Below are 115,343 nucleotides of genomic sequence, written 5' to 3' on the forward strand. Positions count from 1 at the left end.
AAACCGAATTCCTTTTTCTATTTATTTCTAACTTCATCTTCTTATTACGGATTTGTTGTCCATAATCCTGCTGTTTTAACGAAAACACGACTTTTTAATTTTAAAGAAGCAATTATCAATTCTGCTAAATCTTCCGGTTGATAACACATTTTCCTCGTCCCCTTTTACAAGTCCTTGATCAATTGCTAGGTCGGTTACAACCGTACTTGGTGTAAATGCTGTCACACGAATATTATGCTTTCTCGCTTCCATTGCCAATGATTCTGTTAATCCCATTACACCAAATTTAGATGCACTATATGCACTCATAACAGGACCACCTTTTTCACCAGCAGTGGAAGAAATGTTTATAATGTCTCCTGAATTTTGTTCAATGAGCTTTGGTAATACTGCGCGTGTTACATAATACATACCAAAAAGGTTTACACGAATAATTTGTTCCCAATCTTCTACAGGTAATTCTAAAAATCCACCGAACCTTGCAATACCCGCATTATTGATTAAAATATCAAACTTGCCCAATTCCTTAAAAAGTTGCTCTACCGCATTTTCAACTTGTGCATTATCTGCAATATCCGCTACTGTGATGGCAACACGCACATCATAATTTTTCACTTTTTTTGCTACTTCCTTTAAATCCTCTTCTGTACGAGCAATTAACCCTAGTGAAACCCCTTCTTTTGCAAGAGCTAATGCAGTTGCACGTCCAATTCCTTTTCCTGCTCCTGTAATAATTGCTGTTTTTCCTTGTAATGACATTTAATTCTCTCCTATATAAATAAACTAATTCTTCTATTATAGTATACCCATTTCAAAAAATATAATGGACTGTTTATATTAACATCAAATCGAGAAGAAGACTTGTCTTTCAGTAGAATTTATAATAAAAGGTTTTTTAACTTTGTTCGCTTTAGAAAACTTACTAAAAAAGGTTGCACCTACAATTATTTAACAAAACAACTTTATTGTATTTACTTTCTTTACGTCTTCATCACACTTTCTCCCCCATCTATACTTATGAGAACAGTTCGGAAAAATCACCATATATTTTTTCATCCTTTGACTTACACCTTCTATCCTTACTGTCCAATTGATTACCTTTGCATCATAATCCACCTATACACTTCAATGAATTTTAAAGAAAAGTCTATTAAATGCAACACAATTAAAGACATATTTAAGACATTGTCTTTAATAAAAGAGAATTATATACTTTACCTAAGTTTTAAAATATTCAAAAAATAGGAGGGGATTAAAATTGGAAGAAAAAAAGCTGGAGTTTAAAAGCAACAATGAGAACGAGAAAAAAGGTTTTCTAAAATTTCTTGGTCCGGCACTTATTACCTCAGCTTTAGTGGTTGGTCCAGGAAGTTTGACGTTAGCCTCCAAAATCGGTGCAATTTATGGAAATCAACTTATTTGGATTCTTATTATTACAGTTATCTTTATGATGATCTATACGGAAATGAGTATGAGAATTGGTCTTGCAACAAAATCAACTTTTATCCAACTTATCAACCAGAAATGGGGGAAATTTGGCGGACTACTTATAGGACTAGGGGCATTTCTAGTAACTACTTCTTTCCAAGCTGGAAATTCAATTGGAGTTGGAATCGCATTTTCGATCATTACTGGACTAAACACGCAACTTTTAATAGTATTGCTCACTATTTTGGGGATTGTCCTATTATTTTCAAAGAATTTTTATGATCTATTGGAAAAACTGATGATTGGTCTTATTGCACTTATGCTACTTTCATTTATTATTACAGCCTTTTTAGCAAAGCCTTCCGTGGGCTCCATAGCCTCAGGAATTATTCCTACTATCCCCGAAGGTTCTTTAGGGTTAATCATCGCATTGACGGCAACATCCTTTTCTATTGTAGGTGCAGCTTATCAATCCTATCTTGTGAAAGAAAAAGGATGGGGTATTACGGAAGCAAAAGAAGGGGCAAAAGAATCTTATTTTGGAATTTTCCTTCTTGGTCTAATTACCCTTTTAGTTATGATAATTGGAGCAGCTGTCCTTAAACCTGCCGGAATTGTAGTTGATTCTGTAAATGAAATGGGATTGACTTTAGAACCTCTCTTTGGTAGTTGGGCAACGATTGTCTTTATGTTTGGATTATTCGGAGCGGCCTTCTCCTCCCTTATGGGAAATGCTACGATTGGCGGTGCAATGCTATCTGATGGAATCGGATTCGGAAACAGTTTAAAAGACATTCGGGTTAAAATAACGATTATTGCTGTGATGCTGTTTGGTTCCATTATTGCACTTATATTTGGCGGCGCACCAGTCAATATGATTATTTTTGCACAAGCAATTACTATTGTCGTTGTTCCTTTTATTGCAATTGCCCTACTTGTTGTTGCAAATGATGAGAAAATCATGGGCGAACTTAAAAATACAGTGATTAAAAATGTAATTGCTATCATAGGTTTAATCGTTCTTATTCTATTAGCATTTAATAATGTTAAAAATATATTCTTTAGTTAATGAGGTGACTTACTTGAAGACAAATGAACAATTAATGACAGCATTAACAACTCCTTCAAAAAGATTGATTGAAGACATAAAAAAAATAAACGGAGATATCTTGATTCTAGGTGTAGGTGGCAAAATGGGTCCTTCTCTTGCCCTTCTCGCAAAAAAAGCTTTAGAGGAAGCTGGAAAAAACAATAAAGTTATTGGGGTTTCACGTTTCTCCAGCGGAAATTTACAAAACGAATTAGAATCAAATGGAGTAGAAACATTAGCTGCTGATTTGCTTGTTGATGAGGATTTGAATGGTATACCCGAAGTGAAAAATATTATATTCATGGCTGGAAAAAAGTTTGGTACAACTGGAAACGAACATGAAACATGGGGAATGAACACATATCTACCAAGTAAAGTTGCAAAGAAGTTTCCAAATTCTAATATCGTTGTTTTTTCATCGGGAAATATTTACCCATTTGTAGATATTGCAAATGGAGGATGCACAGAAGATACACCTACGAGTCCAATTGGTGAATATGCCCAGTCTTGTTTGGGAAGAGAAAGAATATTTACTTACTTTTCAATTAAAAATGAAACTCCAATGCTTCTGTTTCGTTTAAACTATGCAATAGACATGAAATATGGCGTTTTGCTTGAAATTGCAAACCAAGTCTATAATGATATGCCTGTCGACTTAACAACTGGCGTGGTGAATGTCATTTGGCAAGGTGACGCAAATGAATATGCCATCCGTTCGCTACTTCACTGTACAACAGGACCAAACATTTTAAATGTGACAGGACCTGAGACAATTTCGATCAGATGGCTTGCGGAACAATTTGGCAACCGCTTCAACAAAGAGGTAACATTTATCAACGAGGAAGCTTCAAGCGCCTTACTTAATAATGCTGGCAAAGCTCATCAACTATTTGGCTATCCTAATGTAACACTACAAGAGATGATCGAATGGACAGTAGAATGGATAGAGAATGAAGGCGAAGTGATTGAGAAACCAACACATTTCCAGGAAAGAAAAGGGGAATTTTAATGCTAACAAACTTGGAATTAGATTTACTTCATGATGGAGCGTTTATCCCTGCCCATCCACTTGCCTTAACGAACGATAAGCAATTAGATGAAAAACATCAGCGTGCTTTAACAAAATATTATATAGATGCCGGTGTAGATGGTATTGCCGTAGGTGTTCATACTACTCAATTTGAAATTAGGGATCCAAATATCAACTTATATGAAAAAGTTCTACGGATTGCGATGGAAGAAATCGAAGAACAAAACATGCAAAGACCTTTTTTAAAATTGGCTGGAATTTGCGGAGGAACAGAACAGGCAATCAAGGAAGCGCAGATAGCGAAAGATTTGGGTTATCATCTTGGGTTATTAAGCTTTGGTGGATTAGGACAGTATACCGAAGATGATTTGCTAAAACATACCGAAGAAGTAGCGAAGATTATTCCAGTATTCGGATTCTATCTTCAACCTGCAGTCGGTGGAAGAGAACTTAGTTTTGATTTTTGGAAAGGTTTCGCAGAGATTCCAAATGTACACGCAATTAAAATTGCACCGTTCAATCGATATAAAACATTGGACGTAGTAAGGGCAGTCTGCCACTCATCTAGAAATGATGACATCGCACTATATACAGGAAATGATGACAATATTGTGATCGATTTACTGTCAAATTACCAAATTAGAGTTGGTGAAAAAACAGTAAATAAACAGATTGTCGGTGGATTGCTTGGTCACTGGGCAGTATGGACAAAAAATGCAGTCAACATGTTTCAGCAATTAAAAAAAGCTCGTAAAAATAAGGAGGATATTGCCCCCTTTTTATCTTTAGCAAATGAAGTGACCGATGCAAATGCTGCTTTTTTTGATACAGCTAACAACTTTAAAGGATGCATCGCCGGTATTAATGAAGTTCTTAGAAGACAAGGCTTACTAAAAGGAAATTGGTGTTTGCTAGATAGTGAAAGGCTTAGCGCTGGTCAGTCAGAAGAAATAGATCGTGTATATCAAGAGTATCCACATTTACATGATGACACGTTTATAAAAGAGAATTTGCAAAAATGGCTTAAATAATATACATTTACGTTATATACGGGAGCGATGCATCGTGCAGAGGCTCCCAATATTTTTAAGGAGCGTTTATTTTGATAAAAATAGGAATCATTGGACCCACATGGATAGAAACGCGAATTAAACAATGTATTAAAAGATTTCCTAATTTTAATCCAATTTTCAAAACTTCCAATAATATATATGATGCCATTACATTTACGAATGAATTAGGAGATAGCTGTGATGTACTGCTTTACTCCGGTTATATTCCTTATTACATATCAAAAAAAGCAAGAGTACACACCGTTCCCGCTCATTATATCCCTGTAAAAGGTGCTTCATTGTATCGTGCTTTTTATCGATTACAAAAAAGACTTCACTCAATTAAGACAGTGTCGATTGATACACTAGAAAGAGCAGACTTTAAAACGCTGAATCAAGATCTGGATGAAAATATTAACAGTGTTCATTACCAAGAAAAAGTAACTTTGGCGGAGACGGAAAAAATAGTGGAATTTCATAAGAGTAATTTTCAAAATCAAAGAGTAGACTGCGCGCTCACTGGATTAAAAGTAGTATCAGATCGACTGAACGAATTATCTGTTCCGAATGAATGGATTCTTCCTACCGATGGTGATATTATTGTCACCCTTGAACGAGCCTTATTAGCCACAGAGAAAAGAAAGAAACTTGAATCACAAATTGTTTTCGGAATCATTTATATCGCTAACTTCGAATCTCTTAAAAAAGAAGCCATTAATGAACAAACGATCCAACGACTCAATTTGGAAATTCAAAACATCATTTTGGACTTTATCGATCTATTGGAGGGTCATCTGACTTCCTTAGGTGGAAATGAATACATGTTTATCACTACGAGGGGTACATTTGAAAGAGTTACTCAAGGTTATAAATATTTTCCTTTATTTGATAATAAAAAACAAAATAAAATAAAAATGTCTGCAGGGGTTGGCTTTGGAGTCACGGCCAGTGAAGCTGGATCCCATGCCCGAATGGCTTTACTTCAGGCTAATGAATACGGCGAAGGAAACTGCTTTATCGTCAAAGAGGATCGTGCTGTTATTGGTCCGATTGAAAATGATATTCCCCTCACCTATCCCTTAACTATTACGGATGAAAACATTATAAAAAGAGCGGAGAAATCCTCTGTCTCTCCATTTTATATAAAAAAGGTTATCTCTTTGTTGCAACGAAAAAACACCAATACTTTTACAGCTCACGAATTAGCCGCTACTTTAGGAATTACACCAAGAAGTGCAAACCGGTTGATCGTCAACTGGCTAGATGCAAAATTAATTGAAGTCACCGGACTAGAAAAAGTGCAAAAGCGCGGACGCCCTCGACAAGTGTATGCATTGAAAAAATAATTAACAGGAGGATTCATATGGGGTTGAAAATTGGATTAATCGGTTTAGACACTTCTCATGTAGAGATCTTTTCGAAATTGCTGTATGAAAACAAGGATAATATGTATGGAAATGCGAAAGTGGTTATTGGATACCCTTGTCCCTCACCAGACATAACGCTTAGTTATTCAAGAGTAGCTGAATATACAACAATTTTGCAAAATGAGTATGATGTCGAAATTGCTCGCTCAATTAAGGAAGTAGCACATGAATCTGATGCTATATTTATTACAGCGATGGATGGAAGAAAGCATGCAGACATCTTTAAAAAACTGATCGATTATAAAAAGCCGGTATTCATTGACAAACCTTTTTCCATCACCGGGCAAGATGCGGAAAAGATATTTTCATGGAGCGATAAGTATAATACTCCTGTAATGAGTTCTTCTGCTCTTAGATTTTCTGATTCACTTACGACTTTATTACAAAATGAACTAGAAACGCCTACTGGAGTTTATCTGAACGGTCCACTGCCTTTCATCAAGCATATCCCCTATTACTCTTGGTATGGCATTCATATGGTAGAAATGTTAGTTACCATCTTCGGTCCAGACTACCGTAGTGTCTTTGCCCACGGTAATGAGGACAGTGATATTATCATCGCCGACTGGAAAGACGGCAGATTCGGTGTCATTAGAGGCACGCATATTTGGCATAGTAAATTTGAAGTAATCATACATTATCCAAACAAAACAGTCCATTTGCCTATTTACAAAGACGAAAAGTCTTATTACGCTCTTCTCTTAGAAGAAGTAATCGCCTTTTGCCAATCAGGACTGAGCCCAATCCCAAAACAAGAGACATTATCTATCATAAAGTTTATTGAAGAAGCCAATACGCAAAGAGCTATAGTAGACTCATAATCTTTATGGTGAAAAAATCTTCTTTCGTTTGTTCGCAGTGTCTTTCCTTGGAGATTTTTGTTTGGATTGCGCTCAATTTCTATATATATGATTAACCCATTTTCCGGAAGTGAACTGACCTTAATATACTCCATATTAAATAATGACCCACCGTGGTACGCATTGTTAAGAGGCGAGGTGGGTACTGTTACATTTATTATAAGATTTATTGAACTACTCAATATTATTTTAAGTTTAGTATGGATCAATTTTCTCTCTGTTGTGCTATTACTAGTATTATATTACGAATCATCAATAAATTAGCATACAAGGAGTAGTTTTACATCATGCTAGAGATTTTTGGAGTACTAGTAAGAATCCAGGCTTTCAATTTCAATAAAGTCAAAAATTCATCTTTTTTTCGTTTCCTTACCAAATGTCTTTTGCATTTCCTTCACTGGGTCATATTCAATCGAAGGATCCCAATCTACTACTTGACCTTCTTTCAAAAGAGCTGATTTTAACTCGGAATAATCGACTTGTTGTACATTTATTTCATTTTTTATCGCTAGGAAAGCCGCAACTCCTGCCGATTGACCTAAGATCATAAAGACGGGCTCCATACGAATGGATCCATAAGCAATATGCGAACTAGATAGACAAACTGGAACCAATAAATTTGTACACTCTTCTTGCTTAGGACGAATCGCTCGGTACGAAATAGGATATGGTGAAATAGGGATTTGTACATCCCCTTCGTTTACACATCTACCATCCAATACTACTCTTCTACAATGATGCGAATCCATTTGATAGGAAGCTAATCCAATAGAATCATCGACTGCTGTATACCCAAGGCAATTGTGATCCGTCATTACATAATCAGAAATCATTCTCCTTGCCTCTCTTATATACAATTGATGTGGCCAATGTCCTGTATTTACAAATTCATCTTTCGGTAATCCCCATGATGAAACTTCTTCCCGTATATCTTTTGGTACCCTGCTATCGTTAGCAAGAAAATAAAGCATTCCTAAATTATAATTAAAATGATCTTGGAAAATCTCTTCCCGCTTTTCATAACTTCCGTCTGGCCACTCATAATTCATTCCAATATTATCGGATGAAAAACCTCCAAAGTTATTTAAATCTGATTTACCATTTGGCATCATTGTATGAAGATTCATCGCATCCCAAAATCCAGCATGAATATACCGTAATAATAGCATGTAACGATCTGGATCATAGGAAGGCGGTTTAGGAAAAGGAATTTTATTTTTCTCATTTTTTGTTAAACAAACCCTAAAATTATATGCTTGAATAGATGTATCATCTTTCCCATTAAAACCAATTTCGTCAAGAGACAATTCAGTAACACCCTTTAGTAGTCCACTATCCTTATCGCCCTCGATTACATAGGGGTCTATCCATGTTTCAAATTTATGATGAGCTCCACCAAATTGAATACCGTTATATATTTCCTTATACGTCGAATTAGATTCTCTACCAACATGATAGGAAACTCCAGCCCTAGCTAGTAAATCGCCTTCATAACTTGTATCAACGAATATTTTACCTTCATAAGATGTGCCATCTTCCATAAAAATGCTTTTTATCTTCCCGTTTTCCATTTTGACCTTTTCTAAATGTTGATTATAATAAACATCTATCTGATGGTCATTTATCCATTTTTCAAAAACGCTCCCCGCAACATGAGGTTCAAAAGATTGCATAATATTTTCACCATAATGTTCACCAAGGAGTTGATAAAACTCTAAAGATAATCCTCCTATTGCTTCAGAAGCCCCTAAATCTGTTGCACCTAATCCACTTGCAGTCATTCCACCAATATTTCTACTAAACTCTGCAATACAAACAGATAAACCTAATTTAGAAACTTGTACGGCTGCAGTTAATCCTGCTGGAGTAGCCCCATATATAACAACATCGTATTTTAATAGCTTTACATTATTTTCATTTTTCTGTGACGGCTTATAATAATAAAGATTGTTAAAGCTCACAAACTTCATCCTTTCCAAAATCTATTTAATACTTCCTGCAGTCATTCCTTCAATAAATTTCTTTTGTGCAAAGAAGAAAATAATAAGTAATGGGATAGTAACTAATGTTGTAGCACTCATTAAATGGTGCCAAGAAGTGCCAGCCTCATCGGTAAAAAGTGCTAAACCGACAGGTAATGTCATTAATTCTCTACTATTAATAAATATTAAAGGGTATAAAAATTCATCCCAATTCGTTAAAAATGTAAATATGGTTAATGTCGCTAAAGAAGGAACTGCTAGCGGTAACATGATTTTCCAATATACCTTAAACCTTGAACAACCATCCATAATGGCAGCCTCTTCTAATTCTTTTGGAACAGAAATAAAAAACTGTCTCATTAAAAATACTCCAAATGCTCCTGATGCACCAAAAACAGGCAAAACGATTAAAGGGAAATGCGTATTGACTAAATTTAAATCTCTCATAAATAGAAATAAAGGAATAATAGTAACTTCAGGTGGGATCATCATCACACTAAGTAATAAAATAAACACAATATTTTTACCCGGAAAATGAATGCGAGCAAATGCATATCCTGCCATTGACGAAAATAACAGTACAAAAAAAGTAACTAATACAGCTATATAAATACTGTTCCAATACTGTTTTAAAAAAGTTATTTGACTAAGAACTTCCGAATAATTTGCCCAGCGAATTGGATTGGGGAAAAATTGAGTGAATATTTTAGTGGGCTCTTTTAAGGAAGTTGAGATCATCCAAACTAAAGGACCAACCATAAAAGTTACCACTATACTTAGAATAAAATACTTTAAAATGATTATTTTTTTACTCCTCATAAAATACCCACCTCTTTCTGACAACCCACGATAAAATAGTGAAAGCTAGCAAAATAAAAAACAATACAAATGCAATGGCGGACGCATACCCAATATCAAATAATTTAAATGCAGTTTCCCAAATATAATAGACCAATACCTTTGTACTTTCTCCAGGCCCCCCGCTCGTCATGACATATACTTGCCCAAAGACCTTCATTGCACCTATCGTTGTAATGATCATTGTTAAAAATACAGTCGGCGTAATTAAAGGTAGTGTAATATTTCTAAACTTCCTATAAGGAGATGCTCCGTCTAATTCAGCCGCTTCATATAATTCAGTAGGAACTTGTTGCATGGCAGTTAAAAATAAAATCATGTTTAAACCAACATTTTTGATTACACTAACAAGGATAACTGCAGGTAAAGCAGTTGATTTATTTAACAACCATGCTGGACCTTGAATACCGAAAACACTTAAAAATTGATTGATAAACCCTTGTTCTGGAGCCAGCATATATTTCCATACTATTGCCCAAACAATTAATGAAGTAACTACAGGTACGAAAATTGCCGTCCTGAATAAGCCAATTCCTGCGAATTTATCTTTCAAAAGAACCGCTAACAAAATAGCAAGAATAATATTCAAAGGTACTAAACCGAGACTAAATAAAAGTGTAACTTGTAAAGAATTGAGAAAAGATGGATCGGAAAATAAATGTTGATAGTTCTTCAGACCAATAAATGTTTCCTCACCCAATAAGGGCCAATCATGTAAACTCATATAAAGAGCAAAGATTAAAGGTCCGAACATAAATATGGAAAAACCTACCAACATTGGAGAGACGAACAACCAACCTGCAATTCGATCTCCTGTTTCATTACTAAATCGTCTTTTTCTCACTTGCTCTTTCTTATTCATATAATCATCCTTGCATTAATCAAATAGTACTTGCTTGTTTAGCAAATGTAGTAACAGATTCATAGATCGATTCTTCTGTTGTTCCTATTGTAACTGCCCCCAACATGACCGATTGAATTCCAATTTGATGAAAAATATCTAAATCCTCAGGGACTAACTTTTTTTGTGATGGGATAATGATTGGTAAATCTGTTCGTTTACGATAATTCATATATAATGTTATATCTTCAAAGTTTAATGGTTTTCCGTAATCTTCTTTGTTTACGACAGATAATTCAACAGCCTTCATATCAAAGTTTTCTATCGCTTTGACTTCATTTGGATGAAATAGATCATCAACCGCAACGGTTTTTTCCAGTTCATTTTGTAATAATAACTTAGATGTAATGTCTTTGGAATAAAGTGAGAAATACGTAAATCCAATATCCTTTATTTGCTGTAAATCAAGTTGATTCACTTTATTTACATCATCACTCAATACAAGTCCTAAAGGTCCATCATATAGTTCTCTAATTTCTCTAAAGGTCTCCATATAATAGTCAACATCTTTAAATTCATTTCCACTCGCACGATGATTTACATTAATATGAAATTTTAAAGCATCTGCTCCAGCGTCTAAAGCGGCTTTTGCCAAATCCACTCTGTTTTCAGGTAGACTAACAATAATGGATAGTTTTTTTTGATCAAAAAGCGTACGTAAGCTATTACTCATTTAATACACTCCACTTCTTTTTTTATAGGGAGAGGCTGGGGACATAACATAAGTAAGGTTTAACTACGTTTGTCCCAACCTCCATTAGTTATCTTGTAAAATCGGATCGATATTTTTCTCCATCTCATCCATAATTTCTTCTGGGCTCTCTATTTTCGAAAATAACTTATCAAAACCATTGATAATCTCACTTTCAATCTTCGTCCACTCTTCATGTAGCGGATAAGTAAATCCATTATCCATTTCATTAATTAGAGCTAACTCAATCGATTCTCTCGGTGGATTATTTTCAATTTGTATAAACTCATCTGATTCAAGCACACTTTTTCGTGGAGGAACGAAAAATGCTGATTGAGCTTGTATCCCTGTTTTACTACCTAGAAATGCCAATAATTTTTTAGCCTCTTCCGGATGATCACTACCTTCAAAAACGGAAATACCTGCTTGTCCTAACAAAGGAACCCGGCCTTCAGGTCCTTCTGGAAGAGGTGCAATATCCCATTCGAACTCGGTAATATCCCTTATGTTTGCGATATAACTATACATAAAAGTAAACATACCTACTTTTCCACTTTCAAAATTCATATTTTCACCTGGTGGCACATGTGATTTATCTTCAAACATCATTCGTTCTAACATGTTTAAGCTTTCAATACCTTCTTGTGAATTCCATTCAAACTTTGTCATATCGTCTGAGAACATGGAACCGCCGAAGGAAAATGTATGGGAAGGTATTGTTGCAAAATTTGTCCATTCATTAAACAATCTAGCTCCATACGTTTTGTTATTTCCTTCACCACTTGTTAAAGCTTTCGCACTTTCCTCAAATTTTTCCCATGTCCACTCCCCTTTTTCTACTAATTCAATAGGAGTTTCTAGGCCTGCTTCATCAAACATTGTTTTGTTATAATAAATAATCATCGGAGGTGTAGAAAAAGGAAGGCCCAATAATTTCCCATCATGTTGCCATAATTCTAATGTCGAAGGAATAAAGTCATCAAAATCAAATTCCTCTGCTTCTACTACATCTGCAATATCTGTTAAAATATTATTATTCACAAATTGTGGTACCATACGTTCAGCGACCCATCCGACATCTGGAAGTTCATTACCCGCCGCCAAGACGGACAACTTCTGTTGATAATCAGCATGGGGAATGCTTTCCACATTTACTGTAATAGTTGGATTCTCTTCATGAAATTCTTCTAGTAAATTTTCGTACATTTCAATATGTTGATCTCCACCCCAAGTAGTAAATGTTAATTCAACCTGCTCATTTGTAGTAGAATCATTTACAGAGCTAGATGAATCTTTATTGCTTCCGCATCCACTAACAAAAACAAATAAAACAGCCAAAATAATGTATACACTTTTTCTCATCTCTTTTCCCCTTTCACCTTTCATTTCTAGTAACTTAAAGGTATTATACAAACATTGAAAGCGCTTTAATATGTGATAATCTTAAGAAAAGGTTCATTATTTTAATGAAATGTAGTCGTCCTATACTGGTGTGGAGTCATTCCCGCATTCTTTTTAAATACGGATGAAAAATATTTTGGATTTGAAAATCCTGTAAGAAATGCAATATCATAGACTTTTAAATTCGTATGTTTCAGTAACTCCTTTGCTTTATCCATCCTCCTCGTCATGATGTAATCGGACAATTTAAGATTCGTGTGTTTCCGAAACAAATTACTAATATAGTTAGGATGGAGATTTAAAGCTTTAGAAATATAATCTAAAGAAAGGTCCCCTTCTAAATTTTTATCTATTAAGTCTTTTATATGATGAATAATTACAGGTTCATTGTTGTCTTGGTTGTTATCTTTCTCTTTATCTATGGAAATTGTTTCTAAAATACTTGTTAACTCTTTACGATTAATTGGCTTTAATAAGTAGTCTTTTACTCCTAACCTCAAGGCTTCCCTTACGTAAATAAAATCATCATAACCGCTGACGACGATAACAGGGACTTCTTTGTACTTTTCCTTCAATAAAGTGATGAAATTAATTCCATCCATTTTAGGCATTCGTATATCTGTAATAATTAATTCCGGAATTTCAATATTTAAAATTTCTAACGCTCGTTGTCCATTCGTTGCTTCCCACAGCACTTCATAGCCCATTATTACTTCCTCAAGTAGTACTTTTATTCCTTCTCTAATTACTTGTTCATCCTCTACAACCATCACTTTAATCAATGTATTCACCCTCTTTAACAGGAATCGTGATCGTAATCATTGTTCCTTTAAATCTTTTTGAATCAATGACTAAATTCCCTTCTTCGCCAAAAATAAGATTTAATCGTTTTTGTATATTTACTAAGGCTATTCCTGAATGTTGATCAGTTGATTTTTCGGAACTACATTCAGTCGTTGCAGAATCATTCATCTGGTTATACAAACATCGAAGTTTTTGTGGACTAATCCCAACGCCGTTATCGCTCACACAAATGTGAATACAGTCCTTCTTTCGTTCCACTCTTACTACTAATGTTAGTGGGGAATCATCCTTCCCATGAATAAGTGCATTTTCAATTAACGGTTGAATAATATATTTAGGTACTTTCGTCTGAATCACTTTATGGTCAATTTCATGATGAACTATTAAGTTATCCATCATTCTTTGTTTCATGATGGAAAGATATATCCAGCAAAAATCAAGTTCATCCTGTAAAGTCACTAACTGATCATCGTTTTTCAAACGATATCTAATCAATTTACCGAGCTCCGTAATCATATCAGAAATGTCAAATTGTCTTCTCTTTAGAGCAGTCATATTTATCGATTCCAATGTATTAAAAATAAAATGTGGATCCATTCTGGACTGTAACGCTTTATATTCAGCTTCTGCATTTCTACTATTTAATTCATATATTTCTTCTACTAATTCTTTAATTTCTGCTAATAAATTATTATAAGCACCTGATAATACAGCAACTTCACCATCATACTGCATATTAATCTCATTAAAGGTAGGACTTTTTTGCATCCCTTTTATTTGATTCTTTAATGTTTCAAGCGGTCTTAATAAATGATTTGAAGTGTAATAAGATAAAACAAGAGAAATAATTAAAAAGATGAAAATGAGAATAAGTAATAATTTGTCAAATTCAATTATTTCTTTATAAATTTTTTGTTTAGGAATGATATTACTCACTTGAATATTCGTTTTATTCGATGTGTTTGTCACACAAAAATAATCTTCTTGCGTTTCTTCATCTAGTATCCAACTTTGATTTGTAATACATTTTTCCAATAAGTGACTATTCCGTTTGTTAATTAAAAGAATCCCATTACTAGCAATTTTCCAATCATCACTAATTAATTGATCGGTTAATTGAGTTAAATAATCTGGAGAAAAATCTACTTTAATGACTCCAATATTTTTCTTATCTATTGGATCCCGTATAAGCCTCACGATACTCATCATCTTTTTGTCATTCCTTAGATAATAAACTGGTAATTCTTCAGAATAAATAACCCAAGATCCTTGCGCTTCCTTAGCTGCGGTATACCATTCTTCATTGGGAAGGTATACTCTATTCGTGACACTGTAGTTATCCATATGACTAAAAATTTGTCCATTATTTGTAAATACATGAATTCCATGGATTTGTTTTTTATCATAAATAATCCCAGATAGAAATAGAGAAAAGGCAGTTGTATGGCGATGATTTTTATAAAGTCCATACGTATTTTCATCATATTCTTTTAAAATATCAAGTAATTCCCTATTGTATAATATAGACAAAGAGGATCTGGCGGCATCTTCGATCATAAGGTCTAAACTATTATTAAATTGTTTAATAGAGTTCTCTGTGTTTATAGTAATATCGTTAATTTTTGAAGTTGAAAAAATCACATGCACAATAAAACTTATTGCTAAAAGTGGGAGGATAATGAGAATCGTATAGGTGATAAAAACTTTTTTTCTAAGTGCCATGTTCATAATCCTTTCGCAAGCTGTTTACATATTATTGTAACGCTTAATTTTGTAGAAAAAAGTTCAGGTAGAAAAAATCTACCTGAACCAAATTTATTTTATTTAATTTCTAAATAAAAATATGTAATCTTACTGCATATTTAAACGTGGCTCTAATTCTGCTTCAAAGGTTCTCGGCCAAGGAAGTTTTACATGTACATCTTCCAGATTGTTGATTATTTGGTAAAAATCTTTATTTCCTCTAGTACCTATGTAGACCCTTAGAGTCAATTTATTTTCTTTCATGTTAAATTATCTTACCATCTATGAAAACGCTTTAAAATATTACTTTCTTAAGAAAAGGTTTGGAATGTTAATAGATTTTCAGATTTTTCTATAAATGACAAATAAAAAAAATCAAGATTATTTTATCATTCTATATAGATTCTTAAAACCTTACTCTTTATCCTCTAGTTTCAATAGTTTACCTAATTTAAATACCAGATCTAAATCGGACCCAATAGTTTAAAAAGAGGTAATTTACCTGTGAAAATAGAATTATATATTAAAAGAATCTTGAAGTTGAAAAAACTTGTTATTTGTTAAACTGATTTGATTTCCTTACATAATTTGGAGGTATCTATGTTAGATTTCGATAATTTAGAAGGCTATCGCGATGCATATACATATGACTTATTGAACGGTTTGGGAGAAATAGAAAGCAAGTTTTATTTTGACCTTGCAAACCAACAAGGAGGTCCAATTTTAGACGTTGCTTGTGGGACAGGTAGATTGACCATACCTTTAGCGGAGCGTGGATTTGAGATTACTGGTCTTGATATTACTCAAGAAATGTTGGAACTTGCAAAGCAAAAGGCCAAACGCTTAAATGTCTTGGTAAATTGGATTCATGCCGATGCAAGACAGTTTGATCTAAGCCGCAAGTATCAATTTATATTTACTACTGGCAATTCATTTCAGCACTTTTTGGATCGAGAATTAGTGGACAGATTTCTGGGATCCGTTCATAGACATCTTGATGAGGATGGAATCTTTGCGTTCGAAACTAGGAATCCGACGATTTTAGTTTTGGCAGTAAATGAAGATGTAGAAAAGGATTATGCCGCTGATTCATGGTTAGATAATGAAGGGTATCATTGTAGTAGCACATATAGACGTTCGTATGATCATAAAAATCAGTTAGAGCATTATATCTTTACAAATCGTCGCTGGAAGGATACTTCCAACATAGTGGAAACAGTAGAGCCATTTGCTCTTCGTTACTTTTTCCTCAAGAGCTTGAAAGTTTGCTTTATTATAATGGATTTGTACTTGAAGAGATGTATGGAAAATTTGATAAGAGTCCATTTCAAGCGGATAGCCCACTCATGGTCTGCATATGCTGAAAACGACATAAATAGGGAGATTTTATTTCAGATAACCGTTTTGCTGAGGCGCCCATTATAACTAAACTAAAAATGTTGTCTAATGGTTCTGTACTCTGAAAAAGCAGGTTATCGAACTTTAAAAAGATAAGGCTGCTTTTTCTTTGAATTCCTTTTTATTCGCAACCGCCAAAAGTTTTATTCCGTAGCAACCTTTAGCTCATCCTAAATCCCCGCCTCACCCGCGCTTAACTTATTTCTTCTTCCCCCACATAAACCCATCCCCTTTTGTAATTGTTGCAACATCGATCTGACCGCCCACCGTCTCCATCGAAATTGAAAATTTTCTTTTTGATGCTATATTTTTATCTAAAATAAAATCTTTAAGTGTTGTTTTCATGTAAATTTCCCCTATATTAATTATAATTACTCTTCCATTTCAAAATATGGATCCCGCTTCATAATTCCTTTTTCATAGAGCCGCTGATACTCATCAATGATTAGCTGCTCAATGACACTACTATTCGTTTCCTTATTTTCAGCTATCATCATTTCCAAATACCAATTCGCTTTCTTTGAAAGATAAATTTTCTTTTGTATTTTTTTATGTTCATGGATTTCATTGTCGATCAGTTCAGGAAAGTACTTACCAATTATTTTGTCGGACTCTTGATCAACGTTAATTTCACTGGCAAATTGAAATGCCAGATCATATGACACTGAGACGATTTTTTCTTCAATTAATTCTGTTTCTTCAAACTTTGGATTTAAATCATCATTATTACTATTTACAATCCCAGTAAATTCATTTTTGATGAAAAAGAAATATTTACTACTTTTTGTTTTAAATAGCTGTTTCAGTTTTTTTACTTCCGCCCCTTTTTCATGTTCAATTTCTTTCGTTACTAGTTCGCAAATTTTTTTCGCTGTTTTGGTATTATACACGGAACCATCAATTACTTTTTTCATCTCGGCTTACTCCTTTTCGTTTAGTACTAAGTATTTATTAGATTATAGACTTGACTTAGTACCAAGTCAATAACTTTTTCGTGAAATAGTGTAATTAACATATAAGTATAATTTGTAAGAAAGTGATCTTTTCCTATACTTAACATCTAAGTAAACTATTTTTTTATATGCGTATTTTAAACCATTTACAGCTTGGTATATGCATTTCCTATCTAATAAGCCGTTCTATAAGCATACTATTCTTCTTAACAATTGCTATTCATCTTGATGTGATGTAAGATTATTTTGCTTGTCCATAGCCAAAAACAAGTAACTAATTAGTAGAATAAATAGAATGTAGGGATATAATGACAAAAAAATTAATCTTCTTTGATATAGATGGAACCCTTCTTGATCAAGATAAGAATCTACCTAGATCCACAGAACAAGCAATTAAATTGTTAAAAGAAAAAGGGCATGAAATAGCTATCGCTACAGGTCGTTCCCCATTTATGTTTAAGGAATTGCGTAAGCAGCTTGAAATTGATACATATGTGAGTATTAATGGTCAATATGTTGTTGTGAAAGATAAGGCTATTTATAAGAATCCATTACCCATAGACGCATTAAAAACACTTACGGATGTTGCAACACTTAATGAACATCCTGTTGTATATATGGGTACCGAGAATATGAAAACGAATGTTGAGTATCATCCCCATATTGAGGAGAGTATAAGTGGATCACTAAAACTTGATCACCCAATGTATGAACCAGACTATTTTGAAAAACAAGAAATCTATCAATCTTTACTATTTTGTACGAAAAAAGAAGAGACTCCATATATTGATCGTTTTAAACAGTTTAAATTTGTTCGTTGGCACCCACTTTCTACAGATGTTCTACCAGCAGGTACTTCAAAGGCAAAAGGGATTGAGCTCATGATCAATCAATTAGGATATGCACCCGATCAGGTCTATGCTTTTGGAGACGAATTAAATGATATTGAAATGCTTCAATTTGTAGAAAATAGCGTTGCAATGGGAAATGCTCCTGATATTGTAAAAAAGGCAGCAAAACATGTTACAAAACATGTTGAGGAAGACGGAATCGCCTATGGGTTAGAAGCACTGGGGTTATTGAAGTAAAAAAAGTATCAAAACATATAATTTCTCCTAAAAAGAGAAATAGAATTTGTTAGGTACCATATAAAAAACTAATCCGCATCTAGAATAGAGATGTGGATTAGTTACGTTTTCTAATGTTCTAGCTTTTATTAAATTCTACCCCTACCCAATAATTCCATTTTTGCATTTATCCAATACTCGCCAATCGTGACCTGGAATGATGCCAGAGGCCTTTCGGCATAAAAACTGATGAGCCTACACTGATTCGGTTAGGTTCCAAGTACCATGTGTATAACCACCCACTTTACACCGTTAATGAGTGCGAAATTTTAATCTAATTAAACGATTTTGTCACCAGTTCCTGAAATACAGTAACCAGATGCAATCAAGGCATACGCTATCACGTTCCACTGGATATAATAACTTCCAATAAAAAGACGACTTTAATTAAAGAGCCGTCTTCTTTCTAATAAATTGTTAATTAACTGAGAAATCGTAGGAGTTCTCTGCTTTGCCGGATAGAATGATTGTGTTGAGGCGTAATCTAAGTTTTTTCCTCTAACCGGTTAATATCCTTTAACTTTGGCAATGCCGGGATTCCACCTTTATTAGTAGTTGTCAAAGCTCCTGCAGCGTTTGCGAAACGAATATATTCGATTAAACTAGCACTATATAGATCATTTATTGACTTGGAATGCTTGATTATCTTATAAATAATGGAACCAAAAAAACTATCCCCTGCAGCGGTAGTATCTACTACACTTACCTTATAACCTGGAACAACTCCCGTTTCATCCTTAAATCTAAAGAAACATCCCTTATTTCCTAGAGTCACGAATATGAGATTAATCCCGTATTTCTTATATAACAAATTTGTTCCTTCTTTGAACTCATTCGTTTCTGTCAATAAATAGTGTTCTTCTTCAGATAATTTCAAGATGTTTGTATAATATAAACCTTCTTCTATTTGGTTCTTGGCTGACAATCTGTCATCCCACAGACTCTGGCGAAAATTAGGATCATAAGAAATTATTTTCTTTTTACTTTTTGCATATTTTACGGCTTGTAATGTAGCTTCTCTTGCAGGATTGTTAGTCATTGAGATAGAACCAAAATGAAATAATTTGCTGTTCTCAATTATATTATATGCAACCTCATTTTTCTGAATTGCTAAATCGGCACCACGATAGAAGGAAAAAGAACGTTCACCATCTGAATGTAAATTAACAAATGCCAATGAAGTGTTTATATCGTCAGTAAATACAAGTCCATCTGTATTTACATTACTTTTCCTTAAACTATTCCGAAGAAAAGTTCCAAATTTATCATTACCAACTTTACCAATAAAAGATGTTTTCAATCCTAAATTACTTAACATGGATAAGAAGTTGGCAGGAGCTCCACCGGGATTTTGTTCAAAAAGAATATGGTCATTTTCGGAATGACCATTGGGAGTAAAATCTATTAATAGTTCCCCCATTGCAACTACATCATACATAAAATTTACTCTCCTTTTCATCCCAATAAAACAAGCTATTATAAGCAATTCTGTCTAACATTAAAATAGCTTCCTTAAGTTAAATTGATTTTTTATGCTCAAAGCAACAATTTGAGATAATTGGCTTCTTTCTCCATTTTGTATCTTTTACGACCTAAACAAAAATCTTGTTACAACATAACTGTTTGATTTGTTTGTAATGATTGTAAACTTGCTTCAATTATTTTTATATTATTTAAAGTATTTATAAAATCATGGTTTAAATTATTCGCTTTTTCTAAAATTGCTTGCGACAAATGGACAACCTCATTGTAGTATTGGTCACCATTAATTGATTCAATTCGTTTAGTAGAATCCTTCTCCACCTGAATAATTGCTTCTCCACCATTTAAATCTGGTCGAAATGCTCACGGTACTGTAATGGTGCCTTCTGTCCCGAATACTCGATATTCGTGATGCATAGGTCGATTAAAACTAATATTAAATGTTGCCCGAAGATTATTTTTAAATGTTAAATAAGCCACAGCATCAGTCTCCACATTAAATGTTGAATCGATATTTCCATGAACATATACTGATTCTGGTTCTTGGCGAAGGATATTTCGTATGGCATGAATAGTATAACATCCGAGATCATAGATGGTTCCACCGCCAGTATTGCTATTCATTCGAATATCTTTATCTCTTTCTTTATCTTCAAGATAAAAGGAAAATCCTGCCTCCATAAAAGAAACATCTCCAATTTCACCCGAATTGATTATTTCTGTTACTCGCTCGTGTTGCGGATGAAAATAATACATAAATGCTTCCATAAACAGAACATTATTTTCCAAACAAACTTGCTTCATTTCCTCAACCTCTTCACCGTTTAGGGCTGCCGGTTTTTCGCATAATATATGCTTTCCTTTTTGTGCAGCTTTAATCGTCCATTCTTTGTGAAGATGGTTAGGAAGAGGGATATAAACTACGTCGATCGTAGAATCATTTAATAAATCTTCATAACTACTATATACCTTATTTATTTGAAACTGTTTTGCTATCGCTGTCGCTCGGTCTATATCGCTTCTAGTAGCAATTGCTGCGATCTCCGCGTTTTCTACTTTTTTAATTGCAGGAATAAGTTGGTCTACTGCAATGCGAGCAGTACTTAATATTCCCCACCTAACCTTTTTCACCTTATATCCCCCTTTTTATTAAAACATACGCAAACTACTTCTTTAAAAAATTAAGTTAGCATATTTTCTCGGTATTTCCTAAGCATTGGTATAGTCCATTCTAAATTAAAATCATATAACGTTCCTTCCAATGGTATTCCATCACTATCCCATCCCATCATTTCATAATACGTATAAATCGCTTGCTGAAATTTTTCTTTTTCTATTACAGAACCTTTTAATCTACCAGTTTTTATTTCTTCCTTATAAAACTTTTCCGGTAAACAATCATCTTCCTTTGTTAACCCTTCTCTAATATTATAAATCCGCATTAATTGATTTCTACGTTCTCCCCATCTCATGAATTCATAGGAACTAGTTTTCCATCCAGTTACAGACCCTACAAGCTTGGCTATTTTATTTAATGAGTATACTCGGGTAGGTGCTGAGGCAAAAACTGCTAAATTTAGTGCATCACACGCACTCCATAAATTATTTAACCCTTTAAAGTTTCTAACTTTATCCGGTCCAACATAATTCATAGGAATTCTTTCTAAAATTCCTAACGTTCTAGATCCTTCTAATGTATGACTCCAACCAGCCTCTAAGTCAAAGTCCCAATCATGTTCACAAATCGTATATTTGGGTCCTACAGGAGCTGTAGCATAACCTAATCCTAAATTTGTTTGGCTGCGTGGATCAAATGAAACCATTTCAACACCTTTGACATGTAATGCGTATTGATCTGCATTTTCACCAATCTCTTCCGCTGCCCTTTTAGTTCCTTCTGCTAACAAATCTCCAAAACCTTGCCTGCTTGCAATTGCTTTAACTAAAGGTAAAATACTTGCTTCGTCGCCAAAATTTAATTCCAGACCATTCGTATCTTCTTTACTTATCAATCCATTTTCAAAACATTCCATCGCAAAACTTATCGTATATCCAAGGGAAACGGGATCAAGGCCTAATAAATTACAGAGTACATTTGATTCGAGCATTAATTTTAAGTTTTCATTTCCAATGTTTGGTCCCATTGAGCCTGTTACCTCTTGGTGAATTCCAGTTACTTCTTTCGGAATATTTTCCGGATCAGGATTCAAATATTTAATACAATCATTCGGACAGCCTGGACAAGATTTGTCTCCCTCATAATATTCTAAAAATAGATTTCTTTCATAGTTAGCTCTTTTTGTAAATAAGTTCTCATTAAAGTTATTTACTCCTAAGTACGCTGTCTCATCATCGGACAAATCTACCCAAGCAGAAAAACCCGGTGCATCTTTTTGCCACATACTTAATTCATTCGTATGCATAATTTCTTCAAATTCTACCTTCATTTCTTCCAAAGTTAATTTATCATAAACCTTTGGTAATTTACCGCCTTTAAGTACAATAGCTTTTACATTTTTGGAACCCATGACAGCTCCAACTCCCAAACGCATGGCATGGTTGGACCTTGAAGAAATGATACTGGCATACCTAACAAGATTTTCGCCTGCTTCACCAATTGTTGCTACTTCAACATCTTCTTTCCCATGTCTTTCTTCCAAAAGGTTTGTCGTTTCATTTGTATCTTTACCCCATAAAAATTTTGCATCTAGGATACTTATTTCTCCATCTTCTATTAAAATATATACGGGTGTATCTGCTTTACCTTTTACAATTAAAGCATCGTATCCCGAAGCTTTTAAGGAACGTGCCCAAGGTCCCTCAGATTGTGTATCACCAATCCCTTGTGATAAAGGTGACTTCGTTACATTACTATATCTTGCTAATCCGGGAGCATCATTTCCTGCTATAACACTAGATGCAAAGATTAATAAGTTCTCAGGATCATACGCATCAATTTTAGGAGGTGTGTCTCTTAACAAAAAATATGTCCCTAATAATCCTCCTCCAGCATACGTTCTATACCAATTCTCATCCATTTTTTCAATTTCAGTAGTTTTACTATTTAAATTTATATGAGCAATATTCCCATGATAACCATACATGAATATGCCTCCTCCCTAACAATTTATCATTAAGTATTAACTATTACGTTACATTGTTATGTATAAAAGTTTCGTAGGCCTTATTAACCCACGAAACCTTTTTCTTACCTACTTTTTCACTAAACCATCAATTGCTGCTTGTAAAGCTTCCAACGCAGTGTCTATTTCCTTTTCACTTTTCATTTGTTCCAGCTCTTTTTCAGCATCCCTAATTGCGTGTTGAAGCTCCTTAAATGATTTTTTTGTATAATTTCCTTCTTCTGTTGTTAATGCTTCAGCTTCAATAAGTAATGCCTCAAGTTCTATGACATCTATTACGACGAGATTATCAAGGGCATCCTGAAGTTCCTCCATTTCTTTTCTTAACTTCTTATCATTCTTAGGAGGGTTTAACGATTTTTCTGACCGCATAATTGCTTTCTCTAATGTGTTCAGTGATTTCTTTGTAAATGTATTTTCGTTGATTACCTGTTTCGCCTGCAAAATGAGTGCTTCTAGTTGGGTAGCAAGATTTTCGGGTTCTTTCGGCGTTTCCGCTTCTTCCAGTCCATTAATTGCTTTTTGCAGAGCTTCAAGTGCAGCTACTAGTTCATCTTCCGTTTCGATCGTCCCAAGAGCTTCCTCAGCTTCCTTGATCGCCGCTTCTAGTAATGCAAAAGAGTCTTCCGTATACACTCCCTCTTCATTCGAAATTGTTTTAGCCTCAACAATTAGTTCCTCTAACTCTGTTACATCAACCTTTTCATTTTCTAAACCCGTTTGATAAAAACCAATTTCTGATATATGAACATTTCCTCGTGATTGTAAAATACGTACTCTGAACTCCTGTCCTTTTACAAGTTTAGGTAATACTACAATACGTTTATATCCAATTGATTCATTTTTATAAATCTCTTCCCACTCACCTGAAGAATTTAGAACATCTATCGCAAAGGATTCTACCTGCTGACCATGATTGATGTTTTCTTGAAGAACAATCCTTTCTACTTCTTTTTCTTCATTAAATTGGAAAGTTAAACTACTAGGTTGTGTTGACGCGGATTCCCATGAAGTATCATAGTTTCCATCACTCACTACACTAGGATCTGAGCCTTTTTTTCCATTCTCTCCTTTTATAACTGCATTCTTTGCATGATTGATTGCAAAATCAAGTTTAATACTTTGATGCCATTCTTTTAACCTCTCTACATCTGATTCAGCAAATTGACCACGTTTATCAGGTGGGATATTTAATAAAAGTACTGAATTTCGAGCAATAGATTCGTAATAAATATTTCGTAATTGATCGATACTTTTCGGTTGTTGATTATCATGATAGAACCAACCTGGCCTAATACTTACATCCACTTCAGAAGGCCACCAAGTTAAATAATTCATACCATTAGCCGCTGCATCTGTAAGTGCTTTTCTACTGCCTAGATCAGGAGAGCTAAAAGAAGGATAATAAGCTTGTCTACCATCATCCATCATGGTAGCCCCTAATACGCTCCATTCATTTTCTCTTGCCCAACCTGATTCGTTACCAACCCAGCGAACATCAGGACCTGTTACTGCAATTACTGCATTAGGCGCGAGCTCATTAATAAGTTCATAGTAACTATCCCAGTCATATTTTTCTTCTTTATTTCCCGGTATGTTACCTTGGGCTCCGTCAAACCATATTTCATCAACTTCACCATATTCAGTTAATACTTCATATAACTGATTTAAAAACATTTCTCCATAATCCGTTGCTGGTAATTCCAATGTTGGAAGATTTTGTTTTCCAATTCGATCATCTCCTTCAACTAATGTTGGAATCGTACGCATCGACCTTTCACTGCCATTTGCAAAAATACCATCTCGATAAGCCCCATGGTCTGCTGGAGATAAATAAACTCCAACCTTGATTCCATGCTTATGCATAGATTCTGTAAAATCCCGTAAAACGTCACCATTACCATCTTTCCAAGGACTGCTTGCGACACTAAAGTCTGTATATCGAGTCGGATATAAAGCAAATCCATCATGATGCTTCACTGTTAGAACAGCCATTTTAAACCCACTATCTTTTAATGTTTTTGCCCATTGATCCGTATTTAAATCTGTTGGATTAAACATTGTAGGATCGTCATGTACCCAAAGGTCTCCCCATTCAACCCCATAATATGTGTTAATTCCATAGTGGATAAATGCAGTCTGTTCATATTGTTGCCACGTAACTTGCTTAGGTGTTGGACGAACTAGAGATGCTTTTGCAGCTAGTGCAGCTTGACATTCATTTTCTGTTATATTTATCTGATATCCAGGTTCTAAATCCGTTGGTATAATACATGGACCACCTTGTAAACTTAAAAAGCTGGTTTTAAATTCTCCGGTCATACTAGCAAATGCTAATCCATACACTTCACCCATTAGCCCTTTACCACTACTAACATTGGTTCCCGCATAAAATATACTATTATGTTTCATTTTTGGTGACTTAGATAGAACCAATGATTCTCCAACCTGGCTTTTCCCTATCCATAAACTTACTTCTGCATTTCCCTCATCCATTTTTTCATATACTAAAGACAATTGAACATAATTATCTTGAAGATGTTCCTTCACATTCACCGTTGTTTCAATTTGATCATTTACTAGAATTTCAAATGACTCATTTGATTTTGATTTTTGAACTGTTATAGCTCCACCTATATCAATCATTGTAGTCCCCGTGGTAATCGCCTCTACGTCAGCTATAATTTCAGTAATAACACTTTCAGAAATTGCCTCATTAGAAACAAACGACTTCTCTGGAGTATATTGAATAAATGATTCATTTCCACTCATTAATAGTCTTCCTAATCCCGATATTTCACCACCTTCAATTATAAGTTCCCCTTTACTAATTTCATCATCAGAGGGGGAGTAGATACCATTTTCAATTGCACCTTGAGCATATACTGCTAGACTTTTGTCTACGCTTGATAATGTCATTGTCTTAAGCAATGAAGGATCGAAATCACCTTCAAAACTTGTTAGAACAACTCGTGACAGAAAACCTTCTAAACCACGATCTAAACCAGCTGGATGTATATCATTACCAAATCCAATCTCATACTCTACATTATTGTTCCAAGTAACGCCTCCTGCTGTGGAACTTACTGTAGGAAGCTCTATTCCATCTAGAAACGCACGCATTTCTGCTCCTTCATCCGTAGGCATGTAAGCGATTGTAAAAGTGTGGTCTTCATTTAAGCTTGGAGCCTTGATTGTTTCTTTGTGAGTGGACCAAGATCCATTACTATTTACATCAAAACCATATTCAATCGTAGTTTCGGAAACGAACCTGACCCATAGATTTCCTCCCACAGCTATTAATGTATCAAAATGTTTAGGATTTGAATCTAAATTAAATTCGGTTTCAATAATGACCGGTCGCTCTATCGTATTTGAGTCACTAATTGTGTCACGTGGTTGGAAATTAATCCCGTCTCTATCTCCATTTAAAATGACCTTGCCTTGATCAATAGTCTCATTTCCTGAACGTCTAGTTAATTCTCCATCCATTATTTCTCCTGTAGGATTTGTGTAACCTTTTTCCGTTGAAAAAGCACCACCAAATGACACATCTAAAATTTCTGATTTAGTTAGTTCCTGTGTTGTTTGACCTTCTGCCTTTGCATTTAATTCTGGTATGAAGAAAAAATTTGATATGACTAGTAAAAGTATAAGAAAAACAGATGAATTTTTCCTCCTATGGATATATGGCTTATTATCTGAATAGCCTTTCTTATTCAAACGATTTCCTCCTATCATTTTAGTCAGTTTAACTATTTCTAATATGTTGCAAAAAATCAACAGACAGTGAAAACAGTCCCCCTTTCCTTTACAAATTATGATAAGGACTTCAAATGCTTCATTACCTTATTTGTTCCTTTACCAAAGTATTCTACAAGGCGTTTGTATTCTTCATAAATCGCTGCATACTTCTTAGTATTTTCATGACTCGGTTTATATTGACGACCACTATATTGGACCATCTGATCAGCGATTTTTGTAATGTCATCATAACCGCCTTTTTCCCTCCCAGCGGCTAAAACTCCACACATCGCTGCTCCTACTGCTGGTGTTATGGAACTACTTGCTATTTTTATTGGCATTCCTGTAACATCCGAATATATTTGCATCATAAGATCATTCTTCTGAGGAAGGCCTCCACAAGCTACTAATCCACTAATCTCAATTCCTTTATTTTGAAACTGCTCCATAATCAATTTAGTTCCAAATGCTGTAGCTTCCAGTAAAGCACGATATATCTGTTCAGGTTTTGTTGATAAGGTTAAGCCAATAAGCATTCCGGAAAGGTTTCCATCTACTAAAGGGGTTCGGCAACCATTATGCCAATCTAACGCTATTAATCCATTCGCACCCGGTTGTAAATTGGCTGCTAGGTTTTCCAAATATTCATGGATTGTCATGTCATTTTGAATAGAGATTTCTTTTACATAGGCTGGAACATTTTCTTTAATGTACCATTCAAAAATATCACCTACAGCTGCTTGCCCTGCCTCATAAGCGAATAGACCGGGAATGATTCCATCCTCCACCACTCCACTTATTCCCTCTACAAAAACCTCCTTCTCACTTAACAACATATGACAAGTAGATGTACCCATCACGAGTACCATTTCATTCGATTTTGTAACACCAGCACCTAGAACACCTGCATGAGCATCGATCATCCCCATGGAGACTGGAGTTCCAGCTTCCAATCCTATTTTTCTAGCAAAGTCTTCTATTAATAATCCTGCTCTTTCTCCAACGGAAACAACGTCACCTGAAAGCTTATTATCATAAATATTTTCTAAGGAAGGATGCAACTCTTTTAAGAACTCCCTACTTACATATCCTTGAGCCTTATTCCACGTACCTTTAAATCCCGCTGCACAACTGTTACGCTTCAAATTCCCTGTCATTAATGATGTTAACCAGTCAGCAGCCTCGAGAATATAAGTGGCTTCCTCATATACATCTGGAGATTCTTCAACTATTTCTAATACTTTGGGAAGCATCCATTCTGAAGAAATAATGCCCCCATACTTTTGTAACCATTCCTCATTTCGCTCAGTCGCCAATGCGTTTATACGATCAGCTTGTTCTTGGGCTGCATGGTGCTTCCAGAGCTTTACCCATGCATTAGGTTCCTCTTTCCATTTGGAGTCGAAACAAAGTGGTTGAAGTGATTCATCAACCGGAAGAATGGTACAGGCCGTAAAGTCAAGGCCTATACCAATTACATCTTCCTTACTTACCTTTGCTTCCTCCAAACTTTGTGGAATAGACTGTTTCAGAACCTCTATATAATCTTGTGGGTGTTGTAAAGCTGTGTCTCGCTTTAATTCTTTCGTTGAATTAGGTAAATTAATTGTGATTACTCCGTGTTTATATTCGGTGATATGTGTACCAACAACTTCCCCTGTCCTTACATCAATTACAACAATCCGCCCGGAGCCTGTACCAAAATCTACTCCAATGGCATATTTACTCATGTTATCATCCTTCATTATTTATAGAGTGGTCCAAAGTTTTGACAAGCTCGGTAGTCCGCTGCTTCTTTATCCTGTGTACCAAACATACTCCAAGCGTCCGGTCTAAAGACTTTTTCTTCAAGTACATTATGCATGTTCACAGGGATTCTTAGAATCGAGGCAAGTGAAATTAAATCTGCACCAATATGACCGTAACTCATGGAACAGTGATTTGCACCCCAATTATTCATAACGGAATACGTATCTGTAAATGCGCCTTCATTTGTTAAAATCGGTGCAAACCATGTAGTTGGCCATGTAGGATCTGTTCGATTATCTAGTGTTTCATTTGCATCTTCTGGTATTTCAACAGTATATCCTTCAGCAATTTGCAAAACAGGACCTAAACCTTTTACCATATTTATACGGCAAATAGTAACTGGCATATCCCCTTTCGTAAGGTATTCACTTGAATATCCTCCACCTCTGAAATATTCGGTTGAAGCCGGTCGCCATCTTGTTGCCGCTAGAGTCCTTTCTACATCTTCGTCCGTTAACTCCCAAAATGGTTTAATAACTGGTTCTCCATTTTCCGATTGATGTTCACCCGCACCATCTAATGCAGAAGGTCCTGAATTCTTCAAATGTATTAACCCATCTTTCGCTCTTCCAGTTAACGTATGTCCGGTAACCCTTTTAACTGCATCTGGACTCCAATATGTTCTAACATCTGCGAAAACTTGTGCCGTATTTGTCAGTAAATAACCAAATAACATAGATACAGCATTTAAATTATCATTTTCTGTAGCTAAAAGATAAGGTGCCCGCTTTCCATTCCAATCAACTGTTGTATTTAAAATAGCCTCCATGAAATCACCATTAGGCAGATGATCTGTCCACTGTCTTTGCCCTTGGAAACCTGCAATTAAAGCATTTCTACCAAAAGCTTCTTCTTCATACCCTTTTTCCGCTAACTTTTCATTCCCAATCATTAAATCACGGGCAATAAGTGTCATTTTCACACTCGTTTTCCAATCTTCTTCTTTTTGTTCATCTGTTCTGACAAAACCTTCAGGATTATTATCTTGACCTTCGATACAATTCTCTTTCGTCCACTTGTATGCCCTTTTAAATTCTTCTTCATCATAAATTTCTTCGTTTAATCTTCTAACAAACTCGGACATATCAATATATTCATTACGCATACCTAGATAATCCTGAAATAATTCCTCCTGTACAATACTTCCAGCAATCCCCATTGAAACTGTACCCATAGACAAATAAGATTTACTTTTCATCATCGCTACAGCTAATCCAGCTTTTGCAAAACGTAGTAACTTTTCCTCAACATCTGCCGGTATATCTGTGTCTTCAGCATCTTGAACGTCTTTTCCATAAATCCCAAATGCAGGAAGACCTTTTTGGTTATATCCTGCTAATACAGCCGCTAAATATACTGCACCTGGTCTTTCAGTTCCATTAAAACCCCAAACTGCTTTAGGGATATGTGGATCTGTATCCATTGTCTCACTTCCGTAACACCAACACGGAGTAACAGTAATAGAAACGCCTACACCTTCCTGTTTAAATTTTTCTGCAGCCTGTGCAGCTTCATTTACGCCTCCAATACATGTATCGGCAATCACAACGTCAACAGGTTCACCCGTATAATAAAACACTTTTTCTTCTAGCAATTCTTTTACTGCCTTCGCTAGATTCATCGTCGTTTCTTCAAGAGATTCTCTGACACCTTTTCTACGTCCGTCAATCGTTGGTCGAATTCCGATTTTCGGTAGATTTCCTACATAACGCTGATCTTTTGTCAAAATAAAAACCTCCATCTAAATATAGTGAATAAATTTTTTATATACATTATCCCAATTAGAAACATCTTGAGGGATATAGTCTTTTATTTCTACTGAAAATGCCACTACTTTTCGGGCATCCTCCACATCTTTAAATTGACCTAAAGCGATAAACTGAGACAATGCATTCCCGATTGCACTCGCTTCGATAGGTCCTGTTTGAATTGGTTTTTTTGTAGCATTAGCTGTAAATTGACAAAACCAACTATTTTGGATGCCACCACCTGCCATATGGATAGACGGGATTTCCCGTGCAGATAATTTCTCTAAACGTTCAACTAACCACCTATATTTCAAGGCGAGGCTTTCCAATATACAACGAATGATTTCTCCTTTCGTTTGAGGAATTTTCTGACCCGTCTGTTTGCAAAATGTTTGAATTGCTTTCACCATGCTTTGCGGATTAAAAAAAATTTCATCGTCCGGATTGATAAACGATTGGAAAGGACTTGCCTTTAACATTAATTCATTTGCTTCTGCATATGAGATCGGCTCACCATGCTCGCTCCATTCCTTTTTACATTGTTGAAGCAACCATAAGCCCATATTGTTCTTTTGGAGACGATACTTCCCTTCTGCAGTTCCTTCATTGGTAAATCCCCATGAAAATGCCTCATCCGAGGTGACTGGCTTCTCCACTTCAATACCCATTAACACCCATGTACCGCAGCTCATGAAAGCAGCTTTTTTGCCCTTTTTCGCCATGGCAACAAGGGCACATGAGGTATCATGGCCAGGAACGTTTAACACTGGAAGCTTCCCGTGAGAAATGCCTACTTCTTTGATAAGCTCATCCTTCAAATAGCCGAAGACTGTATTTGTTTTCTTAATTGGGGCGAGAGGAAGTTTTTCCTGAAAGATCTTTTTCATCAGATGCTCATCCCAATTTTTTGTTTCGACATTCATTAATTGAGTAGTGGAAGCATGGGTAAACTCATTAAATTTTTCACCAGTTAATAAAAAGTTGACTAGACTTGGCAAGGTTAAAATTGTGGACGCCTGCTCCAATAGTTCAGGACGTGTTTGTTGGATTGCAAACAACTGATAGAGCGTATTAATGGGCGCCGGTTCAACACCAGTTTGTTTAAACAGCCCTCGTTCATCCACCATTTGATGAACATCTCCAAGAATTTTAGCCGTATGTGTATCTCGGTAGGAATAAGGATCTTCAAGCAATTCATTCTCCCAGGAGATCAAACCAAAATCGACTCCCCAAGTATCAACCCCTATCCCATCTAACGGCCCTTCAAAGTTTGCTGCATACGTTTTTAAACCTGTTATTATTTCTCTAAAAATAGTGGTGATGTCCCAAAATAAATGATCATCCCTTTTGATCGGTTCATTCGTAAATCGGTGCAATACCTCTAATTCAAGCTGGTTATCTTGAAGCTTCATTAAAATCAATCGACCATTCGAGGCGCCCAAATCCACTGAGATTACTTTTTTCACTCTGATGGTCCTCCTAATAAAATTCTATTGTTTTTTCAGAAGGTCTGAACGATAAGTTTCAGACGATAAATTCCGAAGATCCTCACACTCTTTTTCCGTTAGTATCTGTGGATTTCCAACCGTTTTAGAAATCGCATATACTTTAGCCGCCTCTTCGATCAATTGCATATAAAAGTAGGCTTCTTTCATTGTACTACCGACTGTAATAACGCCGTGATTCCGCATTACAATAGCCTGTTTAGAGGAAATAACTTTTGCCACCGCGTTTGCAAGTAAATGTGTCGTTGGAATAATGTAGTCAATATAAGCGATGTCCTTTAACATGGCCGGAAAGTCCGGGAACATTGGTGGAATATTTTCTCCTGTTGATGATACAGCAACAGAATAGGTAGGATGAGCATGCAAAACCGCTTTTATCTCTTTGTTATGCCGGAAGCACTCTAAATGCATTTCCACCTCAGATGATGGCTTCAGTTGACCATTAACTTTTCCAGTCTCTATATTTACCGGAACCCAATCGTCTCGTTTAATATCTTTTAAATCAAAACCGCTAGGAGATATATATAAATTCTTTTCATCCCTCATGCTCAAATTTCCACCTGCGCCGACTACGAGTCGATCATCTACAAGCTTATGAGCATATTTTTCTAGTTCTGTGATAATCGTTGACATATACTCTTCCTCTCCATTATTTATGGAAGGGACCCACAAGACTGTGAATCCCTCATTCATTTTTATTCATAAATTGCTGCTTGAATTTCTTCGTCATCAATATTATCTGCATCGTACCAATAGAAGCCTGTATCGATTATATCGGGTAACTCTTTGCCTTCTAATGCTTCCACCGCTGCTTTCACCGTTTCATATCCTATACCAACCGGGCTTTGAGTGATTGCTCCAGCCATTAGACCTTCTTTAATTGCGTCAATCTGCTGTTGCCCAGAATCAAATCCAATCACGACAATTTCACCAGCTTTGTTCAATTCGCGCACGGCATTTACTACACCAATTGCCGATCCTTCGTTTGCTCCATAAACTCCGTTTATGTCGGGATGTGCCTGGATAATCGCTTTCGTTAAGTCCGTTGATTCCAAATGGTCTCCACCGCCATACTGGATATCAACAATCTCAATGTCCGGAAAATCATTTTCAATTGTTTCGACAAATCCATCTCTTCGGTCCACACCTGTAACACTCGTCTGGTCATGAACAATAACAGCTACTTTTCCTTTCCCATCGATCAATTCAGCCATTTTTTCAGCAGCCAATGCTGCAGCATCATAGTTGTTTGTTGAAGCAGTTGTTAGAGGGATATCACTATCTACACCAGAATCAAATGCAATAACCGGGATGTCCCTTTCAACCGTTTCTTCTAACAATGGTGTAGATGCCTGGCTGTCGAGCGCTGCAAATCCGATGGCATCTGGATTTCTATCCAATGCATTTCGGAACATTTCCATTTGTTTATCCACTTGTGACTCATCTTCTGGCCCTTCAAATGTCACCTCTACATCAAATTCTTCGGCCGCTTGCTCCGCTCCTTCTTTTACCGACTGCCAAAACTGGTGTTGGAACCCTTTAGAAACCAAAGCAACATACGTCTTATCCATATCAACATCTTCCCCTTCTGCACCTTCAGTGGAGGTATCTGAATCCGAACCACCCGAACATGCACTCAACACAAAAACCGCAAAAAGTACTGTGAGTAAAGTTAATAAATACTTTCTCATTTTTTAACACCCCTTTATTTTTATTTATTTTAAAACCCAGAAATGGGTTAAAATAACACTTAGGCATTTTTACCTCTTCGTAACACATCGATATATACTGCAATAATAATTACAATACCGATTACAACTGTTTGCCATTCTTGTGGGATGGACAGAATCCGCAGCCCGTTCGTCAACACACTCATGATCAATGCCCCAATCATTGTTCCGACAATTGATCCCCTTCCACCACTTAAGGAGGTTCCACCGATGACAACCGCTGCGATTGCCTCCAGTTCATATCCCATTCCTAACGCTGGTTGCGCGGAGTTTAACCGTGAAGCCATCAAGACGCCAGCAATCCCTGTAAATGAACCTGCGATCGTATAAATGATCATTTTCCAACGGTTCACGTTGATCCCGGATAGTCTTGTCGCCTCTTCATTACTTCCAATCGAAAACGTATATCTTCCGACAATCGTTTTCGAAAGCAAAACCCCGCCGATAAGTACCATAATGAAAAAAATGAGGATTCCATTTGGAACTGGTACTCCCGGTACAATCGAGCCAAGAGCAATCTTGTCAAAGCCTGGTACATTGTTAAAATAAATTGGAGAAGCACCTGAGATAACAAGCGCCAATCCTTTTGCAATCATCATCATTGCGAGCGTTGCGATAAATGGTGGGATTTTTAAAATGGATACCGAAAAACCAGAAATGAATCCAATCAACGCTCCTGTTAAAATTCCCCCCAATACACCGACTACAATCGGTAAGTCCATATTAACGAGAAAAACTCCTGTCATGACGGAACATAACGTCATCCCTGTACCAATTGATAAGTCAATACCTCCAGTAATGATGACCAATGTGGTTCCCAAAGCTAATACTCCAATTACGGTGGTCGAGAGCAAAATTCCAGAAATATTCGACCATTGTAAAAAGTTACTTGATGCAATTGAAAAGAAAATAATTAAAATAATTAAACTTGCGAAAGCTAATAACTGTTGTAATGCCCCACCACCAAATAGTTTGTTTTTTGGTTCAGACGTCTCCTGCTTAATCGCCATTTTCATCCCCCTTAGGTATTACACCGATACTTGTGTTGCAAAATCCATAATTTTTTCCTGTGTCGCCTCTTCCCCGCTAAGTTGACCTGTAATTCTCCCTTCACACATTACGATGACTCGATGGCTCATTCGTAATATTTCTGGTAATTCCGAAGAGATCATAATGATCGACTTTCCTTGTGCGGCAAGTTGATCTAATAACTCATAAATTTCCCCTTTCGCACCAACATCGATTCCTCGTGTCGGTTCATCAAAGATTAAAATATCGCTGTCTCTTACAAGCCATTTTGCAATAACTACTTTTTGTTGATTTCCTCCTGATAAATTGTTTACTCGCTGGAAAATACTCGGCGTCCGGATATCAAGTTTGTTTTTGTATTCTTCTGAAACCTTTCGGAATTCTGAATCTTTTACGAATAAACCGCTTAAGTAATTTTTCAAAGAAGAGATCATAATATTGTCGTTAACATTCATGTTCACCATCAAACCGAACTGCTTTCTATCTTCAGATAAGTAGCCAATCCCTGCTTGTACTGCATCACTAGGCTGCTTAATCGTTACTTTCTTGCCATTGATAAAAACTTCTCCATCACGAATTGGATCTGCACCGAATACGGCTCTTGCTACTTCTGTACGGCCTGCTCCAACTAGTCCAGCAAAACCTAGGATCTCTCCTTTTTTCAGTTCAAAACTAATATCTTGCACATGGTTGTTTGTTAGATTTTTAACTTCTAATCTATTAACCTGAACCTTGTTTTCTACCCTTTGTTTTGATTCTACATATAATTCTCTACCGACCATTAGAGAAATGACTTTACTCATTTCAGTGTCTTTCGTCACTAACGTATCAATATACTGACCATCTCTCAGCACGGTGATTCTATCTGAAATTAACTTTAGTTCTTCCATTCGGTGAGAGATGTAAATAATGCCTACTCCATCTTTTCTTAATCGATTAATAATTGCAAAGAGCATTTCAATTTCTGTTTCTGTTAATGCTGCGGTAGGCTCATCCATCACCAATATTTTCGCATTAAAGGAAAGTGCCTTTGCTATTTCTACCATCTGCTGTTTTGCAACAGTTAAATCAGCAATTTTTGTTTCTGGGTCTAGTTCAATGTTTAACTGCTTAAATAGTTTAACAGCTTTGTCGTTTAATTCTTTTTCTTTTAGGAAAAAATTGAAACCAACCCGAGGTTCTCTTCCGATAAAAATATTTTGGGCTACTGTTAAGTCACGCATCAAATTTAATTCCTGGTGAATAATGCTAATCCCTAACTCTTGTGCTTCTTTTGTATTTTCGGGGGAAATACGATTTCCTTCATACTTTATTTCACCCTCATCTTCCTTATAAATTCCCGTGAGGATTTTCATGAGGGTCGATTTACCTGCCCCATTTTCTCCAACTAAAGCCAATACTTCGCCATAGTTAAGTGTAAGCTGAACATCTGTAAGGGCCTTGACACCTGGGAAACTTTTTGAAACCCCTTTCATTTGTAGCAATTGCTTTTTCATGTTCACACCTTCCTTATTGTTATACACGTACATACGTGGTTGTTATTATTTGATTCATTTAAAAAATATAAATTCTCTTAAAAATTTCACTAATTATTTTCCTTCATTTTTAACAAGATACTTTTGCCAGTTTTCATCAAATTGGGCGAGTCCATGTGTAGTTAATTCGGACTGAAACATCTTTTTATATATGGTAAATGGCATCGTAACTGCATCAAATTGCTGGGTACTTAAATCGACAATAACTTGCGGTGATCGAATACTTGCTCCAATTACTTTTGTTTTAGCTCCAAGTGCCTGTATAATCTCTTTCGCACGAATAATAAATGCTTTACCATCTAATGCCCGATCATCCATACGACTGATATAAGGACTGATATAATCGACATTTGCTTTCGCTGCTAATAATACTTGGGGAAGCGTATAAATCAACGTCATATTGACTTGAATGTTATCTTGTGTTAATCGATATGCAGCTTGAAGCCCGTCTTCGTTCATTGGTAGCTTAATTACCGCATGCTTCACCCATTTGTTAATTTCAACGCCTTGTTTGACCATTTCACCAGCTTCTTTTTTCGTAACTTGCATCCACACTTTTCCATTTATCTGTGAATCAATTCTTCGAATAATAGATTCAAACGAATCTTTTTCTTTGGATATGATGGAAGGATTCGTAGTTATTCCATCCAAAAATCCATATTGAGATGCATAAGCTATTTCCTCTTCATTAGCAGTATCCAAATATAGTTCCATCTGCCTCATCCTTTGTATATTAGCTCCATTTCGAATAAACTGGCGCCAACGCTTTATAATATTGGATAAACTTCTGTTGCTCATCTACATATTTTTTTACACTTTTCGATTCGGGTTCGTATTCTGCCCGTGTTTTACACCAATCCTTGGCAACAGTAAAATCTTTTAACAGACCAACTCCTACTCCACCAACAATAGCAGCACCCATGGAAGTCGTCTCGTCAACTTGATAAGGGACTTTTATGTTCATATCATACATATCAGCTAACATTTGGCACCACAGCTCACTGTTGGCCCCTCCACCAAATAACCACATCTCATTTATATTATCTTTCTTATGTTTAAAGGTATCGAAAATAACTTTTAAGTTATATGAAACCCCTTCTAAAACAGCGCGTGCCATGTCGTATCTCGTATGATTAATGGATAATCCTAAAAATGCACCTCTTACCTCCGGATTCCACCACGGAGATCTTTCTCCTAATAAATAAGGCATAAACATTAGACCATTTGCCCCAATTTCGGATGAAGATGCTTCAGAATTCATTTGTTCATACAAATTACCTTCTTTCATTTCCTGATAAAGGTGATTAGTGAACCAATCGATGGCGGAACCAGCCGTCTGCATTGTTCCGATTGGTGTATACTTGCTCTCATCAACATGAACAAAATTAAAGGTCACCATATCCCCGTCAAAAAAAGGTCGATTGCTAGCCAAGGAAATCCATGAAGAGGAACCTATATAATTAAAGATATCACCCTCCTCAAGTACCCCAGCACCCATTGCTGCACAAGAACCATCTGCTCCTCCCATTACGACGGGCGTCCCTTCTGCCAGTCCGGTCTTTTCTGCAGCCTTTCGATGTACAAAGCCCGCTACTGTTGTAGAGGACAGAATCTCTGGAAGCTTTTCATCTTCTAATTGAAAAATATCTATCAACTCGCTTGACCATTGTTTTTCCTCTATATCCAATAAATTTGTACCACTTGCATCCGAATAATCAGTAGCAAATCTTCCCGTCAATTTAGCAACCAGAAAATCTTTCGCTTGTAAAAATTTATACGTCCCCCGATAGGTCGTTGGTTCATACTGTTTTAGCCACCCTATCTTGGCTGCGGAATAATTTGATGACACCCTATTACCAGTTAGTCGATACAACGTATTAAGATCATTTTCTTCCAATATCCTTTTAATAATCTCGTCAGCTCTCGTATCGGCCCAAATTATTGCCCTTCTTAAAGCGTTTGCATTTTTGTCTACGGGAACAACTCCCATCATTTGCCCACTGAAAGTGATACAAGCTATCCCTTCTCGTGTGACTTTCGCTGCTTTCATTATACTTTTGGAGGTAATGCAAACAGCTTCCCACCAATCATTCGCATTTTGTTCAACATGATTACTGTCCATGTAATAAGTTTGATATGAGAAAGTTTCACTAGCAATTATCTCACCATATCGGTTAAATAACGTAGCCTTGTTACCACTTGTGCCTATATCATGTGCTAAAATTAATTGATTTTTCCCCATTTGCAACCCCCTTCATCTAGTAATCTAAAATAATATTTTTACGCCATTGCTCTTAAGCTCATTTAAATAACTTTCATCGGCCGCTTCGTCTGTAATAATGTTCTGTATATTTGTAAAATCAGCTACAAATGAAATTGCCTTTTTCCCAATTTTGCTATGGTCGATTAATAAATAATTCACATCGGCTGTTTCCAGCATTTTCTTTTTCACCATTGCTTGCATATCGTTTGCATCACTGATCCCCCAAGCATTATGCAGTGCTTTACAGGAGATGAACGCTTTATCTGCATGGTAATAGTCCAATGTCTGAATCGTTAAAGGACCGGTGAACGATAACGATGTTCGAGAAAGATTTCCACCAGTTCCAATGACATGGATATTGCGTTTTTCAGCAAGCTCCATCGTTACCCGAATCGAGTTGGTAATAACAGTCAAAGGAATATTCGGAAGTTTTTTTGCAAGAAACCAAGACGTCGAACTGGCATCAAGTAAAATACTATCCCCTTCATCGATGAAAGACAGAGCTGTATCTGCAATCTTTTGTTTTTCCTTAACATTTACCATTTCCCGTTGGAAGTAAGGTGTATCTTCCTCTTGAAGGGCAACTGCCCCACCATGCGACCGCATCAGTTTACCTTCCTGTTCTAACTTTTCCAAATCCCTACGAATTGTTTCCTCGGTTAAATTAAACATCTTACTTAGTTCCGTTACACGAATACTGCCTTTTTCATTGACTGTATCAATAATTTTTTTATGTCTTTCCATAACTAACATACCAATTCACTTCCATCTTCTAATTTATCTTGTAAATGCGGCAGGCACGCCTCCGTCCACAGCTAACATATTCCCTGTAGACTTGCTTGCCTTTGTGGAAGCAAAGAAGGCTACTGCTTCGGCGATATCTTCCGGATAAATATTTACGAGTAATGTCGTCCGTTTTTTGTAGTGATCCTCTAATTCATCTGGATGGATGCCGTACGCACTCGCCCGCTCTTTTCTCCAATTGGAATCCCAAATAGCGGACCCTTGTAAAACAGCATCAGGAAGAACGGAATTTACTCGAATTCCATATTCTCCACCTTCTGCAGCGATGCATCTTGCCAAATGCACCTCCGCCGCCTTTGCAGTCGAGTATGCTGAAGCATTTTTTCCTGCATAAATGGAGTTTTTGGACCCGATGAACACTTGGCTTCCACCGAGTTCTTGTTGCTGCATTACTTTGAAGCCTTCTTTTGCGACCAAAAAATAACCTGTTGTCAACACATCCATATTTAGCTGCCATTCATCTAGGGTAGTCTCTACAAATGGACTAGAGGTAGCCAAACCTGCATTATTAACAATAATATCTATTCCACCAAAGTAAAGTATAGCTTGCTTGTATGCCTCTTTTACTTCCCTTTCTTTCGTAACATCCATTTTTAAAGGAAGACATGTGTATGCTCCGTATTTTTCATTCATGGAATTCGCTACTTTTTTTGCGCCTTCTTCATTCAAATCGGCAATAACGACATGTGCACCTTCCTTTGCCAATCGCTCTACACAAGCACTACCAATTCCACCAGCCCCTCCGGTAATCAGAGCCACTTTACGAGAAAACTCTGCCTCTGGAGGTGCCAAAGTTAATTTGTATAACTCCAATGGCCAATATTCAACGTTATACGCTTCATTTTCTGAAAGGGATGTAAAGGTCCCAAGAGTAGTAGAACCACGCATCACTGCAATTGCGCGCTCATAGAGTCCAGCGCTGTTGACCGCCATAGTACGGCTCTTGCCAACTGCAATCATACCAATCCCCGGAATTAAAATCACACGGGGAGAAGCGTTGATCAACTGATCATCTTCATCCTTATTGCGATCAAAGTATTGCTTATATTCCTTTCGATACGCTTGAACCCCGTCTACCACCTTCTTTTTCAATGCCTCTACATTTCTACCTTCTATATCCCACTCTACAAATAGTGGCGTACGTTTTGTATGGACTAAGTGATCTGGACAAGCCGCTCCAATTTGTGACAACTCGCCCGCATCCTTACTGTTTACAAACTGCATCACATGGTCTTCATCATTTACATATAAAATCGCTCTCTCATCTTCGGAAACCAGTCCACGAATAACTGGCAAAAGTTCCATTAAGATTTCTTCTTTTTGTTCATTTGGCAACACATCATACTTCTTTCCACCAAACAATGTTTCTTCATCCACAAGGTCCTCGATGTATCGCTCAGCTTCAGAAATAACTTCAATCGTTTTGTTATACGATTCCTCCGCCGTTTCTCCCCAAGTGACCAACCCGTGCTTTTCCATCAAAACAAGTTCGGCATTCGGATTGCCCTCAACCGCTTCTGCGATCATTTTGGAAAGCTTAAATCCAGGTCGAATATAGGGAACCCACACATACCGATTTCCGAAAATCTCATCTGCCACTTCTTTTCCGTTCGACGCACAGCAAATACTTATGATTGCATCGGGGTGAGTATGGTCCACATGTTTATACGGCAAAAAAGCATGAAGTAACGTTTCAATAGAAGACTTTGGATGATTCGCATCAATCATACAATGTTGTAAATATGCCGTCATATCCTCATCCGACATATCGTCAAGCTTTATGAGCGGCTTAATATCCTCTAACCGTAGTCCAGTAAAATTACTCGCATTCATTGTAGCAAGGTCCGAGCCACTTCCCTTCACCCACATCACATTTATATCGTTTCCTTTAAAATCCTTTTCCAACGTCTTCATCGACGTATTCCCACCACCCCAATTACAAACCGAGCGATCCGTACCCAATAAATTCGAACGATACACTAATTGTTCCAATCCTTTTTTATTTTTCGCTTTACTGTCATCCCATAAATTTTGTGCCAAACTAGTACACTCCCTGTATTTATTTTTATTTCAATTTAAATAATTGTTTGTTTTATTGTTTTTATCTTTGTTTATGTCTGCTTTAAGTCATTATATCAGAAAAAAATAAAAAAGAAAGATTATTTTAACAATACAAATAATTTAATAAATATAAAAACAGTAATTCAAAAGAAAACAGTACTTTTCAAAGATGACTTTTCTATTTTCTTTTGGAATATTTTCTATTTTATATTTAACATAAAACAGTTGAAAACCACACAAGCAAATTTAAGTGATTGCAGCTTAACAATAACAAACATTTTTCTTCTAAATCATCTCAGCATATGACAGAACACCATTAATTTTCCAAAAATTTATCGACGTACTACTTGCCCACGTCGATAATAATTACTATATGTTTACATGTCGTTCCATAACCGTTACATAAATAAATGCGTCTTTTTTATCCAACTTTTACATACTTTCTTACTAAAAAACTTAGTTCAGCTTCATAGTACAACTGCTCTGAAATTGGCTAGAAAGGAATATCATCCTCCGGTTCGATCACTACATTAGGAAATCGATACTCATTTACCTATTTTATTAACTAAAATATATATTAGAGAAGAAATCGCGATTGAGGAATGAAAGAAATGAATTGACTAACTAGCTGCAAAAAATTGCAAAAGTTAAAGGGAAAATTTAGAAATCGAAAACCAGTACTCTCTTAGTTATTTCAACTAAATAATAGGCCCTTAAGTATCATCACCTATATAGATTCTTAAAACCTACTTTATCTTCTTCGTTTCGACAGTCTCCCTAATATAAAGGAAGCTACTGCAAGACCAATAATTGTATTTGTCTTTTTATTAAATACTTGTTTAACTACAAGATTAAGGTTTTGTGGTCTCTCAGCTAATCTACGCATAAAATAACCATACCAATCTTGTCCAAAAGGAACGTACGTGCAAAAATGATAACCTTCACTTACCAATTGATTTTGCATACCCTCTCTGAAACCATAAAGCATTTGAAATTCAAATCTATCTTTAGGTATATCGTTCGTTTCTACGAATTGTCTTACTTTCTCAATAATTCTATGGTCATGTGTAGCAATTGAAGTAAATTTACCATTTAATAAATTCCATTCAGTTATTATCAATTTCGTCCTTTTTCTGATACGCTACTTCTTCTGACTCCTTATATGCACCCTTTACGATTCGTAACCGCAAGTTCTTCCATCTTTTAATATCTTCCTTCGCTCTAAAAAAGTAAGCTTGAATAACGGTTCCTATATTATCATATTTTTGCGACAATTCTTCAACGATAGTAAATGAAGCATCTAAACGTTCATAATCTTCCATATCAATATTTACAAATAGATTTAGTTGACTTGCTTTCTCAATAATCTCTCGAATATTATTTAAACAGAATGTATAATCTATATCTAACCCAAGTTGCGAAGGTTTTAACGAGATATGAGCATCCACTCCGTGATCTTTAATTGCGTCAATGACATCAATGATTTGTTCTTTTGCCTCCACGGCCTCTTCCCTGTTCTTAATAAACTCTCCTAAATTGTCGATTGTGCAGGAGATACCTGTTACATTTAGTTTTTTGACACTTTGGATCATTTCTTCAATATTCGTCCCAGCAACTACATGTTGGGCCCCAACACGTAACCCCCATCGCTTAGCACCCTGATTTAATATTTTATTTTTTGATAAACAAATAAATAAATCTCTAACACCATTGTTCATAAAGATACCTCCGACTTTTGAATTCACAATAAAAATAAAAAGAGGAAACGTTTAATTTCCTCTCCCAATAATTAATCTACAATAAATCCATGTTTAAACGGATCATTCGGATCAACAAGAATCGTTTGAAAACCAGTGATAAACGCTGAACCAGTAATTTCTGTTATTACAGCATCAACATCACCTAACTTCGTTTCCTCTAACGCTTTACCAGTAAATGTTCCTCCTACGAACCCTTCACAAACTATTTCTTCACCAATTGCTAACTCTTCTCTACCAACCATTCTTGCTACCATTGCCGTAGTGCCTGTACCACCAGGAGAACGATCTGCTTGTTTATTACTAAAAATATGAACATTTTTATACGTTGCATTTGGAATAGTAGGTGGACCATGGAATGTAACAATATCGATATAATCAATAAATGGCTTAGTCGGATGTTGCACTTTATATTGTTCATTTACATGCTTTTTAATAATTGAAGCTAACTCTTTTAATCTAGTTCCATTGGAAGGATCTATTTTTTCCCCAAGCTGTTCAATGTCAACCCAAGCAAAATAATTACCACCGAAGCTAATATCTACTGTAACCTCTCCTAGTTCTCCAGCATCTACTACTAAATCTCTTTTCTCCAAGAATCCAGGTACGTTTTTAAAGCTAACAGATTCAACTCTACCATTTTCAATATTAACAGTAGGATAAACGAGGCCAGCTGGTGTTTCCAACACTAATTTTGTCTGCGGTTCAGTTACTTCTACTAATCCCATTTCTACAATAGCAGTAGATACACCGATTGTTGCATGACCACACATATTTAAAAAGTTATCATTATCCATATAGATTACTCCAAAATCTACTCCCTCTTTATTTGAAGGTAATAATACTGCACCAAACATGTCTCTATGCCCTCTTGGTTCACGGATTAAACTATTTCTTAACCATTCATAATGCTCTGCCATATAATCTCTTTTTTCTGCAACAGTTTCTCCCTCTAATTTTAAAAGTCCACCATTAATAATCCGTGTTGGTTCACCAAATGTGTGTGTTTCAATTGTTTGTACAGCTCGATTAAAAATCATTATAATTCTCTCCTTTTATTATGCGAATTTTCCAAATTATTTACCAATAACATTTTATAATGAACCACCCCCTCTAAAGCCAAGATATCAAGTTATTAATCTTGGTATATATAAAACAAGGTCAGGTAGGAAAATAGTTAAAAATAAAGCTATTATTAAAACAAAAATAAACCAAATATTATATCGACTGACCTGCAACATACTTACTTTAGCAATTGCAGTTGTAATATATAATCCACTAGCAACTGGTGGGGTTTGCTGCCCAATTGCCCATACAATAATTACAACCATGGCAAACTGTAATGGATCAATCGCTGTGGCATCAACTAATGGTAAAAATAGTGGAACTATTACAAGTACCATAACAGTACCATCAAAGATAAAACCACCTATAAACAAGATCAAACTAGCAATTAACATAAGGATTATCGGACTATCAGAATACTGCATCATAGGTTCTGTCACTTGTTTACCTATCCCTAAAACTGAAAAGGAGTAACCTAATATCTTTGCTGTCGCAACAATAAACATAACTAATGCTGTATTTTTAACACTGTCATTCAAAGCTTCAATAAATCCAGACCATGTTAATTCTTTATATAAAATTCCTGCTACAATTCCAACAAATACTGCTACAGCTGCTGACTCTGTCGGCGTTGTAATCCCTGTTAAAATTCCACCCATAATAACGATGGGCAACATGAGAGCAGGAATTGCATCAATTAATGTTTTTATTAATTCCTTAAAAGAGAAAGGTTGTTCAACAAAATGATAATCCTTTTTAACTGAAATCAAATAAACTACAATTAAATAACCAAAGGCAATTAGTATACCAAATGGAATTCCTGTCAAAAACAAACTTGCTACGGAAATGCCAGATATAGAACCATATAAAATCATCGGAACGCTTGGAGGTATGATTATACCTAAAGAAGATCCAGCCGATGTAACAGCAGCCGAGAAACTAGGTGAATATCCTTTCTCTTTCATAGCTGGAATCATAATCTGTCCAACAGCTGCACTTGCTCCTGCCGCTGTACCTGTAATTGCACCAAAGAACACTGAGGCTATTACATTCACCATAGCAAGTCCACCTCTAATCATACCTACCAATGATAGAGCAAGATTGATTAATCTACGTGAGATTCCTCCTTGATTCATGAGGGACCCTGCTAATATAAATAGTGGGATTGCAAGCATAGGAAAACTACTAGTTCCTAAATAAAGCTGTTGAAGAATAAAAGTTAAAGGTATATCTACAAACACAATTAAGAAAAAGATTGCCGTTATTCCTAATGTAAAAGCAATAGGTACTCCAATTGCAAGTAGTATCAATATAACGATTAACATTAAAAGCGCTATCATAATTGAGCACCCCCGTCATGACTATGGGTAGAAAATAATTGTTTGAAGCCACCAATTATTTGTCTTATGATCTCAATCGTCATTAACATACAGCTGATCCAAATTATCCCATAAGGTACCCACATAGGTAGTCCTGATACTGGCATTGCTAAGGAGCCAGATTGTAAAATAAATGGGTATGCCCAATAAACAACCATAATTAAAAATCCTAACACAAAGAAGTTACTAACTACTTTAAGTATTTGTTTACCCTTTTCAGATAATTTATTTGACAGAATATCCATCTTTAAATGAACATTCTCTACCGTACATTGATAAGCACCAAAGAAACTGATCCAGATCATTGTAATTAATGAAATTTCCTCCGGCCAAGATAAAGGATTGTCTAAAAATTTTCTTGTAATTACTTGCAACATTAACACGAAGAACATAGTGAACAGCACGGTTATATTTACGTACTTTATAACAAAATAGATTTTATTTATCCATCTCATATCATCCATCCTTACTCCTGTTGCTCAATAATTTGATCTACGATATCTCTTGCATCTTCATCCAATTCGTCTATTACAATATCCCAAACATTTTTAGTAAGTTCTCTAAACTCTGAAACATCTTCAATTACATGGACATCCATACCCTTTTCTTCTAATTCTTTAATTAAAGCTTTATCCTGTTCTTCGTTTAATTCCCTATTTAAATCTCTTCCTACATAACTTGCTTTTTCAATAATCTCTTGTTGTTCCTTTGTTAATGAGTTCCATTTATCTAAGTTAATAAAAAGTGTAGCCGGTGAATAGACATGGTTAGTTACAGTCAAGAACTCCTGTACATCATAAAAGGAAGAGCTGTCTACAACAGATAATGGATTTTCTTGACCATCGATTGTTCCTTGTTGAAGTGCTGTAAATACTTCTGACCAAGACATAGGTAAAGGACTTGCTCCTAGCGCTTTAAATGTTTCAATTCTTAAATCACTTTCTGGTACCCTAATACGTAACCCTTTAAAATCTTTAGGACTTTTGATTTGATGTTTACTATTTGTAACTTGTCTAAAACCGTCTTCCCAGTATGCTAGGTGCTTTATGTTATTTTCTTCTAATTTATCGCCAACTTGATCACCAATTTCACTATCTATAATTTCCCATGCGGACTCTCTATCATTAAAAATATATGGTAATGAAAATATATCAACATATGGATTCATTTGAGACATGGGAGTAGAAGAAATTCCTATATCGATTGTCCCAACCTTAACGCTTTCTTGAATTTCCCTACCTGAACTAGCAAGAGAACCGGCACCATGAATTTCTATTGTTATTTCACCATTTGTTTCTTCTTCCACAATCTTTTTAAATTCTTCCGCTCCTTTTCCCCATGGATGGTCAGTCGGTAATTCATAGGCAAAACTTAATGTTATTGATGAACTATTACTGCCCTCTTCGTTATTCGCGTTTGAAGAACAAGCGAATAATCCCGTTAAAAACGCCAAAGAAACAATACACAATGAAAGCGCTTTAACTTTTTTCAATTTTATTCCTCCTTAAAATTAACTTTGATTTAAATCATCTAAAACTACATTTTCGTATTCAGCAATACCACTAAGGTGGCGACTATAAATTTCATAAACTCTATGACTATCTCTCTCTCTTAATGCATGATATATCTCTCTATGTTCACTCAATGATCTTTCAACAAGATTTTCTCTTGTGAGAAATGACTTTCTAAAAGAAACGATATAATCATGAATATTTTCTAATATGTTAATTAGTTTTTTCATTTCAGATGCATTTATAATTCTTTTATGAAACTCATCATGTACCTTGATTAAATTCTCACTATCTTTTTTGGAATGATGGAATTCCGCTAAATCTAACAACTTTTCCAAATAATCTAACTGATCATCCGTTATTTTCTCAGCTGCTATCTTTCCCGCTAAAGGTTCCAATTGTTGTCTAATTAGATTAATTTCTCTTATGCTATCTTTAGTAATTCCAATTACTTCACAATATTTTCTTGGATGTATTTTTACAAGATCTTCACTTTCTAATCTATGAAGTGCTTCTCTTATTGGCGTTCTACTAACTCCAAACATTTCTGCTAATTTACTTTCAATTAATTTTTCACCAGGTTTATAAAAACCATCTAAAATAGCTTGTCTTAACTTTAAAAAAGTAGTTTCTCGTATAGATATGGGCTTTATTTTTTCCATTTTCTATGACCTCCTTGATCACTGACATATTGTATCCCAGATTAAATATTCAGACTTCAATTACTTTCATTTCATGTTTTGTATTATAAGGGATACTGTATCCCAGTGTCAATAGAATATTTTAAATTTTTTAATAATGCATTAATCTAACTAAATAACATAGAGTTTCTGTCCATCTATCACCCATAATAATGACATGTCTCCTAATACACTTTCTCATTTACTCTTATTCAGGTTCCATGTTCTATTAAAAAACACCCCTATAATAATAGAGTCACTATGTTCCAGTGTATCTTTATTATAGGGGTTCTCCATTTCCGTGGGCTGGTCCACATTATCCGTAAGCAATTCATTTTAATAGTCTTTATACTATTTATAATCTCATTCTTTCCATCAACGCTTTTTGTTTTAGGTCTTATTGTTTTTGCAATATCTGAATATAATTTCTGAATCAAAATGAGAGATAAGATATTGCTGCAATTGTACTTTTTAAACTTCGTACAATATGGTTGCGCATGGCCGTTTCAGCAGATGCTTCATCTTTGGATTTAATATGTTTTAACACTTCTTCATGTTCCTCTACTGGAATAATAGAAGCATATTTTGGATCTTTATAGGCACCTAGGCGTCTATACCTTGCAACACGGTTATTAATTTGCTCTAACATGTTAACGGCGGTAATGTTATTACTATACTTTTTCAATTTATTATGGAAATTACTTCCGTAAGAAACAACATCCTCTTGACGGTTTGTTTCAGCTGATTTTCTCATCAGAAATACAATGTCTTCTAATCTATTTATAATTGAACTAAAATCTTCAGAACTGGCAATATTTAATGTTGCTTCACGAGCAATTAAACCCTCAATAACTTCTCTTACTAAAAATAATTCTTTAGCTTCTTGAATTGACATAGGTGAAACAATAATCCTGCCATTCGATCTTTTTATTAATAAGCCTTCTAATTCCAGCCGATATAACGCATGACGTAATGGAGTTCTACTTACTCCCAATTTGGTTGCTAGTGTTGATTCAACTAGATGTTGATTTGGTTCAAATTTTAGTTCAATTATATTTTGTTTAATCGTTTCATAAATAATATCTATTGTTGACAATCTTTTATTTTCATTTTTCATTTGATTACCGCCTTTAACATCCTGTTTTCTTTGATATTAATAACGGGATATCTTATTTAATAAGTTCATCCATATTAGTTTTTGCAATTGAATCATCTAAACCTTCATACTCCTCATATAAAAGAGTATCATATAGTTCTTGTCTTGTCTGCATTTTCCCTAAAAGTTCTGATTGAGTACCAGTTTTATATAATTCTTTATATAACGATTCAACAGCCTTCGATGCAATTCGTAACGATGTTACTGGATAGATTACTATTTTATAACCCATCTCTTCAAATTGGTCTGCTGTAAACATCGGTGTCCTTCCAAATTCCGTCATATTTGCTAAGAGAGGAAATTGTACTGCAGCAGAAAAACTTCTAAAATCCTCTTTTGTTTGAAGTGCTTCTGGAAATATTACATCAGCTCCAGCTTCATAATATGCTTTCGCCCTTTCTATCGCCTTATCTAACCCCTCCATTGCAAATGCATCTGTTCTTGCTACAATAATAAGATTAGAGTCAGCTTTACGTGCAGCAGTAATTTTTTGTACCATCTCTTCTTTAGTCACAAGCTTTTTTCCATTTAAATGGCCACATTTTTTAGGAAGTTCTTGATCCTCCATTTGAATGGCTGCGGCACCGGCATCTACCATCTCATAAACAGTCCTTGTTACATTCAGAATGCTGCCATAACCAGTATCCACATCCACGAGTAAAGGCATTCCTGTGGCACGTACTATTTCCCTTGTACGATTGGAAAGCTCTGTTAAAGTTAGAACCCCAAGATCTGGCATACCTAGACTAGCCGTAAGTGCTGCTCCGGAAAGGTAGATAGAGGTAAAACCTGCTTTTTGAGCAAGTAATGCAGCCATCGCATCATGTGCACCGGGAATTTTGATAATTCCTTTTTCTTTTAATTGTTTTCTCATCACTTTAATTGGATCTTCAAATGTTTCTCTAACTAACCAACTCATTTACTTCACTCCTATTAATTTCTTATAAAGATGATAAAGGGGTATATAAATCCCCCGCCATTATCCTTCGAGCAGTTCGATCAAGACCAACATACTCAATTTCTTGTTTATTAGGACTTTTCTTTACCCGAATCGTCGCTATACCTTCCGGATGTCCTATTCTAATTATTTGTTCTCCCTCCGTAGACGAAAGCCCAGAGATCTCATTTGGAATCGTCCCTTTTAACAGACATGCTCCAGCCAAATTAAGCAACCCACTAACAGCAAAGGTTCGGTGTAATTTTTTCACAGAGGTCATTCGAGCTAAAATGTCATAATCCTCTTTTTTAATCAATTCGCTAGTTGATGTCCTATAATCCTTCGGTTCACTTACAAAAGAAACTTTTGGCAAAGCGACATACTTGTTTCTTGCTTCCTCAATATTGGGAGCCAAGCCACTTTTTACTGCAACTTGTTCACGAATTTTTTCCAGCGTGCTTACTATAGTTGGACGTTTTAAAATCTCCTCATTTGGTTCTTTCCCCGTTAAAGCAAGATCCTCTGCCTTCACATATACGAAAGGATTCACAATATCCGTAAATGAATAATCAAAATTAATCTCTCCGATTGTTAAAGTCGACTTCGCATTAAGTGGCAATGTTTGTCCAGTTTTTCCACCACCAGGATTTTTAACATCGATTGAAATTTTTGCTCCTGTATCCTTCACCCCCGCCATGCTATAGTCACCAATTACCTTTGCCATCCCCTTATCCAATGGGACTTTTATTTGCAACATTTTATCTATGTTTGTATTCCATACATTTACTTTAGTGAATTTATCTTCATTAAATACACTAACTAAGCCTTCATCAACCGCAAAAGCGCCCACGGCAGCCATTAGATTACCACACGTTCCCTCAAAGTCCACGACATCACTCCCTATACCTAACTGAACAAATGTATAGTCAACATCCATTTCTGGTCGTGAACTTTTATTTATGATGACTACTTTACTTGTATGAGATGTTCCTCCTCCTAAGCCATTTACGTGTGATGCGTCTTCTGCCCCAATTCCTTTTAAAAATATTCTTTCTCGTAGCGATTGATCTTTTGGCAAATCCTTTTCATGAAAAAATAGACCACGACTAGTTCCACCTCTGTAAACAACACAAGGTACTTTTAATTGTTCCAACTCTATACTCCTCTCTTGATCAAAGTAAAATTTTGATGAACACCGGCAATATAAGGATGATAAGAGAAACCCGAAATAGATGCATGAGCATTACAATTTGTTCATCCACCTCTATTTCATCAACTAGATTGGATATTTCACTCATACCGGCGGGAATACTTCCAGTGATTGCAGTCAGCCAGTTAAAACCTAATAGTTTCGTAAACAATTTGGCTAATAAGAAAGCAAATAAAATATGCCCTATCGTTGCAATTAAACCTGGAACAATCAGTTTCAGGAACAATGCTGCAACATCGGGCTGTAAATTCAGTCCTACTAAACCTCCGATTACCATTTGAATCTTTTGTTTATATCTTCTTTGTAACGGTGGAACCGCTAAGCCACTAATTTTTGCTATAGCAATCACAAGGAAACTACCGACAAGTATCCCCATCGGCAGCTTTAAAATATATCCGGCAATTGCTCCGGTAATTGATAGGGATATCACCTTGATCATATTTTTAAACTGTATCATGTTTTGATTTCCCCTTGCTTTTTATCATATTTAGCAACCATTTCAAAATCAGCATGATCGTTACAAACCGAATAATATGCATCATAACTACAGTTTGAGTATTGACATCCAGGGAATCCGCCAAAGTGAGCATTTCAGCAATCCCCCCTGGAGCAACCGCAATTACTCCGGTAATGAATGGAAACACCCCCACCCAATTAAACAAGAGTGCTATAAAAACCGCTGACAAAACACTGCCTAACCCTAAAATAATAAGGCCAAAGATTTGTTTTAAAGGAAGCATTAGAATTTCTTTTGTAAACATTAATCCTATCATCGCCCCTAATGCAACCTGTGCAGCTGGCCTTATAACAGGAGAAACATTGGTAAATTCTACAATATCAGTCATGGTGAAAATCCCTACAAATAACATAGATCCAAGCAGTGCACCAGCTGGAAGCTTAAGTCTTATTCCAAGCGTTCCACCTATATATGCAAAAGTTAAAAAAAGTATTGTGTGCGTCAATTGGTTCACCCTAGTATTTCATAATCATATCCATTAGGATGCTGTTTTCTTCTTGTTCACTCTTTCCATAATAATAGGAAGAAGTACGCCTAAAACAGTAATAATAATCAATACAAGACTTACAGGCCTAGTAAAGAAAGCCATTAATGTTTCACTTCCATGAAGTTGAACACTTTTTAAAAGTTCTTTATCTGCGATTGGACCTAAAATGAGTCCGAGTACTACCGCGATAATAGGATATTTATTTCTACGTAAATACCATCCAATGATTCCAAAAATAAAAACAAGAATTGCATCGAATAATAAATTACGAGTTGCAAACGCACCAATTAAAGCAAAAATTACAATAATAGGCACCAAGATTCGTGTCGGAATATTGATTACATGTCCTGCTCCCAACGAAACAACTCCACCAACTAATATGAGAAATAACAAGCCGACAAACATTGAAAAAATTACCCCGTAAAGAATTGTGCTCTGATCAATAAATAGGCGCGGCCCCGGCACCCATCCCTGCATAATAATCGCACCAAGCAACATGGCAGTAGATGCGCTTCCAGGAATACCTAACACCAACATAGTCGCTAATGCTCCACCTTCTGAAGCGTTATTTGAAGTTTCTGCAGCTACAATCCCCTCTTCATTACCTTTTCCGAACATTTCTTTCTTCTTGGAAAAACGTTTCGCTTCATTGTAACTAAGCAAGCTGGCAATTGTTGATCCCGCAGCTGGTAACGCTCCAACAAATACACCAATAGCACTTGAACGTATAATATTAAACGGATATTTAAAAACTCTTTTTATCCCGTTTAAGATTTCAGACATATAACTTTGTTCGGATGTGTTTTTTGCAACAAATTGTTTATCCGCCAAAAAGAAAAGCTCGGATACTGCAAATAATCCTATTAAAGCCGGAATCATAGGTATCCCATCAAGCAAATAAACATTACCAAAAGTTCCTCGCATTGCACCAGTGTCCGTCATACCAATCGTACCTAATAAGACACCAAATAAACCTGCAAAAATTGACTTGATAAACCCACCTTCTTGAACAGAAGAAATAATAGTTAACCCAAACAAGGCTACAATAAACATTTCTGTCGGACCAAATTTTAAGGCAAATGTAGCCAAAGGTTGAATAATGAGTAAAAGTACTAAAGCCCCAATAAGTCCTCCAATAGTTGAAGACCCCACCGCAAGTCCTAACGCTTTTCCAGATTGCCCTTTTTGTGTCATTGGATAACCATCTAAAGTTGTTGCAACAGCAGCAGGAGAACCCGGGGTATTAATAAGAACTGCAGTAATGGCACCTCCAAATAGTCCACCTGTATAAATAGCAATTAAAAATACAAAAGCCGGGAGAGGGTCCATCGTGAACGTAACTGGTAACATTAATGCAATACCTAGAGATCCTGTTAAGCCAGGAATTGCCCCTAATACTACTCCAAGAAATAAACCTAGAATAATTAGTAAAATATTAAACCAATTCATAAATAATATAATTCCATCAAATAAAGACTGCCAATCTATCATTTATAAAACCCCCTGTAAGATAATTCCTTGAGGGAGTGGAATTCCCAACAAATTATTGAATAGAAGATATAACACCACTGTTGTAGCAATAGGTAATATAATTAATATCTTTTTCGATGATGTACCTAAAACCCACATCAAGAATGGCATAAAAGCTATCGTTGAAATAATAAATCCTATATAATTCATTAATACTAAATAAAGTAATGTCGATATCATAAAGAGAAAAACTTTTTTACTTAGCCTTGAAGAAGCTTCCGATTCAGCTTCATTTGTAGCCTCATGTGTTGTTTCTTTTTTTCTCTTTTCTCGCCATTCCTGCCAAATAATGATTGGATACAGTAAGAAAATAATCCAAATAACAGGATTAACTAACAACTTATCCTGAGCGTTTTTTAAAGAGCTAATTTCAAACAGATATAATAAAGTAAATATTAAAATACTTGTAGCAACTATTATTCTATGAACAAAAGGTGTTAAAATGTTACGCAATTTTCCCACATAGATCCTCCTTGCAACATAGTATAAACATTTCGGTTTAAGGTCATGACTTCAAAAATACAGCCATGACCCTCTAAGAGATTAGTGTATTCTAATTTTTATTCCAATTTATCTTTATATTCATCTAACAAATCATGTAATGATTGATTTAATTCATCGCTTTCCTCGGGTCCACGATAAGCGCTCACTTCTTCAGCATTATTTTCTTTAATATAATCTTGATATTCTTCACTCTCGAAAACTTTTTCATAAGCATTCGCAAGCATTTCAAATAACTCTGGGTGATCCTCTTTAAAGGTAGCATGAGTAGCTAAAAAGCGAACAGAGCCAACTAGAGGAACTTCCGCTTCATATTTGGCTAACACATCATTGATTGGTTCTGCATCTGGCCATAAATCCATCTTTTCTTCAGAAGCTAAAGCCAACACCCGAGCGTTATCAGCAATAGCATTATCACCAAGCGCATTTCCTATCATAAAATCCACATGTTCTCCCAAAAGCGCATTACGCATTTCTCCGCCACCATCATAAAAAACAGGCTTAAATGTTGTATCTAACTTTTCTTCAAGCAATACACCTGTTAAATGTAAAGGACCACCATGTACAGTCGAATAACTAATCTTTCCTGGATTTGCTTTTGCATCCTCAATCAAGTCTTCAAATGATTCATACGGAGAATTCTTATGTACAGTGATAGTTATTGGATCGAATTGTTCGATATTCACCATTGCAAAATCATCAATATCATAATCTGCATCTTGCAATAAAATACTTGCACTCAAATATAACTGAGTACCACCGAATATAACAGAACCATCATCTTTCTCATTTAAAAATTGAGTTGTACCGACCTGAGTTGCAGCTCCTGGACGATTATCAATCTTAATAGATGTATCTAACTCTTTCTCCATTTCTTTTGCAATTACTCGCATCATACTATCCAAACTTCCACCAGCATCAAATGGTAGAATTAAAGTTGTATTTTTATGAGGCCATTTCTTCGCGTCTCCACTCTCTTCATTTGCATTGCCATCACTTGATGAGCAAGCCGCTAATATAAAAGTAAATACTACAGCAACCATAATTAATTGAAATGATTTCATCTTTCCCATAACAAATCCTCCTAACTTTTTGAAAACGGTTTCATGTTTTAAAATTCTTTCCCTCCTAAAGATAAATAATTATAAAGATTCTTTATGTTTAGCATTATAGCATATAATTTGTTTAATTGTATACAATTAAACAAATTATATTTGAGTTAATTATTAATCTAGATAAAAAGCAATCTTATACAACCAATAAATTTGCCAAACAAAAACACCCCAAAAGTAGATTTTTCACTCTAACTTCTGGGGGGGAATAATAGATCTATGTTGAAATATTGTTTCCTTATTATTAGCGTCTTGTTAATTTTCATAAGCTGTTTGTATATGGTCATTACACTCTATAGCATGGTAAGTAAATTCAAAGATTCAATATAATTAAATATGAATGCAGATACTCACAGTAATAGTGGACTTTTCTCTACAAAGATTCTATTAATTATTCAAGAAATCCCGAACTAGTTTTAAATATGCTTCATTTTCTTCTTGCTGTGGAGAATGTCCACTATTTTCGAAAATAACTAGTTTTGAATTCGGTATTTTACTAGCAATTAGTTCTGAACAAACAACCGGTGTTACCCAGTCATGTCGACCAACAGTAACAAGCGTTGGGACTTTAATATTAGGTAAATTCGGTACTAAATCAAAGTTAGGTTTGTTATAGCGAAAAGCATAATTATGAGTTTCATAACGATAATAAATTTCATCAAGACGCTTCTTTACTGCTTCTTCATCATATTCAACCGTGTAAAGTGGTTGAATAGCTGTAAATAATTCCTTTAGGTCTTCATTTGACCGAACTTTACCATCGAAAAGTCGGCGAATGCCATCCTCCGTTATACCTTCCAGGTTACTTTTCAATGCCTCATCAACAGATAAATGATCAAATTCACTATTTGCTGCTGTATCACGTAACAATACATGTGTCACACTATTCGGATATCGAATAGCGTATTCAAGTGTTAAAAAGCCTCCGTATGATCCACCCAATATTTTAATAGGTTCGCCCACTAACTGTTTACGCAATTCTTCAATGTCGGCTGTCCACTGTTCATGGGTAAAAGGCTCATTTCCTTCTGAACGTCCAGAGCCACGCATGTCCAAAAATACGAGACGATATGTGTCACCAAGTGCAGAAAAAGCACCAATATCTCCTCTACAATCACCTAAACCAGGAGCACCATGAATAAAGAATATTGTTTCTCCGTCCAGATTCCCATGTATTTCATAATAAAGTTTATTATCATTTATTGTTATAAACATGATTTTCTTCCTCCTATTGATTTACTTTTTTACATATCTAGGATCAAGTACATCTCGTAAACCATCCCCAAGGAAATTATACGTAAGCACAACAAGTGTAATAGCGATTCCTGGTAATACACCTAGAACCGGGGCCGTCCATATATATTGTTGTGAATTTTGTAACATATTCCCCCAAGTCGCAGTTGGTGGTTGTATGCCTAACCCTAAATAACTAATAGCACTTTCTGTTAAAATCGCTGCTGCTATCGTCAATGTTCCCGATACAATAATAGAAGGAACAATTTGCGGAATAATATATTTTGTTAATGTTCGAAAAGAAGTGGCACCTGATGCATTCGCTGCTTCAACAAATTCGTATTCTTTCCATTTCAATGTTTCTCCATAAACAACCCTGGCAATTTCCATCCAACCTGATAAAGCGATCACGACAATAACCATGACTGGACTTGTTCCAAGAACTGTCAATGCCACGAGAACAAAGAAAAAGGTAGGTATAGCCATCATTGCTTCAGTAATTCTCATTAAAACAGCTTCAATAACACCACGGAAAAATCCTGCACACGCACCGATCGTCGTACCAATAATTAATGAGAACAGCATGGATCCTAACCCAACTAATAAAGTTACTCTACCCCCGTGTAGCATTCGCGAAAAAACATCTCGACCAAGATCATCCGTACCAAATGGATGCTGGAAGGACCAGCTTGCTAATGCTCCAGCTTTCTGTAAATTATCGGGATTTACTGTCCAAACGAATGGACCTAGAAAGACAATGGCATGAATCACGATCAAAAACCATAACGAAAAATAAGCTACCCTATTTTCTCGTAATTGCTTTAACAATGTAAATCGCTTCTTTTTTGAAGATCCCGAATTTATTATTTTTGTACTTTTAGTCGCTTCCATCCTATTCCACCTCCTACCTTAAACGTTCTTCACTCGAGGATCTATTCGAGAATATAGTAAATCTACAATTAAGTTACATACAACTACAACAATAGTAATAACGACTGTTACGCCCATGATAAGCGGGTAATCTCTCCCTTTAGCAGCTTCAATGATTAACGTTCCAATCCCCGTCCATCCAAAAATAGATTCAATAATAACCGCCCCACTTAAAAGTCGTGGAATTAACATACCGATAATAGTAACAACAGGGATTAATGCATTCCTAAGAGCGTGAACATATAAGACAATTGCTTCCTTTGCTCCTTTTGCTCTTGCTGTCCGAATATAGTTTTGTGTAATAACTTCAAGCATAGAGGATCTCGTAAATCTCACAATATTCGGTAAAACGGTCGTTGTTAAAATAAGAACTGGTAAAATTAAATGAGAAATCCAGCCCCATAAATCAAAATCCTCTCCTCGTGCCCCAACTCCAGATGACGGCAGCCATCCAAGCTTTACCGAGAAGAGTAGAATAAGCATTAGTGCTAACCAGAATGCTGGAACAGATAAGCCAATAACACTGACGAAATTAATGACATGGTCTTGCGCTTTTCCTCTCTTTATTGCAGATAATACGCCAAAAAAGATACCAACAATAACGGAAATAATAATCGTAAACATAGTCAATTCAATTGTATATGGAAGCCGTTCTGCAATTCTTTGTAAAACTGGCTCGCTGGATGTAAACGATACACCTAGATCACCTTGAAGCGCATTTTTCAGCCAATCAACATATCGCACCATAACGGGTTGATCGAGCCCTAAATTTTCAATCATCGCTTGACGCTCCTCAGGACTTGCATCCATCCTCATTACACTCGAAGGTCCACCCGGAGCTAAATTGACGAGGAAGAAAGTGATAATCGTAACGAGAAGTAATAAGATTATACTCTGTCCCAATCGATTGAGTAGAAATTTAAGCATATCATTCTCCCCCTCTCTTTTTAGGAATAAAAGTGTGCTACATGAGCACACTTCCATTTGTTTTATTTTTCAATATACCATTCATTTATATAGTGAAGTGCATCACCAAAAGCTAGCTCAGGAACCCCTTTAAGCTCATTTATACGAACTTGAGCTTCTTGTGGATACCATAAAAATAGATATGGAAGTTCTTCAGCCATTAATTCTTGAGTTTCCTTATAAATCTCTTTCCGTTCTTCTATATCAGCCACTTGGGCACCTGCATCAAGTAACTCGTCCAACTCTTTATTTTGGTAACCCGGAATGTTATTTCCTTTCACATTTTCCGAATGCATATAAGCAGTCAAGTCTGGATCAGCAGGGTATCTCCACCAATTTAATGTCATTTCATAGTTGCGATCGACTACGACATCTTGGATCATCGTATTCCATTCTAGTGTATTTAACTTAACATCGATGCCTACTTCCACTAGATACTGTTGAACCATCTGTGCAACAGCCTCTAAATCACCCTGAATTCCGATTGAAAAATCAATTGCAAGTGGTTCCCCATCTTTATCAACGATGCCGTCTCCATCCGAGTCTGTCCAACCCGCTTCAGCAAGTAATTCTTTCGCCTTTTCAGGGTCGTAATCATATCTTTTCACATCATCTGTATAATACTCTTGTAAAGCAGGAGCAATTCCCGCATCAGCAATTGTTCCATACCCTTTCAGAACCGTATCAATGATATTTTGACGATCGATTGAGTGAAGGATAGCTTGACGAAGTGTCTTATCTTGGAACTCCTCAATTTCTTGATTCAAAATCAACCAGAAGAAACGTGTTGTATCTCTTGCATATACTTCTACATTATCTGCTGCCTCGATCCGATCAATGGAAGCCAGATCATCTAAAGAAAAGATCGATAATTCACCACTTAAAATTTGAGCAATATGCGTATTCGCATCTGGAAGAACCTTGTATTCTACTTCATCTAAAAGTGCCTTATCACCGTAGTAGTCATCATTTCGCTCTAGAACAACACTTTGTCCTGAAGTATATTTTTTTAATTTAAAGGCACCTGTTCCAATTGGTGATTCTTTATTAAAAGATGTTAATTCCCAAGGATCTTTGCCTTCAAAAATATGTTTTGGCATAATTTCTGTATTAAAACCTAAATAAGCAGGTAATGCCGCTACAGGACTTTCTAATAAAAACTTAACCGTATATTCATCCACTAACTCTACTTCTTTTACATCTTTAAAATATGAAGCATTATTAGCTCCCAACTCTTTATTTAACGTTATTTCATTAAACGTATATACGACATCTTCTGCTGTAAACTTTTCACCATCATGCCAGAGAACGTCATCTCTTAAGTTAAATGTCCATTCTAATCCATCCTGTGATGTTTCCCAATCCGTTGCTAAGTCAGGAGCAGGTAATAAATCTTTACCTGGTTTCGTTAATCCTGAAAACAGAACACGGTTAATAAGATTGGATTCCGCAAAAGCGTTTGGATGCCATGGATTAAATGTTGGGTCTGCAACAATTGGAATCGATACTTTTCCACCTTCTTGCGGACTACTTTCAGAGTTATTTGCTTCACCTTGCCCTTCCTTTTCGGAAGATTTATCCCCTCCGTAGGAACATCCTACAAGAAGAACTAAAGAAAAAATCATGATGCTTAACCATTTAAAAGGTTTCATTATTCAACTTTCCTCTCAGCTGTTATTTTACCCACGTTTCTTTTAGAACACGCATTATATTTCCACCAGTTACTTTTTGAATATCTTCACGACTGTAACCCTTTTTAACTAACCAACGAACAATATTAGGGAAACATTCAGCAGGATTCTCTAATCCTTTAACATAATCTACCTTTGGAAAACTGTTTTTTCCGTGAGCACTTTTAATGGAGAGCGCTCCAGATAATAAATCATGAATACCTACATGATCACCGAATAATGTGTCTGGACCAAAGGCAACATGATCAATTCCAGCATAATTTGCAACATACTCAAAATGTTCCATAAATGATTCAATGTTATGAACAGGGTTATTTTTAGTAATCGTCGTATGTGGAGCTGCTTCAATCCCAATAACTCCGCCTTTTTCAGCACATGCTTTTAGAACATCGTCCGGCTTTAACCTTCTAGAGTCCCAAAGTGCACGTGCGCCAGAATGATTAATAGTTACAGGCTTATCACTTACTTCAATCGTATCTAAAGACGTTTTATCACTCGCATGAGATACGTCTACTGTGATTCCAAGTTTATTCATACGTTGAACTGCTTGTTTACCAAAAACGGTTAAACCACCATCACTTGGTTCTCTTAAACCAGATCCTAATTGGTTTGCTTCAGAGTATACAACTCCCATTGTACGAATACCAAATCCGTATAACACATCTAAACGGTCCAGCTCATTTTCAATCATTGTTGCAGATTCTAATGCACCAACAAAAGCAATTTTCCCTTCTTCTTTTGCTCGGTATAAGTCAGATATACGCTCTGCTTTAATAACCATATCTTGATGGGCAATATCACTAAACCTGATACCTAGATCATGGATAACGTCGCTCCATTTCCAGCCAGCTTGAGAAGTAACCATTGCTGTACCATCCATGAAGTTTTCAAAAATAACGTCTAAACCAGATTGACTTAGTGCCTCATAACCTGTACTATCACGGCCTTGTCTTCTAAATTCAAAGAACTCATTTAAATCTTCTGGAAGAATAAACGTATGCTCATGCATAGAAATCATAAGATCTTCTTCAAGAATCTTTTGTACTTTCTCTTCTTCATCCGCTGTAACTTCATAAATATATGGTTCTACGCGGTCATTCTCTTTGGACAATTTGTACTCTTTAAAATCAACACCTGGCTCCAAGTATTGAAAAGATTTGTAACCATCATACTTCTTTTTGTTTCCTCTTGATGTTGTTTCAGACATGTTAAAAACTCCCTTTTTATATTTGAACAAGAATAGTATTTTCTAATTAAATATTCTGACATTTAATAGAAAAACTTTTTCTCCTTGTCTTAAAAATTATTAAACACGCATGTACAGCTTTCATAGATAACCATGTGCAGCAACGATCAAAAATCGTTTTAATTCTATTCAGGCTTGTACAACCTGTTCTTCCATTGCTCTTTCTGCGATTGCTTGCTTTAATGTTTGTCCCTTTTTTAATGGATAGTGACAAGCGACTAAATGATTATCACGCACTTCGGTAAATGCTGGAACCTCACTCTTACAACGTTCTGTCGCAATCGGGCATCTCGTCCTGAATCGACATCCGGACGGTGGGTTAGCAGGTGAAGGAACTTCTCCTTTTAACACAATCCGCTCTTTTCTCAAATAAGGATCTGCTTCGGGAACTGTCGATAGTAAGGCAGCCGTATATGGATGGGCAGGATGATTGAAAATATTATCCGTTTCCGAAAGTTCGACCAAATTCCCTAAGTACATCACACCAACGCGGTCAGAAATATGCCTTACAACATTTAGTCCATGAGCAATAAATAACATCGTCAAGCCTAAATCCTCTTTTAACTTCATCAGTAAGTTAATGACTTGTGACTGAACAGATACATCTAAAGCTGATACAGGTTCATCCGCCACAACAAATTCGGGGTTTAATGCAAGAGCTCTAGCAATCCCAACTCTTTGGCGCTGCCCACCTGAGAACTCATGAGGATAGCTATGATATCGATTTGGATCAAGTCCAACAAGTTCAAGCATTTCCTTTACTTTTCTTTCCTTCTCAGCCCCTTTAGCAACACCATGAATATCATACATTTCACTTATAATCTGACCAATAGTGAAACGTGGATTCAATGAACCAAATGGGTCTTGATAAATAATCTGTATTTCTTTTCGCAATTTCCTTAGCTCTTGTTCTTTATACGTCAAAATATTTTCATCTCGGAAATACACTTTTCCTTCAGTCGGTTCTTGTAACCGTAAAATATTCCTGCCTAATGTCGATTTTCCACATCCCGATTCACCGACAAGCCCTAACGTTTCCCCTTTATAAATCTCAAAGGAAATACCATCAACGGCTTTAACGACCTTCTTTTCGCGACTAAACAATCCGCTTCCTTTTATCGGGAAATGTTTTTTTAAACTTTCTATTCGTAGGAGAATTTCCGCCTCATCCTGTTGCTTATTCGTCAACTGTCACTCCTCCTTTCTGACTATTATTTTGAAGTAAGTTTTGCTCAAGCAGGTGATCCACATGCCAACAGGCTACTTGTCGATTACCTTTAACTTCCATAGGAGGTTCCTCTTGATGACACTTCTCTGTTGCAAATGGACAACGCGGAGCAAAGCGACAACCTTTTGGAACGTCATGTAAACTTGGAATAGAACCATTAATAGACGTTAAAGGAACACCCCTCTCCCCATCCATCTTTGGTACGGATTCCAATAACCCAAAAGAGTATGGATGCAAAGGTTGATCAAATAAATCTTTCGTAGGTGCAATTTCCATTATTTTACCTGCATACATAATAATAATTTGATCAGCCATTTCTGCAGCAACACCAATATCATGAGTAATTAACATGATGGACATATTTCTCTCTCTTCGTAAGGTTCTCAAAAGTTCTAGTATCTGAGCTTCGATCGTAACATCTAATGCCGTCGTCGGTTCATCTGCTATAAGTAGTTTTGGCTCTGATGCTAAAGCAATTGCGATCATTATCCTTTGCCTCATACCGCCAGACAGTTCGTGAGGATACTGTTTTAATCGTGCAGCCGGATCGGAAATTCCTACCAAACGAACGAGTTCTTCTGCACGTTCCATTGCTTTCTTTTTACTCATTTTATGATGAAAAAGAATTGCTTCCGTAACTTGTTTCCCAATCGTAAAAACTGGATTTAAAGCTGTTAAAGGTTCCTGGAAAATCATTGAAATCTCTGATCCTCGTATCTGTCGCATTTCTTCATCGCTCTTATGTAAGAGATTTTCCTGATTATACCGAATTTCACCGTCTAAGATTTCTCCATTCTCAAACTCTACCAAACGCATAATACTCATAGAAGTAACACTTTTCCCACTTCCAGACTCTCCAACAATACAAATTGTTTCACCGCGCTTGACATCAAAAGAAACACCATCAACAGCTTTAATATATCCCTTTTTACCTTGATATGCGGTAACAAGGTTGTGGACTTCAAGTATGTTATCCAAATTAGTCCCCTCCTCTCTTTCATAATCAAAAAACGCTATTTTAATTGATTAGATGATCTCGTCTTGAAGGAAAAATAACCTTACTAAAAATTTTGTTAATTTCTCTCTGACTTTCTTTCAAAATAGGTAACATCTTTATCGCATGTTCCTCGGTGAGCCGAAAAGCTGGACCTGCTACAGATAAAGAACCTAGCACATACTCCTTTCGATCAAATAAAGGAATCGAAATGGCAGCCACATCATTGTATGTTTCTCCAGCAGTGTAAAACCAACCTTTATTTTTTATATGTTGCAACTTTTCTGAAAACGACTCTCTAGAACCAATGTATTCAGACTGTTTTTCTAGTCCTTGGTCAATGATTGTATCTTGAACTTCTTGGGGTAAATGAGCGAGAATCACTTTATGTGACGCTCCTACATACAGTGGGGATCTTCTACCGACCGATTCGCCGAATTTTATACTCTTCCCACTCTCGACGATTTTCACGAATGCACCCTCATTGTTATCTAAAATCGTTAAGACTACACTTTCTCCTGTTTCACTACCTACTTTCTCTAAAATTGGATTAATCCAATCATAGATTTGAAGTTTTTCTTCAACCACATTACTTAATTCAATAAACTTTATCCCTAGCTCATATTTTTTCGTTTCTGGATTTTGGAAAATATATCCGCTCTCTACAAACGACTTGAGAAGACGATGAACAACGGTATGACTAAGGCCTACCTCCCTAGAAAGATCTCTCAATCCCCATGAAGGATTTTCAACAGTGAATGCATCTAGCAAACTCAACGCTTTAATAACCATTTTTGAACTCACATCATAGCACAACCTCGCTCGCATTTTTGGTTCGATAATCGAACCACCGCTTTAAATATTAGTTTAAAATTGTTTTTATAATACCACTATTTAAAAAATGTTTCAATAGTACTATTAAACTTTTATTTTCTTATAATTCTTTCTACAATAGTAAATTTGAAATTTTTAGGATAAATAGGGGAAAAGAGGGGCGAAAAGGGCGTTGATTCTTCTTACCGTTTGAGTGAATCGTTTACACTTAGTTAAAGACTAAAAATTAGCATGGCCGAATCTACTTGAAGGTGTATTTTACAAAGGAGATCTAATATTGGGCAGCGTACATTTTAACTCAAAAAAGAGGGTAAAAGTGACTTTTAATCCTAACGAGATCCCTCTCCTATTATATAAATATCCATTAAAAACGTTGTGTATGTTTCATAGATATATTTATGACTTCATAAGAAATAATTATACGAGAGGAATTATCCATATGTATATTTTATCGGAAAAGGAAATCAGAAGACATTTTAGTTATACATCCGGAATTGATTGAAGATGAACTTACTTTATTAGAAAGGCAAGGGCAATTAGAGAATCGTAGAACTGTTTAAAGATGCAAATGATCACCTTTTATTAGTTGAGCTAAAAAAATGCGTTGTTACTAAAGAACAAGTAAGAGCAGATCGAAGACTACATTCAAAGGATTAATAAAATCAAAAAAGGTAAAAATAGAGACATGATAATTGGACAATCGGTTTCTACTTCAATCCGGTTACTATGCAAGCAACGTAACATTGAATGGAAAAAAATAAGTATTAATGACTTATATACGTATTTGCAAGAAAATAATAGAGAATTATTTGACCAAATTTTTTTGAAAAGAAATTGGATAAAAAAGCCAAAGAAATAAAAATGCATAGTTTCCATGATTATTTAAACGCTACTTAACCATTTGGAGTACCATACACCTCTTATCAATTCTTTAAGTCAAAAGATGCAAGTTAAGAATTTAGTGAGAACAAAGAAGATAATCAAATAATAGCGGATAGATTCAGAGATATTATTTTAAATCTAGAGTTCAATCGAAAGTTATTCAACAAAAATGTTAGGGTTATGAGAAAGCCGGAAATGGGGCCACGATGGATAATAAAAACAAAAGATAGATCTTGGCAAGGGTATATTATAGATTACATGTTATATCTCAAAAATGATGAAATACCAATTCCATGTGAACTTTATTTAGGAACAATTGGCTATAGAGGCAACCCTAAAGCAACATTTTTAGATGAAAAATCAAGATTCATAGTATTGGACATTGGTAAAGGGACCCAAAAGACTACAATCCAATACGGTTTTCATAAATATCTTCGAACAAAGCAAAAATCATTATTCCCTTTTTATGAATTAAAATTTAATGCTAAGGGGATTCCAAAAGAAAATTGGGAAAAGATTTATTACGATTTGAATGAATTTGGGTACATTGTAAAACAATCTGAAGACAGGACGTCTAATTTGCTTTGGATTGGAGATATCGAACTAAACAAAGACACAACACTGTATTCAGTTTGGAATCTTATTGAAGCATTATTTGCAGCTACTATTGTAAAATTTCATTAAATGAGAGAAGGAAGTGGCATTGCTTTTAATTTTCTTACATGAAGAATAAACTAGAGAAAAATACAACTGCTAGCTAAGTAATATACTTAAGAAAGAAGTATTGGAAAAAAATTTGTCCTTGCAGTTAAAGTAGAAAACGATACTAGATACACTGGCTTTATGAAAATACTTGTGAAATCAACATGGCAATCCCTTAAAAGCCTTAGATTAACAAATAATGCTATGAAGACAAAAGTAGTCGTGTACGGTGACGATGCAACTCTATTAGGTGCAATATCTTAAGTATTTAGATCTATTTGAGCCAATATAATTAATAAATATGACCGAAATCAGAAAAAGCATTTCTAATTTCGGTCATTATAAATTATTTTTTCTTCTCTATCACATCAAATGAAAATATCGTTTGTTTTTTATATGTTTCATTTGTTAATAAAGTAATGGAAGGTAAATCATTTAACCATAAAGAAGCCGGAGAAGCTTGTGTTTCAAAACAAACACCTAAATATTTCTTTGATTTTAGATTATTTAACATGATACCTTCTTGCATCGTATTAGCTGTATACATTACCATTCCTGGTTGATTTGTTTTTATTTTCATAATTCTTCCACTTTCATTATCAGCTACTATTACTTTATTTGCAGCTTGCTGATCAAATAAAAAATAATGGTCATACCCACATCCTACCAACTGGTTTTGTTCATTATTTGATACAAACCCCTCTTGTAATAATCGACCTCTTCTAAAATCAAATTCAGTTTCACTAACATCCTCTACTATATCAAAGGGGATTAAGTCTTTATCTAATTTGAGGATCCTACTACTATCAATTGTAACTTCATGATCCAAAACTAATTTTTTTAAATCTCCACTTAGATTAAAATAAGAATGGTTAGTAAGTGTTAAGACGGTTTCCTTGTCTGTTGTTGCCTCGTACTCAATTAAAAATTCATTATTTATTGTTAATAGGTATGTAACCTTTACGTTCACATTTCCTGGATAACCACTTTCTCCATCTGGACTCGTATACGTTAATGTTACCCCAATTCCGTCTTCCCCTTGAAAAGTGTTAAAATCCCATAAAACATTGTGAAATCCTTTTTTACCACCATGTAAATGATGGCAACTTTCATTTTGATCTAACTCATATTCCGTGTTCTGAATTTGGATGGTAGCATTCTTAATTCTTCCAGCAACTCGTCCAATAATTGCACCTAAATATAGTGGGTTTGTTTCATAATGAGCATAGTCCTGGTAGCATAATACAATGTTCTCTTTATTACCATATTTATCGGGCGCCAAGATTTTTGTAATGATACCTCCAAAATTTAAAAAACTGACACTCATAGAATGACTATTTAATGTGAATTCATACCATTTATTATTAATTTTTTCTTTTGTTATTTTCAACATCGTTTATCTGCTCACTTTTATAATGTATGAATAAATCGTTTAAATGCTGTTGCTCCATTTATGTCCTCTTTAATTATTCTTAAAATTTTATCAAAATACGCTGTTACAATAAAACTTTCCCATTATTTTTAATAGATTGTAAACATGCTTCTATCACTCTTACATTTTGCAGACTATTCTTCGGACTACTTATTATAATGTTCCCCTTACGTATTGCTTGAGATATATGTTCAACTTGAGCCTTATACTGATCTTCAACGATAGACTCTTCCCGAGTTTCTTCATTTGTTTTAACTAAAACCAATCCTTCTCCATCATACAAATCTGGTCTGTATGCACGAGGTACAATAATTCTACCTTTTGTGCCAACTACCTCATATTCATTACGAAGTGCCGTGCTGAAACTACTGTCTATTAAACCAGTTACACCATTAGGAAATTCTAACAAGGTAATCGTATCCGTTTCAACCATATATTTATCATCTGCTTTTGCATGTACATGTACCGAAGTTGGTTCATTTTCTAATATATTTCGAATCGAATGAATCCCATAACATCCAAGATCATATAAAACACCACCTCCTTTTATATGATTCATCCGAATATTTTCTTCTTTATCCGTTAATAAAAATGAAAAACTAGATTTTACTAGTTTTACATCACCAATTTCTCCACTTTTTATTATTTCTTTCACCCTGTCATGCTGTGGGTGAAAGAAATACATAAACGCCTCCATAATTAGAACATTATTTTCTTCGCAAGCCTTTTTCATCTCTTCCATATCACTTACATTTAGCGCGGCAGGTTTTTCACAAAGAATATGTTTGCCATACTGCGCTGCTTTAATAACCCATTCTTTATGAAGATGATTAGGTAATGGAATATAAACTGCTTCAATCTGAGGATCTTCGAGAAGCTTCTCATAGCTGTTATAGGCTTTTGGTATCCCAAATTGCTTAGCCACCTTTTCCGCCTTACCGCTTAAACTAGCAATGGCATATACTTGTGCATTATTAGACCGATGAAAAGCGGGAATTAATTCTGTTTGTGCAATTTGGGCGGTACTTAATACGCCCCACTTTACTTTACTCACATTAAAACTCCTTTCATATTTAGGTTCTAAACTTTGCTAATTCTTCATTTAAATGAATTGTACTTTCATAGACATTCCTATATATTTTAAATAACTTTTTATACTTTACGACATTTACTTTATTGGGAGCAAAGATTTTATCTTCTTTCAGAAATACATTGGCACATTCTTTTAAGCTCTCGAACCAGCCACATCCACATGCTGCCAACATTGCTGCCCCCATTCCCGGTCCTTGTTCACTTGACAATTTGATAATTTTTGCATTAAATATATCGGCTTGCATTTGTAACCAAACATCATTCCTTGCCCCACCACCAATAGAAACAATTGTATCAACTGTTTTACCATTTTCACGAAAAATAGAAATCGATTCATTCAAAGAAAATGTTATTCCTTCAAGAACTGACCTAACAAAATCTTGAAGTTTATGGGAGCTATCTATTCCAATAAAACTTGCTCGGATCTTAGAATTTGCATGGGGCGTTCTTTCACCCATTAAGTATGGGGTAAATAATAGTCCATTTGATCCGACTGGAACAGTCTTAACTCCATTCAATAACTCATCAAATGATTCAATTTTTGCAAATGTTTCCTTAAACCAAGTTAAACTATGCCCCGCTGAAAGGGTTACGCCCATCGTATAATAAGCATTTGGTGCACCATGATTAAAATAATGGACCTTTCCTTCAAAATCCTTATTAGCACTCTGTTCATAAGATAAAACAACTCCTGATGTTCCAATACTACAAAGCGTTCTCCCGTCTTCTAATATCCCTGAACCAATTGCACCACATGCATTATCCGCTCCACCTGCAAAAACTCTTGTAGTTTCTAACAGACCGGTAGCTTTTGCTATAGTAGATGTAATGAATCCTACCTCCTTATGGGAAGCAATCAATGGCGGACAAATATCTGGATTTATCTCGACAAGTTCACAAATGTCTTGACTCCATTCTTTTTTGCCAACATCAAATAATAACGTACCGGCTGCATCTGAAAAATCCATGTGAAGTTTTCCAGTCAACTTATAACGTACATAATCTTTCGGTAAAACAAATGTCTTCACTCTCTTAAACAATTCAGGCTCATGGTCTTTTACCCATAATAATTTCGGCAAAGTAAATCCCTCTAGAGCTGAATTTTTTGTAATTTTTAGTAATCTCTCTTTCCCAACACTTTCATTAATTTTGATGCATTCTTTCGTAGTACGTGTGTCATTCCATAATATTGCGTTTCTAAGGATGTCATTATTTTTATCGAGCAATACAAGACCATGCATTTGACCAGAGAAACTAATTCCTTCTATTTTAGATGGCTGTCCGTTAAATTCTTGCACTATTTTTCTTATCCCAGCAACTGTTTGTTCTACCCAGTCTAATGGGCTTTGTTCACTGTAACCACTTTGGGGCTGTATTAATTTGTATGATTTTGAAACTTCGTTAACAACTTTCCCCAATTGATTAACTAGTAATATTTTTACAGCGCTCGTTCCTAAATCAATTCCAATAACATATTTCATGAAAACACCCCGCTTGAATTCCAGTTAATAAATAAGGGTCTGAAACATTCAGACCCTTATAATCGACTTAAAATGATTCCTCTTATGCATATATTGTTAACAAATATTGATTGATTTTAGCCTTTATTTGTTCTAATTGACCAGAGTGATTCTCTATTTCTCCCAAACCCAATGCATGTTCTTCAAGTTGATGAAAATCTGTATTTCCATCAATGATTTTTTTACCAATTCCTTTAGTAAAGCTGTTGTAACGATTCTCAATAACGGATTCCAGTACGTTATCATCGATTAGCTTTTGTGCTACCTTTAAACCAACTGCATAGCTATCCATTCCTGTGATATGTGCATGAAATAAATCTTCGGGCTCAAATGAACCACGTCGGACTTTTGCATCGAAGTTTAATCCGCCTCGTCCTAAACCGCCATTTTTAAGAATTTCATACATTGCTAGTGTTGTAGTATATAAATCAGACGGAAATTCATCGGTATCCCAACCGAGTAATGGATGGCCCTGATTTGCATCAACCGAACCTAACATTCCGTGAATTCGCGCGTAATGTAATTCGTGTTCAAACGTATGGCCAGCTAAAGTTGCATGGTTTGCTTCAATGTTAAATTTAAAAAAGTCATCAAGCCCATAATGTTGTAAAAAAGCATAACCACTAGCAACATCAAAATCATATTGATGTGAAGTAGGCTCTTTTGGCTTAGGTTCAATTAAAAATTGTCCTGTAAACCCGATTTCTTTTGCATAGTCCATAGCCATATGATAAAAACGTGCTAGATTATCGAGCTCAAGTTTCATATCGGTATTAAGAAGTGTCTCATATCCTTCACGTCCACCCCAGAATACGTAGTTCTCAGCTCCTAATTCTTTTCCAATTTCTAACCCTTTTTTCACTTTTGCCGCTGCATAGGCAAAGACGTCTGCATTATTTGAAGATCCAGCGCCATGAACAAAACGTGGATGTGAAAAATTATTAACGGTGTTCCAAAGCAATTTTGTCTTACTATCTTTCATATAGTCTTTTATCATTGCGACAATGACATCTAGTTTTTGGTTTGATTCTTTTAATGTGTCTCCCTCTGGAGCGATATCAATGTCATGGAAACAAAAAAAGGGAATTTGCAGCTTTTCAAAAAATTCAAATGCCGCTTCAACACGTTTTTTTGCGAGATCTAACCCCGAGTATCTATCCCAAGGTCTGATTGCTGTTCCTACTCCAAATGGATCTTTTAAACTTTCCGTAAACGTATGCCAGTAAGCTACGCCAAAACGAAGTATTTCTTCCATCGATTTTTCGCCTACTAGTTCTTCAGGATTATAAAATTTAAATGCCAATGGATTAGTTGAGTTTGGTCCTTCATATTTAATACGATTAATATTATGAAAATATGTCATATTACTACCTCCATGTTAAAATTATGCTACAGATGTTTTATTCTTACTTGCGATATCTATCCAAACTGCAATAATTAAAATCATTCCTTTAACAATGTATTGCCAAAATGTTTGGATATTCATCATACTCATTCCATTATCTATGCTCACCATTATTAAGGCTCCAATAATTGAACCGACAATATACCCTCTACCACCAGCCAGACTAGTTCCACCAATAACACACGCTGCTATCGCGTCAAGTTCATACATATCACCTGCACTTGTCGTTGCTGCATTTAGTCTACTAGTTAAAATCACACCTGCAATTCCAGCCAAGGCACCCATCAAAACAAAAACAGTTAGAGTATTTCTTTTGATATTAATTCCCGATAGAGCTGCAGCTTCTTTATTCCCTCCAATAGCATAAATACTCCTGCCAAATGCAGTCTTTGAAGATATGAAAATAAAAATACCGGCAAGTGTTATGACAATTATTAATGGTAAAGGTAATCCATGATAGCGACTTAGCATATATGTTATGACCACGATGCTTAATGAATATACAAACAATTTCCCGTAATCTAAAATCGGTGATGAAACATGTAATCCCATTTCTAGCCTTTTATTACGGTTTCTCCAAGTAAAGAAGAACAACAAAACTATTCCCATAATAACTAACGCATACCCAAGACTATAAGGCAGATAACTGTTGGAAATCATTTTAAAGTTTTTATCCAATGGTGCAATTGTTTGTCCTTTACTAAGACCTATTAAAATCCCTCTAAAAATTAACATACCACCAAGAGTTACTATAAAGGCTGGAACAGCTCTGTAAGCAACCCACCATCCTTGAAACAGTCCAAGTAATGCACCCACACCAATTGCAACTAAAACGACAAGTCCTGTATTCCAATCAAACCAAACGTGTAAGATTGCAGCAATTCCTCCTGTAAGTCCAGCCAAAGAGCCCACAGACAAATCGATGTGTGCAGCTACTATTACAAAAGTCATACCTATAGCTAATATAGATATAACCGTCATTTGGGTAAACAAGTTGGAAAGGTTTCGAGAAGATAAAAATTCTCCACCAGTTAATATTGCAAACAATACACCTATCAAAATTAATGCGATGATAAGTGTATAAGATTGAACGTTCATTCTAAAACTTAACACTTGTCTTTTTTCTTCTAACTCATCACTTGATTTTCCATTCATAGGATTTCACTCCTCATCGTTGCAAGTTTCATAATTTCCTCCTGTGTTGCATCTGCTCGAGATAACTCACCCGTTACCCTTCCATTCGACATGACAATTACTCGATCAGATATCCCAAGTATTTCTGGCAATTCTGAAGATATAAGAATAATTCCAACGCCCTGCTTTGCTAGCTCAATAATTAATTTGTAGATTTCAAATTTTGCACCTACATCAATTCCTCTTGTCGGTTCATCCAAAATTAAAACTTTCGGATTAGTTAACAACCATTTACTTAAAACTACTTTTTGTTGATTCCCACCACTTAATTGATTAACTAACGCTTCCAAACTATGTGCACGAAGATTCACTTTTTTAGCCAATTCTTCCGATCTTTTTAATTCCAAATTTGAATCTAGTAAACGCTGACTTTTTACTTTATCAAGAGAAGCTAGTGTTGTATTTTTAATAATATTCATATCTAGTACCAAACCATATCTTTTACGATCTTCGGATACATATGCTAATCCCTGTTTGATAGCATCTCTTGAATTTTTAATATCGACAATTTTGCCATTTAGGATGATTTCTCCCATTTTTTTACCTGGATATCCACCGAATAAACTAATAAACAACTCCGTTCGTCCAGCACCCATTAGTCCCGAAAATCCCAGGATTTCTCCTTTTTTTAATGAAAAGGATATATTGCTAACTAATTCTTCTTGTGTCACATAATGATTAAAAGTATAATTTTTCACATTTAATATATCTTCACCAAGATCACGATTTTCGTAAGGATAAAACTCTGTTAATTCTCTTCCAACCATTTTAGCTACAATTTTTTCTTCAGATAATTCTTCTATTGGATCTGTACTAATTGTTTGCCCATCTCGTAAAACAGTTACAGTATCAGCAATATGTAGAACCTCATCAAGTTTATGAGAGATATAAATACATGTAACACCTTCTGATCTTAACTTTTCTAATATTTCAAATAAAACTTCAGCATCACTTTCAGTTAATGCTGATGTCGGCTCATCAAGTATTAATATTTCAGCATTTTTAGTTAATGCCTTAATGATTTCAATTAATTGCTGCTTACCTACCGTCAGTTCACCAAGCTTTATCTGTGGATCAATATCAAGTCCAATTTGATCAAGCCAATTCTGAGCTTCAGCTAACAGTTGATTTCTATTAATAAACATACTTCTCATTAAGTCACTACTAAGAAATATATTTTCTGCAACACTCATTTCTGGAATCAATGCTAATTCTTGGTATATTAAAGCTACTCTCGCTTCTTGGGATTCTTTTATATTATTAAATTGTACTTCTGCACCATTCACAATAATTTTCCCCGTATAAGAACCATAAGGATAAACCCCACTTAAAACTTTCATTAGCGTAGACTTCCCAGCACCATTTTCACCACACAAAGCATGAATTTCTCCTTTTTTAACAGAGAAGCTCACGCCATCAAGTGCTTTTACACCTGGAAATTCCTTTGTAATATTTAACATCTGTAACGCATAATCACTACTCACACCCACCTAACCCCCCTTGAACTTTCTAACAGGAAAGGAAATAGACTCCCTTTCCTGCAATTATTTCTAGCGTTGTTTTAATAGATTTACAACATCTCAGTTCAATAGTAATAAATATAATTCTTAAGGTTTTGATGGTCTCTCATCTTCAGGAATATTTTTATAGACATCATCATATGAATGGAATCCATCTGCAATAATTACATCAAGTAAATTATCTTTATCCACACTAATTGGCGTTAGTTTAACAAATGGCACATCCTTTACACCGTTATCAATGGAATCATTAGCCTCCACTGTCTCTCCTTTTCCAAGCTTTACTGCAATTTCTGCACTTGTCGTAGCAATTTCCTTAATTGGTTTATAAACTGTCATGGATTGAGTTCCTTCTGCTATACGTTGTACGGCTGCTAGGTCCGCATCTTGTCCCGATATTAATACTTCCCCTGCTAAGTTTTGTGCTTCGAGTGCCTGGATAGCACCTCCAGCTGTACTGTCATTAGGGGCAACAATAACATCAATATCATTGTTTTGTGCTGTTAAGGCGTTTTCAATGATTGATAACGCTTTATCACCACTGTATCCATCAGCCCATTGATCACCAACTACCTCAATATCACCTGCTTCAATTAATGGTTCTAAAATATTCATCTGCCCTTGGCGGAACATATGAGCTGTATGATCACTAGGCTCTCCTCCTAACAGAAAATATTTCCCTGTTGGAACTCCATCAACCAGATATTGAGCTTGCATTTCACCAACACCTTCATTGTCAAATGACACATATGCATCAATATCAGCGTTATTTATTAAGCGGTCATGAGCGACAACTTTAACATTTTGTTCGTTAGCCTGTTCAACTACAGGTGCCAAGGCATCGGAATTTGCTGCAATAATAACAAGTACATCAATATCCTGCGACAACATATTCTGGATTTGAGATAACTGTTTATCTGCATCTCCATCCGCTGATTGTACAATAACTTCCGCTCCTAATTCCTCAGCTTTCTCAATAAAAATGTCTCTGTCATGCTGCCAACGTTCTAAAGTTAAATCTACAACTGACAACCCGATTTTAATTTGTTCTTCTCCAGACGCTGTCTCAACAGATTCATCTCCAGCATCTGAACTAGTTGCATCTTGGCCACAAGCTGCCAAAAAAATCAAAATAAAAACACCTACAATCAACATCAATTTGCCTTTAAATAAACGCATCAACTTTTCCCCCTAACTTTTTTTGTTTGTTATTATTTCATTCACTTGACCGTCAAAGCATGATCAGGTGAAAGGAATAATGGAGCATAGTAACCTGGAGTTGCAGAAAATGGCAAGATATCATCACTTAATTTTATGCCAATTTCATCTCTCATAAATTTTTGGCGCGCTTCTATTCGCTTCCATGCTTCAGGGTATAGTGCAGCAAATTCGTCTCTCAATTGTTCATTTGCTATAAAAACGGTATCTTCACAATTTAACACAATACCATCTGGCATTGGTTCCGGAATAATATCACACTGAACAGCCATTCCAGAAACAATTTTTTCATCAGAGTCCGGTTTAAAAGATGTATGCAACCATTCATCCACGCTTGTAAGATGTCCTGGATTTAATGCTGGACGTAACCCTCCAACTTCCATTACCTCACAAATGTGATTGTAGACTTCCCCTCCAGCTACTCCTGTTGAAACAGATTCATACCACGCAACAATTCCGCGATAATATGGTTTTGCCCATTTATCTAAGAATTCTTTGTTTTCCTTGGCAACCAACCCGCCGCGTGCACTTAGTCCACCTCGATATCCAAGAGCCGTAAAGAGTCCATCTCCCTCTTCTATAATTTTAGAACTTGGACTCCTAAGCCCGACTATCTGTTCTTTACCAGTAGCATACATAACATAAGTAGTTAACGGCTCACCAGCATATTTCATAGCCGAAACTGCGTCTAATTCAGTTAATCCCGACTTTGTTGAATTTACAATCCTCAAAAGTGCGGCAGAAGCTCGAGTTGCTGCCCACTCATATACAGCAATTTGCTCTATTTCATTGTGAACTCTAAGCCCTTTAGTTGGATGCATTAACAGTGAAGAAATATCTATAACGCCATCTTTTTCACCAATAATTGCTCTGAAACAGTCTAAGATAAAACCCGGTACAAAAACACCTTGAAAATCTTCCTCTTCAGATTGCTCTAGATATTTCCACCCGCATATCCCTACCTGATCCCCTGTTGATATTCCGATTTCTTTTAATACCTCACCTAAACGTGGTGATTTACTCCTATCTTGTCCCATTAAACTAAAAGATTGACACAAGATAATTTCCACTTCTGGCTTTACTACAGCTTTATACATTAAGCCTTCATTACCAACAATTAAATACTTCTTTTGATTTGGGCCTAGTACAAGTAATGCTTCCTCAAATCTCGGATCAAATTCCGTTAAATAATGTAAATTAGCAAAATGCTCACGGTCGCCATAGATTGCTAACCATTTACAATTAGCATTTTCATATAGTTTTGTACATCTCTCTTCATAAACTTTTCTCGGAATCTTAGGCATTTCTTTCGGAATGCCAAAATCGGGAAGATGCAATTGTCTCCATTCCAGCTTCATAATAATCTGTCTCCTCCTAATATTTTTAATAGAGTTTATCTATCTAGTTATCTGTATTGAGCACCTCCTTAGAAAAATAAGAGTATTTTTTTCACCCTTTAATCTGTTTATTTCGAATACTTTTAGTAATATGATTTATTCGTTAATTAACGTATGCGCTTACATTGTATCAATTGAATCTTAGTTTGTCCAATAAATATACAAAGTTTTTTAAACAACATATTTACCTCTAATAATAATTATAGATTAAAATATGTATTTATTTAAGAGAATATGATAAAGTTTATTATAAACTGTTAGGGATTAGGACATTCATTAATATATCATTTAAACAAAGTTTTTGAATAATGTATGAAAGGAAAAAAATATGACTACTAAAAGTAAAACATGGAACCAGCATATTGTTAAAAGAGAAAATAAGAATTTAGTGTTAAATACGATTAAAAATAAAGCACCCATATCAAGAGCAGATATAGCTGAATTAACTGGACTGAACAAAGGGACAGTATCTTCTATGGTTGCAGAACTATTAGAAGATAAATTGATATTTGAATCCGGGCCAGGAGAATCAAGCGGTGGGCGCAGGCCAGTAATGTTACTATTTAACACCAAAGCCGGTTACGCTATTGGAGTCGATCTGGGGGTAAATTATCTTTTATGTGCTTTAACCGACCTAGATGGCAATATTGTCCAAGAAAAATCTGTTAATATATATGGGCTAGATTTTCAAAAAACAAAAGAGAAACTGTTTTCATTAATAGAATCATTAATATCTTCCACGCCTTCTAGCGCTTATGGAATAATTGGAATCGGTATTGGCGTTCCAGGTATAGTAAATAATCGGGAAATGCTATTATTAGCTCCTAACTTGAACTGGAGAAACATTGATTTAAAAGAGATCATAGAAAATAAGTTTTCTATACCGGTAATTGTTGAGAACGAAGCGAACGCAGGGGCTTATGGGGAAAAAAAATTTGGCGCTGGTAAGGAAATGGATCATATCATATATGTTAGTGTTGGTGTTGGAATTGGAGTTGGACTTATTCTTAATGGAGAATTATTCGGAGGCCACAATGGATTTTCGGGAGAGTTAGGACATATGACGATCGACGTTAATGGAGAAATATGCAGATGTGGTAATATTGGATGTTGGGAATTATATGCTTCGGAACATACACTTCTAAGAAATGCACAGCAATTTGGAATTGAACTTCCAAATAATGAAGAATTAACTATTGAAAGTTTAGTGGCGCTTGCAGAAAAAGACAACATTCAAGCAATAAATTTATTCAAACAAATTGGTAAATATTTAGGTGTTGGGATTAATAATATAATCAATATTTTTAACCCACAGCAGGTAATAATAGGTAACAGGATTGTTCATGCAAAAAAATGGATATCCGAGACGCTGAATGATCAGCTAGCTAATGAAACAATTAATTTCCAGCAGCAAGATTTAAAAATTGACTTTGCAAAGTTAGATAAATATTCTTCGGTGTTGGGAATGGCTGCCAATGCAATTGAAAGTTTCTTAGAACACGAAATGAAGGAATAATATATACTTTAATATTTAGAACTATAACTAAAGTTTAATTCCATTCATTCTTTTATAAAAATCCTTTTACGGTATAAAAAATGAATGGAATTAGCTGGTGCCAATTAATTTCAAATTCTAATTCTTATTATTTATTCACCTAGAGTTTAGATGAAACTACTTGCATCAAGAGCACATCATCTTTGGTTAGGAACATTACCCCAAAGGGTACTTAACAGAATCAATAATTTTAAGAAGTGCGTATCTTCCAACAAGAAAACTTTGGAGCAGATACTCTGTAACAACATTAAAGTTTTTGAAAAATAGTTTCGCCCCAAAACACCTTTGGCCTTTTATATTTTTTTTGTAATATGTTTTGTAGAAGTACGTAAAATTAGCTTTGGTTCATAAACAATAGATTCTAATTTATTGTTTCGTTGGCTTTCGTTGACATTCTCTACTAGGTCTATAATCATTTTAGCAGCATCTTCACCCATTTTTATTTTAGGGTGTTCAATAGTAGTTAATTTGACCTCCGATGCTTCAGCAAGAAATGAATCATCGTAACCTACAATAGATATTTCATCTGGAACTACTATCTTTTTTTCTCGCAATAAATTTAACAATAATATTGCTAATTCATCGTTGTAACAAACAATACCAGTAGGTTTTACATTATTTTCTTGAGATAAAAGTTTATTTAACTTTTCTACTGGTTTTGTCATTTTATCGCTTGTTTCAAATGTAATAATGAATTTTGGATTTATAGGTATACTATGTTCACGAAGCGCCTTTAAATAACCTTTCATTCGTCTTGTACCTTGTAAATCATCAGTTTTAAAAAAACCTATTATGTTTTCATGACCCAATTCTATTAAATGCTTTGTTTGTAAATAACCGCCTTTTTCATCATCAATTGTTATACTAACTGGCTCCAATTCATCGTAATAGGCATTAATCATAATATAAGGGATTTTTAATTTTTCTAAATTTAAATATAGACTTAGGTTAGGATTTGATAGTGCACTTTTAGTTGGTTCGATAATTACCCCGTCGGGATGAAGAATTAACACTCTTTCTAAAAATTCTTTTTCATTTTGGTAATTATTATTGGTACTAAACAGACTAACATTATAACCCTTTCTACTTAAATAAGATTCTGCCCCTCGGATAATGGAAGAGAAGATATAATCAGATATATAAGTGGTTATTATAGCAATATTCTTAATATCTGAAGTCTTTGTTTGACGTTTAGATTTATCTGCACAAAACGTTCCAGATCCTTGTTTACTATATAACCACCCTTGAGTTACAAGATCACCTATTGCTTGACGAACTGTATGTCTACTCACATGAAATTTCTCCATTAATTCACTTTCAGAATTGATCTTTTGATGGGGCTCAAATGTTCCATTAAGTATTTTTGATAATATATATTCTCTTACAATACTATGTTTTGGCTTCATATATAAACTCCTCATTATCTCAACACTTTGGTTATTTCTGCACACTTTACTATTCCATCGACTAGAAACAAAGAATTATACCGTTGCATATCAAACAACTCATCAATTTCTATACTATTTTTTATTATAAATAGGTTAAAAAGACATACTAAATTTTTGTTGTGCCAAATTATCAAATTAACTATTTACCGAATTGGAATGTTTTTATATAGACACTAATTTAGCTAACAGGTACACAGTTGGAGTGTTCACTTAAAGGACAAATATAATGACAACTGACAACGATCAAATCTCTGAATGTTTGAAATATGTTAATTACTAGTAGTCTCTAAACAGATTTAATATCTATTTATTAAATTTTGGTTATTGATCAAACTAGTTTCATGTTCCGGTTATTCATCATTATTCTTTAAATTGATTAATTTTTATTAAACACCCTTCAAGATGTGATTGTTGAGCAGCACTTGCTATTAAGCCCGCTTGTAAACCATCATTACCATTACAGACTACTGGATCTCCAGTTTGAACTGAATCTATGAATGATCTTGCTTCTGCAATAAAAGCATCTTTATAACGCTCGAAGAAGTGCTTTAATTTATCTTGATATGCACCTTTATTATTAATAAATTCGACAGTTGTTAGTCGTTCATTTTCACAGGTCAAACAACCCTTTTCCCCAAAAACTTCTACTCGCTGATCAGACCCATATACTGCTTTTCTACTATTATCAATTACTCCAATAGCTCCATTTGCAAATTTTATCGAAATGATTGCAGTATCGACGTCACCTTCCTCTTCAATATATGGCTCTATTAAATTTGTTCCTATTGAGTAAACTTGTACTACTTCACTATTTATAAGAAATCTTGCCATATCAAAATCATGAATAGACATATCATAAAATAGTCCACCCGACTGTTTTACATATTCCAAAGGAGGCGGTTTAGGATCTCTTGTTGTTATTTTAATAATCTGGGGGGTACCTATTACACCTTTTTTAATTGATTCGCGTATTCTCAGAAAGTTCCGATCAAATCTTCGGTTAAATCCAACCTGTAATTGCACACCAGCACTTTCGACTACGTCTAAAACTTCTTTTGTTTCTTTTATTGAAAAACTAATTGGTTTTTCACAGAAAATATGTTTACCCTTCCTTGCAGCAGCAAGGATGATATTTGCATGTGTATCGCTTGGTGAACAAACAAATATGGCATCAATTTCTTCATCGTTTATTATTTCTTCATTATTTGTTACTACTTGTTCAATTCCTATACCTTTAGCCCAGTCTGTTACATGCTCATTAGAGAGGTCCGATATTGTTTTTAATCTAACATCAGAGAAATTAATAATATTATTGGCATGTAGTCTACCAATTCTACCAGCACCAATGATTCCGATTGTCACTTTTCTCATTATTCACCCCCTAATCCTTTCTACTACTTTATCTAAACTGTTAAAACTAACTTGTATAGAACGAATGTAAAAACTGATCCCTTCAAATGAATCAGCCTTTACATTAAATTAAACAAAAAAATTTTCAGTTTATCGAAAACATAAAGAATACTCCTAACTTTTTTCCAATAAGGACTAATGAACAATAAACTATCTATGCTTATTTAATCGGCTTTCAATTCAGTATGAACAAAATGGTTAATTAAGTTTTAATTCCACTTCATCAAATGGATAAATAGGTCTTTTTATATTTTTAAAATCCAATTCTTCAATTAGTTGATATGTAGCACCTTGTGTAATGGCTAGAATATGGAGTTTTGAGATTTCAGCTAACTCAGCGAATAAATATCCTTGTTTTACGACTATTATATCATAGTCATCTATTTTTAAACCCGCTTTCGCAAAATGATTCATTGTAATAAATGAGTGGCCCTTATCCGCAATTACTATATCAATATCACCAACCGAAATCGTGCAAGTGCTACCCACATAATCAGATTCGCCACCTAGATAACCTAAAAGTGCTCCTTTTGCCTTCACGATTCCCCTCACAGTAACACTTTTACTGTATGAATCAAAACCAATACCTATATCTAGAGAAATCTCCTCACCTAAATTGTAATTTTCACTTATTTTAGAAGCCTTTTCATCATAGATTGCAGCAATACACACTTTTTTATTATTCAAATTCCCAATCTGTAAAAAGGAAGATAAAAGTTCTGTATTTACCCCAATACCACCACCGGTAGTATTATCTCCAGAATCTGAAATAAACACTGGCTTTTCAGTTGAATTTAATGCTTTTTCAATTGCTTCCTGAGGGTTTAATGGAATTGAAACCAACTTAAACTCATTTCTTCTTGAATATACATATTCCGCCAGCTTATTTGCTTGTTCCTGTGCTAATTGATAATAACTCTGTGTCTCTGGAACTATATAAATAGACGCGGAGGTATTTTTTGTATCTGCCCATGAGAATCCTATAAAAAAAGAAGCAGACGCAATACCGTCCGAATTTTCTATTTCTTCTAACTTATTAAATATAGATTTTAATGGATCCTGGTTTCCAATTGCTTGTTCTCCACCGATAATAAACGGTAGTCGAACGAATGCAGGTGTTATTTTTTCTCCACTTCTAATTGAGTCAACCAGAAGTTTTGCAGTAATCATTTCCGTTTCACATTGATCAATATGAGGTACAGTTCTGTAGGCGCGAATAATATTTGCATAGTCTTTCAATTCATCAGTATTGTTACCATGGATATCCATTGTTAAAGATATCGGTATATCAAAGCCCACTATCTCTCTTATTTCTTTTAATAGTTGTAATTCACCAGATCCTATATTCTCAACAGTCATCGAACCGTGAAGATGAAGCCAAATGCCATCAATATCAGCCTCTTTTTTTACCACCGTTAAGATTTTATCTGAGAAATACCTATATGTTTTTTCAGACACTACACCAGAAGATAATGCAGTTGCATATATACTTGGTATTACTGTTGCTCCTTCCTCTCTAAATACCTGAGTGCTGCATACTCGATCATATACTTGATTGCCTTCAACTATAGAGAAATGATCTTTTTCCGTTAGCATTGGATTAAACGTATTTGATTCATGATAAAGTCCACCTATAATTATTTTCATTTTGTCACCTCATTATGTTAAAAATTAAAGTGCTACAAAATTGTCTCACATGTAAATTCTGTCTTTAATTTAATCTTTACGATTGTTTCTTTCTAATTGAAATATCAAACCAGACAGCTATTAATAAAATCAACCCTTTTACTACTTGTTGTATAAATGAAGAAACATTCATTATACTCATAAAATTATCTATTGCTGATAAAAGCAATGCGCCTATCAATGCACCCGGTATCACACCAACTCCACCAGAAAAGCTTGTCCCCCCGATAACGGCAGCAGCAATTGCTTCTAATTCAAGTAAATTACCGGCAGTTGGAGCTGCACTTCCTAGTCTTGCAGCAATTAAAATACCAGCAATCCCGTAGATTGCCCCCATTATTACAAAACCCCCAAAAAGATGCTTTCCAACTTGAACTCCCGCTAAACGAGCGGCATCAGGATTACCACCAATTACATAGATATTTCTTCCAAATGTTGTGTTTGACATGATAAAATGAACTATAATAACTCCTATCGCTACCACTATAACTGCCATCGGAATACCTTGATAACCTAAAAATACAAAATAGGAAATAGCAGATATTAGAGCAATTAAAATAAATTTCAACCAAAATCCTTCTTTAAAATTAACCCATTGCTTTAATTTTTTTGCGTTTATGTAAGCATAACTAACGAATACAAGAAATAAAATGGAAATTATTAATGTTGATAGTGTCTTTGAAAGATATCCTTCACTTATAAAAATAACATTGGTAGGTACTGGCCCTACTGTTGCAGCATTTGTCCATACATATCCAATTCCTCGAAAAATAAGCATTCCGGCTAAAGTAACTATAAACGCAGGAATATTAAATTTTGCTACTAAAGCTCCTTGAAACGCACCTAATAAGATTCCAACTATTAAAGCAACTATTATTGATAAAAACAGTCCAAATTCATATACAACTGTCATTTGTGCAACAACAACACTTACTAAGTAAACTGACGCTCCTGCACTTAAATCTATCTGTCTCGCAACTATCAATAAAACCATTCCGGATGAAACAATCCCTAGAATTGCAGATTGTTTTAAAAGTTGTGAAATATTTCGTTGGGACAAAAAGATTCCATCGGATAGTATATTAAATAATCCCATCATACATATAAGAACGACTACTATTAATGCAATCTTCCAATTAATTCTTCCTATTAAAATTTCCTTAAAGCTTTTTTTCTCATTTAAATTGGTCAATTTATTGATCCTCCTAGTTCAGTTTTCTCTTGGTTTCTTCAAGCGACTTAACTACTTCGTTGGCCTAATGTCGCATACTCTAGTATTTCTTTTCTGCTTGTATTACTAGGAACTAAATCCGCAACCATTTTTCCTTCATGCATTACTAATATTCGATCTGAAAGTCCTAGAACCTCAGGTAAATCAGATGAAATCATTAAAATCGACTTTCCACTTGACGCTAATGCGTTTAGTATTTCGTATATTTCTGTTTTAGCACCAACATCAACACCTTGTGTGGGTTCATCTAAAATTAAAATTTCAGAGTCCACTGATATTTGTCGAGAAAGAATGCATTTTTGTTGATTTCCTCCACTGAGAGAGCTAATTTTTGAATGGACACTTGATGTTTTTATAGACATATCTTTAATGAATTTATCCGTGTTTGTGAACTCTTTTTCTTGATTGATAACACCTAATTGAGAGAGTTTTTCTATACTCGAAACAGAAATGTTCTTATTGACAGATAGTTCTGGAATATTGGCTAATGTTTTTCTATCCTCTGGGAGATAACTTAGTCCATGATCTATCGCATCTTTCGGGTTTTCAAATGTATATTCTTTGTCATTGATTTTTACCTTACCATCTACCGGTGCGTCCCATGCCCCTATCATTCCTAGTGCTAATTCAGTTCTACCTGCTCCTACTAAACCGAATAACCCTACTATTTCTCCTTTTCGGACAGTTAGTGAAGCGTGTTTGACAATCTTTCTATCTGGTAAGCTTTTATGATAAACATTAAAATCATGAGCTGAAAATTGAACTTCTTTTGGAGTTCTATTCGCAATAGGGAAATAATCTGATAAGTCACGTCCAATCATGAGAGACACAATTTTTTGTTCATCCATATTTTTCGTTTGATCCGTTTTAATAATTTTTCCATCTCTCATAACCGTTACATTATCTGATATGGACAGTATTTCTTCTAATCTATGAGATATATAAAAGCAAGTCACACCTGACTCTTTTAACATTCTAATTTTTTCAAATAGTATTTCACTCTCTAAGTTTGATAAAGTAGATGTTGGTTCGTCCAATATTAATATTTTTACTTTATTCCATAGAGCCCTGCCTATTGCAATCATTTGTTTTTGCGCAACACCTAGCTCTTTTACTTTAGCTGAAACAGAAACATTAACGCCTATCTCATTTAATATTTTTTCTGATTCACGAAATAGCTCTTGTTTATTTACGATACCTCTTTTTGACGGAATTTGATTTAAAAATAAATTTTCAGCAACTGTTAATTCCTCTACTAAGTTTAATTCCTGCGGGATCATCATGATGCCTTGCATTTCAGCATCCTTTACTCCAGTAAATTTTACTCCTTTTCCTTCAAGCTCTATTTTTCCATCAAATTGTTCATTCGGATAAACACCCGAGATTATTTTCATTAAAGAAGACTTACCTGCCCCATTTTCCCCTACTATTGCTCTTATTTCTCCTCTTTCAACGGTTAAATTAGCATTATCTACAGCTAATACTCCTGGAAACTCCAAATTTATAGAACTCATTTTTAGAACCTGATTACTCATACATTAATTTCCCCCTAATTTCTTTGGAAATTTTAATTTTTGACTAACTTTTGTTACACATCAATAGAGATAAAAGTATTGAGGCTAGGACATGATCTAGAAAAAGTAATTGAAACACGAATGATTGAGTTTTTAATAGTCGGCTACAGAAATATACTCCGCTTTCACCACTGACAAGTGACGTCTTGGACTGCACACAGTTCGTCCCATCAAATACATCTGTTCAAGTGAACTACCGCTTACTTTCACAGCGTGTCCTATACTGAAGCTCGCTGATAAGCCCCTTCAGACTCCACCTTTTTAGCCTTTTATCGAGTCTTTTTTTCTAGCAGAAGTCTTTCGTATATTTCTAACACTAGCTTGAACGATTATTCGCGTTTCATAATCTGTTATTTTGTTTTGTCCCAACCTCAATATTCAACTATTGACACTCAGAAGGAATTGTTAAACCTTCAAATACTTCTTCAGCCGTTACCCAACCTTCGGGAGCAATTTCATCAATGAACTCACATAGATTTGATTGATCGACTGCAATAACATCACTATAAATTGCTGGAACTTCCTTAAGACCGTTGTCTACAGATCCATCCGCATCAATTTCTTCTCCTTTAATCAATGAGATTGCACCTAATAAGGCTTTCTCAGCCTGATCATCAATCATTGTCCAGACAGACATTGTTTGCGTTCCTTCTGCGATTAGTTTTGCACTTCCAAGTTCAACATCTAAACCTGAAATAAACACTTTTCCATCCAAACCTCTTCCTTTAACTGCTTGAGCTACTCCCATTGCAATCCCATCACTTGAAGAGACAAAAGCTTGTATATTATCTTCTTGAGCGGACAATGCATTTTCGGCAGTTTTTAAGGCTTCTTCTGTTGACCAATTTTGATGCCACTGATCAGCTACTATATTGATGTCTGTATTAGGAACAAGTAACTCTTCATAGGCTTCCGCAATACCTTGAGCTACTGTTGTAGCAGGGTCTCCTTTTAAAACAACAAAGTTACCTTTCCCATCCGTATAATCAAGAGCATATTCGGATTGAATTTCTCCCACTTTATAGTTATCTCTTGTAACAAATAGGTCTATATCGGCTTCAACTGGAATAGCATCATAAGAGACAACTGGAATCCCTTCATTTTTTGCACTTTGTATAAATGGCCCAATTTTATCTGTAACTGGAACAACTATTAATGCATCGATCCCTTGAGACAATAAATTTTCTATTTGGTTTCCTTGCTTTGTGACATCATCATTAGCCCATTGAACAATGATTTCTGCATTATGTTCATTTGCTAATTCTTCCATTACTCCTACTTCAAACTTCCATCTCGGTTGTACCTCTGTCTTCATAGCAACACCAATTTTGATTTTCTTATCGTTACTTTCCTTTTCGTTTGAATCAGTGTTGGCATCAGTACTATCAGCACTTCCACAAGCACTAAGTAGTATCAACACCATTGCTAACAAGACAGGAGAAAATGATCTAATAATTTTTTCCACGTTTAATTCCCTCTTTTCATTTGATTTTTTTACCTTTTAATTCAGACAACTGAGTTAGAGATGTCACTATAACGTAATGATGGAAAAAATATTCCCGCTAATTTTCAAGGTGATGGTGGGAATAGTAAAATATGATCGCTTACAATAATAACCGAGACTACCTTGATATATTGCTGACAAGTTTCCTTCTGCACAATATTTCAGAATATTTTACTTTTACACCCTTTACATAACTTATATTAATTTCTAAAAACTATTTTCAACGTATTGGACCAGCAATCAACCTCCTTAATTAAAATGAAAACAAATTAACTATTTCTTTTTAAAAGTCTTCGGGCGAATTATGTTTTGCATTTCGCTAACCACTGTATACGCTTACATCATATCTAATTAATCTTTGTTCGTCTAATAAATATACTAAGTTTTTATTTTATAGTTAATGAGAATACTTTATTATTTCCATGAAAATACAACAACATCTATACAAAATCACCTTTTATTTCATTTGATTATTTATCCTATAAACAAAGTTTTTTGCTAATAGTTATTCCTGATGCGATAACCCATTTATTACAGTCTCAGAACCTAAAGATTAAAGTTTCAGATAATAAGAGTAAAATTATCAGCTTGAATACTCTATTAAGATCTGTACGTGATTTTAGAATTGATTTGTAGACTACTCAGTTATTTTAATAATGAAATTTATTAATAAATTATTTCACCACTAACACATGATCTGGTGATAAAAATAATGGTGCATAATAACCCGGTGTCGTAGAGAATGGTAAAATATCATCACTAATATTAATCCCTAGACTGTCTCTCATGAAATATTGACGCGCCTTAACTCTTTTCCACATTTCCGGATATTTTTCTTTAATAGTTTGCCTTAAGTCTTCGTCAGCAAAAACTACCATATCCTCACTATTTAACTGTATTCCGTCTGCAAGAGGAGTAGGGATAATATCACATTGGATAGCCATTCCTGAAGCAATAACATCATCATTTCCTGGTGTGAAAAATGTATGTAGCCATTCATCCATTCCTGTCGAATGTCCCGGGTTAAGCAATGGACGTAATCCGCCTTCTTCCATAACTTCTGTTACGCGTTTATGAACATCACCACCTTTGATACCAACTGCTGCTGTTTCATACCAAGCTACAATTCCTTTGTAATATGGAATTGCCCATTTATTTAAAAACTCCTCATTTTCCGCTTCGACTAACCCTGCTCGACAACTTAATCCTCCACGGTATCCAAGTGCAGTGAAAATACCGTCCCCTTTTTCAATTTGCTTTCCGGAAGGACTTCGTAATCCAACAATCGCATCTTTTCCAGTGGCGTAATTCATAAACATTGTTAACGGTTCACCCGCATACCCCATATGTGATACCGCTTCAAATTCACTTATACCAGGCTTAGTACCTTTTACAATATTCCACAATGCTTTTGACGCTCGTGCAGCTCCCCATTCAAATACTGCGAGTTGTTCAACTTCATTATGAGCACGGAGGCCTGTGATCGGATGCATTACTTTTTTCGTTACATCAGTTAATCCTTCACTACTGCCAATAATAGTTTGAATACAATCAATAATAAATGTTGGAACAAAATACGCCTGGTGGTTTCCAACTTCACTCAATTCGACATATTTCCAACCACAAACCCCTACGCGATCACCTTTTGCTAATCCAATATCGATTAAAATATCTTCTAGTTTTTTCGATTTGGTTCTATCTTGTCCCATTAAACTAAAAGATTGACAAAGAACAATTTCTACATCTGGTTTGATTACGCTTTCATAAATAATCCCTTCGTTACCGATCAGCATGTATTTGCTATTATTTGGCCCTAAGATAAGTAATGCCTCTTCCCATCTAGGATCAAATTCTGTGAAGTAATGCATATTAGCAAAATGTTCACGGTCACCATAAACGACTACCCACTTACTATTGCATGCGCGGTATAATTGTTCACATCTTGTTTCGTAAATGCTTCTTGGTATTTCTGGCATTTCATCCTTTACATCAAAATCTGGTAACTCCACCTTTTTCCATTCAATATTCATTAATAACTAAACCACCTTTACTCTCATAGCTAGGATGTTTTATAAAATTCCGACTATTTATTATATTTTTATACGTGGAAAAACTTTTACCTCCTCAGCATATATTCGTACAACAGTTTATTAAAACCACCAAAGACATGTACGTATAAGATATTATAAAGTAATTTCACCTTTTTGCAAGCGTTTTTTGAATTTTTAGTTAAATTTTATTGATTTATCTAAAAAGCAATTGATTTGTTTTCATCTCGTTACGAAATGCCCTTATTTCAGTGTTTTTATCTATGACAACGCATTCTATATTTGCCATATCAGCAAAGTCATACAGTTGATCGACCGTTACTGCCATGGAGAAAACAGTATGATGCGCTCCCCCGGCATAAATCCAAGCTTCAGTCGCCTCGCTTAAGGACGGCTCTGGTTTCCATAATACTTTTGCAACTGGTAATTGTGGTGTTTCTTCTGTTGGTTGTTCTGCTTTCACTTCATTTACAATAAGTCGATATCTACCACCCAACTCCACAAGAGAAGCAACGATCGCAGTTCCACCAAGACCATCAAATACTAGACGAGCCGGATCTTCTTTACCACCAATTCCAAGTGGCTCAACAACAATCTTCGGTTTCGTTCCTGATACGGAAGGACAAATCTCTAACATATGTGATCCTAAAATCATTTCATTTCCTGGTTCTAAGTGGTACGTATAATCTTCCATAAACGATGTTTTTTGGTTATTTGAAATAATTTTTAGGATCCTTACTAATGCGGCAGTTCTCCAGTCCCCCTCCCCAGCAAAGCCATAGCCTTTTGCCATTAAACGTTGTGCTGCTAAGCCAGGTAACTGCTTCATTCCGTGGAGATCTTCAAAATTCGTTGTGAACGCTGTATAATGATGTCGTGATAAAAAGGATGTAAGACCAAGTTCAATTCGCGCTTGTTCTAAGATGGAATCTTTAAGCGGTCCAGGCTTTTTGGCTTCATCCGAAATTTCATACAATGCACTATATTCTTCAAATAATGCTTCTACATCACCGTCAGAGAATTTCTCCATTTCTTCTACCAAATCACCAATACCATAGTAATCAACGGTCCAACCAAATTTAATTTGAGCCTCTATTTTATCGCCATCTGTAACTGCTACACTTCGCATATTATCGCCAAACCGAGCCACCCTAATATTCTTGCCTTCGGTAACCGCCACTGCAGTCTGCATCCAGCTACTCATTTTTTCTACCACATCTTTATTTTCCCAATGACCAACAATGACACGACGCGGAATATGTAAACGAGTCCCAATAAATCCATACTCACGATCTCCATGAGCTGATTGATGAAGGTTCATAAAATCCATATCGATATCCTTCCAAGGAATATCACGATTATATTGTGTATGGAAATGTAAAAGTGGTTTCTGCAAAGACTTCAATCCTGCAATCCACATTTTTGCAGGAGAGAACGTATGCATCCATGTTATAACTCCTGCGCAACGTTCATTGCTGTTCACTTCTTTCATCAATTTGCTAATATCTTTCGCATTAGTCAAAACAGTTTTGTATACAATTTGATAAGGTAAATTTCCAACTATGTTTAATTGGTTCGTTATTTCTCTGGAGTTTTGCTCGACTTCTTTTAATGCTTCATCCCCATATAGATGTTGACTCCCAGTTACAAACCAAAATTCATAAGGCTTCATTTTTAGCATATAAATTCCCCCTGTATTTAAACAATTTCTATATTAGCTTCTGAACGGACGCCACGTAGCCGTTTCATTACGTTGTTCTCACCACGACCGAAATAATCATGGAGCTTCACATATTCGTTATATAAACCGTTATATATATTCACATTTTCTGGTATCGGTTTAATAACTTCCTCTTTAATTCGAGACATATTCTTTGCCGCTTCTAAAATCGTGTCATATCCACCTTTCTCACCACCCGCCGCAACCGCACCAAACATTGCCGCTCCTAGTGCAGGCGTTTGAATAGAATCGGCAACTTTGATTACTCGATTCGTAATATCCGCATAGATTTGCATTAAAAGTTTATTTTTATGAGGTAATCCACCACAAACATAAAGTTCATCCACCGCTAAACCATTTTGTGTAAATGAATCGATAATTTTCCTTGTACCAAAGGCAGTTGCTTCAAGAAGTGTTCGGTAAACCTCTTCCGGCTTTGTCTGTAATGTCATTCCAAGTAACACACCACTCAAATCCGTATCAACGAGAACAGATCTATTACCATTCCACCAATCTAGCGCTAACAGTCCTGTTTCACCAGGTTTATATGCAGCCGCTCGCTTTTCTAACCATTGATGTACAGTCATTCCTTCTTCCTTTGCAGTCTTTTCCACATATGCTGGAGAAGCTTGATCAACAAACCATGCAAAAATATCTCCTACAGATGATTGACCTGCTTCGTACCCATAAAAACCCGGAATAATCCCATCTTCCACAACTCCACACATTCCTTCGACTTCTTTTTCTTCATCTCCTAACAATAAGTGACAAATGGATGTCCCCATAGTCATGACCATCTTGCCTGGACGGACAACTCCCATCGCTGGGACAGATGCATGTGCATCCACATTGCCAACAGCAACCGAAAGTCCTTCCTTTAAACCAGTGACCCTTGCCATTTCGGCGGTTAATTCCCCTGCTTTTGTACCTAATGAAACGACGCTTCCACGCAGTTTTGTCTCCGCTAAATTTTCCAACCTCGGATCAAGGGATCTAAAAAATTCTCTACTCGGATATCCTTCTTGCTTATGCCAAATCGATTTATAACCAGCTGTACAACTATTCCGAATAAAGTTTCCAGTCAATTTGAAAATTACCCAATCAGTCGCTTCAACAAATTGATCTGTCCTTTCATAAATATTTGGTGCCTCATTTAAAATTTGCCAAATTTTTGCAATCATCCACTCAGAAGAAATTCTCCCCCCGTACCTTGGTAAAAAACTTTCCCCTCTCTGCTCGGCTATTTCATTTAATTTATTTGCTTCATCTTGTGCAGCATGATGTTTCCATAATTTTACCCAACTATGAGGATTATTTGTTAGGTCTGGATGATTAGACAACGGTTCACCTGTATTATCAATTGGCAGCATCGTACATGCCGTAAAATCAATTCCTAGCCCGACGATATCATCCGGACTTATACCAGAATTTTTTATTACCTTTGGAATAGACTTTTCCAATACCTCTATATAATCATGTGGATGTTGTAAGGCCCAATCAAAATCTAATGCTATACCAGATGGCAGCATTTCATCCATAACACCATGACGATAAGGCGTAACATGATCCGCAATCTCTCTTCCGTCCTGTAATGAAACAAGGACAGCACGACCGGATTCCGTGCCATAATCAATACCAATGGCATATTTTTGACTCATCTTCTCGCTCTCCCTCTATTAATTTCTTTGTCCGTAATATGCTTCTTTGCCATGTTTTCTTAAATAATGTTTATCCAACAGTACGTTATCTAAGTGATTAGGTTCAGGATTCAATTGGTATGTCTGTAAAGTCATTTTCGCAACTTGTTCAAGAACAACAGCATTATGTACTGCCTCTTTTGGATCTTTCCCCCAAGAAAATGGAGCATGACCACGCACTAGAACACTTGGAACTTCATTTGGATCCCGATTTTTAAACGTTTCAACAATGACATTACCTGTTTCACGTTCATAATCGCCTTTAATTTCTTTTTCACTCATCGACCTTGTACAAGGGATTGCTCCATAAAAGTAGTCTGCATGTGTGGTACCCATAGCAGGGATTTCTTTACCTGCCTGTGACCAACTTGTTGCCCATGGTGCATGTGTATGCACGATTCCACCGATATCAGGAAAATTACGGTACAAGACAATATGTGTCGGTGTGTCTGATGACGGTTTCAAGCTTCCTTCAACAACATTGCCATCAAAATCAACAACAACCATCGAATCAATTGTTAACTTTTCATAAGGAATACCACTTGGTTTAATAACTATTAAATTACGCTCTCTGCTGATACCGCTTACATTTCCCCATGTAAAAGTAACTAAATGATGTGCTGGCAGTGCCAAGTTCGCATCTAATACTTTTTCCTTCAAATCCTCAAGCATGTCAATCGCCACCTTTCTTTTTTATAATGTACGTATAAGTTGCTGTTCATGTCTTTATTCTAATATAAGTTGTACGTACAATCAACTGTATTTTCTTACATTAAATTAATTTCTAGAAATTTCTCTGTATTTTCTACTGTTTTATCCTTCTTTTTGGTTTAGATATCCCTGAGAAGAATTACACGTGTTATAAATAAAGTGACAGTAAGAAATTTGTTATCTTTGACTAGATGTGGAATTCAACCAAGCCATTTCAATCTCAAAAAGACCAGCCCCATCTAATTACTAAAGGAACTGGTCTTCATACAGTAATATTAAATTTTTATAAAACTATCTAACTGCCTTCTGAGCACTTAAGTCCCAAAACTTAGACTGTTGTTCAATTACTTTTTGTACAGCTTCTTCCTCGTGAGGAAATAATGTATCGACTGGGACTCCGCTGAAACTTTCCATAAAGGGATCGTTGACCTTTGTTTTAATTTCACTCATTGCTTCAACGATCGCTAGTGAACAAAATGGCACATAAGCTGCGCTATATCCACCCTCATGGGACAAAACTAGACGACCATCACAATGTTTTTCTGCTAGTTTCTTCATAAAATCTGCGAATCTATAAAACCCATCTGCTGTTACCATCATTCTCGCTAAAGGATCAAAGAAGCTTGGATCTTGTCCGGCTGATACAATAATTAACTCTGGTTTAAATTGATCAACAATTGGTTCAACAACATTTTCAAATGCATGCATATATCCAGCATTTCCTGTCCCCGCAGGTAAAGGAATGTTTACTGTATACCCTTCCCCTTTTCCTTCACCGCAATGTTCCACAAACCCACGCGTTGCCGGGAATAATTTATCTTGATGGAGTGAAATAAACAAGGTACTATCATCATCATAGAACGCTTGTTCAGTTCCATTTCCATGATGTACATCCCAGTCAAGCACTAAAATACGTTCTAAATTATATTTTCTTTTCGCATATTTTGCTGCTATAGCAACATTGTTAAATATACAAAAACCCATTCCTTCCTGTGCTTCCGCATGATGACCAGGTGGTCTTGTTAATGCATAGACATTTTCAACTTGTCCATCCATTACTGCATCAACGGCAGTAATTGTTCCGCCTGCCGATAACAGAGCAATTTCATATGAACCTCTTCCTACTATTGCAATCTGCCCTGCATCCCCACCATTTGCATCACTTAACTCTTTTACTTTATCTACATAGCTAGGAATATGAAATAATTCAATTTCATCCCGCGTTGCCGGTCGAGGAGCGATTGAATTTAATTGAGGAGTGAATCCACTTATATCAAGTAAATTTTTGAATCTTCTTTTCGTTTCAGGATCTTCTCCATAAGTATGAGCTTGAACCCAACCACCAGAGGCTAAATGTAATGCACCGGATCCGTTATCATGCCAAAAATAACTTTCATCATAAATAAATCCTGTTTTCTTCATTTGACTTCCTCCTTCAAAGTTTGTATTATCATTATTGCAAACGCTTACTTAAATCTCAATTACACAAAAGGATAGTTTATTTTCGGCTCTGAATTATCAGATTATTGGGCTATTTAACGATAAAACTAAAGTAAAGAAGTGCATAAAGTATTGGAAGATGCGAATTAACTGGAGGAATTATGATGAATTTATCTAAAAATGACTACGAAAAAATAATGCATTTTATCAATAACACTTATTCTGATCCATCTAATATTTCAATAACAGTTCAATCTTATCTTTCAGATTTATTCCACTTTCATCAATCATTATTTTGGTTAGCGGATAAGCAAAGTAACATGTATAATTTAAACTTTTTTAATTTTGCTGATAAATTCATTTGGGATTACACGGAAACTTATATGAATAAAGATCTCATGCATCCTAAGAAACAAATAAAGAATGTAACGAACAAACAATCCATTTTAAAGGTAAATGAAACTATCACACCGTCATCCTTTATTAAATCGGAATATTACCATTTTCTTAAAAGACATCAAATCATTGATGTAATGGTTGTTTACCTAACAGATAATAATTATATTTACGGAGGAATTGGATTTACTCGACAAACAGGAGATAAACCTTTTACTCAAAAAGAAAGGCACACACTTCAAACACTATCTACTCATCTTCTACACTTAGTTAAAACTTCAATGATTTTAGATGAAATAGAAGCTGAAAATGTATTTCTTAGAAGAAAGATTAATGAGAATCCAGGAATCATTATCGTAAATGGGAATCAAAATATTACTTTTTATAACGATGCTGCCCAAAAAATCATTGCGACAATTTGTCCAAATACTTCTGTCGAAGAATTTTTTCACAACTCTTTTAACAGTCACTTGTCAGAAGAAGAAAATATTATCGATATGGATGGGTGGAAAGTAAAAGTAATCCCTCTTAAAATGAGACAAAACCCAACATCTAAGAAATATTCGATCTATCTCTATCCTCAAGAAAAGAAGAAAAGTAATGATCTAAAAGCGTTATTATCAAAAAGAGAGCTTGAAGTTTTTGACCTTGTGTTAAAAGGATATACAAACGAACAAATCTCTGAAGAACTATGGATTAGTATCAACACTGTAAAGAAACATTTAAGAAATATGTACGAGAAACTGGGTGTTTCAAACCGAACAAGCTTAATATATAAATTAAAAGAAACAGTGAACACTATTTAAAAAGAGCAGAAAAGAAATCTTGTATTCCTGTCTGCTCTATTCCTATTTACTTTCCATTTAATATATTTAGTCCTTAATGTCATTAATGAACTTCTGCAAATAGTTCTTGCACATTATCTGCAAATTCATCAGCCGATTTTTTAACTGTTCCTCTCATTAGTATATCTCCTAACGTAGCTAAACGACCAGTCATTTGTAAGTCCATCTCATATAGTATCTTGGTTTCATTGGCTGACACCTCTTCAAGCTGAACGTTCATTTTTGATTTAAACAAACCTGCCAACTTCATCGGTTTACCCACCATCTCTACCTTTAACTCTTCACCTTCAATTGCGTCTTTTAATATTCCATTAGCCTTAAACTTAATGGTCATAAATTTGGTTTTCACAATCATATCTGCTTCATATTCTGTTTCGCTCAGTGCTACAAGATCATTACATCCTGGTACACAACTTGCTAATTTTTCAACATCCATAAAAACAGTCCATACATCATCTTTTGCTGCGTTTATAGTAAATGAATCATTTATTTTCAAAAAAATCGTTCCTCTCTTTATTTATTGAAATAGTAACTTTAAAGATTTCTTAATTTGTTCGGTTGAAGTTTTAGGTTGGGTAGTGCAACATCCAAAAGCATATATCTTGTCAACGCTTGTTTTTCCTTCATTGTCAGTCACTATAAAGTTTTCATCATTTAATTCAATACCTGTCCCTTTTAAATAGAAAGTTGATGGTATAAAGCCTTCACTAAAAATTAAAGTGTCACAATCAAAGGATTCAATTTGCTCATTGTTCTTATTCTTTATTTCAACTTTTTCCACTCTAGATTTACCATAAATCATGTGAACAAGATGATCTTCCGCCTTAATTCCTTTCACATTGACACCTTTATTAGATAAATAGGTTGATAGAAATCTTGAAGTTTTACTATTTTCAAAAAGAAGAACTTTTTCACCCGGAATATATCCCCTCTCCAATAAACCCACGGCCATCATTGGAGTCATCACCCCCGCCGGTCTTGTTCCACCAATTTTATGTGCTTCCCTCGGCTTTTCCAGCGCTCCCGAACAAATAATAATAGCTTCAGCCTCAACATCTAGCGTACCGGATGGTGTCTGGATGTTAATTTCATGACTGCTTTCTCCAAATGCTTCAAACAATCCCGTGACCGTAGCATTCGTTAGTTTTTCATAAGGGAGATTAATAAACTTTTCCACCATTTCTCTTTCTGTATCAAATTCTATTTCATTAAATAAAACACTATTAAAGCCACCAAACCGATTATTATAATCGACGATTAATACATTTTCCAATCCTTCGTCGTATGCTTGGAGCGCTGTTTCAATACCTGTTAAACCCGCGCCAATTATAACTAATTCATACTTCATTCCTATCTTCCTCCTTTAACAGCTATTGGGGAATCTTTTAATCCTTTTAGAGGAAGCTCATGATTTAAATCATACTCATTCAAAATATCCATTATTTTTGGTATACAGCAATTACCTTGGCATTCTCCTAATGTAGCACCTGTTCTTCTTTTTACACCATCAATTGTTGTGGGTGGTATAGGGCCTTCAAGTGCATTTGTGATTTCACTTTTTGTAATCGTTCTACATAAACAAATTATTTCCCCGACATTCTCATCTGAGTCATCAAATAAGTTTGGAGTCTCCGTTTTCGCTGCATCATTTCTTTCCAATTTTAACCCAGCAATCTCTAATTGTTCAGCAACCTCTTCTGCTATGCCTGGCGATGCTGATAATCCTGTCGAACGAATCCCAGCTGCATGGATAAATTGTTTGTTTTGTTCAGATGGTCTAATAACGTAATCTCCTGTACTGCATACGGCTCTAATACCCGCAAATTGACGAATTGTTTCATATTTTTTTGCTTCAGGAATTAATTTTTCACAACTAGTTAATACTTGGTTAATACCTTCTGCGCTAGTAGAATTGTCTTCCTTATCTTCTTGATCTTCGGCAGTTGGACCAAGTAAAAATCCGCCAAAAACAACAGGAGATATTAGAGTACCTTTTGATTTAGCGGTTGGGACTGGTAATATCACTTGTGATATTTCAATTTCCTCTTCCGTTAAAATAAACTGGCCTTTTCGAGGTGTAATTGTGAAGCTATTATCACCAATCATACGGCTAATTTGATCTGAATAAACTCCAGCCGCATTAACAATGTATCTTGTCTTAATTTCTTGTCCATTATCTAAATATAATGTAAACCCGTAATCTGCTTCATTAATTTTCACAATGCCTGAACCTAATAATACTTCAGCACCATTAATTGCAGCTAAATCTGCATAAGAACGAGTCGCAGTAAATGGATCACATATTGCCTCTCCTGGAATAGAAAGCGCTCCAATAACTTCATCTGTAACTGCTGGGTTCATTTCTAACACTTCGTCTCTATCTAGCCATTCAACATGAACACCATTCGCTTCAGCGTTCGGTATGTATTTATTTTCAATAATTTCTTTTTCCTCATCATTTGTAGCAATCATAATTGCACCACAAGGAATATACGGAATTTTTAATTGTTCAGTATAGTCAGACCATAACTCACGAGAACGCTTTAAACATTTTGCTTCCAATGAATTTGGTGGTGCATCAAACCCTGTATGGATAATTCCACTATTTGCTTTACTAGCCCCTTCACATAAATCAGGTTGTTTTTCTACTAGAGCAATCGATAAATTATATAAAGACAACTTTCTTAGTATTGCAGTTCCTACTACTCCACCACCAATGACTACTACATCTTTTAACTCTTTCTGCATCAGTCAATTCTCCTTTCCATAAAAAACAGGTATAACCCCATGAAATAATTATAATACCACATAAAACATGTGTCAAGTCGTAAACATTACACAAAAAGTAGTCATAAATTAATAAAAAAAATTCTACTCTTCACATGAAGAATAGAATTTTTTATTTTCCATATCCCAGTACTTTAATTCCTTGATCGCTATATTCTTGAGCAATGAATTTTTTAAGCTTATTATCAGTCACAATGACATCTATCTCATCAATTGCACACACATTAACTAATGCTTTTATACCAAATTTACTATGATCAGCGACGGCAATAATTTCTTTACCTTTTTCAATCATGATTTTTCTAACTCTCGTTTCTTCTAAATGATAATCTGAAATTCCATTATCCATTGTAATTCCGCCCACGCCAACAATTGTTTTATCAACATTAAATTCTCTCATAAATTGTTCGGAGATAAAACCCGAGAGAGCTAATTCATTTGGTCGTAATATTCCACCCGGTAAAATAACACGAAAAGTAGGAATATCAACTAACTCTTGAGCGATTGTCATACAATTTGTGATTATTGTAAGATTTTTTTTATCTTTAAGGTGACGTGCTACTTCTAAAGTAGTTGTTCCTAGATCTATCATTAAGGTTTCCCCGTCAGAAATTAGTTCAGCTGTTTTTTTACCTATCATTTCTTTTTCTTTAGCATTTTTAGTCGATCTTGTATTATAAGAAGGTTCTTTAGAAGACTGTCGATTTAATACAGCCCCACCATAGATTCTTTTTAATTGTCCTTCCTGTTCTAAAAATTCCAAGTCACGTCTTACAGTTTCTATGGAAACTTTGAATTTTTCGCATAATTCAGGTACCTTTACTATCTCGTTTACTTCTAACATTTCAAGAATAACTCTATATCTTTCCTGTGCTAACAAATGAATCCCTTCCTTAATTCAACCATTTTTCTGTTAAATTATGTGATTTATTTTTTTATTATATATGAATCATATCACAAGTTGCTTGAAATTTTCTTTTGTATTACATCATAGTAAGTAAACACTTTTAAATAGTTAGGTATATAGTAAAATAATATCCTTTTTGTTATTAAATATTCTCAGTAGTTACAATTAGTTGAATTATTAATCCTGTTAAATTTACAGAAGAATCCATTGAAAAAGTGAATAATAAATAATTTTAAACGGTTGGTTCTAAAAAACTTTTAATTATTAATTCATTTTGTAAACAAAAATCATCTTTAAAGGACTATCTAAATATATAATTCGAAAAAATCATAATCATTTAACATCCAATACCTCGACTTTCATCCCTTTTCCTCTCAAATGGCTTACTACATTTTGCGGAGTCCTTATATCAGTTATTAAAACATCTATTTCATGAATATCAGCAAATTTATATATGGCTACTATATCCACTTTGGAATGATCTGCTAGTGCGATACTTTTTTGGGCATTTTTTATCATCATTCTTCGAAATTCACATTCGCCCAAGTGAAAGTCAGTAAAGCCATTTTCCAGAGACAGTCCACCAACACCTATAAAAGCCTTATCAATAAAAATATCTTGTATGCTTTTATTACTTATAGGTCCCGATACGGATAGCTCTTCTCCTCTTAATTCACCACCACTTATTAATACTTTAATTTCTTTAATATTAGCTAGTTCCATAGCAATTAGTAATGAATTGGTGATTACAGTTAAATCCTTTTTAGTGGTTAAATTTCTAGCCATAGATAAAGTAGTAGTTCCTAAATCAATAAAAATAGCATCTCCATCCTCGACAAATTCCGCCGCCTTTTTACCAATAATATCCTTTTCAACTACACTTGTGTTATCTCTAGTAGAAAAGGATGGTTCAATATTAGTTCTATTTAATAATGCACCCCCATGGACTTTTTTTATCAATCCTACCTTATCTAGTTCTTTCAAATCCCGCCGGACTGTTTGTCTTGTCACTCCTAAAGTTTTGGATAGCTCTGAAATACGAACTGTATTCTCTTTTTCTAATTGTTCTAGTATTTTTTTATGGCGTTCTTGTTGTAACATATATATTCACCTAATTCTATATATTTTTATTTCAATCAATACACATGAAGGCTATACTTTTTACACTAACGTAACGTGAATATATTATATTATTAAAATTAATTACATATTTTTTAAAAAAACAAATTATTAATTGTACAATATTGAATTAATTTAATACTAATTAAAAATTATATCATTTTTAATTTTATTAATCAGCATCAATATTCAATTAACGTTTACCATAGATAATCTCATCAATTTTGTATTCATTTAGACTATTAAAAGGATAAAAATTCTTAGGTAAACGCTTAAATGGCAAATTCATTAAATCAACACTTGCCGCCCCTGGTGTATCTGTGTCGTAAATTTTGTCCGTAAACTTAGAATAGGCTGCTCTAAAAGAAGTGCAAGCTTTTACTATTAGGAGTTCGTATAAAGTAGGCTCCATACCAAACGCACGGAATAATTGTGGATCTCCGTTACCAAAAATGTGACGACAAACTAATATATTGATATTTCCTACTTGTAATACCGCCGAAGGTCCAATATTATTAGTCATGCCACGTCCGGCAGGTCCTTCCTGAATAAATATGCCATCATGTAATGATTTTACATAGCATTCAACTTCTATAGTTTCATTTATTTCGGGTAGTTTTGTTCCACCTAAAGAAAAAGTTGTTTTATTTCCAACGCCGGTTTTATGCGCAAGATTGGCAGCTGGTGCATCAACTACTGCTATTGCTGTTTTTAAAGTTGACTTTCTATCTAGCAATTTTTTTACTACTGCCACACTATCTCCTGTAGCTCCAGCATTGGTTGAATCTGCAGAGTCAACTAAGACGACAGGCTTATCGCTCACATTATTCTCTGCAATTTCAATTACTTGATCGATAGAGTAGAGATTTGGCTTAAAGTTTTCGCGAAGGTTATACAATCTTTTTGCAAGTAATAAAGCAAACTCTTCCGCTACTGTTTCTTCTCGCGCAATAACGATTACAGATGAAGAAGCATCTTCTATGTCTAACCAAGGTTGCATCTGATAAATCGAGAAATCTATAATTTCTCCCTTTTCAACATATGATTTACCCTCATTCATTAATTCTGCGAAAGGGCCCGACATGGTGGTATAACCACTAGCTGGTACAATCATTGGTAGTTTAACTTGAATCATTCGAGGTTTATTTTTATCTAATAAACATGATAACCCTAATGTTCCTGTTCTATATCCGGTTTTAAAATGATCGACATGTGGATACGTTTGATATCCGCAGATTATGTTACAATTTTCCACCATTTTTGTGGTAATATTTGCATGCATATCAGTTGAAGCCGCAATCACAGTATCATGACCGACAACCTTTCGAATAGATTCAATTATTTGCCCCGAACAATCTTCATATACTGTCGTTTCTGTTGCACCATGAAGCGAAATAAACACTGCATCTACATGATTGTGCTGGTTAATAATCTTAATAGACGTATTAATAAATTCATCCATAACTCTTTGATCCACACGTCCTCCACTCATTGTAAACATAGAAATTCCTGGGATAATTTCAACATTCTCTTCTTGTAACGCTTGAAATATTCCCCCTAATACACATGGTTTATCCATTAATCTGAAAAGTTCTTCACCTACTGCAATACGACTTTGTTCAAAGTAGTCTCTTGTACACACATTTGGATTAAAACTATTTGTTTCTTGATGAAACTCTAACACGACAGCTTTCATTAATCTATCTCCTTTATTTATAAAATTATTTATCTAAAACCTCTTCATCATTTAAAGTAAAATAAATATCTTCTAAAGCTGGATATATATTTTTAAAAACATTAAACAGCTTGTCATATCTTTTCTCATATAATCTATTAAAATTAAATATTTTATCTATCTTTATTCTTTCCATTGAATCATCGAAATTTTGGCAAACTCCTAATCCAATCAATGCACAATAAGCTGTTCCAATTGATCCTGCATGTCGAGGGTTATTCGGAACTTGTACAGGTATTTTAAGAATATTCGCCATCATTTGCATCCAAATATCACTACTAGCTCCCCCACCAACAACCCGAATAGAATCTATTTTATGTCCGCTTTCATAGGTGTATTTCTCAATTTTCCAACGCAACATATAACAAATACCTTCCATAATTGCCGTCATAAAATGTCTACGATCATGTTGACTAGTAATATTTAAGAAAACAGCCTTAGCATTTTTAGATAAGGGACTTAATTCTCCATGAATCCATGGTGTTGCAATTAGATTTAGTGAACCAGGAGGGATTTCCTTAATATCTTGTGTAATATAATTATAGATTTCATCTCCATATTTTTCTTGTTCCAGCTTATAAAATTGTTCTATTCCCCAATCATATGTCAAACCAGCTGATTGAATCGCATGTATAGTTAATTCTTTATCTTTATCAAAAGATTGATATAATTCCCCTTCTCTATTATTTCGTTCTTTAGTTAATGTGCTAAACCAGCCTGAGGAACCAAGATAAATATGATTACTTCCCATCCCGCTACAACCAGCACCTATTGCTACAGCAGGTATATCCCCACAACCACCAAATACTGGAGTTCCAGCAAGAAGTCCTAATTGTTCAGCCGCTTCTATCGTTAAGTCTCCAACTTTTTCGGTAGGGAGTACAAGTGGTGGAAATTTATTAAGATCTAATTCAGCAGCTTTCACAATTTCATTATAGTATGTTTGTAATCCTTCTTTTGCCGCATGAATAAAGTTGTTCGTTAAATCTACTGCTTTTACTCCTGTTGCCTTAAACTTTAAATATGAATTAACTTCTAAGAACTTATCTGTTTTTCTATATATTTCGGGTAAATTTTCTTTCACCCACATTAATCTAGGCCAATATTCTTGTTGATGCATGACATTTGTATTTAATAATTTATTAAGTTTTTGTGCCTGATCTTTAGCACGTCCATCAAGCCAAATAATATTATTATATAAAATGTTGTCGTTTTCATCTAATGGAATTATACCTTTCCATTGTGTTCCAAATACGATTCCTCTTACTTGCTCTTTTTGTATTCCTAAATGCTCAATTGCCTTTTTCGCTGATATACTTACTGCACCCCAGTAGTCTTCCGGGTTTTGTTCCGCCCACCCTGCTTTTGGATTTATTAATGGGTAACTTTCTGTCGATACACTACATATCTCACCAAGGAAATTTACTAAAGTAGCTTTAACAGCACTTGTACCACAATCAAAAGAAACAATGTATGATGATTTCATTAATTTTTCTCCTTCCCACTTTTAACCGTTTTCATATTTTTTTAATGTATAGTATACTATATCATCCCATTCATTAAAACGTTTTTTGTAACATTATTTTGCTTTTTGTAATAATACTATTACTTTCGGTTATAACATATCAAAGAAAATATGCCAAATAATAATGATGGTTTTAATAGAGATAAACTTGTAATCTCCATACTAATAATGGTTATTTTCTGTTTTATAATTATCGAAATCTTTTAAAATTTATATTGACAATCAATACTTTTAGGATAAAATAAACTTATTACGTAAAATTAAGTTACATAAAACAACATTTTGTTACAAAGGAGGATTGTAAATATTAATGTAAGAGCTTTCAATTATTTAAGAATGGAGTGTTTATTTTGATTGAAAAATATGTAATGGTTGGTATATTTTTAGCAATACTAATATTTATCTCTTATAAATCCTATAAAAAGATACACAATTACACCGATTATAACTTAGCCGGAAGAAACACTAATTTACCAACTTTAGTGGCAACATTAGGTGCTGCTGAATTCAATACTGCTACGCTTATAGGAGGAGCTTCTGTAGCGTATATGTACGGTACTGTTGGCGTATGGTATACATCATTAATTTTCATTCCTGTATTCGGTATATATGCTTTCACAGTAGCGAAAAGATATAGAAGACTTAACATTACTACTATTGCAGAATTCTTTGATGTACGATTCAAAGGGAGAAATTCAGAACTAACAAGAGCTTTAGCAAGTTTAGTAACACTTAGTTTTACTTGGATAGCACCTGCAACTTATTTAGCAGGTTTATCGGTAATAGGAACTGTATTATTAGGTGTAAATCCACTATGGATGGTTATTGGAGTAACAATTATTTGTTTAATTCTCAGTCTTGCTGGCGGGCTATTAACCGCTATTTCCTTTGATGTTGTGGCCTATATAATGATACTTATTTTTATTCCTGTATTACTTTTTGTAGGATGGAGTGCTTCGGGAGGATTTAGTTCATTATCAGTTGTTTATGAACAGAAATTTTTATCTTTTGAACCAATTTGGGACCTTGAGAATTACGGTTTTGCAGCCATTTTAACATGGGCCTTACAAAATATACTGCTGTATATTGCAGCACCTTGGTATGGACAAAGAATATTTTCAGCTAAAAATGAAAAAGTCGCTTATAAAGCGATGTTAATAAATACTGTTTTAATTGTTGTACTTTACGGATGTGTTGCATTAACCACTATGTTCACTCGCGCACTCCTACCAGACTTAGAAAGTGCCGAATATGCATTGCCTACATTAGTATTGAATTATTTACCAACTATTTTGCAAGGTTTCCTACTTGTTACACTTTTATTAGTAGGTATTAGTACAATGATTGCTATTTGGAATTCAGCAGTATCAATTGTGATTAACGATATTGTGAAAAGGTATTTCGCTAAAAATAAAACTGATAAATACTATATAAACGCTAGCAGAACAGTATTTATTATACTCGGAATTTCAACATTAGTATTTGCACTTACATTTGTTGGTAATATATTATTAGCGCTTACTTATATTTCAGTGTACACTGCTCTATTAGCATTCCCAATATTAGCAGGATTCTTTTGGAAACGGTTTAATACTCAAGCAGCCTTGTATTCCTTAATAGTTGGTGTCATCTATGTAACCATTGCATTATTAAATAATTTCCCATATCATTTAATTAGTCCAATTGGTGTATTATTAAGTATCATTACGGGCGTGCTTGTAACATTCTTAACTAAATCGGAAGAAGAAACTGAATATGTAAAAGAATTTTATAAAACTGTTGAAAATAAAGCTGAAAATACTCAATCGTCTTTGAATAATGCAAATTAAATTTTCTTTTCATTATATATCTTAATTTATTTCAAAAATGTCATTCTAACCTGCCGCTCTTAAGCGAAAATTGGTAAGAAATAATTATCTAAATGGCCTTAGCCCGATGAAAATAGGGCTAAGGCCATTTAGTTTTCCCTGTAGTCATTCATGGTTATAAAAATATACGTATCCATTTATGCCTCTAGTCACTCTTCAAGCGTTCATACTTATTTTAATAATATTTTCACATTTTAATTTCTCCAAAAGAACTAATGGATTCATTATCAATACACTTCCCACTCGGGAAGCTACTATTTTTATTTAAATTTATAAAAGTAGATTGACAACCATGAACGCTATGAATTAAAGGTTTTGTTTCTGATAATGTTGTTTTTACCTAAAATTAGTTATTTAATATATCTCTGCAACATATTGTGTTGTGTACTTGTAGTGTAGTATGAAATGGTTAGCAAATGGACGTTCCTTACCTCCGCAAGAAGGAGAGGAATGGACATTCCAATTTACACGATACGAAAAATACGTTGAAGATCTTTAATACTTACGTTAAAAAACCTGAATTGGAAGATATTTCTTCCACTCAGGTTTTTAATAACTTATACTTTTAGTTTCTCTTCCACTCTTTCCATCACTGCTTCTTGCAACTTTTTCAACGCAGTCAATCTGACTCTGTAAAAATTGAGCAATAAATTTAATTCATCATAAAATAATTTAATACATTCGGCAAATCTCTCTTCCAAATAGCCCATTCATGGTTTTCTTCTAGTTCCATGTATTGAATCGTTGCACCTTTTTTAGTAAGCATATCATTTAATTCTCGATTATACGATAGAATATTCATCTTTTCATTTGTAATTGGGGAGATAAAATCATCCTCATATATACCAACTGTTTGATAAACGTTCCAATTTAAATGGTCAACACTTTCTAACAATTGTATGTCTTCTTTAGATATAGCTGCTGATTGAAGCAATAAATGGGTACATTTTCCGGGATTCGTCATAGCCAAATTATAAGATAAATTGCCAGCCAATGAGTCTCCGAGATACCCACGTTTTACAATATTTATATTAAACGCTTCTATTTCTTTTTCTATTGAAGGAATAAATTCATCTGTCATAAATTGAATATATTTTTTAAAGCGATTTCCTCTTCTACTATAAGAGTGCCATCTTTCCAATGAACTTCCCGGATGAATTAGAACAATTATCATTTTGGTTGCTAGATGTGGATTACTTGCAAGAAGTTTTTCAAACGTTTTTTCCATTCCACCTAATCTTAAATAGTCCTTTCCATCTTGCACATACAAAACATAAGCGTCTTTTATTTTTTCTACTGATTTTAACATAATATATTCATAGTTTATTTTTAATGTTTTACTGGAAAATATTCCTGAGTTCTTCATCAAAACACAATTTCCTTCCCTCAATGAATTAGGCTAAATCGATATTTTCAGGCCAATGTAGCTGAATACCATTTTGCTCCAACATCTTCTGGTAGGATAATAAATGATCTTGGTTATCACGCACATCATGAACAGTAATATTATTTAAAATGGCATATGCAGCCAAAAAACCGACAGATTCCCCAATATTCCACTCTGTAGGATGTACACGATAACAACCATTGGTGATTTGTGTTGTACCAATATTTTTACAAGCCGGCAATATATTTTTCATTCTTATTGGTAATACAGCACCTAAAGGAATTTCATACGGGTAACTTGGCAGATAAAAGGTTCGATTAGAGTGAACGGTGTGATGTAAATCCAGATGGTAACTCCCTACTCCAATACTATCTTTATATTTGCGAATTCCTTTCTCCCCTCTAAATTGTTTATTAACATCCATTTCCGTAATAGTATAAACGGATTTAATCCTTCTTGATTCTCGGATATATGGGTATTTTGCAAGTCCGTCCTCGGTGCCAAGTACATCCTTTCTAAGTCGTAGACCTGGATAGCCTTTGCCACCATCAAGCCTCGGGGCTTCAGTCTGGAGCCAATATAATAAAGATAAACTTAACTGTTTTGCACCATTCAGATTTTTTTGTCTTTCTTCTTCTGAAACATCAACAATTGCACCTAAAAAATAATCATTTTGTGGCCAGTTGATTAATGATACATCCCCTTCATATATGTCTTCACTTAGATTATCGACAGCTAATGCACGACGATAAGTAAACAGAGAAGGAATGTTTTTATCATTTGGGAATAATGTAAACTCCTTTAACGTAGAGGTATCTTCGCTATTCACTGCATACCAACTCAATAAAGGATATGTTGAATAACTAGGAATAAATTGCTTCCAAAATTCATATTGCTCAGGTTTTTCAATGGTAAAATCTTTACCTTCTAAATAATCTACTGCAAACACATATGTAATGGATTGCATATCAAGTGGGTCTTCTTGTTCCAAGGCATGTGGTTCTCCTGTTGTTTCCTTTGATTCAGCTCCAGTTACATATTCCACATTCGCAAGTGGTAAAACATCACCGACTTCAGTTGCATCAATGAAATACTTACCAAACAGCGTTATTTTATCACCTTTCGATAGATGACGAACCGTTACAGTTGTGACAAAATCACCATCTGTACTGGCGGAATCGGGTTTGTAGTGATAGTAGATTTGAATTCTTCCACTATTTAAATAAGGTGCAAGCATGTCTTCTAATACTTTTAAAGCTACTTTCGGCTCATGAGACAAGCGACTAACCCATGCGTTTCCAGGATTTAAAAAATCATCCTTTTTTGCTGCATCAGTTAAAGGATAATTTGTTTTATAATATTCACGTACTCTATTTCGAAATTCTCGGTATGTAGCTGTACAACCGAATTGCTCAATCCATGGATGTTCATCTAGAGGGACACCTTGGCTCGTAAGTTGACCACCAATCCAATCGGTTTCCTCTGTCAAAATCACGTTCAATCCCATTTTGGCTGCCGATAAAGATGCCATACATCCACCAAGACCACCACCTAAAACGATGACATCTGCTCTTTTTTCCCTATGCAAAGCAATCACCCTTTTTTTCTATTACTTGTACAAAAGATTTCGTAATTAACTGTGGTCTCGTAATAGCACTTCCTACAACTACTGACCAAGCTCCTAATTCAAGCATTTTTTCTGCTTCATTAGGAGTATTAATTTTTCCTTCTGCAATAACTGGAATAGTATATGTTTTACAAAGTTCTTCCACTAAAGCAAAATCCGGACCATCCTTTTGTTCTGTTTCTTTTGTGTAACCAGAAAGCGTAGAAGAAAGAATGTCCACATTACATTCATAAGCATACTTTGCATCTTCAGGTGTCGCAATGTCTCCCATGACAAGCGTATCACTATTCTCATGAATGTAATCAACCAAATCTTTTAATTTCTCTCGATGAGGTCGTGTTCGTTTCGTTGCATCTAAGGCGATAACTTCTGGACGTGCAGTGAGCAACTCTTTAATTTCTTTCATAGTTGGTGTAATATATATTTCGCTATTAGGATAATCACGCTTAATAATTGCAATTACTGGAAGATTTGTTTGTTTTTTAATGGCTATACAATCTGGTACAGAGTTGCATCTAATCGCTTTTGCTCCACCTTCTTTTGCAGCTTGAGCCATTTTTGCCATGATTTCTGCTCCATGTAATGGTTCATCTTCAAGCGCCTGACAAGATACGATTAAATGGTGATATATCTCATTTAAGAAATTATTTTTTTTCATACTTACTTCTCCTTGCCCATACTTTTTTATACGGTGAGAATGGGAATTAGCCAAAATTCACTTTTAAGTCGATCCCACATTCAAACATTCGATTCCATGGGGCATATGTTTTTAATTGTTCTATTTTTACATGTTGAAAAGAATGAACAAATTCCTTATTAAAAGAGTTTTGTAATCGTTTATCTCTCTCTTGATTAACAATATCTGCCTTACTTTTAAGATCAAAATAATTCAGGTCATGTTTTGGCAAATAATCAGAAACCATCTGCATACGTATTTCAGTTTGATATAAAAAGTCATCTAATAAATGATAGATAATATTTTCTTGTATTTTATTTGAATGACCAAATTGACCAATGACACCTTGAGAAATAGTTGTACCTAACGTATTACAATTCGTATTCCATCCCTTATAAGATAACAGTTTACTTAGAATTCCTTCGTTATCCATCAACCTAATTAATTCATAATCGCCACCGTTAGCAAAAGCAGAATCTGCGACGATTACATGCTTTTTTTGGTCAATATATTTTTTTATTTGCTCAACAAATATCAACATATTTCGAAAGCTTGAATAAGTTACATCTCTTTCAGTCTGATCCCAAGCTTCTTGCATTACTCGTCCTGGAACGTTGTAGGCTAGAATCAAATCAGCATCATCTGGACGTTCTGCCAATCGACATCCTGCAGCATAAATATAAGACTTCATACTTTCAGCAAAAGGTCGATCCTCATACATTGGAATAAGTGTAGGTCCAAGTGTACTGCTCCAAATTGGATAAATTTTTGGTTGATAACCTTTCATCTCGTTATAAAGACGAGCAAGCAATGTTGCTCCTACCTCGTCGGCACCTGGATAAATTAATACCTGTTTATACAAACGCAATTGTTCACGTTTAGAAACAACTACCTTTTGATCCATTGCTGTATAACCAAATTCCGCACTATCATCTTGAGGAATAACTAGAAAAGAGATCACCTCTTCCTTCACTAAATCAAGGACATATTCGTTCACCTTGGAATTGAAATGTCTTCTCTTCTCATAGTCTTCTACAAAGTTTTGGGGTAACGTATTTTGAATTTCAGCTAATTGATCTTTTTCTTTTGCAGACAGTTGGACACGTCTGCTTTTATCATTTAAATAAGCTTGTAAATATATTTCCTTTCCCCAATCTTCATAGTAATCTGGTTCCTCATCACTGGAGCTATATCTAGGTGTACGCATAATCATGTTCGATGCATAGATAGGTAGATCCAAATTCTTTTTACGTAAATCCCTTAAACGGTTCATCCACATAATTGCTTTCTCTTCTGTTAAATCATGTAACCGTGAAGGGATTAAACCACCATATATGAGCATGTCAATACTAAGGATAATCGCATCAGATCGAGTTGCCTCGTTATCAATCCATTCCCATATTTTTTCCGTGTCCGAAGGGGTTTTTTTATTTCCAAAGAATTCATTTGGTGGTAAAAGTAACTCTATATCTTCAGATGTATTTGCAATTCTCTCAACGATATGGGTATTACATGGTCTTTCATCAATGGGTACATAAAGAATTTTCATGCTATTCTTCCTCCTGAATCTAATATTCCAAGTCACATATTAAGCTTTAGCGTTACTAGATTCACGAATTTTTTTATAATTATTATTTTGTAACTCCTTGAATAAAACTTCTAACAAAAATAAAATAGAGGCTTCACTAATGGAGCCCTTAAAATTTTCAACATCATCTTTAGATGGTAGTAGCAAGGATAAATCGGATATATTGGCTATTGGTGAATCTTGCTGACTAGTTATTCCAACCGTCGTGCATCCAATTTCGCTTGCGAATTTCAACATCTCCATAATCCTTTTATCATATCCTGATAAACTTAACCCTACAACAATCGTTTGAGGCTTTAGAATATACTTAGACATGTCCATTTCATATTTACTTGAAAAAGCATCTACCGAGATACCGTATTGCATCAGTTTATATTTGGTCAATTGATTCACATATTCCATCTCGCCAGTACCATACAGAAAAAGTCTATCTGATAAGGCAAATTGATCCTTTAACGTTGCAATATCTAATGTATTATTCAATGTTTCCAATCTATTTAATATATCAACATAACCTTGTTTTACTTCCACCAAAGTACTTGTATCTGCTTTATCATGTATACGAGTACCAATAATCGTCTCTTTTGCCATTAGACGGAGTTTACTATAAGATCCAATGTCTAACTTTTTGCAAAATCTTGTAATCATCGATTCAGATACGTCGATCTTTTGTGCCATTTCTGAAATGGTGTTATTAGGAACATCATTCATATTTTTCATGATGTAGGTTGCAATCGTTCTTTCCCCTTTTGTCAATTTATGCCTGTTCGATTCAATCAATGTGGTAATTTTATTAAAAGGCTGCATAGATTCCTGTAGCAAGAAGAAGCGTAACGCTCCAATCATACCAGCATCATTCAAGTTTCCGGCAATTTCTATTTTTGTTTTCTTTAAAATTGCTGGAATGATATCTTTCTTCAATTGTTTCTTAATTAACGGATATAAATAGTCTCTTTGATTGGTAATTCCACCGCCAATGACAATCATTTCTGGATTCATCATATAGGCAATTGTTGCAATTCCTTTTGAAAGATAGTAAACCATCCTGTCTATTTCTTCTATACAAATGACGTCACCTTTACGTGCATTCTCAAAAATGATTTTTCCGTCAATACTTTCTTCGGCGACCTCTTTTCTTCTTGCCACATTCTTTATTAAAATTCTAGTGGATGCTAATTCTTGAAATTGGTCCCCTTCAATAGGGATATATCCGATTTCACCACCACTATAACTGTGACCAGTGTGTAGTTTATTATCAATGATATAACTTCCACCAATTCCGGTGCCTACGGTTAAACAAAATAAACTTTTTGCATCTCTTCCTTTTCCAATCCAAGATTCAGCTAAACCTGCACAATTAACATCATTTTCCACTTCAACAGGTAATCGGAAATAAGCTTCTAACTCTTTTTTTATTGGGGTACCAGTATATTCAGGAATGAGCGAGGATGCATACAAAATTTCCCCTTTTTTAGAATCGACCTGTCCAGCAGTACTAATACAAATCCCACCGATCGAATAACGCTTTATCAGCCCATCACCGATCTCTTTTACCTTCCTTAAAACCTCTGGGCCTCCAAATTCTGCTTGAGTAGCTGTTTCATTTCTTTCTAAAAAATTACCTTTATCAGTAAGTACTCCATATTTTATTAACGTACCTCCTATATCAAATGCTATAAATTTTCTCATTGAACAAAACTCCCCTTAGGTCTGAATATCATTACCCTTTTACTGCTCCTTCTGTTACACCAGATATAAAGTGCTTTTGTAACCAAATGAAAATCAACAAACTTGGAATAGTCGTTAAAATTGAAGCAGCACTAATCAATTTTAAGTTTCCGCCATCAAAATTTTGTGACATTTGTGCTAACCCGATCGACAACGTATACATGCTACTTTCTGTTGTATTGATTAAAGGCCACAAATAATCTCCCCAAGTAAACGTAAACGTATAAATAGCTAACGAAATAATCGTAGGTTTAACGAGAGGCATAGCCACTTTAAACCAAACTTGAAAACGATTCGCACCATCCAAGTAGGCAGATTCCTCTAATTCCTTTGGTATATTTAAAAACGCTTGACGCATAAAGTAAATTCCAAATGCAGTGGAAATTTGTAAGACTGTTAGACCGAGGTGTGTATTTCGCAGTCCAAGATCCCCAGCAATTTGAAAAAGCGGAGCCATATAAAGTTGAAAGGGTACTGTCATCGTAGAAATGATGATGGTTAAAACAATGCCTCTTCCTTTAAATTCAATTCTAGATAGAGCATACCCAGCAAGACTACTAAACAAAATATTTAACGGAACTGCAATTCCTGTTACGATAATCGTATTCCATAAAAACGTTCCGAAATTTGCCTTATTAAATGCATCAATAAAATTCGTTATAGTTGGATCCGTTGGTAATAAACCGTCATAAATCCCTTGACTTGGAGCCTTCAAAGCAATAAACAAAGTATACATAAAAGGACCCACGGTTACCAACGTAATACCAATCATTACGACATAGATGAATATTTTTTTACCTGCCTTTGTTTTCATTTTTTCAACTCCTTAAGCCCGCAAATCATCTTCACGTTTACTCGTCAGCTTCATTTGTATCAAAGATCCTATGATTGCTAATGCCAATAAAACGATTCCTGCTGCGGATGCAATACTAACATCCAAATTGACAAATTTATCATATATATACATGACTAACGTAGTTGTTGCCCCAGCAGGACCACCATTTGTCGTCAATGCGATTTCTTCAAAAACCTTTAATCCATTAACGATTGTAAGGACCGATACTAATGTTATGGAAGGTGTTAGCATCGGCATCGTGATTTTAGTAAACTGCTGAATGCCATTTGCACCATCTATACTAGCTGACTCATACAATTGATTTGGTATTGATTGAAGGTTAGCTAAATACATAATCATATAATAACCTAACCCTTTCCACGCGGTAATAAATGCCACAGCAATCAATGCGGTTGTAGAATTAGTAAGAAAGTTTATTGGCGAATCAACAATCCCAAGTTTAACTATTAAAGTCGACAGAAGACTTTCTTGTGAATATAGCATTTTCCACATTAATGCTGTAACAACAATTGGTGTAACGACTGGAACATAATATAAAACACGAAATAATCCAACCGTCCTAAGTTTTTGATTGACAAGAACCGCCAAAATCATTGGTAGAAAAATATTCATTGGAAGCACAATAACGACAAACAGGATTGTATTCACAAAGGCTTTCCAAAACATATCATCTGAAAATATTTCTTTAAAATTATCTAAACCAACAAATTCACTCGTATCGGCAATAATTTTATAATCCAACACACTCCAGCGGAACGCTTCAATAATCGGTATAATTAGAAAAGTCATCAATACTATGATGGACGGGAGTAAGAAAAGCCAAGGTGTTAAATGTCGTATCATTTTTCTCTTAGTTTGTGTGAAAGAAGTTTTACTCACCTTATCCCCCCTTATAAGATTAGAAAGACTGGAACAAAAATGTTTTTATCAAATAAAACTTGAACGTAACAGCCGCAAATAATCCGCTCCAAAAATATACTTCTCGCATCCAAAGGCAGCTGGTAAGCCTCCTACGCTCCCGGCATCTAGGGTCGATGACATCAAAGGAAGTGACGATTGTCACCAACCTCATACAGGCGAACTAAGGGGTCTACCAATGCTTTTCTCTCGCAGGACTCTACCCATATTTCCTCGGATTAATGTCGTGCATTGTTCGTCATTAGATTTGATCATTTTAATTTTGTTCCAGTCCCATTACTTTATATTAAAATGTTGGCTGAATATCTGTCTTCTCAAAAGATTCGTCCCATTTTTCTGCTATTTTTTGTAGTGCTTCTTCAGGAGTTAACTTACCTTGTAAGTTTTCTACATAAGTATTTTTTACAACTTCCCGCAGTTCTGCACTGTTTTC

The 115,343-nt window shown here is 35.1% G+C and carries 91 protein-coding genes and 2 pseudogenes (1 of these 93 running past the window's edge); 11 read left to right on the forward strand and 82 right to left on the reverse strand.

What is annotated here, in order from left to right; translation table 11 throughout:
• Positions 1–44: 44 nt before the first annotated feature.
• A pseudogene (locus SPD48_RS12075) lies at positions 45–759 on the reverse strand (3-ketoacyl-ACP reductase).
• Positions 760–1,258: 499 nt separating this feature from the next.
• Here SPD48_RS12075 and SPD48_RS12080 point away from each other — a divergent pair.
• From SPD48_RS12080 to SPD48_RS12100, 5 genes are all read left to right on the forward strand, one after another.
• A complete protein-coding gene (locus SPD48_RS12080) occupies positions 1,259–2,497 on the forward strand; it encodes an Nramp family divalent metal transporter (protein WP_336258378.1) in 1,239 nt (412 codons plus the stop codon).
• A gap of 13 nt (positions 2,498–2,510) precedes the next feature.
• Positions 2,511–3,527 carry an NAD-dependent epimerase/dehydratase family protein gene (locus tag SPD48_RS12085; RefSeq protein WP_336258379.1) on the forward strand — a complete coding sequence of 339 codons (1,017 nt, stop codon included), beginning with the start codon at positions 2,511–2,513 and terminating at the stop codon, positions 3,525–3,527.
• Positions 3,527–4,579 carry a dihydrodipicolinate synthase family protein gene (locus SPD48_RS12090; RefSeq protein ID WP_336258380.1) on the forward strand — a complete coding sequence of 351 codons (1,053 nt, stop codon included), beginning with the start codon at positions 3,527–3,529 and terminating at the stop codon, positions 4,577–4,579. Before SPD48_RS12085 ends, SPD48_RS12090 begins: the two co-directional genes overlap by 1 nt.
• A 71-nt stretch (positions 4,580–4,650) precedes the next feature.
• Positions 4,651–5,946 carry a hypothetical protein gene (locus SPD48_RS12095; protein ID WP_336258381.1) on the forward strand — a complete coding sequence of 432 codons (1,296 nt, stop codon included), beginning with the start codon at positions 4,651–4,653 and terminating at the stop codon, positions 5,944–5,946.
• Between the two features lie 17 nt (positions 5,947–5,963).
• Positions 5,964–6,848 carry a Gfo/Idh/MocA family oxidoreductase gene (locus SPD48_RS12100; RefSeq protein WP_336258382.1) on the forward strand — a complete coding sequence of 295 codons (885 nt, stop codon included), beginning with the start codon at positions 5,964–5,966 and terminating at the stop codon, positions 6,846–6,848.
• Between the two features lie 389 nt (positions 6,849–7,237).
• On the opposite strand, the gene SPD48_RS12105 is transcribed toward SPD48_RS12100, so the two are convergent.
• From SPD48_RS12105 to SPD48_RS12135, 7 genes are all read right to left on the reverse strand, one after another.
• On the reverse strand, positions 7,238–8,848 hold the full coding sequence (locus SPD48_RS12105; protein ID WP_336258383.1) for an FAD-dependent oxidoreductase: 1,611 nt from the start codon (positions 8,846–8,848) through the stop codon (positions 7,238–7,240).
• 21 nt (positions 8,849–8,869) lie between these two features.
• The gene (locus tag SPD48_RS12110; protein ID WP_336258384.1) at positions 8,870–9,688 is read right to left on the reverse strand and encodes a carbohydrate ABC transporter permease; all 819 of its coding nucleotides are present in this window, start codon (positions 9,686–9,688) and stop codon (positions 8,870–8,872) included.
• A complete protein-coding gene (locus SPD48_RS12115) occupies positions 9,678–10,589 on the reverse strand; it encodes a carbohydrate ABC transporter permease (RefSeq protein WP_336258385.1) in 912 nt (303 codons plus the stop codon). The genes SPD48_RS12110 and SPD48_RS12115 overlap by 11 nt, the downstream gene beginning before the upstream one ends.
• A 19-nt stretch (positions 10,590–10,608) precedes the next feature.
• On the reverse strand, positions 10,609–11,301 hold the full coding sequence (locus tag SPD48_RS12120; protein ID WP_336258386.1) for a hypothetical protein: 693 nt from the start codon (positions 11,299–11,301) through the stop codon (positions 10,609–10,611).
• Between the two features lie 84 nt (positions 11,302–11,385).
• Positions 11,386–12,681, reverse strand: coding sequence for an ABC transporter substrate-binding protein (locus SPD48_RS12125; protein ID WP_336258387.1), 1,296 nt, complete (start codon positions 12,679–12,681; stop codon positions 11,386–11,388).
• A gap of 101 nt (positions 12,682–12,782) precedes the next feature.
• Positions 12,783–13,493 (reverse strand): response regulator transcription factor, encoded by a 711-nt coding sequence (locus tag SPD48_RS12130; protein ID WP_336258585.1) that lies wholly within the window; start codon positions 13,491–13,493, stop codon positions 12,783–12,785.
• Between the two features lies 1 nt (position 13,494).
• On the reverse strand, positions 13,495–15,246 hold the full coding sequence (locus SPD48_RS12135) for a sensor histidine kinase (protein ID WP_336258388.1): 1,752 nt from the start codon (positions 15,244–15,246) through the stop codon (positions 13,495–13,497).
• Between the two features lie 621 nt (positions 15,247–15,867).
• On the opposite strand from SPD48_RS12135, the gene SPD48_RS12140 reads away from it, so the two are divergent.
• Complete coding sequence (locus SPD48_RS12140) at positions 15,868–16,692, forward strand: class I SAM-dependent methyltransferase (protein WP_336258389.1); 825 nt, start codon at positions 15,868–15,870, stop codon at positions 16,690–16,692.
• Between the two features lie 171 nt (positions 16,693–16,863).
• Here SPD48_RS12140 and SPD48_RS12145 read toward each other — a convergent pair whose 3' ends face one another.
• Together SPD48_RS12145 and SPD48_RS12150 are read right to left on the reverse strand one after the other, a co-directional pair.
• On the reverse strand, positions 16,864–17,010 hold the full coding sequence (locus SPD48_RS12145; protein ID WP_336258390.1) for a hypothetical protein: 147 nt from the start codon (positions 17,008–17,010) through the stop codon (positions 16,864–16,866).
• A gap of 26 nt (positions 17,011–17,036) precedes the next feature.
• Positions 17,037–17,579, reverse strand: a complete 543-nt coding sequence (locus SPD48_RS12150; protein WP_336258391.1) for a hypothetical protein — start codon at positions 17,577–17,579, stop codon at positions 17,037–17,039.
• Between the two features lie 347 nt (positions 17,580–17,926).
• Here SPD48_RS12150 and SPD48_RS12155 point away from each other — a divergent pair, with 347 nt between their 5' ends.
• Positions 17,927–18,706, forward strand: a complete 780-nt coding sequence (locus tag SPD48_RS12155; RefSeq protein ID WP_336258392.1) for a Cof-type HAD-IIB family hydrolase — start codon at positions 17,927–17,929, stop codon at positions 18,704–18,706.
• A 523-nt stretch (positions 18,707–19,229) separates the two neighbouring features.
• Here SPD48_RS12155 and SPD48_RS12160 read toward each other — a convergent pair.
• The 38 genes and pseudogenes from SPD48_RS12160 to SPD48_RS12345 all read right to left on the reverse strand — a co-directional run bounded on the left by SPD48_RS12160 (position 19,230) and on the right by SPD48_RS12345 (position 64,532).
• Positions 19,230–20,183, reverse strand: coding sequence for a carbohydrate kinase family protein (locus tag SPD48_RS12160; RefSeq protein ID WP_336258393.1), 954 nt, complete (start codon positions 20,181–20,183; stop codon positions 19,230–19,232).
• A gap of 170 nt (positions 20,184–20,353) precedes the next feature.
• Positions 20,354–20,548: a hypothetical protein gene (locus SPD48_RS12165; protein ID WP_336258394.1), complete on the reverse strand. Its 195-nt coding sequence runs from the start codon at positions 20,546–20,548 to the stop codon at positions 20,354–20,356.
• 42 nt (positions 20,549–20,590) lie between these two features.
• The gene (locus SPD48_RS12170) at positions 20,591–21,358 is read right to left on the reverse strand and encodes a Gfo/Idh/MocA family protein (protein WP_336258395.1); all 768 of its coding nucleotides are present in this window, start codon (positions 21,356–21,358) and stop codon (positions 20,591–20,593) included.
• Between the two features lie 50 nt (positions 21,359–21,408).
• Positions 21,409–23,331, reverse strand: a complete 1,923-nt coding sequence (locus SPD48_RS12175; RefSeq protein ID WP_336258396.1) for an aldehyde ferredoxin oxidoreductase family protein — start codon at positions 23,329–23,331, stop codon at positions 21,409–21,411.
• 108 nt (positions 23,332–23,439) lie between these two features.
• Entirely contained in the window at positions 23,440–27,093 is a 3,654-nt protein-coding gene (locus SPD48_RS12180; RefSeq protein ID WP_336258397.1) for an alpha-L-fucosidase, read from the reverse strand.
• Between the two features lie 95 nt (positions 27,094–27,188).
• Entirely contained in the window at positions 27,189–28,844 is a 1,656-nt protein-coding gene (locus SPD48_RS12185) for a ribulokinase (protein WP_336258398.1), read from the reverse strand.
• A 14-nt stretch (positions 28,845–28,858) separates the two neighbouring features.
• The gene (locus SPD48_RS12190; protein ID WP_336258399.1) at positions 28,859–30,649 is read right to left on the reverse strand and encodes an L-fucose isomerase; all 1,791 of its coding nucleotides are present in this window, start codon (positions 30,647–30,649) and stop codon (positions 28,859–28,861) included.
• A 15-nt stretch (positions 30,650–30,664) separates the two neighbouring features.
• Complete coding sequence (locus SPD48_RS12195) at positions 30,665–32,137, reverse strand: rhamnulokinase (RefSeq protein ID WP_336258400.1); 1,473 nt, start codon at positions 32,135–32,137, stop codon at positions 30,665–30,667.
• A gap of 24 nt (positions 32,138–32,161) precedes the next feature.
• Entirely contained in the window at positions 32,162–32,809 is a 648-nt protein-coding gene (locus SPD48_RS12200) for a class II aldolase/adducin family protein (protein WP_336258401.1), read from the reverse strand.
• Positions 32,810–32,871: 62 nt separating this feature from the next.
• Positions 32,872–33,867: an ABC transporter substrate-binding protein gene (locus tag SPD48_RS12205; protein ID WP_336258402.1), complete on the reverse strand. Its 996-nt coding sequence runs from the start codon at positions 33,865–33,867 to the stop codon at positions 32,872–32,874.
• A gap of 59 nt (positions 33,868–33,926) precedes the next feature.
• A complete protein-coding gene (locus SPD48_RS12210; RefSeq protein ID WP_336258403.1) occupies positions 33,927–34,922 on the reverse strand; it encodes an ABC transporter permease in 996 nt (331 codons plus the stop codon).
• A 12-nt stretch (positions 34,923–34,934) separates the two neighbouring features.
• Complete coding sequence (locus SPD48_RS12215) at positions 34,935–36,431, reverse strand: sugar ABC transporter ATP-binding protein (RefSeq protein WP_336258404.1); 1,497 nt, start codon at positions 36,429–36,431, stop codon at positions 34,935–34,937.
• Between the two features lie 93 nt (positions 36,432–36,524).
• Entirely contained in the window at positions 36,525–37,184 is a 660-nt protein-coding gene (locus SPD48_RS12220) for a transaldolase family protein (protein WP_336258405.1), read from the reverse strand.
• 19 nt (positions 37,185–37,203) lie between these two features.
• Positions 37,204–38,712, reverse strand: a complete 1,509-nt coding sequence (xylB, locus tag SPD48_RS12225; protein WP_336258406.1) for a xylulokinase — start codon at positions 38,710–38,712, stop codon at positions 37,204–37,206.
• 24 nt (positions 38,713–38,736) lie between these two features.
• A complete protein-coding gene (locus SPD48_RS12230) occupies positions 38,737–39,486 on the reverse strand; it encodes a DeoR/GlpR family DNA-binding transcription regulator (protein WP_336258407.1) in 750 nt (249 codons plus the stop codon).
• 24 nt (positions 39,487–39,510) lie between these two features.
• Positions 39,511–41,577, reverse strand: a complete 2,067-nt coding sequence (locus SPD48_RS12235) for a bifunctional aldolase/short-chain dehydrogenase (RefSeq protein ID WP_336258408.1) — start codon at positions 41,575–41,577, stop codon at positions 39,511–39,513.
• A 772-nt stretch (positions 41,578–42,349) separates the two neighbouring features.
• Positions 42,350–43,316, reverse strand: a pseudogene (locus SPD48_RS12240) (proline dehydrogenase family protein).
• Positions 43,317–43,387: 71 nt separating this feature from the next.
• Positions 43,388–44,395 carry a proline racemase family protein gene (locus SPD48_RS12245; RefSeq protein WP_336258409.1) on the reverse strand — a complete coding sequence of 336 codons (1,008 nt, stop codon included), beginning with the start codon at positions 44,393–44,395 and terminating at the stop codon, positions 43,388–43,390.
• An 87-nt stretch (positions 44,396–44,482) separates the two neighbouring features.
• Positions 44,483–45,760, reverse strand: a complete 1,278-nt coding sequence (locus SPD48_RS12250) for a TRAP transporter large permease (protein ID WP_336258410.1) — start codon at positions 45,758–45,760, stop codon at positions 44,483–44,485.
• On the reverse strand, positions 45,757–46,254 hold the full coding sequence (locus tag SPD48_RS12255) for a TRAP transporter small permease (RefSeq protein WP_336258411.1): 498 nt from the start codon (positions 46,252–46,254) through the stop codon (positions 45,757–45,759). Before SPD48_RS12255 ends, SPD48_RS12250 begins: the two co-directional genes overlap by 4 nt.
• Before the next feature lie 11 nt (positions 46,255–46,265).
• On the reverse strand, positions 46,266–47,291 hold the full coding sequence (locus SPD48_RS12260; RefSeq protein WP_336258412.1) for a TRAP transporter substrate-binding protein: 1,026 nt from the start codon (positions 47,289–47,291) through the stop codon (positions 46,266–46,268).
• An 18-nt stretch (positions 47,292–47,309) separates the two neighbouring features.
• Positions 47,310–47,972 carry a GntR family transcriptional regulator gene (locus tag SPD48_RS12265; RefSeq protein WP_336258413.1) on the reverse strand — a complete coding sequence of 221 codons (663 nt, stop codon included), beginning with the start codon at positions 47,970–47,972 and terminating at the stop codon, positions 47,310–47,312.
• A 451-nt stretch (positions 47,973–48,423) separates the two neighbouring features.
• Positions 48,424–49,107, reverse strand: coding sequence for a GntR family transcriptional regulator (locus tag SPD48_RS12270; protein ID WP_336258414.1), 684 nt, complete (start codon positions 49,105–49,107; stop codon positions 48,424–48,426).
• 52 nt (positions 49,108–49,159) lie between these two features.
• Positions 49,160–50,065, reverse strand: coding sequence for a methylisocitrate lyase (gene prpB / locus SPD48_RS12275; protein ID WP_336258415.1), 906 nt, complete (start codon positions 50,063–50,065; stop codon positions 49,160–49,162).
• Positions 50,066–50,087: 22 nt separating this feature from the next.
• Positions 50,088–51,236, reverse strand: a complete 1,149-nt coding sequence (locus tag SPD48_RS12280) for a PrpF domain-containing protein (protein WP_336258416.1) — start codon at positions 51,234–51,236, stop codon at positions 50,088–50,090.
• Positions 51,237–51,255: 19 nt separating this feature from the next.
• Positions 51,256–51,750, reverse strand: a complete 495-nt coding sequence (locus SPD48_RS12285; RefSeq protein WP_336258417.1) for an AbrB family transcriptional regulator — start codon at positions 51,748–51,750, stop codon at positions 51,256–51,258.
• The gene (locus SPD48_RS12290) at positions 51,737–52,255 is read right to left on the reverse strand and encodes an AbrB family transcriptional regulator (RefSeq protein ID WP_336258418.1); all 519 of its coding nucleotides are present in this window, start codon (positions 52,253–52,255) and stop codon (positions 51,737–51,739) included. Before SPD48_RS12290 ends, SPD48_RS12285 begins: the two co-directional genes overlap by 14 nt.
• Positions 52,256–52,288: 33 nt before the next feature.
• Complete coding sequence (locus tag SPD48_RS12295) at positions 52,289–53,788, reverse strand: tripartite tricarboxylate transporter permease (protein ID WP_336258419.1); 1,500 nt, start codon at positions 53,786–53,788, stop codon at positions 52,289–52,291.
• A complete protein-coding gene (locus tag SPD48_RS12300; RefSeq protein ID WP_336258420.1) occupies positions 53,789–54,289 on the reverse strand; it encodes a tripartite tricarboxylate transporter TctB family protein in 501 nt (166 codons plus the stop codon). It lies immediately after the preceding gene.
• A 98-nt stretch (positions 54,290–54,387) separates the two neighbouring features.
• Positions 54,388–55,401, reverse strand: a complete 1,014-nt coding sequence (locus SPD48_RS12305) for a tripartite tricarboxylate transporter substrate binding protein (protein WP_336258421.1) — start codon at positions 55,399–55,401, stop codon at positions 54,388–54,390.
• Between the two features lie 426 nt (positions 55,402–55,827).
• The gene (locus SPD48_RS12310; RefSeq protein WP_336258422.1) at positions 55,828–56,655 is read right to left on the reverse strand and encodes an alpha/beta fold hydrolase; all 828 of its coding nucleotides are present in this window, start codon (positions 56,653–56,655) and stop codon (positions 55,828–55,830) included.
• 21 nt (positions 56,656–56,676) lie between these two features.
• Positions 56,677–57,564: an ABC transporter permease gene (locus SPD48_RS12315; protein ID WP_336258423.1), complete on the reverse strand. Its 888-nt coding sequence runs from the start codon at positions 57,562–57,564 to the stop codon at positions 56,677–56,679.
• An 18-nt stretch (positions 57,565–57,582) separates the two neighbouring features.
• Positions 57,583–58,530 carry an ABC transporter permease gene (locus SPD48_RS12320; RefSeq protein WP_336258424.1) on the reverse strand — a complete coding sequence of 316 codons (948 nt, stop codon included), beginning with the start codon at positions 58,528–58,530 and terminating at the stop codon, positions 57,583–57,585.
• 62 nt (positions 58,531–58,592) lie between these two features.
• Positions 58,593–60,221 (reverse strand): ABC transporter substrate-binding protein, encoded by a 1,629-nt coding sequence (locus SPD48_RS12325; RefSeq protein ID WP_336258425.1) that lies wholly within the window; start codon positions 60,219–60,221, stop codon positions 58,593–58,595.
• A 22-nt stretch (positions 60,222–60,243) separates the two neighbouring features.
• Positions 60,244–61,467: a dipeptidase gene (locus SPD48_RS12330; protein ID WP_336258426.1), complete on the reverse strand. Its 1,224-nt coding sequence runs from the start codon at positions 61,465–61,467 to the stop codon at positions 60,244–60,246.
• Positions 61,468–61,635: 168 nt separating this feature from the next.
• Positions 61,636–62,694 carry an ABC transporter ATP-binding protein gene (locus tag SPD48_RS12335; RefSeq protein WP_336258427.1) on the reverse strand — a complete coding sequence of 353 codons (1,059 nt, stop codon included), beginning with the start codon at positions 62,692–62,694 and terminating at the stop codon, positions 61,636–61,638.
• Positions 62,684–63,712 carry an ABC transporter ATP-binding protein gene (locus SPD48_RS12340; protein ID WP_336258428.1) on the reverse strand — a complete coding sequence of 343 codons (1,029 nt, stop codon included), beginning with the start codon at positions 63,710–63,712 and terminating at the stop codon, positions 62,684–62,686. Before SPD48_RS12340 ends, SPD48_RS12335 begins: the two co-directional genes overlap by 11 nt.
• Before the next feature lie 40 nt (positions 63,713–63,752).
• Positions 63,753–64,532, reverse strand: coding sequence for an IclR family transcriptional regulator (locus tag SPD48_RS12345; RefSeq protein WP_336258429.1), 780 nt, complete (start codon positions 64,530–64,532; stop codon positions 63,753–63,755).
• 1,092 nt (positions 64,533–65,624) lie between these two features.
• On the opposite strand from SPD48_RS12345, the gene SPD48_RS12350 reads away from it, so the two are divergent.
• Positions 65,625–66,128, forward strand: coding sequence for a hypothetical protein (locus tag SPD48_RS12350; protein ID WP_336258430.1), 504 nt, complete (start codon positions 65,625–65,627; stop codon positions 66,126–66,128).
• Between the two features lie 364 nt (positions 66,129–66,492).
• Here SPD48_RS12350 and SPD48_RS12355 read toward each other — a convergent pair whose 3' ends face one another.
• From SPD48_RS12355 to SPD48_RS12390, 8 genes are all read right to left on the reverse strand, one after another.
• Positions 66,493–67,539: an aldose epimerase family protein gene (locus tag SPD48_RS12355; protein ID WP_336258431.1), complete on the reverse strand. Its 1,047-nt coding sequence runs from the start codon at positions 67,537–67,539 to the stop codon at positions 66,493–66,495.
• A gap of 103 nt (positions 67,540–67,642) precedes the next feature.
• Positions 67,643–68,632, reverse strand: a complete 990-nt coding sequence (locus SPD48_RS12360) for a Gfo/Idh/MocA family protein (protein WP_336258432.1) — start codon at positions 68,630–68,632, stop codon at positions 67,643–67,645.
• Between the two features lie 19 nt (positions 68,633–68,651).
• Positions 68,652–70,151 (reverse strand): xylulokinase, encoded by a 1,500-nt coding sequence (gene xylB / locus SPD48_RS12365; protein WP_336258433.1) that lies wholly within the window; start codon positions 70,149–70,151, stop codon positions 68,652–68,654.
• 82 nt (positions 70,152–70,233) lie between these two features.
• Positions 70,234–71,553, reverse strand: coding sequence for a xylose isomerase (xylA, locus tag SPD48_RS12370; RefSeq protein WP_336258434.1), 1,320 nt, complete (start codon positions 71,551–71,553; stop codon positions 70,234–70,236).
• A gap of 21 nt (positions 71,554–71,574) precedes the next feature.
• On the reverse strand, positions 71,575–72,750 hold the full coding sequence (locus SPD48_RS12375; RefSeq protein WP_336258435.1) for a sugar ABC transporter permease: 1,176 nt from the start codon (positions 72,748–72,750) through the stop codon (positions 71,575–71,577).
• On the reverse strand, positions 72,747–74,273 hold the full coding sequence (locus SPD48_RS12380; protein WP_442962152.1) for a xylose ABC transporter ATP-binding protein: 1,527 nt from the start codon (positions 74,271–74,273) through the stop codon (positions 72,747–72,749). Before SPD48_RS12380 ends, SPD48_RS12375 begins: the two co-directional genes overlap by 4 nt.
• 123 nt (positions 74,274–74,396) lie before the next feature.
• Positions 74,397–75,488, reverse strand: a complete 1,092-nt coding sequence (gene xylF, locus SPD48_RS12385) for a D-xylose ABC transporter substrate-binding protein (protein ID WP_336258436.1) — start codon at positions 75,486–75,488, stop codon at positions 74,397–74,399.
• Positions 75,489–75,529: 41 nt separating this feature from the next.
• Positions 75,530–76,885 (reverse strand): hypothetical protein, encoded by a 1,356-nt coding sequence (locus SPD48_RS12390; protein WP_336258437.1) that lies wholly within the window; start codon positions 76,883–76,885, stop codon positions 75,530–75,532.
• A 367-nt stretch (positions 76,886–77,252) separates the two neighbouring features.
• Between SPD48_RS12390 and SPD48_RS12395 the strand changes: the two genes are divergently transcribed.
• The gene (locus SPD48_RS12395) at positions 77,253–78,440 is read left to right on the forward strand and encodes an ROK family transcriptional regulator (protein WP_336258438.1); all 1,188 of its coding nucleotides are present in this window, start codon (positions 77,253–77,255) and stop codon (positions 78,438–78,440) included.
• Positions 78,441–78,772: 332 nt separating this feature from the next.
• Here the strand turns inward: SPD48_RS12395 and SPD48_RS12400 are convergent, their stop codons facing one another.
• The 11 genes from SPD48_RS12400 to SPD48_RS12450 form a co-directional block, all read right to left on the reverse strand.
• Positions 78,773–79,885, reverse strand: a complete 1,113-nt coding sequence (locus SPD48_RS12400) for a GntR family transcriptional regulator (protein ID WP_336258439.1) — start codon at positions 79,883–79,885, stop codon at positions 78,773–78,775.
• Positions 79,886–80,287: 402 nt separating this feature from the next.
• The gene (gene iolG, locus SPD48_RS12405; protein WP_336258440.1) at positions 80,288–81,298 is read right to left on the reverse strand and encodes an inositol 2-dehydrogenase; all 1,011 of its coding nucleotides are present in this window, start codon (positions 81,296–81,298) and stop codon (positions 80,288–80,290) included.
• 237 nt (positions 81,299–81,535) lie between these two features.
• Positions 81,536–82,984 (reverse strand): M81 family metallopeptidase, encoded by a 1,449-nt coding sequence (locus SPD48_RS12410; protein WP_336258441.1) that lies wholly within the window; start codon positions 82,982–82,984, stop codon positions 81,536–81,538.
• A gap of 76 nt (positions 82,985–83,060) precedes the next feature.
• Positions 83,061–84,215, reverse strand: coding sequence for a sugar ABC transporter permease (locus SPD48_RS12415; protein WP_336258442.1), 1,155 nt, complete (start codon positions 84,213–84,215; stop codon positions 83,061–83,063).
• Positions 84,216–84,262: 47 nt separating this feature from the next.
• Entirely contained in the window at positions 84,263–85,789 is a 1,527-nt protein-coding gene (locus SPD48_RS12420) for a sugar ABC transporter ATP-binding protein (protein ID WP_336258443.1), read from the reverse strand.
• 421 nt (positions 85,790–86,210) lie between these two features.
• Positions 86,211–87,293, reverse strand: a complete 1,083-nt coding sequence (locus SPD48_RS12425; RefSeq protein WP_336258444.1) for a sugar ABC transporter substrate-binding protein — start codon at positions 87,291–87,293, stop codon at positions 86,211–86,213.
• 713 nt (positions 87,294–88,006) lie between these two features.
• Positions 88,007–89,362, reverse strand: coding sequence for a M24 family metallopeptidase (locus SPD48_RS12430; RefSeq protein ID WP_336258445.1), 1,356 nt, complete (start codon positions 89,360–89,362; stop codon positions 88,007–88,009).
• A 214-nt stretch (positions 89,363–89,576) separates the two neighbouring features.
• Positions 89,577–91,061: an L-arabinose isomerase gene (gene araA / locus SPD48_RS12435; RefSeq protein WP_336258446.1), complete on the reverse strand. Its 1,485-nt coding sequence runs from the start codon at positions 91,059–91,061 to the stop codon at positions 89,577–89,579.
• 17 nt (positions 91,062–91,078) lie between these two features.
• Positions 91,079–92,758: a ribulokinase gene (locus tag SPD48_RS12440; RefSeq protein WP_336258447.1), complete on the reverse strand. Its 1,680-nt coding sequence runs from the start codon at positions 92,756–92,758 to the stop codon at positions 91,079–91,081.
• Positions 92,759–92,776: 18 nt separating this feature from the next.
• Positions 92,777–93,469 (reverse strand): L-ribulose-5-phosphate 4-epimerase, encoded by a 693-nt coding sequence (araD, locus tag SPD48_RS12445; RefSeq protein ID WP_336258448.1) that lies wholly within the window; start codon positions 93,467–93,469, stop codon positions 92,777–92,779.
• A gap of 330 nt (positions 93,470–93,799) precedes the next feature.
• Entirely contained in the window at positions 93,800–94,930 is a 1,131-nt protein-coding gene (locus SPD48_RS12450; protein WP_336258449.1) for a class II histone deacetylase, read from the reverse strand.
• Positions 94,931–95,112: 182 nt separating this feature from the next.
• Between SPD48_RS12450 and SPD48_RS12455 the strand changes: the two genes are divergently transcribed.
• Complete coding sequence (locus SPD48_RS12455; protein WP_336258450.1) at positions 95,113–96,150, forward strand: response regulator transcription factor; 1,038 nt, start codon at positions 95,113–95,115, stop codon at positions 96,148–96,150.
• Between the two features lie 82 nt (positions 96,151–96,232).
• Here SPD48_RS12455 and SPD48_RS12460 read toward each other — a convergent pair whose 3' ends face one another.
• The 7 genes from SPD48_RS12460 to SPD48_RS12490 all read right to left on the reverse strand — a co-directional run bounded on the left by SPD48_RS12460 (position 96,233) and on the right by SPD48_RS12490 (position 104,223).
• Positions 96,233–96,685 (reverse strand): CoxG family protein, encoded by a 453-nt coding sequence (locus SPD48_RS12460; protein ID WP_336258451.1) that lies wholly within the window; start codon positions 96,683–96,685, stop codon positions 96,233–96,235.
• A 21-nt stretch (positions 96,686–96,706) separates the two neighbouring features.
• Positions 96,707–97,537, reverse strand: coding sequence for an NAD(P)/FAD-dependent oxidoreductase (locus SPD48_RS12465; RefSeq protein ID WP_336258452.1), 831 nt, complete (start codon positions 97,535–97,537; stop codon positions 96,707–96,709).
• Between the two features lie 2 nt (positions 97,538–97,539).
• Positions 97,540–98,937, reverse strand: coding sequence for an NAD(P)/FAD-dependent oxidoreductase (locus SPD48_RS12470; RefSeq protein ID WP_336258453.1), 1,398 nt, complete (start codon positions 98,935–98,937; stop codon positions 97,540–97,542).
• A gap of 151 nt (positions 98,938–99,088) precedes the next feature.
• Positions 99,089–99,856, reverse strand: coding sequence for a DeoR/GlpR family DNA-binding transcription regulator (locus SPD48_RS12475; RefSeq protein WP_336258454.1), 768 nt, complete (start codon positions 99,854–99,856; stop codon positions 99,089–99,091).
• A 360-nt stretch (positions 99,857–100,216) separates the two neighbouring features.
• Complete coding sequence (locus tag SPD48_RS12480; protein ID WP_336258455.1) at positions 100,217–100,984, reverse strand: DeoR/GlpR family DNA-binding transcription regulator; 768 nt, start codon at positions 100,982–100,984, stop codon at positions 100,217–100,219.
• A 211-nt stretch (positions 100,985–101,195) separates the two neighbouring features.
• Positions 101,196–102,698, reverse strand: coding sequence for a M81 family metallopeptidase (locus SPD48_RS12485; RefSeq protein WP_336258456.1), 1,503 nt, complete (start codon positions 102,696–102,698; stop codon positions 101,196–101,198).
• A 25-nt stretch (positions 102,699–102,723) separates the two neighbouring features.
• Positions 102,724–104,223 (reverse strand): xylulokinase, encoded by a 1,500-nt coding sequence (locus tag SPD48_RS12490; RefSeq protein WP_336258457.1) that lies wholly within the window; start codon positions 104,221–104,223, stop codon positions 102,724–102,726.
• 389 nt (positions 104,224–104,612) lie between these two features.
• Between SPD48_RS12490 and SPD48_RS12495 the strand changes: the two genes are divergently transcribed.
• Positions 104,613–106,091, forward strand: coding sequence for a sodium:solute symporter family protein (locus SPD48_RS12495; RefSeq protein ID WP_336258458.1), 1,479 nt, complete (start codon positions 104,613–104,615; stop codon positions 106,089–106,091).
• Positions 106,092–106,782: 691 nt separating this feature from the next.
• Here the strand turns inward: SPD48_RS12495 and SPD48_RS12500 are convergent.
• The 8 genes from SPD48_RS12500 to SPD48_RS12535 form a co-directional block, all read right to left on the reverse strand.
• Complete coding sequence (locus SPD48_RS12500) at positions 106,783–107,496, reverse strand: alpha/beta hydrolase (protein ID WP_336258587.1); 714 nt, start codon at positions 107,494–107,496, stop codon at positions 106,783–106,785.
• A 28-nt stretch (positions 107,497–107,524) separates the two neighbouring features.
• Positions 107,525–109,105: an FAD-dependent oxidoreductase gene (locus SPD48_RS12505; RefSeq protein WP_336258459.1), complete on the reverse strand. Its 1,581-nt coding sequence runs from the start codon at positions 109,103–109,105 to the stop codon at positions 107,525–107,527.
• Complete coding sequence (locus SPD48_RS12510) at positions 109,098–109,802, reverse strand: N-acetylmannosamine-6-phosphate 2-epimerase (protein WP_336258460.1); 705 nt, start codon at positions 109,800–109,802, stop codon at positions 109,098–109,100. Before SPD48_RS12510 ends, SPD48_RS12505 begins: the two co-directional genes overlap by 8 nt.
• A gap of 46 nt (positions 109,803–109,848) precedes the next feature.
• Positions 109,849–111,369 (reverse strand): DUF4127 family protein, encoded by a 1,521-nt coding sequence (locus tag SPD48_RS12515; RefSeq protein WP_336258461.1) that lies wholly within the window; start codon positions 111,367–111,369, stop codon positions 109,849–109,851.
• A gap of 39 nt (positions 111,370–111,408) precedes the next feature.
• Complete coding sequence (locus SPD48_RS12520; RefSeq protein WP_336258462.1) at positions 111,409–113,097, reverse strand: ROK family protein; 1,689 nt, start codon at positions 113,095–113,097, stop codon at positions 111,409–111,411.
• 31 nt (positions 113,098–113,128) lie between these two features.
• A complete protein-coding gene (locus tag SPD48_RS12525; RefSeq protein WP_336258463.1) occupies positions 113,129–113,950 on the reverse strand; it encodes a carbohydrate ABC transporter permease in 822 nt (273 codons plus the stop codon).
• Positions 113,951–113,962: 12 nt separating this feature from the next.
• Positions 113,963–114,871: a carbohydrate ABC transporter permease gene (locus SPD48_RS12530; RefSeq protein WP_336258464.1), complete on the reverse strand. Its 909-nt coding sequence runs from the start codon at positions 114,869–114,871 to the stop codon at positions 113,963–113,965.
• 325 nt (positions 114,872–115,196) lie between these two features.
• On the reverse strand, positions 115,197–115,343 hold the end of the coding sequence (locus tag SPD48_RS12535; RefSeq protein ID WP_336258465.1) for an ABC transporter substrate-binding protein. Its footprint extends 1,191 nt past the window's final position; only the last 147 of its 1,338 coding nucleotides appear in the window; its start codon lies beyond the right edge, outside the window — the gene reads right to left on this strand; its stop codon occupies positions 115,197–115,199.

The organism is Pseudogracilibacillus sp. SE30717A (assembly GCF_037071985.1).
In the GTDB taxonomy this organism is placed as follows: Bacteria; Bacillota; Bacilli; order Bacillales; family Amphibacillaceae; genus Pseudogracilibacillus.

Coding starts and splice junctions, on each gene's coding strand:
- SPD48_RS12395 (WP_336258438.1), top strand. CDS start 77,253: ATGACTACTAAAAGTAAAACATGGAACCAGCATATTGTTAAAAGAGAA.
- SPD48_RS12325 (WP_336258425.1), bottom strand. CDS start 60,221: ATGAAACCTTTTAAATGGTTAAGCATCATGATTTTTTCTTTAGTTCTT.
- SPD48_RS12410 (WP_336258441.1), bottom strand. CDS start 82,984: ATGAAAATAATTATAGGTGGACTTTATCATGAATCAAATACGTTTAAT.
- SPD48_RS12480 (WP_336258455.1), bottom strand. CDS start 100,984: ATGTTACAACAAGAACGCCATAAAAAAATACTAGAACAATTAGAAAAA.
- SPD48_RS12140 (WP_336258389.1), top strand. CDS start 15,868: ATGTTAGATTTCGATAATTTAGAAGGCTATCGCGATGCATATACATAT.
- SPD48_RS12315 (WP_336258423.1), bottom strand. CDS start 57,564: ATGGAAGCGACTAAAAGTACAAAAATAATAAATTCGGGATCTTCAAAA.
- SPD48_RS12100 (WP_336258382.1), top strand. CDS start 5,964: ATGGGGTTGAAAATTGGATTAATCGGTTTAGACACTTCTCATGTAGAG.
- SPD48_RS12270 (WP_336258414.1), bottom strand. CDS start 49,107: ATGAAAAATGAAAATAAAAGATTGTCAACAATAGATATTATTTATGAA.
- SPD48_RS12230 (WP_336258407.1), bottom strand. CDS start 39,486: ATGTTAGTTATGGAAAGACATAAAAAAATTATTGATACAGTCAATGAA.
- SPD48_RS12510 (WP_336258460.1), bottom strand. CDS start 109,802: ATGAAAAAAAATAATTTCTTAAATGAGATATATCACCATTTAATCGTA.
- SPD48_RS12265 (WP_336258413.1), bottom strand. CDS start 47,972: ATGGAAAAAATAAAGCCCATATCTATACGAGAAACTACTTTTTTAAAG.
- SPD48_RS12420 (WP_336258443.1), bottom strand. CDS start 85,789: ATGAGTAATCAGGTTCTAAAAATGAGTTCTATAAATTTGGAGTTTCCA.
- SPD48_RS12430 (WP_336258445.1), bottom strand. CDS start 89,362: ATGAATATTGAATGGAAAAAGGTGGAGTTACCAGATTTTGATGTAAAG.
- SPD48_RS12245 (WP_336258409.1), bottom strand. CDS start 44,395: ATGATTTTTAATCGAGCTGTACAAACAATTGAAACACACACATTTGGT.
- SPD48_RS12490 (WP_336258457.1), bottom strand. CDS start 104,223: ATGAAATCATCATACATTGTTTCTTTTGATTGTGGTACAAGTGCTGTT.
- SPD48_RS12220 (WP_336258405.1), bottom strand. CDS start 37,184: ATGGAACTATATTTGGATACTGCTAATGAAGAGGAAATAGCTTATGCA.
- SPD48_RS12355 (WP_336258431.1), bottom strand. CDS start 67,539: ATGTTGAAAATAACAAAAGAAAAAATTAATAATAAATGGTATGAATTC.
- SPD48_RS12515 (WP_336258461.1), bottom strand. CDS start 111,369: ATGAAAATTCTTTATGTACCCATTGATGAAAGACCATGTAATACCCAT.
- SPD48_RS12155 (WP_336258392.1), top strand. CDS start 17,927: ATGACAAAAAAATTAATCTTCTTTGATATAGATGGAACCCTTCTTGAT.
- SPD48_RS12485 (WP_336258456.1), bottom strand. CDS start 102,698: ATGAAAGCTGTCGTGTTAGAGTTTCATCAAGAAACAAATAGTTTTAAT.
- xylB (WP_336258433.1), bottom strand. CDS start 70,151: ATGAAATATGTTATTGGAATTGATTTAGGAACGAGCGCTGTAAAAATA.
- iolG (WP_336258440.1), bottom strand. CDS start 81,298: ATGAGAAAAGTGACAATCGGAATCATTGGTGCTGGTAGAATTGGTAGA.
- SPD48_RS12375 (WP_336258435.1), bottom strand. CDS start 72,750: ATGAATGGAAAATCAAGTGATGAGTTAGAAGAAAAAAGACAAGTGTTA.
- SPD48_RS12115 (WP_336258385.1), bottom strand. CDS start 10,589: ATGAATAAGAAAGAGCAAGTGAGAAAAAGACGATTTAGTAATGAAACA.
- SPD48_RS12215 (WP_336258404.1), bottom strand. CDS start 36,431: ATGAAAAAGCAATTGCTACAAATGAAAGGGGTTTCAAAAAGTTTCCCA.
- SPD48_RS12090 (WP_336258380.1), top strand. CDS start 3,527: ATGCTAACAAACTTGGAATTAGATTTACTTCATGATGGAGCGTTTATC.
- prpB (WP_336258415.1), bottom strand. CDS start 50,065: ATGAGTTGGTTAGTTAGAGAAACATTTGAAGATCCAATTAAAGTGATG.
- SPD48_RS12185 (WP_336258398.1), bottom strand. CDS start 28,844: ATGAGTAAATATGCCATTGGAGTAGATTTTGGTACAGGCTCCGGGCGG.
- SPD48_RS12330 (WP_336258426.1), bottom strand. CDS start 61,467: ATGTCTGAAACAACATCAAGAGGAAACAAAAAGAAGTATGATGGTTAC.
- SPD48_RS12210 (WP_336258403.1), bottom strand. CDS start 34,922: ATGAAAATGGCGATTAAGCAGGAGACGTCTGAACCAAAAAACAAACTA.
- SPD48_RS12400 (WP_336258439.1), bottom strand. CDS start 79,885: ATGAAGCCAAAACATAGTATTGTAAGAGAATATATATTATCAAAAATA.
- SPD48_RS12320 (WP_336258424.1), bottom strand. CDS start 58,530: ATGCTTAAATTTCTACTCAATCGATTGGGACAGAGTATAATCTTATTA.
- SPD48_RS12470 (WP_336258453.1), bottom strand. CDS start 98,937: ATGCAGAAAGAGTTAAAAGATGTAGTAGTCATTGGTGGTGGAGTAGTA.
- SPD48_RS12450 (WP_336258449.1), bottom strand. CDS start 94,930: ATGAAGAAAACAGGATTTATTTATGATGAAAGTTATTTTTGGCATGAT.
- SPD48_RS12145 (WP_336258390.1), bottom strand. CDS start 17,010: ATGAAAACAACACTTAAAGATTTTATTTTAGATAAAAATATAGCATCA.
- SPD48_RS12135 (WP_336258388.1), bottom strand. CDS start 15,246: ATGGCACTTAGAAAAAAAGTTTTTATCACCTATACGATTCTCATTATC.
- SPD48_RS12175 (WP_336258396.1), bottom strand. CDS start 23,331: ATGTATGGTTATCATGGGAATATTGCTCATATAAATTTAAATAGTAAA.
- SPD48_RS12120 (WP_336258386.1), bottom strand. CDS start 11,301: ATGAGTAATAGCTTACGTACGCTTTTTGATCAAAAAAAACTATCCATT.
- SPD48_RS12455 (WP_336258450.1), top strand. CDS start 95,113: ATGAATTTATCTAAAAATGACTACGAAAAAATAATGCATTTTATCAAT.
- SPD48_RS12310 (WP_336258422.1), bottom strand. CDS start 56,655: ATGTTTATAACAATAAATGATAATAAACTTTATTATGAAATACATGGG.
- SPD48_RS12350 (WP_336258430.1), top strand. CDS start 65,625: ATGAGAAAGCCGGAAATGGGGCCACGATGGATAATAAAAACAAAAGAT.
- SPD48_RS12305 (WP_336258421.1), bottom strand. CDS start 55,401: ATGGGAAAGATGAAATCATTTCAATTAATTATGGTTGCTGTAGTATTT.
- SPD48_RS12125 (WP_336258387.1), bottom strand. CDS start 12,681: ATGAGAAAAAGTGTATACATTATTTTGGCTGTTTTATTTGTTTTTGTT.
- SPD48_RS12255 (WP_336258411.1), bottom strand. CDS start 46,254: ATGAGATGGATAAATAAAATCTATTTTGTTATAAAGTACGTAAATATA.
- SPD48_RS12200 (WP_336258401.1), bottom strand. CDS start 32,809: ATGTCAACGATTATCACAGAACTAGAAAAATATGCTCATAAGCTTGTA.
- SPD48_RS12285 (WP_336258417.1), bottom strand. CDS start 51,750: ATGATACAGTTTAAAAATATGATCAAGGTGATATCCCTATCAATTACC.
- SPD48_RS12295 (WP_336258419.1), bottom strand. CDS start 53,788: ATGATAGATTGGCAGTCTTTATTTGATGGAATTATATTATTTATGAAT.
- SPD48_RS12465 (WP_336258452.1), bottom strand. CDS start 97,537: ATGAAGTATGAATTAGTTATAATTGGCGCGGGTTTAACAGGTATTGAA.
- xylA (WP_336258434.1), bottom strand. CDS start 71,553: ATGACATATTTTCATAATATTAATCGTATTAAATATGAAGGACCAAAC.
- SPD48_RS12110 (WP_336258384.1), bottom strand. CDS start 9,688: ATGAGGAGTAAAAAAATAATCATTTTAAAGTATTTTATTCTAAGTATA.
- SPD48_RS12160 (WP_336258393.1), bottom strand. CDS start 20,183: ATGTATGATGTAGTTGCAATGGGGGAACTATTAATAGATTTTACTCCC.
- SPD48_RS12150 (WP_336258391.1), bottom strand. CDS start 17,579: ATGAAAAAAGTAATTGATGGTTCCGTGTATAATACCAAAACAGCGAAA.
- SPD48_RS12440 (WP_336258447.1), bottom strand. CDS start 92,758: ATGAGTCAAAAATATGCCATTGGTATTGATTATGGCACGGAATCCGGT.
- SPD48_RS12520 (WP_336258462.1), bottom strand. CDS start 113,097: ATGAGAAAATTTATAGCATTTGATATAGGAGGTACGTTAATAAAATAT.
- xylF (WP_336258436.1), bottom strand. CDS start 75,488: ATGCGTTTATTTAAAGGCAAATTGATGTTGATTGTAGGTGTTTTTATT.
- SPD48_RS12205 (WP_336258402.1), bottom strand. CDS start 33,867: ATGAGAAAGTATTTATTAACTTTACTCACAGTACTTTTTGCGGTTTTT.
- SPD48_RS12390 (WP_336258437.1), bottom strand. CDS start 76,885: ATGAAGCTGGAATGGAGACAATTGCATCTTCCCGATTTTGGCATTCCG.
- araD (WP_336258448.1), bottom strand. CDS start 93,469: ATGCTTGAGGATTTGAAGGAAAAAGTATTAGATGCGAACTTGGCACTG.
- SPD48_RS12500 (WP_336258587.1), bottom strand. CDS start 107,496: ATGAAGAACTCAGGAATATTTTCCAGTAAAACATTAAAAATAAACTAT.
- xylB (WP_336258406.1), bottom strand. CDS start 38,712: ATGGGGAAAAATCAATTAATTTTAGCACATGATATAGGCACAAGTGGT.
- araA (WP_336258446.1), bottom strand. CDS start 91,061: ATGCTAAAAATGAAGCCTTATGAATTTTGGTTTGTAACTGGGAGTCAA.
- SPD48_RS12525 (WP_336258463.1), bottom strand. CDS start 113,950: ATGAAAACAAAGGCAGGTAAAAAAATATTCATCTATGTCGTAATGATT.
- SPD48_RS12250 (WP_336258410.1), bottom strand. CDS start 45,760: ATGATAGCGCTTTTAATGTTAATCGTTATATTGATACTACTTGCAATT.